Annotated in this window: 111 protein-coding genes, 3 tRNA genes and 1 pseudogene; 80 read left to right on the forward strand and 35 right to left on the reverse strand. The window is 62.4% G+C overall.

What is annotated here, in order from left to right; genetic code table 11:
* The first annotated feature begins 115 nt into the window (after window positions 1–115).
* The 9 genes from B0G57_RS31170 (at window position 116) to B0G57_RS23870 (ending at window position 6,538) form a co-directional block, all read left to right on the forward strand.
* Window positions 116–286, forward strand: a complete 171-nt coding sequence (locus B0G57_RS31170; protein ID WP_018440749.1) for a hypothetical protein — start codon at window positions 116–118, stop codon at window positions 284–286.
* Window positions 279–776, forward strand: a complete 498-nt coding sequence (locus B0G57_RS23835) for a hypothetical protein (RefSeq protein WP_018440748.1) — start codon at window positions 279–281, stop codon at window positions 774–776. Before B0G57_RS31170 ends, B0G57_RS23835 begins: the two co-directional genes overlap by 8 nt.
* Before the next feature lie 92 nt (window positions 777–868).
* Entirely contained in the window at window positions 869–2,911 is a 2,043-nt protein-coding gene (locus tag B0G57_RS23840) for a hypothetical protein (RefSeq protein WP_146013391.1), read from the forward strand.
* Between the two features lie 2 nt (window positions 2,912–2,913).
* Complete coding sequence (locus B0G57_RS23845; RefSeq protein WP_018440746.1) at window positions 2,914–3,819, forward strand: baseplate hub protein; 906 nt, start codon at window positions 2,914–2,916, stop codon at window positions 3,817–3,819.
* A 122-nt stretch (window positions 3,820–3,941) separates the two neighbouring features.
* Window positions 3,942–4,196 (forward strand): hypothetical protein, encoded by a 255-nt coding sequence (locus tag B0G57_RS23850; protein WP_020566186.1) that lies wholly within the window; start codon window positions 3,942–3,944, stop codon window positions 4,194–4,196.
* Between the two features lie 26 nt (window positions 4,197–4,222).
* The gene (locus tag B0G57_RS23855) at window positions 4,223–5,047 is read left to right on the forward strand and encodes a hypothetical protein (RefSeq protein WP_020566185.1); all 825 of its coding nucleotides are present in this window, start codon (window positions 4,223–4,225) and stop codon (window positions 5,045–5,047) included.
* A 56-nt stretch (window positions 5,048–5,103) separates the two neighbouring features.
* Window positions 5,104–5,622 (forward strand): hypothetical protein, encoded by a 519-nt coding sequence (locus tag B0G57_RS23860; RefSeq protein ID WP_018440743.1) that lies wholly within the window; start codon window positions 5,104–5,106, stop codon window positions 5,620–5,622.
* 92 nt (window positions 5,623–5,714) lie between these two features.
* Window positions 5,715–6,044 carry a hypothetical protein gene (locus B0G57_RS23865; protein WP_018440742.1) on the forward strand — a complete coding sequence of 110 codons (330 nt, stop codon included), beginning with the start codon at window positions 5,715–5,717 and terminating at the stop codon, window positions 6,042–6,044.
* Between the two features lie 5 nt (window positions 6,045–6,049).
* Entirely contained in the window at window positions 6,050–6,538 is a 489-nt protein-coding gene (locus tag B0G57_RS23870; RefSeq protein WP_018440741.1) for a DUF2213 domain-containing protein, read from the forward strand.
* A 219-nt stretch (window positions 6,539–6,757) separates the two neighbouring features.
* Here the strand turns inward: B0G57_RS23870 and B0G57_RS23875 are convergent, their stop codons facing one another.
* From B0G57_RS23875 to B0G57_RS23890, 4 genes are all read right to left on the reverse strand, one after another.
* Window positions 6,758–7,732, reverse strand: coding sequence for a hypothetical protein (locus tag B0G57_RS23875; protein ID WP_018440740.1), 975 nt, complete (start codon window positions 7,730–7,732; stop codon window positions 6,758–6,760).
* A gap of 304 nt (window positions 7,733–8,036) precedes the next feature.
* Window positions 8,037–8,804 carry a DNA polymerase III subunit epsilon gene (dnaQ, locus tag B0G57_RS23880; RefSeq protein WP_018440739.1) on the reverse strand — a complete coding sequence of 256 codons (768 nt, stop codon included), beginning with the start codon at window positions 8,802–8,804 and terminating at the stop codon, window positions 8,037–8,039.
* A gap of 66 nt (window positions 8,805–8,870) precedes the next feature.
* Entirely contained in the window at window positions 8,871–9,320 is a 450-nt protein-coding gene (rnhA, locus tag B0G57_RS23885; protein ID WP_018440738.1) for a ribonuclease HI, read from the reverse strand.
* Window position 9,321: 1 nt separating this feature from the next.
* Window positions 9,322–10,200 (reverse strand): class I SAM-dependent methyltransferase, encoded by an 879-nt coding sequence (locus tag B0G57_RS23890; protein WP_018440737.1) that lies wholly within the window; start codon window positions 10,198–10,200, stop codon window positions 9,322–9,324.
* An 18-nt stretch (window positions 10,201–10,218) separates the two neighbouring features.
* On the opposite strand from B0G57_RS23890, the gene gloB reads away from it, so the two are divergent.
* The 6 genes from gloB to B0G57_RS23920 all read left to right on the forward strand — a co-directional run bounded on the left by gloB (window position 10,219) and on the right by B0G57_RS23920 (window position 19,006).
* Window positions 10,219–11,019 (forward strand): hydroxyacylglutathione hydrolase, encoded by an 801-nt coding sequence (gene gloB / locus B0G57_RS23895; RefSeq protein ID WP_018440736.1) that lies wholly within the window; start codon window positions 10,219–10,221, stop codon window positions 11,017–11,019.
* Between the two features lie 196 nt (window positions 11,020–11,215).
* Complete coding sequence (locus tag B0G57_RS23900; protein ID WP_035468631.1) at window positions 11,216–12,958, forward strand: transglycosylase SLT domain-containing protein; 1,743 nt, start codon at window positions 11,216–11,218, stop codon at window positions 12,956–12,958.
* Between the two features lie 438 nt (window positions 12,959–13,396).
* Complete coding sequence (carA, locus tag B0G57_RS23905; RefSeq protein WP_020566184.1) at window positions 13,397–14,545, forward strand: glutamine-hydrolyzing carbamoyl-phosphate synthase small subunit; 1,149 nt, start codon at window positions 13,397–13,399, stop codon at window positions 14,543–14,545.
* An 81-nt stretch (window positions 14,546–14,626) separates the two neighbouring features.
* A complete protein-coding gene (gene carB / locus B0G57_RS23910; RefSeq protein WP_018440733.1) occupies window positions 14,627–17,881 on the forward strand; it encodes a carbamoyl-phosphate synthase large subunit in 3,255 nt (1,084 codons plus the stop codon).
* Window positions 17,882–18,028: 147 nt separating this feature from the next.
* Entirely contained in the window at window positions 18,029–18,505 is a 477-nt protein-coding gene (greA, locus tag B0G57_RS23915) for a transcription elongation factor GreA (protein WP_018440732.1), read from the forward strand.
* Between the two features lie 12 nt (window positions 18,506–18,517).
* Window positions 18,518–19,006 carry a DUF4149 domain-containing protein gene (locus tag B0G57_RS23920; RefSeq protein WP_035468623.1) on the forward strand — a complete coding sequence of 163 codons (489 nt, stop codon included), beginning with the start codon at window positions 18,518–18,520 and terminating at the stop codon, window positions 19,004–19,006.
* Here the strand turns inward: B0G57_RS23920 and B0G57_RS23925 are convergent.
* A complete protein-coding gene (locus tag B0G57_RS23925) occupies window positions 18,999–19,577 on the reverse strand; it encodes a YhbY family RNA-binding protein (RefSeq protein WP_018440730.1) in 579 nt (192 codons plus the stop codon). The genes B0G57_RS23920 and B0G57_RS23925 overlap by 8 nt on opposite strands.
* A gap of 147 nt (window positions 19,578–19,724) precedes the next feature.
* Here B0G57_RS23925 and B0G57_RS23930 point away from each other — a divergent pair, with 147 nt between their 5' ends.
* The 11 genes from B0G57_RS23930 (at window position 19,725) to phoR (ending at window position 31,908) form a co-directional block, all read left to right on the forward strand.
* Window positions 19,725–20,387 carry an RlmE family RNA methyltransferase gene (locus B0G57_RS23930; RefSeq protein ID WP_018440729.1) on the forward strand — a complete coding sequence of 221 codons (663 nt, stop codon included), beginning with the start codon at window positions 19,725–19,727 and terminating at the stop codon, window positions 20,385–20,387.
* A 274-nt stretch (window positions 20,388–20,661) separates the two neighbouring features.
* Window positions 20,662–22,551, forward strand: coding sequence for an ATP-dependent zinc metalloprotease FtsH (gene ftsH, locus B0G57_RS23935; protein ID WP_026229675.1), 1,890 nt, complete (start codon window positions 20,662–20,664; stop codon window positions 22,549–22,551).
* A gap of 116 nt (window positions 22,552–22,667) precedes the next feature.
* Window positions 22,668–23,558 (forward strand): dihydropteroate synthase, encoded by an 891-nt coding sequence (gene folP, locus B0G57_RS23940; protein ID WP_085952718.1) that lies wholly within the window; start codon window positions 22,668–22,670, stop codon window positions 23,556–23,558.
* Between the two features lie 77 nt (window positions 23,559–23,635).
* Window positions 23,636–24,994 (forward strand): phosphoglucosamine mutase, encoded by a 1,359-nt coding sequence (gene glmM / locus B0G57_RS23945; RefSeq protein WP_018440726.1) that lies wholly within the window; start codon window positions 23,636–23,638, stop codon window positions 24,992–24,994.
* Between the two features lie 222 nt (window positions 24,995–25,216).
* Window positions 25,217–26,248: a phosphate ABC transporter substrate-binding protein PstS gene (gene pstS / locus B0G57_RS23950; RefSeq protein ID WP_018440725.1), complete on the forward strand. Its 1,032-nt coding sequence runs from the start codon at window positions 25,217–25,219 to the stop codon at window positions 26,246–26,248.
* A gap of 97 nt (window positions 26,249–26,345) precedes the next feature.
* The gene (gene pstC / locus B0G57_RS23955) at window positions 26,346–27,335 is read left to right on the forward strand and encodes a phosphate ABC transporter permease PstC (RefSeq protein WP_018440724.1); all 990 of its coding nucleotides are present in this window, start codon (window positions 26,346–26,348) and stop codon (window positions 27,333–27,335) included.
* Window positions 27,332–28,228 (forward strand): phosphate ABC transporter permease PstA, encoded by an 897-nt coding sequence (gene pstA / locus B0G57_RS23960; protein WP_020566183.1) that lies wholly within the window; start codon window positions 27,332–27,334, stop codon window positions 28,226–28,228. The genes pstC and pstA overlap by 4 nt, the downstream gene beginning before the upstream one ends.
* 15 nt (window positions 28,229–28,243) lie before the next feature.
* Complete coding sequence (pstB, locus tag B0G57_RS23965; RefSeq protein WP_026229674.1) at window positions 28,244–29,095, forward strand: phosphate ABC transporter ATP-binding protein PstB; 852 nt, start codon at window positions 28,244–28,246, stop codon at window positions 29,093–29,095.
* A 21-nt stretch (window positions 29,096–29,116) separates the two neighbouring features.
* On the forward strand, window positions 29,117–29,821 hold the full coding sequence (gene phoU, locus B0G57_RS23970; RefSeq protein WP_018440721.1) for a phosphate signaling complex protein PhoU: 705 nt from the start codon (window positions 29,117–29,119) through the stop codon (window positions 29,819–29,821).
* Between the two features lie 17 nt (window positions 29,822–29,838).
* The gene (phoB, locus tag B0G57_RS23975) at window positions 29,839–30,540 is read left to right on the forward strand and encodes a phosphate regulon transcriptional regulator PhoB (protein WP_026229673.1); all 702 of its coding nucleotides are present in this window, start codon (window positions 29,839–29,841) and stop codon (window positions 30,538–30,540) included.
* Window positions 30,541–30,594: 54 nt separating this feature from the next.
* Window positions 30,595–31,908 (forward strand): phosphate regulon sensor histidine kinase PhoR, encoded by a 1,314-nt coding sequence (phoR, locus tag B0G57_RS23980; protein WP_026229672.1) that lies wholly within the window; start codon window positions 30,595–30,597, stop codon window positions 31,906–31,908.
* Between the two features lie 6 nt (window positions 31,909–31,914).
* On the opposite strand, the gene ppk1 is transcribed toward phoR, so the two are convergent.
* Window positions 31,915–33,978 (reverse strand): polyphosphate kinase 1, encoded by a 2,064-nt coding sequence (ppk1, locus tag B0G57_RS23985; RefSeq protein WP_018440718.1) that lies wholly within the window; start codon window positions 33,976–33,978, stop codon window positions 31,915–31,917.
* Between the two features lie 298 nt (window positions 33,979–34,276).
* Between ppk1 and ppx the strand changes: the two genes are divergently transcribed.
* Window positions 34,277–35,794, forward strand: coding sequence for an exopolyphosphatase (ppx, locus tag B0G57_RS23990; protein WP_223258720.1), 1,518 nt, complete (start codon window positions 34,277–34,279; stop codon window positions 35,792–35,794).
* A 78-nt stretch (window positions 35,795–35,872) separates the two neighbouring features.
* Here ppx and B0G57_RS23995 read toward each other — a convergent pair whose 3' ends face one another.
* Together B0G57_RS23995 and B0G57_RS24000 are read right to left on the reverse strand one after the other, a co-directional pair.
* On the reverse strand, window positions 35,873–36,691 hold the full coding sequence (locus B0G57_RS23995) for a GNAT family N-acetyltransferase (protein ID WP_018440716.1): 819 nt from the start codon (window positions 36,689–36,691) through the stop codon (window positions 35,873–35,875).
* A gap of 156 nt (window positions 36,692–36,847) precedes the next feature.
* Complete coding sequence (locus B0G57_RS24000) at window positions 36,848–37,306, reverse strand: SixA phosphatase family protein (protein ID WP_018440715.1); 459 nt, start codon at window positions 37,304–37,306, stop codon at window positions 36,848–36,850.
* Window positions 37,307–37,545: 239 nt separating this feature from the next.
* On the opposite strand from B0G57_RS24000, the gene B0G57_RS24005 reads away from it, so the two are divergent.
* Window positions 37,546–37,622: transfer RNA gene (locus tag B0G57_RS24005), tRNA-Pro, on the forward strand.
* A 240-nt stretch (window positions 37,623–37,862) separates the two neighbouring features.
* Window positions 37,863–38,168 (forward strand): hypothetical protein, encoded by a 306-nt coding sequence (locus B0G57_RS24010; protein WP_018440714.1) that lies wholly within the window; start codon window positions 37,863–37,865, stop codon window positions 38,166–38,168.
* Window positions 38,169–38,239: 71 nt separating this feature from the next.
* Here B0G57_RS24010 and B0G57_RS24015 read toward each other — a convergent pair whose 3' ends face one another.
* From B0G57_RS24015 to wrbA, 8 genes and pseudogenes are all read right to left on the reverse strand, one after another.
* Window positions 38,240–38,620: a DUF1493 family protein gene (locus tag B0G57_RS24015; protein ID WP_018440713.1), complete on the reverse strand. Its 381-nt coding sequence runs from the start codon at window positions 38,618–38,620 to the stop codon at window positions 38,240–38,242.
* Between the two features lie 49 nt (window positions 38,621–38,669).
* Window positions 38,670–38,909 (reverse strand): hypothetical protein, encoded by a 240-nt coding sequence (locus tag B0G57_RS24020; protein WP_018440712.1) that lies wholly within the window; start codon window positions 38,907–38,909, stop codon window positions 38,670–38,672.
* A gap of 91 nt (window positions 38,910–39,000) precedes the next feature.
* Window positions 39,001–39,429, reverse strand: a pseudogene (locus B0G57_RS31905) (tlde1 domain-containing protein); the annotation flags it as partial.
* 150 nt (window positions 39,430–39,579) lie between these two features.
* Complete coding sequence (locus B0G57_RS24030) at window positions 39,580–40,527, reverse strand: oxidoreductase (RefSeq protein ID WP_018440711.1); 948 nt, start codon at window positions 40,525–40,527, stop codon at window positions 39,580–39,582.
* 19 nt (window positions 40,528–40,546) lie between these two features.
* On the reverse strand, window positions 40,547–41,365 hold the full coding sequence (locus tag B0G57_RS24035; protein ID WP_018440710.1) for a metallophosphoesterase: 819 nt from the start codon (window positions 41,363–41,365) through the stop codon (window positions 40,547–40,549).
* 34 nt (window positions 41,366–41,399) lie between these two features.
* Entirely contained in the window at window positions 41,400–42,812 is a 1,413-nt protein-coding gene (locus B0G57_RS24040; RefSeq protein ID WP_026229671.1) for an FAD-binding oxidoreductase, read from the reverse strand.
* Between the two features lie 140 nt (window positions 42,813–42,952).
* Window positions 42,953–43,423, reverse strand: a complete 471-nt coding sequence (locus B0G57_RS24045; protein ID WP_018440708.1) for a DUF2069 domain-containing protein — start codon at window positions 43,421–43,423, stop codon at window positions 42,953–42,955.
* Window positions 43,420–44,022, reverse strand: coding sequence for an NAD(P)H:quinone oxidoreductase (gene wrbA, locus B0G57_RS24050; protein ID WP_018440707.1), 603 nt, complete (start codon window positions 44,020–44,022; stop codon window positions 43,420–43,422). The genes B0G57_RS24045 and wrbA overlap by 4 nt, the downstream gene beginning before the upstream one ends.
* 136 nt (window positions 44,023–44,158) lie before the next feature.
* Here wrbA and B0G57_RS24055 point away from each other — a divergent pair, with 136 nt between their 5' ends.
* The gene (locus B0G57_RS24055) at window positions 44,159–45,463 is read left to right on the forward strand and encodes a YihY family inner membrane protein (protein ID WP_018440706.1); all 1,305 of its coding nucleotides are present in this window, start codon (window positions 44,159–44,161) and stop codon (window positions 45,461–45,463) included.
* Window positions 45,464–45,509: 46 nt separating this feature from the next.
* On the opposite strand, the gene B0G57_RS24060 is transcribed toward B0G57_RS24055, so the two are convergent.
* The 3 genes from B0G57_RS24060 to B0G57_RS24070 all read right to left on the reverse strand — a co-directional run bounded on the left by B0G57_RS24060 (window position 45,510) and on the right by B0G57_RS24070 (window position 48,142).
* Entirely contained in the window at window positions 45,510–45,830 is a 321-nt protein-coding gene (locus B0G57_RS24060; RefSeq protein WP_026229669.1) for an Mpo1-like protein, read from the reverse strand.
* Between the two features lie 141 nt (window positions 45,831–45,971).
* Window positions 45,972–46,811: an alpha/beta fold hydrolase gene (locus B0G57_RS24065; protein WP_018440704.1), complete on the reverse strand. Its 840-nt coding sequence runs from the start codon at window positions 46,809–46,811 to the stop codon at window positions 45,972–45,974.
* Window positions 46,808–48,142 carry an O-acetylhomoserine aminocarboxypropyltransferase gene (locus tag B0G57_RS24070; RefSeq protein WP_018440703.1) on the reverse strand — a complete coding sequence of 445 codons (1,335 nt, stop codon included), beginning with the start codon at window positions 48,140–48,142 and terminating at the stop codon, window positions 46,808–46,810. Before B0G57_RS24070 ends, B0G57_RS24065 begins: the two co-directional genes overlap by 4 nt.
* Before the next feature lie 222 nt (window positions 48,143–48,364).
* Between B0G57_RS24070 and B0G57_RS24075 the strand changes: the two genes are divergently transcribed.
* The 3 genes from B0G57_RS24075 to aroC all read left to right on the forward strand — a co-directional run bounded on the left by B0G57_RS24075 (window position 48,365) and on the right by aroC (window position 52,108).
* Entirely contained in the window at window positions 48,365–48,823 is a 459-nt protein-coding gene (locus tag B0G57_RS24075; protein WP_018440702.1) for a CBS domain-containing protein, read from the forward strand.
* 167 nt (window positions 48,824–48,990) lie between these two features.
* Window positions 48,991–50,928, forward strand: coding sequence for an MFS transporter (locus B0G57_RS24080; protein ID WP_018440701.1), 1,938 nt, complete (start codon window positions 48,991–48,993; stop codon window positions 50,926–50,928).
* Window positions 50,929–51,001: 73 nt separating this feature from the next.
* Window positions 51,002–52,108, forward strand: a complete 1,107-nt coding sequence (gene aroC / locus B0G57_RS24085) for a chorismate synthase (protein WP_018440700.1) — start codon at window positions 51,002–51,004, stop codon at window positions 52,106–52,108.
* Window positions 52,109–52,207: 99 nt separating this feature from the next.
* On the opposite strand, the gene B0G57_RS24090 is transcribed toward aroC, so the two are convergent.
* Entirely contained in the window at window positions 52,208–53,881 is a 1,674-nt protein-coding gene (locus tag B0G57_RS24090) for an electron transfer flavoprotein-ubiquinone oxidoreductase (RefSeq protein ID WP_026229668.1), read from the reverse strand.
* 127 nt (window positions 53,882–54,008) lie between these two features.
* Between B0G57_RS24090 and B0G57_RS24095 the strand changes: the two genes are divergently transcribed.
* Both B0G57_RS24095 and B0G57_RS24100 read left to right on the forward strand, forming a co-directional pair.
* Entirely contained in the window at window positions 54,009–54,788 is a 780-nt protein-coding gene (locus tag B0G57_RS24095) for an SDR family oxidoreductase (RefSeq protein ID WP_018440698.1), read from the forward strand.
* A gap of 112 nt (window positions 54,789–54,900) precedes the next feature.
* Window positions 54,901–55,305 carry an acyl-CoA thioesterase gene (locus tag B0G57_RS24100; protein WP_020566181.1) on the forward strand — a complete coding sequence of 135 codons (405 nt, stop codon included), beginning with the start codon at window positions 54,901–54,903 and terminating at the stop codon, window positions 55,303–55,305.
* 76 nt (window positions 55,306–55,381) lie between these two features.
* On the opposite strand, the gene B0G57_RS24105 is transcribed toward B0G57_RS24100, so the two are convergent.
* Window positions 55,382–55,927, reverse strand: a complete 546-nt coding sequence (locus B0G57_RS24105) for a PAS and helix-turn-helix domain-containing protein (RefSeq protein WP_018440696.1) — start codon at window positions 55,925–55,927, stop codon at window positions 55,382–55,384.
* Between the two features lie 269 nt (window positions 55,928–56,196).
* Here B0G57_RS24105 and B0G57_RS24110 point away from each other — a divergent pair, with 269 nt between their 5' ends.
* From B0G57_RS24110 to B0G57_RS24185, 15 genes are all read left to right on the forward strand, one after another.
* Window positions 56,197–56,901 (forward strand): CoA transferase subunit A, encoded by a 705-nt coding sequence (locus B0G57_RS24110; protein WP_018440695.1) that lies wholly within the window; start codon window positions 56,197–56,199, stop codon window positions 56,899–56,901.
* Between the two features lies 1 nt (window position 56,902).
* On the forward strand, window positions 56,903–57,544 hold the full coding sequence (locus B0G57_RS24115; RefSeq protein ID WP_018440694.1) for a CoA transferase subunit B: 642 nt from the start codon (window positions 56,903–56,905) through the stop codon (window positions 57,542–57,544).
* Window positions 57,545–57,631: 87 nt separating this feature from the next.
* The gene (locus tag B0G57_RS24120) at window positions 57,632–58,579 is read left to right on the forward strand and encodes an alpha/beta fold hydrolase (protein ID WP_018440693.1); all 948 of its coding nucleotides are present in this window, start codon (window positions 57,632–57,634) and stop codon (window positions 58,577–58,579) included.
* Window positions 58,580–58,691: 112 nt separating this feature from the next.
* Entirely contained in the window at window positions 58,692–59,045 is a 354-nt protein-coding gene (locus tag B0G57_RS24125; RefSeq protein ID WP_018440692.1) for a RidA family protein, read from the forward strand.
* Between the two features lie 78 nt (window positions 59,046–59,123).
* Entirely contained in the window at window positions 59,124–61,355 is a 2,232-nt protein-coding gene (locus tag B0G57_RS24130) for a RelA/SpoT family protein (protein WP_020566180.1), read from the forward strand.
* A 76-nt stretch (window positions 61,356–61,431) separates the two neighbouring features.
* Window positions 61,432–61,508 (forward strand) — tRNA-Val (locus tag B0G57_RS24135).
* A 315-nt stretch (window positions 61,509–61,823) separates the two neighbouring features.
* Window positions 61,824–63,731, forward strand: a complete 1,908-nt coding sequence (gene thrS, locus B0G57_RS24145) for a threonine--tRNA ligase (RefSeq protein WP_026229667.1) — start codon at window positions 61,824–61,826, stop codon at window positions 63,729–63,731.
* Window positions 63,732–63,782: 51 nt separating this feature from the next.
* Window positions 63,783–64,304 (forward strand): translation initiation factor IF-3, encoded by a 522-nt coding sequence (gene infC / locus B0G57_RS24150; protein ID WP_083925609.1) that lies wholly within the window; start codon window positions 63,783–63,785, stop codon window positions 64,302–64,304.
* Between the two features lie 238 nt (window positions 64,305–64,542).
* Window positions 64,543–64,740 carry a 50S ribosomal protein L35 gene (gene rpmI, locus B0G57_RS24155; RefSeq protein ID WP_026229666.1) on the forward strand — a complete coding sequence of 66 codons (198 nt, stop codon included), beginning with the start codon at window positions 64,543–64,545 and terminating at the stop codon, window positions 64,738–64,740.
* Window positions 64,741–64,768: 28 nt separating this feature from the next.
* On the forward strand, window positions 64,769–65,128 hold the full coding sequence (rplT, locus tag B0G57_RS24160) for a 50S ribosomal protein L20 (RefSeq protein ID WP_018440686.1): 360 nt from the start codon (window positions 64,769–64,771) through the stop codon (window positions 65,126–65,128).
* Between the two features lie 145 nt (window positions 65,129–65,273).
* Window positions 65,274–66,287, forward strand: coding sequence for a phenylalanine--tRNA ligase subunit alpha (gene pheS / locus B0G57_RS24165; RefSeq protein ID WP_018440685.1), 1,014 nt, complete (start codon window positions 65,274–65,276; stop codon window positions 66,285–66,287).
* A gap of 32 nt (window positions 66,288–66,319) precedes the next feature.
* Entirely contained in the window at window positions 66,320–68,752 is a 2,433-nt protein-coding gene (gene pheT / locus B0G57_RS24170) for a phenylalanine--tRNA ligase subunit beta (RefSeq protein ID WP_018440684.1), read from the forward strand.
* Window positions 68,753–68,818: 66 nt separating this feature from the next.
* Window positions 68,819–69,229, forward strand: a complete 411-nt coding sequence (locus B0G57_RS24175) for an integration host factor subunit alpha (protein ID WP_020566179.1) — start codon at window positions 68,819–68,821, stop codon at window positions 69,227–69,229.
* Between the two features lie 55 nt (window positions 69,230–69,284).
* Window positions 69,285–69,695: a MerR family transcriptional regulator gene (locus B0G57_RS24180; protein ID WP_018440682.1), complete on the forward strand. Its 411-nt coding sequence runs from the start codon at window positions 69,285–69,287 to the stop codon at window positions 69,693–69,695.
* A 60-nt stretch (window positions 69,696–69,755) separates the two neighbouring features.
* A tRNA-Pro gene (locus B0G57_RS24185) sits at window positions 69,756–69,832 on the forward strand.
* A gap of 352 nt (window positions 69,833–70,184) precedes the next feature.
* Here B0G57_RS24185 and B0G57_RS24195 read toward each other — a convergent pair.
* Complete coding sequence (locus tag B0G57_RS24195) at window positions 70,185–70,421, reverse strand: hypothetical protein (RefSeq protein WP_018440680.1); 237 nt, start codon at window positions 70,419–70,421, stop codon at window positions 70,185–70,187.
* Between the two features lie 271 nt (window positions 70,422–70,692).
* Between B0G57_RS24195 and B0G57_RS32405 the strand changes: the two genes are divergently transcribed.
* Together B0G57_RS32405 and B0G57_RS24205 are read left to right on the forward strand one after the other, a co-directional pair.
* Window positions 70,693–70,911, forward strand: coding sequence for a helix-turn-helix domain-containing protein (locus B0G57_RS32405; RefSeq protein WP_018440679.1), 219 nt, complete (start codon window positions 70,693–70,695; stop codon window positions 70,909–70,911).
* Window positions 70,912–71,063: 152 nt separating this feature from the next.
* A complete protein-coding gene (locus tag B0G57_RS24205) occupies window positions 71,064–71,732 on the forward strand; it encodes an RraA family protein (RefSeq protein ID WP_018440678.1) in 669 nt (222 codons plus the stop codon).
* A gap of 94 nt (window positions 71,733–71,826) precedes the next feature.
* On the opposite strand, the gene B0G57_RS24210 is transcribed toward B0G57_RS24205, so the two are convergent.
* The 6 genes from B0G57_RS24210 to B0G57_RS24235 form a co-directional block, all read right to left on the reverse strand.
* Window positions 71,827–72,861, reverse strand: coding sequence for an L-idonate 5-dehydrogenase (locus tag B0G57_RS24210; protein WP_018440677.1), 1,035 nt, complete (start codon window positions 72,859–72,861; stop codon window positions 71,827–71,829).
* Between the two features lie 111 nt (window positions 72,862–72,972).
* Window positions 72,973–74,412 (reverse strand): NAD(P)(+) transhydrogenase (Re/Si-specific) subunit beta, encoded by a 1,440-nt coding sequence (locus tag B0G57_RS24215; RefSeq protein ID WP_018440676.1) that lies wholly within the window; start codon window positions 74,410–74,412, stop codon window positions 72,973–72,975.
* Window positions 74,409–74,750 (reverse strand): NAD(P) transhydrogenase subunit alpha, encoded by a 342-nt coding sequence (locus B0G57_RS24220; RefSeq protein ID WP_018440675.1) that lies wholly within the window; start codon window positions 74,748–74,750, stop codon window positions 74,409–74,411. Before B0G57_RS24220 ends, B0G57_RS24215 begins: the two co-directional genes overlap by 4 nt.
* Before the next feature lie 10 nt (window positions 74,751–74,760).
* Window positions 74,761–75,903, reverse strand: coding sequence for a Re/Si-specific NAD(P)(+) transhydrogenase subunit alpha (locus B0G57_RS24225; protein ID WP_018440674.1), 1,143 nt, complete (start codon window positions 75,901–75,903; stop codon window positions 74,761–74,763).
* Window positions 75,904–76,074: 171 nt separating this feature from the next.
* The gene (locus B0G57_RS24230) at window positions 76,075–77,145 is read right to left on the reverse strand and encodes a porin (protein WP_018440673.1); all 1,071 of its coding nucleotides are present in this window, start codon (window positions 77,143–77,145) and stop codon (window positions 76,075–76,077) included.
* A gap of 160 nt (window positions 77,146–77,305) precedes the next feature.
* A complete protein-coding gene (locus tag B0G57_RS24235) occupies window positions 77,306–78,514 on the reverse strand; it encodes an aspartate transaminase (protein ID WP_020566178.1) in 1,209 nt (402 codons plus the stop codon).
* A 281-nt stretch (window positions 78,515–78,795) separates the two neighbouring features.
* Here B0G57_RS24235 and nac point away from each other — a divergent pair, with 281 nt between their 5' ends.
* From nac to B0G57_RS24315, 16 genes are all read left to right on the forward strand, one after another.
* Window positions 78,796–79,722 carry a nitrogen assimilation transcriptional regulator NAC gene (nac, locus tag B0G57_RS24240; protein ID WP_018440671.1) on the forward strand — a complete coding sequence of 309 codons (927 nt, stop codon included), beginning with the start codon at window positions 78,796–78,798 and terminating at the stop codon, window positions 79,720–79,722.
* 219 nt (window positions 79,723–79,941) lie between these two features.
* Complete coding sequence (locus tag B0G57_RS24245) at window positions 79,942–80,460, forward strand: acetyl-CoA carboxylase biotin carboxyl carrier protein (RefSeq protein WP_018440670.1); 519 nt, start codon at window positions 79,942–79,944, stop codon at window positions 80,458–80,460.
* A gap of 6 nt (window positions 80,461–80,466) precedes the next feature.
* The gene (accC, locus tag B0G57_RS24250; RefSeq protein WP_018440669.1) at window positions 80,467–81,819 is read left to right on the forward strand and encodes an acetyl-CoA carboxylase biotin carboxylase subunit; all 1,353 of its coding nucleotides are present in this window, start codon (window positions 80,467–80,469) and stop codon (window positions 81,817–81,819) included.
* Window positions 81,820–81,902: 83 nt separating this feature from the next.
* On the forward strand, window positions 81,903–82,574 hold the full coding sequence (pxpB, locus tag B0G57_RS24255) for a 5-oxoprolinase subunit PxpB (RefSeq protein ID WP_026229664.1): 672 nt from the start codon (window positions 81,903–81,905) through the stop codon (window positions 82,572–82,574).
* Window positions 82,571–83,578: a 5-oxoprolinase subunit C family protein gene (locus B0G57_RS24260; RefSeq protein WP_018440667.1), complete on the forward strand. Its 1,008-nt coding sequence runs from the start codon at window positions 82,571–82,573 to the stop codon at window positions 83,576–83,578. The genes pxpB and B0G57_RS24260 overlap by 4 nt, the downstream gene beginning before the upstream one ends.
* Window positions 83,579–83,581: 3 nt before the next feature.
* Window positions 83,582–84,043: a biotin/lipoyl-containing protein gene (locus tag B0G57_RS24265; RefSeq protein ID WP_018440666.1), complete on the forward strand. Its 462-nt coding sequence runs from the start codon at window positions 83,582–83,584 to the stop codon at window positions 84,041–84,043.
* A gap of 46 nt (window positions 84,044–84,089) precedes the next feature.
* Window positions 84,090–84,857 (forward strand): LamB/YcsF family protein, encoded by a 768-nt coding sequence (locus tag B0G57_RS24270; RefSeq protein WP_018440665.1) that lies wholly within the window; start codon window positions 84,090–84,092, stop codon window positions 84,855–84,857.
* A 158-nt stretch (window positions 84,858–85,015) separates the two neighbouring features.
* On the forward strand, window positions 85,016–85,765 hold the full coding sequence (locus B0G57_RS24275) for an SDR family oxidoreductase (protein WP_018440664.1): 750 nt from the start codon (window positions 85,016–85,018) through the stop codon (window positions 85,763–85,765).
* 73 nt (window positions 85,766–85,838) lie between these two features.
* A complete protein-coding gene (locus tag B0G57_RS24280) occupies window positions 85,839–86,849 on the forward strand; it encodes a 2-hydroxyacid dehydrogenase (RefSeq protein WP_018440663.1) in 1,011 nt (336 codons plus the stop codon).
* Window positions 86,850–87,178: 329 nt separating this feature from the next.
* A complete protein-coding gene (locus tag B0G57_RS24285) occupies window positions 87,179–87,880 on the forward strand; it encodes an amino acid ABC transporter permease (RefSeq protein WP_018440662.1) in 702 nt (233 codons plus the stop codon).
* Window positions 87,881–87,882: 2 nt separating this feature from the next.
* Window positions 87,883–88,632 (forward strand): amino acid ABC transporter permease, encoded by a 750-nt coding sequence (locus B0G57_RS24290; RefSeq protein WP_018440661.1) that lies wholly within the window; start codon window positions 87,883–87,885, stop codon window positions 88,630–88,632.
* Window positions 88,633–88,657: 25 nt separating this feature from the next.
* Window positions 88,658–89,386, forward strand: a complete 729-nt coding sequence (locus B0G57_RS24295; RefSeq protein ID WP_018440660.1) for an amino acid ABC transporter ATP-binding protein — start codon at window positions 88,658–88,660, stop codon at window positions 89,384–89,386.
* An 83-nt stretch (window positions 89,387–89,469) separates the two neighbouring features.
* Window positions 89,470–90,318, forward strand: coding sequence for a transporter substrate-binding domain-containing protein (locus B0G57_RS24300; protein WP_018440659.1), 849 nt, complete (start codon window positions 89,470–89,472; stop codon window positions 90,316–90,318).
* A gap of 22 nt (window positions 90,319–90,340) precedes the next feature.
* Window positions 90,341–90,838 carry a gluconokinase gene (locus B0G57_RS24305; RefSeq protein WP_051090030.1) on the forward strand — a complete coding sequence of 166 codons (498 nt, stop codon included), beginning with the start codon at window positions 90,341–90,343 and terminating at the stop codon, window positions 90,836–90,838.
* Between the two features lie 31 nt (window positions 90,839–90,869).
* Window positions 90,870–91,625: a glucose 1-dehydrogenase gene (locus tag B0G57_RS24310; protein WP_020566176.1), complete on the forward strand. Its 756-nt coding sequence runs from the start codon at window positions 90,870–90,872 to the stop codon at window positions 91,623–91,625.
* A 97-nt stretch (window positions 91,626–91,722) separates the two neighbouring features.
* Window positions 91,723–92,583 (forward strand): class I SAM-dependent methyltransferase, encoded by an 861-nt coding sequence (locus B0G57_RS24315; protein ID WP_018440656.1) that lies wholly within the window; start codon window positions 91,723–91,725, stop codon window positions 92,581–92,583.
* 1 nt (window position 92,584) lies between these two features.
* Here the strand turns inward: B0G57_RS24315 and B0G57_RS24320 are convergent, their stop codons facing one another.
* Window positions 92,585–93,121 (reverse strand): chromate transporter, encoded by a 537-nt coding sequence (locus B0G57_RS24320; protein WP_018440655.1) that lies wholly within the window; start codon window positions 93,119–93,121, stop codon window positions 92,585–92,587.
* The gene (locus tag B0G57_RS24325) at window positions 93,121–93,729 is read right to left on the reverse strand and encodes a chromate transporter (protein ID WP_018440654.1); all 609 of its coding nucleotides are present in this window, start codon (window positions 93,727–93,729) and stop codon (window positions 93,121–93,123) included. Before B0G57_RS24325 ends, B0G57_RS24320 begins: the two co-directional genes overlap by 1 nt.
* Before the next feature lie 559 nt (window positions 93,730–94,288).
* Here B0G57_RS24325 and B0G57_RS24330 point away from each other — a divergent pair.
* From B0G57_RS24330 to B0G57_RS24355, 6 genes are all read left to right on the forward strand, one after another.
* The gene (locus B0G57_RS24330; RefSeq protein WP_018440653.1) at window positions 94,289–95,776 is read left to right on the forward strand and encodes an MFS transporter; all 1,488 of its coding nucleotides are present in this window, start codon (window positions 94,289–94,291) and stop codon (window positions 95,774–95,776) included.
* A gap of 114 nt (window positions 95,777–95,890) precedes the next feature.
* Window positions 95,891–96,676, forward strand: coding sequence for a 5'/3'-nucleotidase SurE (gene surE, locus B0G57_RS24335; RefSeq protein WP_018440652.1), 786 nt, complete (start codon window positions 95,891–95,893; stop codon window positions 96,674–96,676).
* Window positions 96,677–96,873: 197 nt separating this feature from the next.
* Window positions 96,874–97,068 (forward strand): hypothetical protein, encoded by a 195-nt coding sequence (locus B0G57_RS24340; RefSeq protein ID WP_018440651.1) that lies wholly within the window; start codon window positions 96,874–96,876, stop codon window positions 97,066–97,068.
* Between the two features lie 478 nt (window positions 97,069–97,546).
* Complete coding sequence (locus tag B0G57_RS24345) at window positions 97,547–98,815, forward strand: MFS transporter (RefSeq protein WP_018440650.1); 1,269 nt, start codon at window positions 97,547–97,549, stop codon at window positions 98,813–98,815.
* 118 nt (window positions 98,816–98,933) lie between these two features.
* Window positions 98,934–99,866, forward strand: a complete 933-nt coding sequence (locus tag B0G57_RS24350; protein ID WP_018440649.1) for a LysR family transcriptional regulator — start codon at window positions 98,934–98,936, stop codon at window positions 99,864–99,866.
* Between the two features lie 88 nt (window positions 99,867–99,954).
* Window positions 99,955–101,487 carry an amidase gene (locus B0G57_RS24355; protein WP_018440648.1) on the forward strand — a complete coding sequence of 511 codons (1,533 nt, stop codon included), beginning with the start codon at window positions 99,955–99,957 and terminating at the stop codon, window positions 101,485–101,487.
* Between the two features lie 58 nt (window positions 101,488–101,545).
* On the opposite strand, the gene B0G57_RS24360 is transcribed toward B0G57_RS24355, so the two are convergent.
* Entirely contained in the window at window positions 101,546–102,595 is a 1,050-nt protein-coding gene (locus B0G57_RS24360) for a LacI family DNA-binding transcriptional regulator (RefSeq protein WP_018440647.1), read from the reverse strand.
* Window positions 102,596–102,907: 312 nt separating this feature from the next.
* Between B0G57_RS24360 and B0G57_RS24365 the strand changes: the two genes are divergently transcribed.
* The 5 genes from B0G57_RS24365 (at window position 102,908) to B0G57_RS24385 (ending at window position 109,408) form a co-directional block, all read left to right on the forward strand.
* Complete coding sequence (locus B0G57_RS24365; RefSeq protein ID WP_018440646.1) at window positions 102,908–104,107, forward strand: ABC transporter ATP-binding protein; 1,200 nt, start codon at window positions 102,908–102,910, stop codon at window positions 104,105–104,107.
* Window positions 104,108–104,115: 8 nt separating this feature from the next.
* Entirely contained in the window at window positions 104,116–106,098 is a 1,983-nt protein-coding gene (locus B0G57_RS24370) for a beta-galactosidase (protein ID WP_018440645.1), read from the forward strand.
* Between the two features lie 109 nt (window positions 106,099–106,207).
* On the forward strand, window positions 106,208–107,479 hold the full coding sequence (locus B0G57_RS24375) for an ABC transporter substrate-binding protein (RefSeq protein WP_026229663.1): 1,272 nt from the start codon (window positions 106,208–106,210) through the stop codon (window positions 107,477–107,479).
* A 125-nt stretch (window positions 107,480–107,604) separates the two neighbouring features.
* Window positions 107,605–108,507 (forward strand): carbohydrate ABC transporter permease, encoded by a 903-nt coding sequence (locus B0G57_RS24380; RefSeq protein ID WP_051090028.1) that lies wholly within the window; start codon window positions 107,605–107,607, stop codon window positions 108,505–108,507.
* A 49-nt stretch (window positions 108,508–108,556) separates the two neighbouring features.
* On the forward strand, window positions 108,557–109,408 hold the full coding sequence (locus B0G57_RS24385; protein WP_018440642.1) for a carbohydrate ABC transporter permease: 852 nt from the start codon (window positions 108,557–108,559) through the stop codon (window positions 109,406–109,408).
* Window positions 109,409–109,475: 67 nt separating this feature from the next.
* On the opposite strand, the gene B0G57_RS24390 is transcribed toward B0G57_RS24385, so the two are convergent.
* The 4 genes from B0G57_RS24390 to B0G57_RS24405 all read right to left on the reverse strand — a co-directional run bounded on the left by B0G57_RS24390 (window position 109,476) and on the right by B0G57_RS24405 (window position 113,393).
* Window positions 109,476–111,398, reverse strand: a complete 1,923-nt coding sequence (locus B0G57_RS24390) for a putative bifunctional diguanylate cyclase/phosphodiesterase (protein ID WP_018440641.1) — start codon at window positions 111,396–111,398, stop codon at window positions 109,476–109,478.
* A complete protein-coding gene (locus B0G57_RS24395) occupies window positions 111,395–111,916 on the reverse strand; it encodes a YfiR family protein (protein WP_018440640.1) in 522 nt (173 codons plus the stop codon). Before B0G57_RS24395 ends, B0G57_RS24390 begins: the two co-directional genes overlap by 4 nt.
* Window positions 111,917–112,251: 335 nt before the next feature.
* Window positions 112,252–113,172: a dTDP-4-dehydrorhamnose reductase family protein gene (locus B0G57_RS24400; protein WP_018440639.1), complete on the reverse strand. Its 921-nt coding sequence runs from the start codon at window positions 113,170–113,172 to the stop codon at window positions 112,252–112,254.
* Window positions 113,172–113,393, reverse strand: a complete 222-nt coding sequence (locus tag B0G57_RS24405; protein WP_018440638.1) for a heavy-metal-associated domain-containing protein — start codon at window positions 113,391–113,393, stop codon at window positions 113,172–113,174. The genes B0G57_RS24400 and B0G57_RS24405 overlap by 1 nt, the downstream gene beginning before the upstream one ends.
* Window positions 113,394–113,563: 170 nt before the next feature.
* Between B0G57_RS24405 and cueR the strand changes: the two genes are divergently transcribed.
* On the forward strand, window positions 113,564–114,004 hold the full coding sequence (cueR, locus tag B0G57_RS24410; RefSeq protein WP_018440637.1) for a Cu(I)-responsive transcriptional regulator: 441 nt from the start codon (window positions 113,564–113,566) through the stop codon (window positions 114,002–114,004).
* The last annotated feature ends 77 nt before the right edge of the window (window positions 114,005–114,081 follow it).

The following is a 114,081-nucleotide window of genomic DNA, read 5'->3' on the forward strand; positions in this document are numbered from 1 at the left end:
TCTCAGTCATAGGTTGCGTCCGCAAGTTGTAGTTGCGGACGCAAGCCTGCGCTCGTTCAGCTTCCGATTCTAGGTGCGCTTAAATTCGCGCTTACGCTCAACGTATGACGCCGCGTTGCAACTCCGTGTCGAGTTGCACGACTTCAAGCCTGCGCCAGACGAGCATCGCGCGGCGGAACACTTCGAGAGCACGCAATGGTTCAAGGGCACGCAATGGTTCAAGCGCGAGTTCCTCGGTGTTGACCAGCCGATCCAGTACGACTACTTGGAGCGCACCTATGGCTAAGGCCGCCAGCGCGCAAACGAGCGCGGCACTCAACCCTCACGTGCATTTCGTTGAAGGAGTTACGTGGGCACGGGTGATCGCCAGCAAGACCTTCCCGCAAGGCTTCGAGTTCAGCGGCTGGGATTTCGTGGGTGGCATCGATGATGAGGACGGTGACGGCAAACCGTACAACGCCGCACGCATCCCGGCGATTAAGTGCCTTGTGCATGATAGCGACGGCTGGCGGGAGTCGGAGGGTGCCCTAATCGCCCTGAACCTGCGGCCGGACAGTGAAGCCGCGCGCAACCTCGCAATGATTGTCCACGCCGAACATATCGTTACACCCGAATCGGGCATCACGCGTATTCCGGCAAGCGACCGTGTGTCCATGAATTTTGTGTTCGGGTTCGATCCCATCGAGGCGGACTTGTCGGGCGGCTCGCTCATCGCGCGGTACACGGATGAACGCGTGGACCAGTTCACGTTCCTCTTCTCGGACATGTGGAGATAAGCAAAATGGCTGACGAGCTTGATCGCTTCGTTTTGCAGTACAGCGTGGACCTGCGTGACAGTATCGGCCGTCTCGAAAAGCTGCACGAGAAGATGGAGGATGTCGGCAAGAAGAGCGGCAAGGCCGCAATGGACCTGAAGAAGTTTGCCGCAGAGGCATCGGGCGAACTTGGCAAGCTAGTCCCAGGCATGAACGCGGTAGGCGCGGCAGTCCGGGCGATGGGCGCGGAATTCGCGGTGGCCGGTGCGGCCGTTGCTGCGCTCACAATCGGCGTGAAGTCCGTGATGGCCCTTCGCGATCAGTACAACGTGCAACGCGGCGAAGGTATGCTGCTCGGCATATCTGGTGCGCGTGTGGAGGAGATTCAGCGCAAGTTTGTTCGTTCCTCGAATGGCTATGTTAGCCGCGATGCGGCCATCGAAGGACTGCGGCAATTTAACGACCTCACGACCGGCGCTTACAAAGACCCGACTCGCCTTGGCACGGAAGCGCGCAAGGCCATGATGATGGGCGTGAACGTTGGGGCGCTCGGCAACCCCACGAGCACGATGGATCGGCTCGCGGAATTTCAGCAGCGTCTGAAGGCGATGAGCGATGCCGAGGCGCAGGGCCTCGCACAAACGCTAGGTCTAAGTCAAGACTGGGTGCTTGCGCTCAAGCATCAGGCCGCATCGATCCGTGACGTGACCGAACTGACTGCGGCCGAAATCGCCAAGCGCAAAGAGGCGGAGGCGGCAGTTCAAAACCTCAACCAGCAGATGAGCAAGTTGAAGGAGGACTTCAACGAGTTGGAAATCGGCCTCGGCCAGCAAGTCATTCCTGCCATGGACAAGTTCGTCCAATGGCTGACGAAGCTCGTGGACATCTTCAATAAGGCCACGAAGCCCAGCGAGAACACGCGGCCATACAAGATCGTCAACGGCCATCGCGTGAACATCGGCCCCGATCCCGACGCGCAGCACGAAGTCACCTACAAGCAAGGCCGCTACAAGATCGAGAACGGGCACCGCGTGAACCTTCCGGACATCGTGCCTGAGCAGCCGCACGCGGCGGCCAAAGCAGCTGAGGATGAGCGCAAGAAGACGATGGAAGCACTCGACCAGCGGAATGAAGCTGGGAAGAAGGTTGCCGATCAGATGAGTCTCGCCATCAATCAATTTGCCGCGTCTGTTGGAACCTTCGCAGGCGCAATCACCGAGCAACAGGCGTGGGCCGCGTGGGCGGGTGAGATAGGCAAAAGGAACGGTTTGGGCGGCTCGTCCAACGCCGCGCTTCCAGGCACAAAAGCGGCTTCAGGCGGCGCTCGCGGCCTGCGCAACAACAACCCCGGCAACCTCGAATATGGCGACTTCGCCAAGGCTCACGGCGCAACTGGCAGCGATGGGCGTTTCGCCGTCTTCCCAGATATGGCAACGGGTGCGGCTGCACAGCGAGCGCTCCTCGATCAGAACTACTTCGGCAGGGGTCTGAATACGCCGCGTGCAATTGTCGGGAAGTATGCGCCCGCGAGCGAGAACAACCAGGGCGCTTATCTCGCCTTCCTCAAGTCGCGCGGCTTCGATCCGGACAAGGCGGTCACGGACAAGGCTGGATTCTCAGCCGCAATGATGGCTTACGAGTCGGGATATGGCAGCGGCAAAGGCATAGGGATCGGTCGCAGCAACTTGCAGGCGAACAGCGTGGCGCAGGCCATCGCGGACAATCTCCATGTCCCCCTTCTGCAGATTAAGCAAGGCGGCGTGAATCGCGGTGACGTCTCGTTTGCGATCACCCAGTTAAGCCACAGCTTGACCAACGAGTTGATTGGCAAGAGCAACACGCTACAAGCGCAACAGGCAGCGGTGCGGCAGGGATTGTTGAACCCGCAAGTCCCCAACGCAACGATGCGCGAGCTAGCCCAAGCGGCGATGAACTTCCAGTACCTCAAACAGTACAGCGCGGCAATCGAAGCGAATGCACGTGAAGGTGATAGGTCCGTGCTCACGCAAAACGTCCGTCCGGTGGTCAGCCCGAACATCACTATCAACGTGAATGGAGCCGCCAGCCCGCAGGATGTTGCGGCTGAGGTTCAACGGCAACTCACGAAGGCAGGGAACGATTTGCTGGAGCACTATATGACCAGCGAGAAGGGCTAATCATGGCACTCACAAAACGAATCTTGAACGTCGTGATGACGCTTGATAGTGGCGATGTGACGTTGGATGCATCGCTAGACATGCACGTGAATGTCTCGAAGATGGCGTTGGGCCTACAGCACACCTGCACCATCGATGTCTTCGGGTTATCGCAGGCATTGCGGCAGACGCTTTTGTCGCAGTTCACCGCCTGGAACAAACGGCAAATCGAGCAACCGGTTGGCGCTGTCGCCCCTCGCAACAACTTTGTGCCCGTCAAGGTCTACGCCGGATACCACAGCGGATCGGTTGGCCCTGCTGCACCCGGACAGAACACCACGACACTCATCTTCGACGGTTGGGTGGTGTTGTGCGATCCGATCAGCGGACCACCGAATATCGGGGTGCGGCTGACGTGCTATCAACTCGCGCAGCAAAAGACGCAGTTCATTTCGGATGTCGCACCTGCATCGGCTACCGTGGAGCAGTACGCGAATTGGATAGCGAAGCAGATGGGCCTTGCTCGCGTTCTGTGCGTCACCAGCCTGAAGGACAAGGTCATATCGAACCTTTCCGGCACTACTGAGATTGTCGCCGCGCTACTGGTCGACATCCAAGAGGCCTTTCGCCCAAACGTCGCGGCGTTCATCGATAACAATACGCTGATTGTGAAGGATGTGAACCAGGTCATCGACAACTTCAACACGGTGGCCGTGGATGAGTTCATCGGCACTCCGATGTGGACGGAGTGGGGCGTCGAGTTCACTTGTTTGTACGATCCGAAAATCCAACTTGCGGGGGCGGCAACGTTGAAGTCGCTGATGAATCCCGGCTTGAACAAGTCGTGGGTTATTACCGCGCTGAGGTACAACCTGAGCAGCCGCGCTGAACCGTTCTATGTAACGGTGGATGGCTGCCCGCCTGCGTGATGTCTGTTGCAGGAGAACGATGCTGGTGTCGCGTACACCTGCCACGGAGATAATTCTTACACCGGACTTATCGATAGCAGCCTTGTTCGGTACGCCAACTCAACCAGTTAGGAATACTAAACATGAGTATCACCATCAACCACCCCACCATCGTCAACATGGGCGATCTCAACGAAGTCCTTGCGGACGATCACGCGAAGGCGATTTTGATGAAGGGCGTTGAAGAGACGCCTGCCGAACGTGTCACACGCGCGGCTGATTTGGATCGGTTTGCTGTCGCAGAAGGCAACCCTCTGTTGCAGAAAATCGCCAACGTGCTTCGCAACGTATCCGTAATGGATGTGGCCGCGATCAAGGCGCAGGTCGGCGTGCAGTAATCATCAACCTTCAATTGGAGTAGATCATGGTAACCACTATTCGAAACATCAAAATCCCGAAGAACATCATGCACGACCGCACGCCTTACCCGGTGAAGAAGGCCAACGCGGCCAAGCAGCGTGCGCGCGAGGCAGCAGATGCAGCCGCAAGGAACGTTGATCCGGTGTACGCCTCGGTTCTGAGCGCAGGCCGCAAAGGAACAGCAACAGATCAAGTCATCCCTTCCTCGGCGAAGATCAAGCCGTCTGTGAAGGGCATTGCGTACAAGAACAAATTTGAGCGCATCGGCAAGTCCGCACTAGCGCTCGCCAACGGGCTGGATGCAATCGTGAAGATCCAGGCAATGGGTGACGCAGCGCCCAGAAATCTTCGCGACATTGCCGATGCGACGCTGCAAAGGATCGCTTGCACTATCCCGAAGATCAACGCCGCGCTCGACTCCTTGCTGTCCGAGCAAGCAACCACGGGCGGCCAATACGGCTCGCGCGGCGCAACGGCCAATTCGAACATCGAGGAACAGGCCCGCGCAATCGCGAAGATACGTTGCGCTGAGATGGGCAGCGTGTCGGAAGAGGACGAGGAAGCCCACTACCAAGCCGCGCTGAAAGAGTTGCAGCGAAACGCCATGGACAGCCGCAGCGGCCAATATGTCGCGATGGATCACGAGACGCGCCTCCAAATGGAAGTCGCGGCAGGAAAGGTCGCGCGGTTGAAGGTGGCACAAGCCGTCGGTGATGCAGGCGACATTGTTCGCGCCAAGCACGGCATGGAGCCGCGCACGCTCGTTGGCGATGAAGTGTATGCGCTGTTCAAAGGTCTGCGCGTGACCACGGAAGCTCGCCGCAAGTAACACGATGCAAGGCGGCTGGGAAGCTGGCCGCCCAATTGAATCAGGAGTTCTAAGCAATGAACAAGCGTCAAGCAGAGCAGGTTCTTTATGCGTGCCTGTGTGAGGCAATGAATGTCCGCCGCACAATCAACGGCTTTCAGCCGAACTTCCACGACTTCAAGCTCATCTCGAACATCAACAGGGATGAGAATGGTTTCATCAGGCTGTTCTCCGGCGCCTTTCAGACAGGCTCAATCACCGTTATCCCGTTTGCGCTGTCGTTTGAGGGCGGACGCGCCAGGTCCGGACTCGGGCAGATTGCCGCGAATCTATCCCTCAATTCCATTAACGAGCAGGTGTGCATCTTTATCTCGATCATCAACTACCTGCGCGCAATCGGAGAAATCAATACGCCGATTGTTGCGTACAAAGAGATGGTTACACGTGGAGGCCGGTTCGCTGGGCGGCTTGCTGCGTGGGAGGCCTTCGACAAGTTCCGCGAGCGGGTGTTGAAGACGACCGTTCCGTATGATCTGTCCATCGAATTGTTCGAGGCGTTGTACTGCGAGGAAGCGAAAGAGGCAGCCGCTGCATGATCGAGTGGCTATCGTTGTTCGCTTTCGATCAAAACTTTGGTCGAAGCAGGATGCGCCCTCTATAAGCGATTCAAGCGCGAAAGGAAACGGAAATGAAAGACATACTTAAGGACATCGAAAGTGGCGCCGCTCAAGCGCGTGTAAAGCGTCGGCTCGGCCTCGTCAACTGGACGAAGGAGAACGCTATTGCCGGGTGCGTTGAAGTCAGTCGCGATCCATCGGCCACGGCAGCAGAGCGGAAGGATGCGCGCAACACGATTCTTTTGTTGGTAGGCGCAATCGATGGGTTCACAGATCGTGATGGCGAAGACAATATGCGGCCGGAATCGTTCGTTCAACTCTATCCCAACTCGCCGGATACGCCGCGCCTGCAAGCGCAGATCGATGCTAGTCGGACAATCGAGAAGTCTTCGCGGCGTTAACGGTCATGGCGATCAGGCTGAACGAAGACTGGTCCGTGACGTTCACGGACTCCCGGATATTTCGAGCAGGCGTAATGCCTCTGTTCGACTGCGAAGTGGAGCGACCGTTCCGCCGCATGCGTGGGCGCGGCAATACCTTCTATCCAGCCGACGAGTTGGCGCGCGCCGAATTCCTTGAAACGCTCGAAGGCTTGCCGCTGCTCGTCACGCACGAAGGGATGAGCAAACAAGGATTCACAAGCAATGGCGCGTTCGATGGCGAGTGGGTGCGCGCTGATGTGACGGTATCCGGGATTGAAGCATTGGCTAAGGTTTTCGCGGAGGGGATGGTCCAGGTATCGCTCGCGACCAAAGGGAAGTTTGTGCGAAAGCAACTCTGGGCAATAGATCGCGGCTACCAGGAAATTTGCGATGGTCATAGCTTTGACCTTCGCGCAGTGCACCTTGCCATCGTGCCTCTCGGAAGAGTGCAAGGGGCGCGGCTGGACTTTTGATGGCGGCAGGACCAACCAGGAAGTGACCTTTTCGCGTCGTGAAAGCCCGTTGATGGATGGACTAGGCCGCAGCGGCTGGAAGGATTCTGCGGCCTCATTTTGGTCGCGCGTTCCCCGTTCGTACACTTCATAGCCAACGGATGGTCCTCAGCGCGTCCCGTAGGCCATCCGATTCAGCGCGGGAATGTTCGCGCTTGCCGAGCTAGGGCAGGGGCAGTCCTATTTGCTTGGCGCGGCAGACGTTGCTTTCTTTAGGGCGTCCAGCCCAGCCGCTTCGGTACTCGGATATTTCTCATCGAGTTTTAACCAGACGTTGACCCGCATCACCATCTGAGCGGAAAGCTTTCCGTCCTTCTCCATTTGCTTAAGTGTATCGATAGACGAGTCGGGATCGCCCGCGCTCTGGTCGAAGTCCTTCATGCTCGTGTCATAGATCAAGTCTGACGCCTCAACCATCGTTTTGATTTGCTCGATCTGCTGAGCGTGCGCGGCGTCTCGTTGCATCCGCACGAGGGTCGTTTGTGCTTGGTCGAAAATACGCTGATCGTCTGGCGACAGCGCATTGCGGTCGACATGCGCAACGTGATATTTCTGCTGCAGTTGCTTCGCTGCGGCCGCTGCGGCGTCCAATTCGGGTGCGTTCAACGCGGCGAGAGACGGCTGCTCCTGCAAGTAAAGCGCCCAAACTAAGGTGCAGTGGTCTTCCTTGGGCGGGTTGAATGTGTTGACCGGACTGATGTCCTGCAGAATTGCTGGCGTCACGTCCGCCATATAGTCGGAACTCTTTTCGTCCGGGTCGCGGCCCCAGCGGTATTTTGCATCCACTGACTCCGTCATCTCTTCGATTAGCTGCAAGTGCTTGGAGTATCGACTCTCGATGAGCCTGTGCCACTGAAGCGCCATTAAGCGGCTCCGAATCTCGCCCAACTGCTCGTTGTCTTTGCCGGATAGTTGTTCGCCCACTGGCCGCTTCGGATCGTGCGCTTTGTCGGCCAGCGCCTTCATCTTGTCGAGCAGCGGCATCGTGGTTGGGGACAGTTCAGCGACGCGGCGATCAGACTCGTACATCCGGACGCCGATCACGTCTGGAACGGTGCAATCGGCCATCTTTCGGGAGGTGACGCTGGCTGGTTCCTCTGCGCGGCAAATCGATGCGGCCACTAACAGCGCGAACAGCGGCAAGGTGGTCTTCACGGTTGGTCCCCTCGTTTTTCGAGCATCATACTTCAGGGGAAAGCCGCAACGTGACCCGCGCAACTGCCTTTCTGCGTCCGTCGGGTAAAATAAAGTGCCTGAGCAATCCCGCTCGGCATACGGCCGAAGGACTCTGGTAGGACTTGAGTGTGGAAATCGGTGGACGGGCTGCTCGCCTAAGTGCTTGATTTCTAAGGGCATCAACCTTAGACGAGTGCCGTGTGAAGGCAGTGCTCTACCGCTGAGCTAACCACCCGAAGAGCCACGGATTATGACAGACCTGTCGTGGCCCGGCAAGTGCTTTTTAAGCGGCTTGCGCAACCGCGGAATCCCCGCCGGCTTCGGAAGAAGCAGGGGCAGGGGGCTCGTGCCGCCAGACGCTCGTGCCCTTGATGGCCTTGTCGATATCGTCGAGCACAGCCTGGTGCGCACTAAGCTCATCGGCATCGGCAGCGACCACCGGCAACGACATCGATTCAAACGACACCATCGGCCGCGCCGAAACCACATCGCTCTTACTCGATGGCTCCCCGAGCATATCGATGACGAGGCTTTCCTGCCCACGCGTCATCGCAAGGTAGACCTCGGCCAACAATTCCGCGTCGAGCAACGCACCATGCAGCGTGCGATGCGCGTTGCTCACGCCGAACCGGTCGCAAAGCGCATCGAGCGAGTTCCGCTTACCGGGGAACATCGTCTTCGCTTGCACGAGCGTGTCGACGCAGCTTGCATAGTGCTCCCGGAACGACGGCAGCCCCAGCAGCGAAAACTCGACCTCGAGAAACCCGAGGTCGAACGGCGCGTTGTGAATGATGAGCTCCGCGCCTTGCAGATAGTCGCGCAGTTCGTCGACGATCTCCGCGAACTTGGGCTTGTCGCGCAGGAACTCGGTCGTGAGCCCGTGAACCGCAAGCGCGCCCGGATCGCTGTCGCGCTCGGGGTTGATATAGAAGTGCAGATTGTTGCCAGTGAGGCGCCGATTCACGATTTCGACGCCGCCAATTTCGATGATGCGGTCGCCGGTGCGGGCATTGAGGCCTGTTGTTTCAGTGTCCAGGACAATCTGGCGCATATTCTTGTTACTCGCTTGAAGACGATGTCGAATGTCGAAGAAAGCGTAAAACGGAAAACGCAGCGCTCAGCCTTGTTCCGCCAGTGCGTTGACGCCACGGTTGGCGAGCGCGTCGGCGCGCTCGTTCTCGGGATGTCCCGCATGCCCCTTGACCCAGCGCCATTCAATCTGATGAATCGACGCGAGATCGTCGAGCCGCCGCCAGAGATCGGCATTTTTCACGGGCGTGCGCGCCGCCGTCATCCAGTTCTTCTTCTTCCAGCCGTGAATCCACTCGCTGATGCCTTTCTGCACATACTGCGAATCGGTATGGACCACGACATTGCAGGGTCGCTTCAGCGCCTCGAGCGCGGCAATCACGGCCATGAGCTCCATTCGATTGTTGGTCGTGGACGGCTCGCCGCCAAAAAGCTCTTTTTCCTGCGTGCCATAGCGCAACAGCGCGCCCCATCCGCCGGGGCCCGGGTTGCCTTTGCACGCGCCGTCCGTAAAGATTTCGATGAACTCGGTCGTCACTTCAAATACTCGGGTTGTGTGTCTTGTGGGTGGCGGCGGGCGTAAGTCCTGTGGCGAGCACCGGCTTTTTGACCTTGACTGGGCCAATTAGCCGCATGCCGCGCACGCGCTTGACGGCCGTGACCATGTAGACCGCGCCGAAGATCGGCCACCACCGATCGCCGGCCTGCTCCATGAACGCAAAACGCGAAAGCCATGTTTCGCCGTCGAGGGGCGGACGATAGCAGCCGAAGCGTCCGCGTTCAAGCTCGAAACCGAGCAGCTTGATCCAGTCCTTGATTCGCGTGAAGGCGATGAGATCGTGCGCGGCCGGCACGAATGGGCGTCCCGTCATCTTGCCGACCGATTGGCGCGCGCCCCAAAGGCTCAACGAATTGAACCCGAGGATGATGAGCTGCCCCTCCGGCATCAGCACGCGCTCGGCTTCGCGCAGCAGCCGGTGCGGATCGCGCGTGAATTCGAGCGTGTGCGGCATGACGATCAGATCGACGCTTTGCGCCTCGAACGGCAGATCGAGCAGATCGCACCAGACCGTCGTCCTGCCGTCGGGCGCATGGCGATCGCTTGGTACGGGCGACGAGTTCGGCGCGCCGGGCAAGGGCGCGGAGCCCGGCAACTCGGGGCCGGCGACATGCGGCGAGCGCGCAGGCGGATAAGTGTAGGGCGCACTCGCCCCGCTCGCCGAATCGAGCACGAGGCCGCGACATGGCATGCGGTTCTCGCGCAGCGCATCGAGTCGCGGCAGCCCGAGCTGGAGCGCGTGATACCCGAACACGTTGAAGACGACGCGGTCGAGTTGCGCCTGCTCCCACTCGAGTACATAGCGCCCGGGCGGAGAATCGGTCCAGGCGGGCCAGTCTATAATCGGTCGATCAGACATCGGTTGACAAAGTCGCCTATGAAAACGCTCGAATACGTGCCGGTGCCGGCGTTTGCGGACAACTACATCTGGCTCGTGTCCGACGGCCGTGATGCGGTCGCGGTCGACCCGGGCGAAGCCGCCCCCGTTCGCGCCTATCTGGCAAAACGAGGCTGGCGACTGAGCGCTATTCTACTCACGCACCACCATGCCGACCACGTCGGCGGAGTGGCCGACTTGTGCCGCGATGCGTCAATTGCTCCCATCCCCGTTTACGGGCCTGCCGCCGAAGCGATCGCCGAAGTGACGCATTCGGTCTCGGGCGGCGATCACGTGAGGATCGAGGCACCCGCGCTCGAACTGACGGTGCTCGACGTACCGGGCCACACGCGCGGACACATCGCTTACTTTCAAGCCGGCCGCGGCGAACATGCCCCTCATGTCTTTTGCGGGGACACGCTTTTTGCTTGCGGATGCGGTCGTCTCTTCGAGGGCACCCCCTCGCAAATGCTCGCATCGTTGGATGCGCTCGCCGCGCTGCCCGGCGAGACGCAGGTCCATTGCGCGCACGAGTACACGTTGTCGAACATCCGCTTTGCGCTCGCCTGCGAACCGGGCAATGCCGAGCTCGCCGCCTGGCGTGACGAAGCCGCCGCCCGGCGTGCTCGCAACGAGCCGACGCTCCCGACGACTATCGCTCACGAGCGCGCCGTCAATCCGTTCCTGCGCGCGGACAGCCCCGAGATCCGCCGCACGCTCGCGGACGAACTGCATGAGGAGGTCGCGGATCGCCTCGCCTCGTTCACGCTGATGCGGGAGTGGAAGAACCGCTTTCGCTAAGGGCGCAGGGCATCTATTCTTTTCTTGCACGCTTTGCCAAGCTGGCCGCCGGACTGTGCGCCATCCCTCGCGCCGGGCCGCGAAAATGTGTGCCAAGCCCCGGATTTGACAAGCTTTTTTACGATTTTTGGTTGACGTCTGCGGCGGGCTTTCGTACTATCGCTCGCAATTTGCAGCTTTGGAAGCCGAGACGTTCATGCGATTGATCCTAAGTGCGCTATTGGTCTTGATGCTCGCCGCCTGTGCGAGTCAAGGCCCTGCGACGAACCCCTCCACCGACGCTTCCAACTCGCAAACCCCCACCGATACGCTGCGCACTGCCACCGCCAAACAAACGATCGACGTAGACAACAGCTCGGTCGAGCAACTTACCACGCAGGACACCGATCTTTGGGCGCGCATTCGGCGCGGCTTTCAGATTCCTGATTTGCAGGGCGACCTCGTCGATGCGCAGGTCAGCTGGTACGCGCAGCGTCCCGATTACGTCCAGCGCATGACGGACCGCTCGCAGAAGTATCTCTATTACATCGTCGAGGAACTCGAGTCGCGCAATATGCCGACGGAGCTTGCCCTCCTGCCTTTCATCGAGTCGGCGTACAACCCGCAGGCGCTATCGGTCGCGAAGGCGGCCGGCATGTGGCAGTTCGTGCCCGATACGGGCCGCACGTTCAATTTGAAGCAGAACATGTGGCAGGACGAGCGGCGCGACGTGCTCGCCTCGACGGAGGCGGCGCTCGACTATCTGTCGCGCCTGCATGACATGTTCGGCGACTGGTACTTGGCGCTCGCGGCTTACAACTGGGGTGAAGGAAACGTTCAGCGCGCCATCGCGCGTAACCAGGCGGCCGGCTTGCCGACGGACTACGCGAGCCTGCGCATGCCGAACGAGACGCGTAACTACGTGCCGAAGCTGCAAGCCGTGAAGAACATCGTGATGAATCCCCAGGTATATGGGCTTTCGTTGCCGTCGATTCCGAACCATCCCTATTTCGTGTCCGTGACGACGTCGCGTGATATCGACGTCGAGGTGGCGGCCAAGCTCGCCAACCTGTCGCTCGACGAATTCCGCGCGCTCAACCCATCGTTCAAGAAGCCCGTCATTCTCGGCGCGACGCAGCCGCAGATCCTGCTTCCGTTCGACAATGCGAGCGCCTTCGAGCGCAATCTGAAGTCGTACGACGGACAACTGTCGTCGTGGACCACCTATACGGTGACGGAGCGCACGCGTCCGGCCGCGCTCGCCGAAAAGCTCGGTGTCGATCCGGACATGCTCGTGTCCGTCAACAAGATTCCGGCGCACATGCGCCTGAAGCCGGGCTCGACGCTGCTCGTGCCGCGCGGCGATGACGACGACGAGGACATCAGCGCGGATATCGCGGAAAGCGCCGTGCTCGCGATGGAGCCCGACGTTCCCGACACGCGCAAGATGCTGATCCGCATTCGCCGCAAGCAGTCGTTCGCCGCCGTCGCTGACCGGTATCACGTTTCGATCGCGCAGTTGAAGGCGTGGAACAAGACGCGGCGCGACACGGCATTGCCGGGGCAACTCATCGTGCTGCACGTGCCGGTCGGCAAGCCCGTGCCGGCCGAGCCGGGCCCGCAGAGAATCGCGACGACGATTCCGGCGGACGCCCACGTCGAAAAGGTCGAGGCTCGCCCGGCGACCACCAAGGCGTCCGCCAAGACGCCCGCGAAATCCGTGGCGAAGGCGGGTTCGCGCCACGAGAAAGCGGTGGCGAGCAAAAGCCGCGGCGGGGCCGCCAAGGCAAAAGTCGCGGCTGCGGCTGCGGCTCCGGCGGCCGGCAAGAGCGCTTCCGTGAAGAAAACCGCAGCGCCGCAAAAGGCGGCGGACTCGTCCAAGCCGGCTCGCAAGACGGCCAAAGCCGCGCAAGGCGGCGAAAAGGTCGCGGCCGAGTCTTCGAGGAGCAAGCAACAGTAAGCGGCAGGAGTTCGGCTTTGCTTCGTTGCTTCGCTTCGTGCTTTGCTTAGTTTTAGGCAGCGCTTCGGCTTCGTTTTATACTGGCTGCTGGCACGCTGCTCGGCGCGCAGGGCCGGACTCACCGGCAAGCCGGCAACGAGCGAGCTGCCGCACTCCGCATGCCGATTGTAGGGAAGGGGCTTTCAGGCTATAATTCGAAAGTTTTGCATATTCAACCCGCACCCTAGCGCCTACCTCTCCCATCCCGTTCATCCGCCGCTCGATGCGCCGTTTGGTGTTGCCAGTGCCGGCATCGCGACCACCGCGACCGTGCCCGTGGACCGTAAGTCCCGCAAACCGAACGATGCGAAGCGGAACGTCGAGCGCCGCTTCGGTCGAGCGCGACAGCCACGTGGCGGATGACAGGTCGGCAACAGGGTGTTCCCCAAGGAGCTTCCCGTGTTGCCGTCTTTTCCTCCCGCTCTGCTAGCACTTGCCGACGGCACGGTCTTTCGCGGCTACTCGATCGGCGCCGCCGGCCATACGATCGGCGAGGTCGTGTTCAACACAGCGATCACAGGCTATCAGGAAATCCTGACCGACCCGAGCTACGCGCGTCAGATCGTGACGCTCACCTATCCGCACATCGGCAACGTCGGCGCCAACGGCGAGGATGTCGAGTCGACGAAGGTCCATGCGGCCGGCCTCGTCATCCGCGATCTGCCCGTGCGCGCCTCGAACTTCCGCAGCGAGCGCACGCTCGTCGAATATCTGCGTGACGAGGGTGTCGTCGCCATCGCCGGCATCGACACGCGGCATCTCACGCGCATTTTGCGAGACAAGGGCGCGCAAAACGGCTGCGTGCTGGCGGGCAGCGACGACGAGGCGCGCGCCATCGAGCTCGCGCGCTCGTTCCCCGGCCTGGCCGGGATGGATCTCGCGAAGGTCGTCTCGACGACGAAGCCCTACGAATGGACGCAGACGGAATGGCGACTCGGCAGCGGCTTCGGCGCGCAGCGCGCGCCGCGCTATCGCGTCGTCGCGTTCGACTACGGCGTCAAGCACAACATCTTGCGCATGCTCGCCGAGCGCGGCTGCCACGTGACCGTACTCCCCGCTCAGGCGAGCGCGGCCGAGGCGCTGGCACTCAATCCTGACGGGATTTTCCTCTCGAACGGTCCCGGCGATCCGGAGCCGTGCGACTACGCAATCGCCGCGACGAAAGAGTTCATCGAGCGCGGCGTTCCGACTTTCGGCATCTGCCTCGGCCACCAGATTATGGGGCTCGCGATCGGCGCGAAGACGATGAAGATGAAGACGGGCCATCACGGCGCGAACCATCCCGTGAAGGACTTGGCCGACGGGCGCGTCGTGATCACGTCGCAAAACCATGGCTTCGCCGTCGATACCGAAACACTGCCGGCCAATGCGCGCGTGACCCACGTGTCGCTCTTCGACGGCACGCTGCAGGGTTTCGAATTGACCGACAAGCCCGCGTTCTGCTTCCAAGGTCATCCGGAAGCATCGCCGGGCCCGCATGACATCGGGTATCTGTTCGACCGCTTTACCGCGCTGATGGACGCGAAGCGGAACAGCGCGGCCGCGTGAGCGCGATGCGTGAGGCGACGTGCGTGGCCGGGCCACCCGTCGCGAGAGCAGAGAACCCAGGAATCCAATAGCGAGAGCGTTATGCCCAAGCGGACAGACATCAAAAGCATTCTCATCATCGGCGCGGGGCCGATCATCATCGGACAGGCGTGCGAATTCGACTACTCGGGCGCACAGGCATGCAAGGCGTTGCGCGAGGAAGGCTACAAAGTCATCCTCGTCAACAGCAATCCGGCCACGATCATGACCGACCCGAACACGGCGGACGTGACCTATATCGAGCCGATCACCTGGGGGGTGGTCGAGCGCATCATCGAAAAGGAGCGCCCCGACGCAATCCTGCCGACGATGGGCGGGCAGACGGCGCTCAACTGCGCGCTCGATCTGCATCATCACGGCGTCCTGGCCGAGTATGGCGTTGAACTCATCGGCGCGTCACCCGAAGCGATCGACAAGGCGGAAGACCGCCAGAAGTTCAAGGATGCGATGACGAAGATCGGGCTTGGCTCGGCGAAATCGGGCGTCGCGCATTCGATGGACGAGGCGCTGAAGGTGCAGGCCGACATCGCGGCGCAAACGGGCGGCCTCGGCTATCCCGTCGTCATTCGGCCTTCGTTCACGCTCGGCGGCTCCGGCGGTGGCATTGCATACAACCGTCAGGAGTTCGAGGAAATCTGCCGGCGCGGGCTCGACCTGTCGCCGACGCACGAGCTTCTGATCGAAGAGTCGCTGCTCGGCTGGAAAGAGTACGAAATGGAGGTCGTGCGCGATCGCCAAGACAACTGCATCATCGTCTGCTCGATCGAGAACCTCGACCCGATGGGCATCCACACGGGCGATTCGATCACCATCGCGCCCGCGCAGACGCTCACCGACAAGGAATATCAGCTGCTGCGCAATGCGTCGCTCGCGGTGCTGCGCGAAATCGGCGTCGATACGGGTGGCTCGAACGTTCAGTTCGCCATCAACCCGCAAGACGGGCGCGTCATCGTGATCGAGATGAATCCGCGCGTCTCGCGCTCGTCTGCGCTCGCATCGAAAGCGACGGGCTTTCCGATCGCGAAGGTGGCGGCGAAGCTCGCCGTCGGCTACACGCTCGACGAGCTCAAGAACGAGATCACGGGCGGTCAGACGCCAGCTTCGTTCGAGCCGACGATCGACTATGTCGTGACCAAAGTGCCGCGCTTCGCGTTCGAAAAATTCCGCGAGGCGGATTCCCATCTGACGACGCAGATGAAATCGGTCGGCGAGGTGATGGCGATCGGCCGCACGTTCCAGGAGTCGTTCCAGAAGGCACTGCGCGGCCTCGAAGTCGGCGTCGACGGCCTCGACGAAAAGACGACGAACCACGACGAGATCGTGCGCGAGATCGGCGAGCCGGGACCCGACCGCATCTGGTATGTCGGCGACGCGTTCCGCATCGGCATGACGGTCGACGAGGTGTTTGAAGAGACCGCGATCGACCCTTGGTTCCTGGCGCAGATCGAGGAAATCGTACGCAAGGAGAAAGCGCTCGCGGGCCGCTCGCTCGCAAGCCTGACGAAAGACGAGCTGCGCTTCTTGAAGCAAAGCGGCTTTTCGGATCGCCGTCTTGCGAAACTGCTCGGCGCGGCGCCGGCCGACGTGCGGCGCCGCCGCATCGAGCTCGACGTGCGTCCCGTGTACAAGCGGGTCGATACCTGCGCAGCCGAATTCGCGACGAAAACGGCCTACATGTACTCGACCTATGAGGAGGAGTGCGAAGCACAACCCACCTCGAACAAGAAGATCATGGTGCTCGGCGGCGGGCCGAACCGGATCGGGCAGGGCATCGAGTTCGACTACTGCTGTGTCCATGCCGCGCTCGCGATGCGCGAAGATGGCTACGAGACCATCATGGTCAATTGCAACCCCGAGACGGTGTCGACGGACTACGACACGTCCGATCGCCTTTACTTCGAGCCGCTGACGCTCGAAGACGTGCTCGAAATCGTCGACAAGGAAAAACCGCTCGGCGTGATCGTCCAGTATGGCGGTCAGACGCCGCTCAAGCTCGCGCTCGACCTGGAGGCGAACGGCGTGCCGATCATCGGCACGTCGCCCGACATGATCGACGCGGCCGAGGATCGCGAACGCTTCCAGAAGCTCTTGAAGGAGCTGCAACTGCGCCAGCCGCCCAACCGGACCGCGCGCACCGAGGACGAAGCGCTCGCGCTCGCCGACGAGATCGGCTATCCGCTCGTCGTGCGGCCGTCCTACGTGCTCGGTGGACGCGCAATGGAGATCGTGCACGAGCCGCGCGATCTCGAGCGTTACATGCGCGAGGCCGTGAAGGTTTCGAACCATTCCCCTGTGCTGCTGGACCGCTTCCTCAATGATGCGATCGAATGCGACGTCGACTGCATTTCCGACGGCAAGGCGGTTTTCATCGGCGGGGTGATGGAGCACATCGAGCAGGCCGGCGTTCACTCGGGCGATTCGGCGTGCTCGCTGCCGCCTTACTCGCTCTCCCGGGAGACCGTAGCCGAGTTGAAGCGTCAGACGGCCGCGATGGCGCGCGCCCTGAGCGTCGTCGGCCTCATGAACGTGCAGTTTGCGATCCAGCAGGCGAGAGCGGCCGACGGGTCGATCGAGGACATCATCTACGTGCTCGAGGTGAATCCGCGCGCCTCGCGCACGGTGCCGTACGTGTCGAAGGCAACGGGCCTTGCGCTGGCGAAGATCGCTGCCCGGACGATGGCCGGGCAGACGCTCGAGCAGCAGGGCGTGACGAAGGAAGTCGAGCCGCCGTACTTCAGCGTGAAGGAAGCCGTGTTCCCGTTCGTCAAATTCCCGGCGGTGGACCCGGTGCTCGGCCCCGAGATGCGCTCGACGGGCGAAGTGATGGGCGTCGGCAAGACGTTCGGCGAGGCGCTCTTCAAGTCGCAGCTCGCCGCCGGCTCGCGCCTGCCTGAATCGGGCACGGTATTGCTCACGGTCATGGATGCGGACAAGACGAAGGCGGTCGAAGTCGCGCGCATGCTGCACGAGCTGGGCTACCCGCTCGTGGCGACGAAGGGGACGGCTGCGGCGATCGCGGCGGCGGGCGTGCCGGTGAAGGTCGTCAACAAGGTCAAGGATGGCCGGCCGCATATCGTCGACATGATCAAGAACGGCGATATCGCGCTCGTCTTCACGACCGTCGACGAAACGCGCGCGGCCATCGCCGATTCGCGGTCCATCCGCATGAGCGCGCAGGCGAACAAGGTCACTTACTACACGACGATGTCGGGCGCGCGCGCGGCCGTCGAAGGTCTGCGCTATCTGAAAAACCTCGAGGTCTACGATTTACAAGGGCTACACGCTCGCCTAAACTAGTCCTTCGATTACTCATATGAGCGGGGTCGAATCATGGCCCCCGATGCCGCGGTTAAGCGGCGTCCCCTCCGGTGGCGATTGGCGCCTGACGGGATGCACTTAACCGCGGTGCTTTTTTATTGCCGTTTTTTGCTTACTGATCTGTCTATGAGCACCATTCCACTGACGAAGCGGGGCGCCGATCAATTGCGCGACGAATTGCAGCGGCTGAAGTCGGTCGAGCGTCCGTCGGTCATCCATTCGATCGCCGAGGCGCGCGCGCAAGGAGACCTGTCCGAAAACGCCGAATACGATGCGGCCAAGGAAAAACAGGGATTCATCGAAGGACGAATCGCCGAAATCGAGTCGAAGCTCGCCGCTGCGCAGGTGATCGACCCGGCGTTGCTCGATGCCGATGGCCGAGTCGTTTTCGGCTCCACCGTGCAGCTCGAAGACCTCGATTCGGGCGATATCGTGACGTACCAGATCGTCGGCGACGACGAGGCCGACATCGACCATGGGCTGATTTCGATCAGCTCGCCGATCGCGCGCGCGCTGATCGGCAAGTCCGACGGCGACGTCGCTCAAGTGCAGGCGCCCGGCGGCGTCCGCGAGTACGAAATCATTTCGGTCCGTTACGTCTGACGAGCGCTCGAGGTGTCTGTCGCTCCGTACCGCATATTCAGGCTCCTCATTGTGATTTGGGTCGGCAGCCTGCTCACGATCGGCTATGCCGCCGCGCCGACGCTGTTTGCGACGCTCGATCGTATCGCCGCCGGCACGGTCGCGGCCAAGCTGTTCCGGATCGAGGCGTTCGTCGGCGTGTTCTGCGGCGTATTGTCGCTGGCGCTCGGCAATCTGCTCGTGCGCCGCGGCGCAACGGGCTACCGCCCACTGCGCTGGCTGTTGGCGGCGATGCTCGCCTGTGTACTCATCGGCTACTTCTCGCTGCAGCCGTTCATGGAAGCCATGAGGCACGCGGCGCTCGGTGCCGGCGTCGACGTGGGACATTCGGCCTATGCGGCGCGTTTTGGGCTGCTGCACGGCGTTTCGACCGTCATTTACCTCATCGAAAGCCTGTTGGGCCTCGTGCTCGTCTGGAAGCTGCCGGCCGGCGAACCGCCGGCCATGACGAGCGTTACTTGACCGACTGGTGCTGACGCTTCGCGCTGGTTTGGCGTTTTTTGGCTCGCTTGATCGTTCCGCCCGCGGTGACACGCTCGTTGCCCCGCACGAGAACTGTCTGCGGCTTCGGGCGCCGTGTCGGGTTGTCGGTTTGCTTGACCACTTTGACGAGGCGCGGCGCCGCGCCGCGCGTGGTTTTCGGGGCGCCTTGGGCCTCTTTGGCTGCGGCCGCCTCGCCGGCGCTCGGCATGGCCGTCGGGCGCTTCGCGCGGCTCGTGCCGGCTGGTTGCGCTTTTTGTGCGCTGCGTTCGGGCACGGCGGCCGGTTTCCAGACGACGAGCAGCTTGCCGATATGCTGAATCGGCGCGGCGCCGAGCTCGTCGCAGATGCGCTCATAGATGGCAGTCCGTGCTTCGCGTTCGTCGCTGAACACGCGGATCTTGATGAGCTGATGGGCGGCGAGGTGGACCTTGATTTCGGCCAGCACAGCCTCGGTCAGCCCCTCGGCCCCGATCAATACGACCGGCTTGAGAGCGTGCGCCTGAGCGCGCAGTTCAGCGCGTTGCGCGGGAGAAACTTTGAGGGCTGGCATAGGGAAAATTGGGAGATCGGCAAGTCGACTAAAATGTGGGCGGCGGCACACGCTCTGCGAAGAGCGTTCATGCCGAGCCGGCAAAACGCGTATTATCCGCCAAAAGCCCCCCGCCGCGACGCCGTACGCAGTCACTGTTTCTTTTAGATGGCAAAAAACCGCTTCAACCAGTCGTGGCTGCACGACCATATCAACGATCCTTACGTCAAGCTTGCGCAGCGCGAGGGCTATCGCGCCCGCGCAGCCTACAAACTCAAGGAAATCGACGAGCAGGACAAGCTGATTCGACCGGGCCAGATCATCGTCGATCTCGGCGCCGCCCCCGGCAGCTGGAGTCAGTACGTGCGCAACAAGCTGGCCCAGGGCGGGCGTCGCGATGTAGTGCGCGAGGGCGGGATCGACGGCACGATCATCGCGCTCGACATGTTGCCGATGGAGCCGATCGCCGATGTCCACTTCATCCAGGGCGATTTTCGCGAGGACAGCGTCCTTGCGGAGCTGGAAGAGGTGGTGGCGGGGCGTCGCGTGGACCTTGTAATTTCGGACATGGCGCCCAATCTCTCGGGTGTGGCCGTGGCTGACGCTGCCCGGATCGAGCATGTTTGCGACCTCGCGCTCGAATTCGCGCAGCGTCATCTCAAGCCCGAAGGGGCGTTGCTCGTCAAATGCTTTCACGGCAGCGGGTATAGTCAGATCGTCGAGAAATTCAAGCGTCAGTTCAAAACGGTCGCCGCGCGCAAGCCCAAGGCCTCGCGCGACAAATCGTCGGAGACTTTCATCCTGGGCAAGATTTTGAAACATACGGACTGAACCAAGCGGCCCCATGTCGCCGCCCCGCGGGGGATTCCCAGGGGGAATTGCCCGGGACAGGGCGACGGACTCGGCCTGCCGACGAAGAGGGCCCCGCCCGTTCTTTTCTCGCGAAATGTGTAACAAGCGCGCAAAAATTGCCTTGACGCGCACAAAAACGGCTATTTTCGCGGTAGAGAAACGTTATGGCAGGGGTCTACGGACTGGATTAGAATGCATTGGTGGCGCCGCAAGGCAAATGTAGGCGCGCCCGTCATAGTGAAGGAGTGGTGCTTTGAACAACAATATGTTTTCGAAGGCAGCAGTGTGGCTCGTGATCGCACTGGTGCTGTTCACGGTGTTCAAGCAGTTCGACAAGCCCCGTGTGCAGGAAGGCGTCTCGTATTCGCAGTTCATGACGGACGCGAAGGACGGCAAGATCAAGAGTGTCGTCGTTCAGGGGCGGAACCTCACGGTCACTCCCGCAGACGGTCAGAAATATCAGATCGTGTCGCCGGGTGACATCTGGATGGTCGGCGATCTGATGAAGTACGGCGTCCAGGTGAGCGGCAAGGCCGATGAAGAACCGAGCCCGATCGTCTCCGCGCTCTATTACCTGGGGCCGACGATACTGATCATCGGCTTCTGGTTCTACATGATGAGGCAGATGCAGGGGGGCGGTAAAGGCGGCGCGTTCTCGTTCGGGAAATCGCGTGCGCGTCTCATCGACGAGAACAACAACGCAATCAATTTCACCGATGTAGCCGGCTGTGACGAAGCGAAGGAGGAGGTCTCCGAGCTCGTCGACTTCCTGCGCGATCCGCAAAAATTCCAGAAGCTCGGCGGCCGCATTCCGCGCGGCGTGCTGCTCGTCGGCCCGCCGGGTACCGGTAAGACGTTGCTCGCCCGCGCCATTGCCGGCGAGGCGAAAGTGCCGTTCTTCAGCATTTCGGGCTCCGACTTCGTCGAGATGTTCGTCGGCGTCGGTGCCGCGCGCGTGCGCGACATGTTCGAGCAGGCGAAAAAACATGCGCCTTGCATCGTATTCATCGACGAAATCGACGCGGTCGGCCGCCATCGCGGCGCCGGCATGGGCGGCGGCAACGACGAGCGCGAGCAGACGCTGAACCAGATGCTCGTCGAGATGGACGGCTTCGAAGCGAATTCAGGCGTCATCGTGATCGCGGCGACGAACCGCTCGGACGTGCTCGACAAGGCGCTGCTGCGCCCGGGCCGTTTCGACCGTCAGGTCTACGTCGGTCTGCCCGATATTCGCGGTCGCGAGCAGATCATGAAGGTCCACCTGCGCAAGGTGCCGATCGCCAACGACGTCGACGCGGCTGTCATCGCGCGCGGCACGCCGGGCTTTTCGGGTGCCGATCTCGCGAACCTCGTCAACGAGGCGGCGCTGTTCGCGGCGCGGCGCGGCAAGCGCATCGTGGAGATGCAGGACTTCGAAGACGCGAAGGACAAGATCTTCATGGGGCCGGAGCGCAAGTCGGCGGTCATCCGTGAAGAAGCGAAACGCGCGACCGCCTATCACGAAGCGGGTCACGCGGTGGTGGCGAAGCTGCTGCCGAAGTCGGACCCCGTGCACAAGGTTACGATCATTCCGCGCGGTCGCGCACTGGGCGTCACCTGGCAGCTGCCCGAGCATGACAACGAGACTTACTCGAAGGATTACCTGCTCGACCGTCTGGCGATCCTGTTCGGCGGACGCGTTGCCGAGGAGCTGTTCCTGAACCTCATCAGCACCGGTGCGTCGGACGACTTCAACAAGGCGACTCAGACGGCGCGCGCGATGGTCACGCGATTCGGCATGACGGACGCGCTCGGGCCGATGGTCTACGCCGACGACGACAACGACGCGTCTCCGTTCGGCCGGGGCTTCACGCGCGCGATCTCCGAGGCGACGCAGCAGAAGGTGGACTCCGAGATTCGCCGGGTGCTCGACGAGCAGTACAAGCTCGCTCGGCGCCTGCTCGAGGAGAACCGCGACAAGGTCGAAGCGATGACGGCGGCGCTGATGGAGTGGGAGACGATCGATGCCGATCAGATCAACGACATCATGGCCGGGCGGGCGCCTCGCTCGCCGAAAAGCGTAGCGCCGGACGCATCGTCGTCGGGCGGCAGCGGCAGTCCCGGCCCCGAGGTGAAGCCGGGCAGCGCGACCGCACCGGCGTAAGGTCGGCGGCGACAAGATGACGGGCCGGTGCGACGCTTCGCACCGGCCCGTTTTTGTTGATGATGCGTTGCTGGCGTGTAGGCCGCTTCGCGTGTCTCTTTCTTTCCCCGATGTTCGTGTCCAGTTCCGATCTTTCCCCACGCACCATCCCTGAGCCGTTGCAGTGCGGGCGTCACACGCTGACGTTCGAACGCCCGTTGGTGATGGGCATTCTGAATGTCACGCCCGACTCGTTTTCCGACGGCGGCCGATATGCGGCGCGCGACGATGCGCTGCGCCAGGCCGAGACCATGGTGCGTGAAGGCGCCGACATGCTCGACATCGGTGGCGAATCGACGCGCCCCGGCGCTCCCCCCGTTTCGCTCGAGGAGGAACTCGCGCGCGTCATCCCCATCGTCGAGGCGCTCCGTGACGCGGGCGTGCCGCTCTCCGTCGATACCTACAAGCCCGAGGTGATGCGTGCCGCGCTCGCGGCAGGCGCGGACCTCATCAACGACGTCTGGGGTTTCCGTCGGCCCGGTGCGATCGACGCCGTGCGCGACAGTCAGTGCGGACTTTGCGTCATGCATATGCTCGGCGAGCCGCAGACGATGCAGCGCGGTAAGCCGGAATATGACGACGTCGTCGCCGATGTCCGGGCGTTTCTGACCGAGCGCGTCGAAACGCTGGCGCGTGAAGGGGTGGCGCGCAACCGGATCAGCGTCGATCCCGGCTTCGGCTTCGGCAAATCGACGATCGAGCACAACTATGCGCTGCTTGCGCATCTCGCGGAGACGGCGCCGCGCGTGCCTGCCGGCGTCGCGCCCTATCCGATCCTCGCGGGGATGTCGCGCAAATCGATGTTCGGCAAGGTGACGGGGCGTGCTACGCCGCGAGAAAACGTCGCCGCGAGCGTCGCGGGTGCCGTTTTAGCGGCCGAGCGGGGCGCCGCGATCATTCGCGTACACGACGTGGCAGAGACCGTCGATGCGCTGAAGGTCTGGAAAGCGGTCCGCGACGCGATCTGAGACGCGTCGCGGACGGAAGGGAAGCCTCTTCCGAGCGGAAGAGCGTGAGATCAAAGAACGAACGAGGAAAAAAGACAATGGCACGACGTTATTTCGGTACCGATGGGGTTCGCGGCAAAGTCGGCGAGGCGCCTATCACGCCGGAGTTCGTGTTGCGGCTGGGTTATGCGGCAGGCAAGGTGCTGGCCGGCGCGGATCGCTGGGCGAAGGCCGGCTCGCGCCCGACAGTGCTGATCGGCAAAGACACGCGCGTCTCGGGCTATATGCTAGAAGCGGCGCTCGAAGCCGGTTTCTCGGCGGCCGGCGTGGACGTGATGCTGGCCGGACCGATGCCGACGCCCGGCGTCGCCTATCTGACGCGCGCGCTGCGGCTCGCGGCGGGCGTCGTCATCAGCGCTTCACACAATCCGTACTACGACAACGGCATCAAGTTTTTCAGCGCCGACGGCAATAAATTGCCCGACGACGTCGAGCTGCTGATCGAACAGCAGCTTGAGACGCCGCTCGAATGCGCGCCGTCCGAGCGACTCGGCAAGGCTCGGCGGCTCGACGATGCAGCAGGGCGTTACATCGAGTTCTGCAAAAGCACGTTTCCCGCGGCGTTCGATCTGCATGGGCTCAAGCTCGTCGTCGATTGCGCTCACGGGGCGGCTTACCATATCGCTCCGCACGTCTTTCACGAGCTCGGCGCCGATGTCATCTCGATCGGTGTCGCGCCGAACGGATTCAACATCAACGACGGCGTTGGCGCGACGGCGCCGGAGGCGCTCGAGCGGGCGGTGCAGGCGAACCACGCCGATCTCGGTATCGCGCTCGACGGGGATGCCGACCGGCTCCAGATCGTCGATGCCTCCGGGCGCCTCTACAACGGCGACGAGTTGTTGTACGTGCTCGTCAAGGACCGCATCGCGACTGACGGGAAGGTGCCGGGGGCCGTCGGCACGCTGATGACCAACATGGCCGTCGAGGTTGCGCTCGAGGGGGAAGGCGTCGAATTCGTGCGCGCGCCGGTCGGCGACCGTTACGTCCTCGAACATTTGCGCGAGCGCGGCTGGCAGCTCGGGGCGGAAGGCTCGGGCCACATTCTGTCGCTCGACCGTCACTCGACGGGCGACGGGATCGTCTCGGGATTGCTCGTGCTCGCCGCGATCAAGCGCAGCGGATCGACGCTCGCCGAACTGCTCAAGGATGTGACACTGTTTCCGCAGCAGCTCATCAACGTGCGGATGCGCCCCGGCGCGGACTGGAAGCACAGTGAAGCGATTGCACAGGCCGTGGCCGAGGCAGAGCGGACCCTCGACGGCAACGGGAGGGTGCTGATCCGCGCGTCGGGTACTGAGCCGGTGTTGCGCGTGATGGTCGAGGCGCGGCACAGCGAGCACGCCGTTCGCTGCGCGCGGGAAATTGCGCGCGTCGTCGAGGAGGAAACCGCTTGACGATTGGCCGTCGCGCTCCGACCCTTTGTCATATTCCAATCTGTTTGTTTGCGCCGCAATTGCGCGTAAAGTCGTCTTACTTATCGGCAAGTTGTACGAATTTCTCCTAAAATCAATTGCTTGCGCGCTTGCGCGGTCAACTTTCTGTCATATGACTGTCACAATAACGCCCTAATCTTCGCGGTGTCGAAACCACTCGACCACACCACTGGGGGTTATTCCATGAAATTGATGCAGACCGCGTTCGCCGGCGTTACCGCGGCGCTTCTCGCGATCTCCGCGCAAGCCGCTGACATCACTGGCGCGGGCAGCACGTTCGCCGCACCGCTTTACACGAAGTGGGCTGATGCCTACGCAAAGTCGGGCGGCGGCAAGATCAACTATCAAGGTATCGGTTCGTCTGGCGGCATCAAGCAGATCGAAGCGAAGACGGTCGATTTCGCAGGCTCGGACATGCCGCTCAAGGATGACGAGCTCGCCAAGCAGGGCCTCTTTCAGTTTCCGACGGTCGTCGGCGGCGTCGTGCCGGCGATCAACTTGCCGGGCATCAAGGCGGGCGAGCTCACGCTGTCGGGCCCGGTCCTTGCCGACATCTATCTGAACAAAATCACCAAGTGGAATGACCCCCAGATCGCCGCGCTGAATCCGGGCGTCAAGCTGCCCGACACGGCGATCGCCGTGGTGCGCCGCGCGGACGGCTCGGGTACGTCGTTCATCTGGACGAACTACCTCTCGAAGGTCAGCGACGAGTGGAAGACGAAGGTCGGCGAAGGCACGACGGTCAACTGGCCGACGGGTACCGGCGGCAAGGGTAACGACGGCGTCGCGGCCTTCGTGCAGCGTTTGCCGGGTGCAATTGGCTATGTCGAGTGGGCCTACGTGAAGCAAAATCACATGGTCTACACGAAGATGAAGAACGAGGCGGGCACGGTCGTCACGCCGGATACGGACACGTTCAAGGCGGCTGCGGCAAGCGCCGACTGGAAGAAGTCGTTCTACCAGATCCTGACGAACGAGCCGGGCAAGAATGCGTGGCCGATCGTCGGCGCGACGTTCGTCCTGCTGCACAAGACGCAGGACAAGCCCGCGCAAGGCGCGGAGACGCTCAAGTTCTTCGGCTGGAGCTTCAAGAACGGCGGCGACGCGGTGACGAGCCTCGATTACATCCCGTTGCCGGAATCGGTGACGTCGGAAATCGAGACGCAGTGGAAGTCGAACGTGAAGGACGCCTCGGGCAAGTCGGTGGCTGAGTAAGCCAACGGGTAGTGGATCGACCCGGCAAGGCGCTGTCGCCTTGCCGGGTATCGTCATCGGATGCGCGACTCGAGCGCATCAACAGGAAACGGGATACATGTCCGACATCCAACTCAATTCGATGACGCCCCCGGGTGGCGAACGCGCGCAGCGTGCGCCGAGCCGCGTCGGCGACTTCATCTTCGAAAACATTGCCTGGTTATCGGCGATCGTTACATTGCTGCTGCTCGGCGGCATCATCGTTTCGCTGATCGTCGCTTCGCTGCCGACGATCCACAAGTTCGGACTTGCTTTTCTCTGGACCTCGGACTGGGATCCGCCCAGCGACGTCTACGGCGCGCTCGTTCCCGTCTACGGGACGCTCGCGACCTCGATCATTGCACTCATCATCGCGGTGCCCGTCAGCTTCGGCATCGCGCTCTTCCTGACGGAACTTTCGCCGGCCTGGCTGCGCCGTCCGCTCGGCATCGCCATCGAGCTTCTTGCCGCGATCCCTTCGATCGTCTACGGCATGTGGGGCCTGCTCGTCTTTTCGCCGATCTTCGCGCAGTTCATCGAAGCGCCCCTCGGCAAAGTGCTCGGCCCCATCCCGGTGCTCGGCGCGCTGTTCCAGGGGCCGCCGATCGGTATCGGCATTCTCTGCGCCGGTGTCATCCTGGCCATCATGATTATTCCGTACATCGCATCGGTGATGCGTGACGTTTTCGAGGTCACGCCCGTGCTGCTCAAGGAGTCGGCCTACGGGATCGGCTGCACGACCTGGGAAGTCATGTGGAAGATCGTGCTGCCGTTCACGAAGACCGGCGTCATCGGCGGGATCATGCTCGGCCTCGGGCGTGCGCTCGGCGAGACGATGGCCGTCACATTCGTGATCGGCAATACGAACCTGCTCAACAACGTGTCGCTGTTTTCGCCCGGCAATAGCATCACGTCCGCGCTTGCGAACGAATTCGCCGAGGCCGGGCCGGGTCTGCATACGTCCGCGCTGATGGAGCTCGGTCTGATCCTCTTCGTCATCACGTTCATCGTGCTGGCGATTTCGAAACTGATGTTGCAGCGCCTCGAGAAAAACGAGGGGGCCAAATGAACCAACCCGCTCGTCAGATGCCGGGCACGGCAAGCCCCGAAGTTCTGCAGGCGACGCGCGACCGGCTGCAGCGTCGCCGTCGCCGCGTCAACGCGTTTGCCCTGACGCTTTCCCTCGCCGCGATGGCGTTCGGGCTGCTTTGGCTCGTCTGGATCCTCTATACGACATTGACGCTCGGCGTCGGCGGCTTGTCGGTCCAGCTCTTCACGCAATCGACGCCGCCGCCCAACACCGACGGTGGCGGTCTCGCCAACGCGATCGTCGGCAGCCTGATGCTTGTCGGCGTGGCGACGCTCGTGGGCACGCCGATCGGTGTGCTGGCCGGCGTCTATCTGGCCGAGTACGGTCAGAAGGGATGGCTGGCACGCGTGACGCGCTTCATTAACGACATCCTGTTGTCGGCGCCGTCGATCGTCGTGGGCCTGTTCGTCTATGCGCTCGTCGTCGCTCAGATGGGGCACTTTTCGGGCTGGGCCGGTGCGATCTCGCTTGCGCTGCTCGAGATTCCGATCGTGATTCGCACGACCGAGAATATGCTGCGGCTCGTGCCCAATGCGCTGCGCGAAGCAGCGTTCGCGCTCGGTGTGCCGAAGTGGCGAATGATCTCCTCGGTCACGCTGAAGGCGTCGATGGCCGGCGTCGTGACGGGTGTGCTGCTCGCGGTCGCGCGGATCGCCGGTGAGACGGCTCCGCTGCTTTTCACCGCGCTGTCGAATCAGTTCTTTTCGCTCGACATGGGGCAGCCGGTTGCGAACCTGCCCGTCACGATCTTCAAGTTCGCAATGAGTCCGTTCGCGCAGTGGCAATCGCTCGCGTGGGCGGGCGTCTTCATCATTACGCTCGGCGTGCTCGGATTGAATATCCTGGCGCGCGCGATGTTCGGCAAGAAGTAACCGCGGAGCGACACTATGAATATGGCTGAGAGTCACCTCAAGCATTCGATCGAACGTCCGGCAGTCCCGGCCGGTTTCGATCCCGCACAAGACGGATCGGCGCTCGCTCCCGTCAGGCCCAAGATCGAAATTCGCAACTTGAATTTCTATTACGGCAAGTACCACGCCCTCAAGAATATCAATATGCAGATTCCGGAGGGGAAGGTGACGGCGTTCATCGGCCCGTCGGGCTGCGGCAAGTCGACGCTCCTGCGCACGTTCAACAAGATGTTCGCGCTCTACCCCGAGCAACGCGCCGTGGGCGAGATCATGATGGACGGCGAGAACCTTCTCACCTCGAAGCGCGACATCTCGCTGTTGCGGGCGCGCGTTGGGATGGTGTTCCAGAAGCCGACGCCGTTTCCCATGTCGATCTACGACAACATCGCGTTCGGCGTGAAAATGTTCGAATCGCTCTCACGCTCGGAGATGGACGACCGTGTGGAATGGGCGCTGACGAAGGCCGCGCTCTGGACCGAAGTGAAGGACAAGCTCGGCCAAAGCGGCTACGGCCTCTCGGGCGGTCAGCAGCAGCGTCTTTGCATTGCGCGCGGGATTGCGATCCGTCCTGAAGTGCTGTTGCTCGACGAGCCGTGCTCGGCGCTCGATCCGATCTCGACGGGGCGCGTCGAAGAGCTGATTGCCGAGCTCAAGAACGAGTATACCGTCGTCATCGTTACTCACAACATGCAGCAGGCCGCGCGCTGTTCCGATTACACCGGATACATGTACCTCGGCGAACTGATCGAGTTCGGCGATACGGAAAAAATCTTCATCAAGCCGGTCCGCAAGGAAACCGAGGATTACATCACCGGCCGCTTCGGCTGATGAACAGAGTAGGAGGCAAACATGTCCGATAAGCACCTCTCCAGTCAGTTCGATGCCGATCTGAATCTGATCTCGTCGAAAGTGCTCGAAATGGGTGGCCTCGTCGAGGCGCAGATCACGCGCGCCATGGAGGCGCTCAACACGTTGGACGCGGCGATCGCCGATCAGGTCATCTCGGAGGAAGACACGGTCAACCAGATGGAAGTGGCGATCGACGAGGAGTGCAGCAACATCATCGCGCGCCGCCAGCCGGCCGCTCGCGATCTGCGCCTTCTGCTCGCGATCTCGAAGACGATCACGAACCTCGAGCGCGCGGGCGACGAGGCCGAGAAGATCGCCAAGCGCGTGAAGCGCGTCATGGAAGACGGCGCCGCGCGCACGTTGAACATCGCCGAGATCAAGATTTCGGGCGACATGGCCGTGTCGATCCTGCGCCGCGCGCTCGATGCGTTCGCACGCCTCGATACGGCTGCCGCCGCTCAGATCGTGCGCGACGACAAGGCCATCGACGAGGAGTTTCGCGCATTCGTCCGCAAACTCGTGACGTACATGATGGAAGATCCGCGCACGATCTCCGCCGGGCTCGAGTTTCTCACCATCGCCAAGGCAATCGAGCGAATCGGCGACCACGCGAAGAACATCGCCGAGTTCATTATCTACATCGTGAAGGGCACGGACGTGCGCCACAAATCGCGCGACGCGCTCGAGCGCGAAGCGCTTAGTTAACGTGTCAAGAGGTGACGATGCCGAGCAGCATTCTGATCATCGAAGATGAGCCCGCTATCTCCGAACTGATCTCGATCAACTTGCAGCACGCAGGCCATTGCCCGATTCGCGCTTACAACGCGGAGCAGGCGCAGTCGCTGATCAGCGACGTGCTACCCGATCTCATCCTGCTCGACTGGATGCTGCCCGGCAAGTCTGGTATCGCGTTCGCGCGAGATTTGCGCAACAACGAACGCACGAAGCATATTCCGATCATCATGCTCACGGCGCGGGGTGACGAGCAGGACAAGGTGCTCGGCCTCGAAATCGGCGCCGACGACTATGTCACGAAGCCCTTCTCGCCGAAGGAGCTGATGGCGCGCATCAAGGCCGTGCTGCGCCGCCGGGCGCCTCAGCTCACGGAGGACGTCGTCGCCATCAACGGCCTCAAGCTCGATCCGGCGACGCATCGTGTCGCGGCTCATGCGGACGGCAACGAGATCAAGCTCGATCTCGGACCGACCGAGTTCCGGCTGCTGCATTTCTTCATGACGCACCCGGAGCGCGTGCACAGTCGCACGCAATTGCTCGATCAGGTTTGGGGCGATCACGTCTTTGTCGAGGAGCGCACGGTCGATGTCCATATCAAGCGCCTGCGTGCCGCGCTGAAGCCGGCCGGGTGCGATGCTATGATCGAGACGGTGCGCGGCAGCGGATATCGGCTGGCCAAGACCGCCTGATCTCCAGGCCCGCAAGTTCCCTACCTTGTCTTCGCCGTGGAAAAACGTGGTGGCATAAACATCATCTGGGCGCGCTCGATCGTCTCGCTCGTGCTGCTGGCGCTCGTTTGTGCCGCCATCGCAGCATTCGCGGGCGTCAAGGCCGCGCTCGTCTTCGGCGCCATCGCGCTTGTCGCGCAGAGCCTTTTCTCGACCTATCACACCGAACGCCTCTGGCAGCTGCTCGATGCGCCCGTGTACGGGCAGGTTCCCAGCGCGCCGGGTGTGTGGGGCGAGATCTACTATCGGCTGCACAAGCTCGCCAAGCGCTGGCACGCGCAGGTGCGACAGGTCGAGCAGCAACACTCGCGGTTCATTCAGGCGATTCAGGCTTCGCCTAACGGCGTTGTCATGCTCGACGATCACGATCAGATCGAGTGGTGCAACGCGATCGCCGAGCAGCATTTCGGCCTCGACGCGAAACGCGATTTGCGGCAGCACGTCACGCACATCGTCCGCCATCCCGACTTCGTCCGTTACGTGAATTCACATCGGTACGACGAGACGCTCGTCATGCGCGGCATGGGCGAGAAACGTCAGAACACGCTTTCGGTCCAAGTGTTTCCGTATGGAGAAAATCGCAAGCTCGTGCTGTCGGACGACATCACCGAGCTCGAACGAACTGATTCGATGAGGCGCGACTTCGTCGCGAATGTCTCGCACGAGTTGAAGACACCACTGACCGTGCTCTCGGGCTTTCTGGAAACGCTACGTGAGATCCCGCTCGAGGAAGACGATCGCGCTCGCTATCTGGAGCTGATGGAGCAGCAGGCGGCGCGGATGCGGCATATCGTCGACGATCTGCTCGTGCTCGCGAAGCTCGAAGGCGACATCAAATCGCCCGGCGAACAGGCCATCGATATGGGCGCGGTGCTGCGGCATCTGCAAGACGACGCGATGACCCTTTCGGCCGGCCGCCACAAGCTCGCATTCGACGTCGAAGAAACGCTGACCGTGACCGGCGTGGAAACGGAGATATTGAGCGCGCTCGGCAATCTCGTCACGAACGCCGTGCGCTATACGCCAGACGGCGGATCGATCAAAGTCGAATGGCGGCTTTTCGGCGATCGTGCGGCGTTTTCCGTGAGCGATACCGGTTTCGGCATTCCGGCGGCCGACATCCCGCGGCTCACGGAGCGCTTCTACCGAGTCGATCGAAGCCGCTCGCGCGATACGGGCGGCACCGGGCTCGGCCTCGCGATCGTCAAACATGTGCTGCAACGGCACGATGCCCTCCTCGACGTGAAAAGCGAGGAGGGCCGCGGCAGCACATTCACCGTCCGCTTTCCGCCGCAGCGTAGCGTGCGGCGACAGACCATTCACGCGTAGCGAGCGCTAGCAACCGAACTTAGTGAGCAGGCTCGCCTGTGCGTTGCGCGAAGTCTTGCCCGGGCGCGAGCGCCGATAGTGACCGTCGCTTTGCATGATCCACGCCGCTTGATTGTCCCCGAGGAACGCTGACAACCCTTCCGCGATCACGCGGCGCTTGAGACGCCGATCTTTGATCGGGAATGCGACTTCCACCCGCCGGAAGAAATTGCGGTCCATCCAGTCGGCGCTCGAGAGATAGACCTTTTCGTCGCCGTTCGCGAAGAAGTAGAAGATGCGGTGATGCTCGAGGAAGCGCCCGACGATCGAACGCACGGTGATGTTGTCCGACAGTCCCGCAACGCCCGGCTGCAACGAGCAGACGCCGCGCACGATCAGATCGATCTTGACGCCTGCCTGCGAGGCTTCGTAGAGCTCGGCGATGACAGTCGGCTCGAGTAGCGCGTTCATCTTCGCGACGATGCGTGCCTTCTTGCCCGCGCGCGCATTTTGGCTTTCGGCGCGAATCGCATCGATTAGCTTCGGATGCAGCGTGAACGGCGATTGCCACAGCTCGTGCAGCTTGAGCTCGCCGCCGATGCCCGTCAGCTGCTGAAAGACGTGGTGCACGTCTTCGCAGATCATTTGATCGGACGTCATGAGGCCGAAGTCCGAATAGAGCCGCGCCGTGCGCGGGTGATAGTTGCCCGTGCCCAGATGCGCGTAGCGCTTGAGCACCGATTTACCGTTCTCGGTGACGCGGCGCACGATCAGCATCATCTTCGCGTGGCACTTATGGCCGACCACCCCGTACACCACATGGGCGCCAACGGCTTCGAGTTGCGAGGCCCAGTTGATGTTGGTCTCTTCGTCGAACCGCGCGAGCAGCTCGACGACGACAGTCACTTCCTTGCCGTTGCGCGCCGCCTGCATCAGCGCGTTCATGAGCGGAGAATCCGTGCCCGTGCGATAGATCGTCTGCTTGATCGCGACGACGCTCGGATCCTGAGCGGCCTGCAGCAGCAGCTCGAGCACGGGCTGAAAACTTTCGTACGGATGATGCAGCAGGACATCGCCCTGATCGATCGCATCGAAAAGATTCGCCGTCTTCACGAGCCGGTCGGGCGTGGCGGGCACGTGGGGGACGAACTTGAGGTCGGGACGGTCCACCATCTCCGGCAACGGCATGAGCCGCACGAGATTGACTGGCCCGTCGACGTGATAGCAATCCTTCTCCGAGAGGCCGCTCTCGTCGAGCAGACGCCGCACGATATGAACCGGCGTCTCTGCCGAGACCTCGAGGCGCACCGCGTTGCCGAGGTGGCGGGCCGGCAGCTCGCCTTGCAATGCGACGCGCAGGTTCGTGATCTCGTCCTCGTCGACGAAGAGCTCGCTGTTGCGCGTGATGCGAAACTGATTGCAGCTGCGCACGATGAGATTCGGGAACAGCTCGTTCACGAAGCGCTGCAAGAGCGAGCTCAGCAGCACGAAGCCATAGGCGAAGCCCGAAAGTTCTTGCGGCATCTGCACGAGCCGCGGCAGTGCGCGCGGCGCCTGGACGATGCCCATGACGGCCTGGCGGCCGAAGGCGTCTTTACCTTCCAGTTCCACGACGAAATTGAGGCTCTTGTTGAGCACGCGCGGGAATGGATGCGCGGGATCGAGGCCGATCGGCGTGAGCACCGGCAAAAGCTCGTTGGCGAAATACCGGCGCGCCCACTGCGTCTGCTCGTCGGTCCAACTATCGGTACCGTGGAAATAAATGCCTTCTTCCTCGAGGGCGGGCAGCACGGTTTCGTGCAGGAGCCGGTATTGCCGGTGCACGAGCTTTTGCGCACGCTCGACGACGAGATCGTAGCAATGCTGGAGCGACATGCCGTCGGGTGAGAGCGAGCCGGGATTGTCCTGCATCTGCTCCTGCAGCCCCGCCATCCGGATTTCGAAGAACTCGTCGAGATTGCTGCTGGTGATGCAAATAAAGCGAAGGCGTTCGAGCAGCGGCACGGACGGATCCGCCGCCTGCGCGAGCACGCGCTCATTGAAACCTAGGATGCCCAACTCGCGGTTGAGCAGGGGATAACGCAACGACATCGGCAAGGAGGAATGCGAAGGGTCGGAGGGCGATATGAACGGACGCTCGGAAATTCTCACAGTTTGGTGTCGCTTCGATGAATGGTTATTGTCACGAATTTTACGGGTAACTGATCTAATTTTGAGATAGCTGGACGAAGAAGTTCATGCGCTTGACAGAAACGCGACGGCTTTCCTGCGCGCGCTTATCGGAGGTCCCCGCTCTATGCGTAAAATGGCGACTTTGAACCGCGTCGTGGAATCGCCGGCCCGAGCTCGGGAAGCAGCGGCGTACTCGCGCACGAAATCGTTTTCATCCATGCCCAATACCCCGCATCTGCTTGCATCCGTCGACCTCGGCTCGAACAGTTTCAGGCTCATTGTCGGGCGCATCGAGGAGACGCCGGCCGGCAGCCAGATCTACCAAGTCGATGCGTTGAGGGAGCCCGTGCGGCTCGCGGCGGGCCTTTCGCCTGACAAGATGCTCGATCGCGCATCGCAGGAACGGGCGTGGGCGGCGCTCAAACGGTTCGGCGAGCGGCTGCGCGACTTTCATCCCGATCACGTGCGCGCGGTGGCGACGAACACGGTGCGCGTTGCGAAGAACGCGGGCGAGTTCCTGGCCGAAGCGGAGCGGGCGCTGGGCTTCCCGATCGAAGTGATCGCCGGCCGTGAAGAGGCGCGCCTCATTTACGCCGGGGCCGCCCATTCGGTGCCCGCCATCTCCGGTAAGCGCCTCGTCGTCGACATCGGCGGGGGATCGACGGAGTTCATCATCGGCTCGCATTACACGCCGCTGATCATGGAGAGCCTTTACATCGGCTGCGTGAGCCACAGCCGCGCGTTCTTTCCGGCCGGCAACGTCGACGAGTACACGATGCGCCAGGCCGAGCTCGCCGCCAAGCGCGAAATCCAGATCATCTCGCGAGAGTACAAGCAGGCCGGATGGGATCAGGCGATCGGCTCATCGGGCACGGCGCGCGCGCTGGCCGAGCTTGTCGAGGCCAACGGCTTCAACGATCCAAGCGTGACGCATGGCATTTCGCGCGTCGGGCTCGAGCGGCTCAAGCGTGCGCTCATCAAGGCCGAGAACGTCAACCGGCTCAAGCTCGTGGCGCTCAAGCCCGATCGCGTGCCGGTCCTGGCGGGAGGGCTCTCGATCATGCTTGCCGTATTCGAAGAGCTTGGGATCGACTACGTCGATACGACCGACGGCGCGTTGCGTCTCGGCGTGCTCTACGACCTGTTGGGCCGTACGCAACACGAAGATATGCGGGCCGTGACGGTCGAGGGATTCATGCGCCGCTACGGCGTCGATCGGCCGCAGGCCGAGCGCATCCGCGATCTTGCCATCGACTTTTTCAACCAACTCGGGGACGAGCCCGACGCCGAGCGCGCGGAAGAAGCGCGGATTTTTCTGCGCTGGGCGGCATCGCTGCATGAAATCGGACTGTCGATTTCGCATAGCGCCTATCACAAGCACTCGGCTTATATCGCGAGCAACGCCGATATGCCGGGCTTCTCGCGCACCGATCAGGCGCGCCTTGCGGCGCTCGTGCTCGGCCATGCCGGCAAGCTCGGCAAGCTCTCACAGGCGCGCGACGTGGAGTGGCCGCTGCTTTTCTGCCTGCGGCTCGCCGCGTTGCTGTGCCGGCGCCGCGCCGATATCGGGCTGCCCGGCATCCGCGTCGCGCACACGAACAGCGGCGGGTATGAAGTGCATCTGCCGAACGAGTGGGTGGCCAACAACCCGCTCACCGACTACAGCCTGATTCAGGAAGCGGCCGAATGGGAGAAAGTCGGCATTCGGTATCGCGTCGTCTATACCGACGACTGAGCGTGGGCTCGTAGTGGCTTGCGCCGCGCGGCGCGCGGCGCGGCCAGGTCGATATTCGCCTTGGCCTTAGCCTTCGTCTCAGCGCGACGTCGGTTCGCCGAGGAAGTGACGGGCGTAGCGAACGTTGATGTCGGAGAGGCGGAACAGCGTCAGGAAGTCCGCGCAATTGAAATCGGGATCCCAGGCCGGCGCGCCGCAGATCTTGGCGCCGAGACGCAGGTAACCCTTCACGAGCGGCGGCGGGGCGACGCGGGCGCCCGTGCGTAGCTCCTCGACAGGCAGGGGTGTATGCGGGAACGCCCGATACTCCGGATCCGTCAGCGCGCTTTCGCGCAGCGATTCATAGAGGTTCGCCGCAAAGTGGCCGCCGTCGGCCATCGGCACGCTCGCGCAACCGAGCATTGTCTCGTAGCCGTTTTGCATCATGTAGGTACCGAGGCCGCCCCAGAGCGACATGATGACCGAGCCGCTCCGGTAATCGGCATGCACACACGAGCGGCCGACTTCGACGAGCTTCGAGCGCAGGTGCGCGAGGCGCGAGAGGTCGAACTCGCCTTCGGCATAGAGCTGGCCGATGCGAGCCGCTTGATGCGGAGGCAGCACACGATAGGTGCCGACGACCGTCAATGTTTCGAGATCGCGAACGAGCAGATGGTCGCAGTAAGCGTCGAAGCGGTCGACGTCGAGGCCAGCGGGGCCGGTGACGGTTGCGCCCATTTCCTCAGCGAAGACGCGATAGCGCAGCCGCTGCGCTTCGCGAAGCTCCTCTTCCGTCCGGGCCCAGGCCACTTGCAAGCGGTGCTGAGCGGTGATCGTTTCTTCCGTGCGGGGGAGGCGGCGGCGCGAATCGAGGGGAATGGAAGCGAGGGGCAGGGTGGGCGTCGGCAGGTCTCGCATAGAATTTCCTGGTGAAATGTACGAATTGCTGCGTTTTCGCCAATTTAGTAATCGGCCGTGACGGTTGCATGGCAAAGCCGTGTAAATCCGATGACATGTCGCATTTGGGACACGTCGATTTCACATGACATGTCACAAAGTCGACAAGTGGTGATTTTAGGCGAGATCTGGAGAAATGACTGCACGAATCACGACCTGGCCCGCGCCGTTGCGCTCGCGGCCCTCGAGCCACCAGATGCCGCCTTTTTTGATGGACCATTCGGTCTGCTCGCCAGCGACGAGTCGAGCGGCGACGAGGCCGAGCGTCGGTTGGTGACCGACGACGACGACCGTGTCGGCGATGCCCTTTGGCCAGCCCGCGGCGGCGAGGACGTCCTCGGCCGCCGCTCCAGGCGCGAGTTCTTTCACGATGCGGTATTGATCCGTCAGAGCCTCGACGGTCTGCACCGTGCGCGCGGCGGGGCTGGCGAGAATCAGCGCGTCGGACGGCAGGCGGTTGCGCAGCCATTTCGCGGCGCTTTGCGCCTGCTTGCGGCCGCGCGTGGTGAGCTGTCGCGCGAGGTCTGTCGATGCGGTGTCTTCGGCTTCCGCATGGCGCCAGAGGATGAGGTTCATAGGGCAGTCCTTTCGGTGAGGTGTCGGATTCGCAAGCCTGATGCCTGTAGCGGTGGGACCGGGTCAGGTAGCAGTTGCGTTTCGTCTGCTTCAATGTGGTTGGCCAATGTGACTAGCCGGTGTTGCTCGCGACTGCGATGCGCTAAGCTGATGCAATCGCGCAAACCCGTCGATCCGGTGATCAAGGGTGCTGCGCCGATTGACCGCGTGGGCCGACACGGCTACAATCTCGCACTTTTCGGAGCGTAGCGCAGCCTGGTAGCGCATCTGATTTGGGATCAGAGGGTCGAAGGTTCGAATCCTTTCGCTCCGACCAAGGAAATCAAGGACTTACGGTGTGAGCCGTAAGTCCTTTTTCTTGTGTCACTCGAGCATCGCCTCGGGCCTGGCTAACCGGTGCCGGCTGCCCGGCGTAACATCACTGGTTTCCGGTCCTCGGCGCCAATTGCGCCATTTCGCACCAATATTGGAAGTGTGGCCGAGCCCACTAAAGCGACGCTGCAGATCTCCTATGCTCGAAAGGTTTCGTTCAGTGCCTAAGGCAAGGAGAACGACCATGCGCATGCTTCTCAACGTACGAATTCCCCACGAGCCATTCAACGCCTTCGTTCGCGACGGCACGATCGGGGAAGTGATGGCGAAGATACTCGAAGAAACGAAGCCGGAAGCCGCCTATTTCACCGAGCAAAGCGGAGGACGCGGAGCCGTTCTGGTCATCAACCTCGACGAGCCGTCGCAGATTCCCGCATTTGCTGAGCCGTGGTTCCTCAAGTTCAACGCTGACTGCGAGTTTCGCGTCGTGATGGTACCGGAAGACTTGCAGAAAGCCGGGCTTGAGACGCTCGGTTCGAAGTGGAAATAGTCATCGTCGATAAACTCGACGCGCCCCATGAGGCGCGTGGCGCGAGGCTGTAGCAGCGATAGACGAGTTGATCATTTGTCCGCCTTAGTGATCGCCTCGATCTCCGTCGTGTTCCAACGCCCGCGCCGCATTGCTTCAGCCAGCATGCCGAGGGTCAGCGAGACAAGTGGCGGGTCGCGGAATCTCTTTGAGAACAAGCCGAGAACCGACTTGATGACATCGAGACTGTCAGGGCCGAAGTACCGGTTATACGGAAAGCCCTGAGCCTCGATCCCAAATGTCTCTGCCCACTTGTCGATAAACTCCACGGCATCGACGCCGGTCAGGCGCAGGTCTTCCTCGAGCCTGCTGTCCGGCGTCAATTTCAGCTGACCATCAAACAACGGCCGACCGAGCTCCTTACGGGCGAACGCTTCGAGTTGAAGCCAAGTCGCAAGAGATTGGCCGTTCATCGGCGAGCAGGCCGGACGGTGAGCTGGTGCCGCTGCAGTGCAATGGTCGTCATCGGTTCCGTCTCATGAAATAGATGCATGCGGCGATGACGAGCAGACCAAGGGAATCCACCGCCGCGAGCACTGGTAACGAGTTGAACCATTTGTCCATGTTGGTCGTGCGGCCGTAATATGGCGGGCCGTCCCCGAACGCTTCGTTGATATTGATGACGTTGAAGGCAATGATCGGTCCTGCAAGAGCGACTAAGGCTACGCCAAGGAGGAGTTGCGCCGGTCGATTCTTCGCCATGGTAGTACGCGACAGTTAAAGGGATATAGCAATCGGGCGACCCCGCGATTGCGGCTTGCAGGTCACGAACAAAACTGTCCATTCGGCTGCGGAGGTTAATGCATCCTGCGCTTCCCGGATGTGTACCGCCATGGATGACAAATCCACCGCGCCCATACGTCTGCGTGCCCGGAAACACGTGAATTGTAAGTCGATGGTTGCCCCATGACGAACGTGGCGCGAGGCTGTACCAGCGGTTCGCCCACATCTGCGATGGCTGTACCCAATACCGCCCCGAGGGAATCGGACCTAAGTTGCTCTCGCGCTGGCGGGCCACAGAGTAGTCAAAGCCGCCAGCGTCAGTTGGCTGGCCTGAAACGGCAGCATAAGAGCGCGTCTGCGCGCCGGTCATGGATACGAAGCGTCCATTAAAATGAAGCGAAACGCTCGACCTTCCGCACGTGGGAGTCATCGGGATACCGAGTTCTGCGGCGTACCTATTTGGCATATGAGCCCTCTCTCCTGTATGAAGTGAGGGCATCGTAGATAGTGGCGAGACTGCGCAGTGGCCTTGCGCACTATTATCAGACGCGCTTACCCCGCGTCGACAAAGAACGGTCCTTTAATGCTCGAAGTGTTCTATCTGGCCTGCGGCGATGGTTAGGGTGGCTCGGTTCCTAGTCATGCGGTCTCAACGCGCGCCCGTCAGCGTTTCACAGACTTCCCAAAGGCGCCGGCCCGCTTCTACATCCCGCGCGTGCGTTGCGACGTCCGCCTCGCCCACACGGCTCCCCCGTGCTTCGAATAGTCCTTGAGGCCCGTAATACCCGCCTTCTCGGACATCCGGCGAAGTCGCCGCATACAAGGTCGGCAGAGCTCCTGCATACCCGCTATTCAATGCCGCGGCGATGACCTTGCCGACAAGCACTCTCAGCGCACGCTCAACCGCGTTGTAGTCCCCATTGCGGAAGAGATTCGTCTCGGCGACGCCCGGGTGCGCGGCTACGGACATCACGCGCGAGCCTTTAGCTCGCAAACGCCTGTCGAGCTCGAACGCCAACATCAGGTCAGCCAGCTTCGACTGCTGATACGCCCGCATCGGCGAATAGGAACGCGTCGACTGCAAGTCGTCGAAATCGAGCCTCCCGCGCTTATGCGCAATCGAAGCGATGGTCAGGATGCGAGGCCGCTCGGCCGAATCACCTGCAGCCTGCTCGAGCGCCGGCATCAGCAACTCCGTCAGCAGAAAATGCCCGAGCACGTTCGTCCCGAATTGCAGTTCGAAACCATCGACGGTCTCGCGGCGACGAGGCGGCGCCATTACGCCGGCATTGTTGATGAGTATGTGGATGGGGCGTTGCCGCGCCAACTGCGTCCGCGTGAATTCGCGCACGGAGGCAAGCGAAGCAAGATCGACGATCGCGACTTCGGACCGAGTCCCGGGCGCTTGCTTCGCTATGGCGGCGAGAGCGGTTTCGCCACGCGTTGTATCGCGGCAGGCCAGGATGACCTCCGCCCCCTTGCGCGCTAATTCGAGCGCCGCGTAAAAGCCGATGCCGCTATTCGCTCCAGTAATGAGTACGCGCTTGCCCGTTTGATCGGCGATATCGGCAACGGTCCACCGTGAAGCGATGTACATAGGCTGGAATCCCGAGAGATCAAATTTCCACGACCCTATCCCACGCGAACGCGGGATTCTCGATGCGCATCCGGCGCCGATCGATATATCCGCGAGGATTGCAGACGACGCGCGTACCCTCGGCGAAGTAGTCGAACGGCGTATGCGTATGGCCATGAATCCAGAGCGCGACAGGCGTGTGAACGAGCGTCGGCAAATGGCTGATGAAGCCTGCCGACACGAGATCGTTTGCAAAGCGTGGCGCCAGGCTGTCGCGATGCGGAGCATGATGAGTGACGACGATCGTCTTGCCGCCGAACGGCTTGGCGATTTCAGCCGCGAGCCAAGCGCGTGCTTGTCTATGCAGCGCGAGTGTGTCGCTCGGCATGAACTTGCGCGAGGGCGTACCCGAGGTTTCGGCGCGATCGGCGCTCCATGCAAGCTGAATCGGTCCGCGGAAATCGACCATCACTTTTTCGGCCGCTGCCATCGCAGCTTCGCGCGCTTCGTCGTCCGCACCGAAGAGCTCGAAGTCGGTCCACAGCGTCGTTCCAAGCACGCGCCACCGGCCTTCTGGGTCAACGAGCGACGCGCTGTTCAGATAATGCACGTTGTCAGTGGCCGCCGCCGCGTCGCGCATGGCGACTTCGAGTGCGCCGAACTCACCGTCGTAGTACTCATGGTTGCCGGGCACATAGACGACCGGCGTGCGCGGGTCGAACATCTCCGCCGCCCAGCGTATGCCCTCGGCGTGATTGTGGATGTCCCCGGCCAGCACGACGAGGTTGGCTTCGGCATGCGCGATCGCTTCGGGCTCGTCGCATTCGAGGTGGAGGTCCGACAGTACGCGGATTTTCATCTTGCACTTTTCCTTCGATCGTCGAGCATGTCATTCATCCCAATACCTTGCCGGGATTCATGAGGCCGAGCGGATCGAGCGCCGATTTGACTGCGCGCATCAGCGCGAGTTCGACGGGCGATTTGTAGTGGGCCGCAGCGCCGACCTTCAGCTGTCCAAGCCCATGCTCGGCACTGAGGCTGCCGTGATGCTTGTGCACGCTGTCATAGACGATGCGGTTCAGCGTCTCTTGGTACTGCGAAAGAAACGCCTTCGGATCGCCGCCCTCCGGCGCTTGAACGTTATAGTGCAGATTGCCGTCGCCGAGATGACCGAAGGTCACCATCCGCGCACCGGGCACCGACGCGGCGATCGCGGCGTCCGTTTCCTCGATGAACGTGGCGATACGCGAAATCGGCACCGCGATGTCGTGCTTGATATTGAGTCCTTCTTCGGCCTGCGCGAGCGGAATATGCTCGCGCAGATCCCAGAACGCACGCGATTGCGCGAGGTTCTCCGCGACGACGGCATCTTCGACGAGCCCCGACTCGAGTGCCTCTTCCGTCATGCGCTCGAAGAGTCCGCGCGCGTGCTCTTCGCTTTCGCTGTCCGAAAGCTCGAGCAGCACAATCTGCGCGTGCGATGCATCGAACGGATAGCGCAATTGCGGGAAACGCTTGCCGACGAGGCGCAAGCAGAAATCCGACATCAACTCGAAGCCCGTCAGCAATGGGCCCGCATAGCGCCCCGCCAGCGCGAAGAAGTCGAGCGCGGCATGCGGGGAGGCGAGCCCGGCAAGGGCCGTCACGCGCGCCGCCGGCAGCGGATGCAGTTTCATGACGGCCGCGGTGATGATGCCCAGCGTGCCTTCCGCTCCGACATAAAGATCGCGCAAATCGTAGCCAGTGTTGTCTTTGCGCAGGCCGCGCAGCCCATCCCATATCTCTCCCTGGGGCGTCACCACTTCGAGGCCGAGGCAGAGTTCGCGCGCGTTGCCGTAGCGCAGAACAGCCGTGCCACCGGCGTTCGTCGCGAGATTGCCGCCGATCGTGCAACTGCCTTCGGCGGCGAGGCTCAACGGGAAGAGCCGCCCCGCATCGCGGGCGCGGGTCTGCACTTCGGCCAGCACGACGCCGGCCTCGACCGTGATCGTGTTGTTGTGGGTATCGATCTCACGAACGCGATTGAGCCGGCCCAGGCTGACGACGGCCTGCTTGCCGCTCGCGTCGGGCGTCGCTCCGCCAGCAAGGCCGGTATTGCCGCCCTGCGGCACCAGCGGGACGCGGTGAGCGACGGCCAGGCGCACGAGCGCGGCCACTTCGTGAGAGGTGCCCGGCCGCAGCACGGCACAGGCGGCGCCCGTGTAGCGGCCGCGCCAGTCCGTCAGATAGGCAGCGGTATCGTTGGCATCGGTGAGCACATGCGCGGCGCCAATGGCATCGCGGCAGGCAGCGACAAAATCGGTCATCGTGGGAAAAGCGGCGGACGCGCTCGTCGGAGTGGACATGTCTTATTGTGAACTGATCGACGCCCGCCGTGCGCGCGGTGCCGAAAGCGGGGCGCGAGCGAGTATCTGATGCTCCGGGTTTCGGTACTAATCGGCGTACGTCAGGGTGACGGCAGATCGGGCGACCGTTGTGCCTCGGCGGTTTCCGCCTGTCGCCGCGCCGCCTTCGCGGCCCGCTTGAATGGCGCCACATAGGCGAGCGCGCAAGCGAGGAAAGCGGCGGCAAGCGCCGTTTCGGCCCAGCCGAGCGCTGCCGACAGTCCCGCATCGCTCATGCCGCGCACGATGCCTTCGGCGAAGTAGAGCAGGATCAGCATCGACGCCCACTGAAGCGTATAGAGCCGCCGGCGCAATACACCGGGAAGGGCGAACGCGAGCGGCAGTGCCTTCAGCACGAGCGCCGAGCCGCCGGGCCTGAGCGGCGCGAGCCACCTTTCCCAGGCAATGGAGAGGACGATCAGTGCAACGAGCGCCGCGGCGGCACCGATGGCGGCTGCGGCGCATGCGCGCGGCCCGCCGGCGTCGTCCGAAATCGCGGACACCGATTCGGCCGTTTTCGCCGCCTGCTTCATGGGCGCCCGGCTAGCCGCGCCGCTGTGCGGGCGAGCCGAGTGCCTAGCGCGACGGCGAGCGCTTTCTCGTCATGCGAAAGCGCCGACTCGCGGGCCCCCGCGCCCGAGACATGCGAAGCACCGTAGGGCGTACCGCCGCTTTGGGTGGCGGACAACGCGCTCTCGGTGTACGGGATGCCGACGAGCAGCATGCCGTGGTGCAAAAGCGGCAACATCATCGAAAGCAGCGTCGTTTCCTGGCCGCCGTGGAGACTGCCTGTCGACGTGAAGACGCACGCGGGCTTGCCGGCGAGCGCGCCGCTCAGCCACTGTGGAGTCGTGCCGTCGAGAAAATGCTTGAGCGACGCGGCCATGTTGCCGAACCTCGTCGGCGAGCCGAGCGCGAGCCCGGCGCACTCCTCGAGATCGCGCAGTTCCGCATAGGGCGGGCCGTCGGCGGGAATGTCGGGCTCGGTGGCTTCCGTGACGGGGGACACGCTCGGCACGGTGCGAATCCGGGACTGCATGCCCGGCACGCTATCGACCCCTTGCGCAATGGCGAGCGCCAATTCGCGCGTCGCTCCGTGACGGCTGTAATAGAGTACGAGAATATCCTTCATCAAGCCTCACTCATGAGCGGCCTATTATAGGGGCATTAGCCCGGCGCGACGGCGCGCCAGCCGCGCAGAGGCTGGAGTTCGGTTGTCGCCGCCGGCATGCGGCTTTGCCCGGTATTCCCATGACGCGGAGAATTTCTTGCCCAAGCTGAGTTTCGATGTCGTCGCGCTCAAACGCCTGGCGCGCTTCGCCGCCAAGCGCAGCGGGGAAGACCGTATCGCCCAGGTGGCGGGGAGCCTGACGTTCACCACGATGCTGGCGATCGTCCCGCTCGCCACCGTCGCGTTCGCGCTTTTCACGGCGTTTCCGCTTTTCGCGACGTTCCAGGCATCGCTGCAGACTTTCCTCGCGCAGCATCTGATGCCGGACCAGATCAACAACCAGATTTTCCGCTATCTGAATCAGTTCGCCTCGAAGGCGAAAGGGCTCACGACGGCAGGCATGATCGTGCTCTTCGTCACGTCCGTCATGACGATGATGACCGTGGAGTCGGCGTTCAACCTCATCTGGCGCGTGCCCAAGCCGCGGCCGTTCGCGCAGCGCGTCCTCGTCTACTGGGCGATCATCACTCTCGGGCCGCTCCTCATCGGCGTCAGTCTTTCGATCACCTCGCACCTCTTTACACGCTCGACCGGACTCGCGAGCGAGCTCTCGCCGTTGATCGAATGGGCGCTTTCGGGTGCCGCGCTGCCGTTTACGGCGTTCGTGTTCACGATGCTCTACGTCTATTTGCCGAATTGCGCCGTTCAGTGGCGCGACGCGCTGGTGGGCGGACTCTTGGCTTCGGTGGCGTTCGAAATCGCCAAGCGCGGCTTCGGCTATTACGTGCGCCACATCCCGACGTACACGGCCGTCTATGGGGCATTCGCCACGGTGCCGATGTTTCTGCTCTGGGTCTACCTGAGCTGGTTCATCACGCTGGCTGGGGCGACGATCGTATCGGCGTTGCCCGCGATCCGCGCCGGCGAGTTTCACAGGCACGCCTATCCGGGCGGCGATCTCGTCGACGCGCTCGAGCTTCTGGCGCGGCTCGACGACGCGCGAGAGGCGGGCCGGGCCGGATGCACCGTCGCCGAGCTTGCGCGCGCCGCTCGCTGCGATCTGGATACGGCGACGCGACTCGTCGAACAGTTATGCCGGCGCGAATGGATCATGCGTCTGCAGGACCGCGGCGATGGGGTCGCGCGCTACGCTTTGGTCCGCAATCCCGCTCAGATCACGGTTTCACGCGTTTTCGACGTGTTCGTCATCGACCGCACCGAACTCGAATACCAGCTCAAGCTCAGTTCGACACGTGTGGACGCCGACGCCTTGCTCAGCGCGCTCAACAACGACAAGCTCGATATTTCGCTCGCGACGCTGCTCGCCGTCCGGGAAGCGCGCGCCGCGCATGCCGGCGACGACATGAGGTCATCGGCCACGAGGCCCCGTCATGCGGTGTGACGGCGGCACTCAGGTCGCCGTTGCACCGGCCTTGCCGCGCTAGTGGCTAAAGCGAAATCTTCCCGACACAAATGTCCTTGAACATCACCCAATCGCCCATCAGGCTATAGACCGGGTGACGGAACGTGGCGGGCCGGTTCTTCTCGAAGAAGAAATGGCCGATCCAGGCGAAACCGTATCCGCACACGATCGCAGCCGGCAGCCAGAGCCAGTCGCCTGTCGCGACGGCCATCGCGATGCAGCCGATCACGCCTAGCGAGCCGATGAAATGGAGCCGCCGGCAGACGGTATTGCGGTGCTCGCCGAGATAGAAAGGATAGAACTCGGCAAAGCTCGCGAACTGAGCAGGATGAGCGCCGTGATCCATGACAACCTCCGTTTGCGCCGAAGTCAGCCGATTCGCGCAGCTTCGATCGACGCGAAAGCCGGGGCGGCGGTTCGTTGGTCGGTCCATTGTGCGGCGAAAGCCCGGTTTGCCGCAACTCGGCCAGTGGCGGTGCGGGCGTCCTCACACTTGCGGCTTTCCCTCCAGCAGCGGCCGCGTAAACTCGATGAGCGCATCGAGCGTCCCGTCGGGCTGCTCGGTCATCAAAGCGTGTCCCGAGTCGAGCACGACGGTGTCGACTTCGACGCCGGCCGCCGCCAGCGCGTCAGCCAGGGCGCGCGCGGCGCGAGGCGGCGTCATCATGTCTTTCGCCCCCACGATGAGACGTACCGGGCAACGCACCTGCCCGGCGCGCACGAGGCCGTCCGCATAGGCGTGGCAGGCCGCGAAATCGGTATGGAAGAGCTGCGCTTCGCCCCGCGCCGCGACGTGTTCCATCAAGCGTTGGTTCATGCCGTGCAGCCAGAACCCGGGGCCGGGGCACGAAGGCTTGGCGGCGATCGTCGAGTGCGACCACCGATTGACGAGATCGATGGCTTCCGATTCGCGATTCAGTGCGGCGTCGAGCAGCGCATCCGAGACCGTCATCGGCACGGCCGTGGCAAGCAGCGCGAGCCGTGCCACCCGATCAGGATAGCGTCCGGCGAAATCGAGCGCGACGAGCGAGCCCATGCTGTGGCCGGCAACGAACGCCGAAGCGACCCCGACGGCCTCGCAAAGCGCGGCGACCCAATCCGCCAGTTCGCCGACGCTCGTGGCCGCCGGGCCGGCGCTGCGTCCGTGGCCGGGCAGATCGACGGCGAGCAGATTGAAGCCGTGGTAGGCGAAATAGCGGCTTTGCAAGGCCCATACGCTGTGATCATGCTCGGCGCCGTGCAGAAAAACGGCGGTCGGACGCGCGGGATCGAAGCGCTTGCCGGCCGTGTAGGCGTAGACGGCCTTGCCGTTGAGGTCGACGATCATGACCGCTCCTTTTTTGCGGCCGCAGAGGAGGCGGCGCCAGCCGGCGCAGCCTTTGCCGCCGCCTTCAGCGCGCGTTTGAGATCGTCGATGAGATCGTCCGGATCTTCCAGCCCGATCGAAAGGCGAATGGTCCCTTCGCTGATTCCTGCCGCGGCGAGCGCGGCCGCGTCCATGCGGAAATGCGTAGTCGACGCGGGATGGATCACGAGCGAGCGCACGTCGCCGACGTTCGCGAGATGCGAGAACAGCGTGAGCGCCTCGATGAAGCGCCGCCCCGCCGCGCGATCGCCGCGCAGATCGAAGCTGACGACGGCCCCGGCGCCACGCGGCAGCAGCCTTTGCGCCAGCGCATGATCGGGATGCGAATCGAGCTCGGGATAAGCGACGGATGCGATGGCCGGATGCGCCGCGAGAAACTCGACGATTCGGCGCGTATTGGCGACATGCCTTTCCATCCGCAGCGGCAGCGTCTCGATGCCCTGCAGCAATTGCCACGCGGCCTGCGGATGCAGGCAGGCGCCGAAATCGCGCAATCCTTCGCGCCGCGCGCGTAGCAGGAACGGCGCGATAGTGCTCTCCTCGGCGAACACCATGCCGTGAAAGCCGTCGTAGGGCTCGGTAAGCTCCGGAAAGCGGCCCGAGGCAGTGAAGTCGAACTTGCCGCCGTCGACGAGCACGCCGCCGACGGTCGTGCCGTGGCCGCCGAGGAATTTCGTCGCCGAGTGGTAGACGAAATCCGCGCCGTGCTCGAACGGCTTCAGCAGATAGGGCGTCGTGAACGTCGAGTCGACGAGGAGTGGCACACGATGCTCGTGAGCGATTTGCGCCACGGCGGCGATGTCGAGCACGTCGAGCCCCGGATTGCCGAGCGTCTCTCCGAACAATAGCCGCGTGTCGGGCCGCACGGCGGCGCGCCACGCGTCGAGATCGCGCGGCTCGACGAACGTCGTCTCGATGCCGAAGCGGCGCAGCGTGTAGTGCAGCAGATTGTGAGAGCCGCCGTAGAGCGCATTCGAGGCAACGATATGCGAGCCGGCACCCATCAGTGTGACGATCGCGAGATGCAGGGCGGCCTGTCCGCTCGCGGTGCCGATCGCGCCGGCGCCGTTTTCCAGCGCCGCGACGCGTTCCTCGAAGACGGCAACGGTGGGGTTGGAGATCCGCGAATAGACGTGCCCCGCGCGCTCCATGTTGAACAGCGCCGCGGCGTGATCGCTGTCGCGGAAAACGAAAGCGGTGCTCTGATGGATCGGCGTGGCGCGCGCGCCTGTCGCGGGATCGGGTGTCGCGCCGGCGTGCACGGCGAGCGTGTCGAAGCGGTTGGCTGACATCGGAGGGCGGCCGGTCGCGTCCGGCGTGGGTTGGCCTGTCGGCCATCGTATCATCGCGCGCGCCGGCTCGAGCGGATCCGCTAAATGTCGGCTCCCGGTCTGTCGGCCCTCGGTCTTCGGCCCGGGTCGGAATCGTCCGAAAATCGGCGCTCGGCTTTCCTTTTAGGGGCCTTTCCGCTAGGATCGGTTGATCCATTGAAGTTTTAGAAGGAGGGGGAGGCCATGAAAGTCAGCGATATCCTGAAGGTGAAGGGCAACACGCTCTTTACCGTCACACCCGATACACCGCTCAGTGATGCGGTGTTGACGATGGCCGAGCACGATATCGGCTCGCTCGTGGTCATGGAGTATGGCGACCTCGTCGGGATGCTGACGTTTCGCGAAATCATTCTGACGCTGCGCGAAAACAATGGATCGGTCGGCGAGCGGATCATCCGCAACGTCATGGACCAGCATCCGCTCACCTGCACGCCCGAGACCGATGTCAACGAAGTGCGCCGCATGATGCTCGAGCACCATGTCCGCTACCTGCCTGTGCTCGATAGCAAGACGCTGATGGGGGTCATCTCGTTCTACGACGTCGCGAAGGCCGTCGTCGAAGAACAGAGTTTCGAGAACCGCATGCTGAAGGCGTACATTCGCGATTGGCCCGAGGAGGGCGAGCCGCAGCAGCTGAGCTGAAACTCGATTTCTTGGGGTATTCCCGCCCTCGAAGGCACCCCCTCGGCCCTCGAGGCGTGCGGGCGCGGCGCTGAGTGCCGGCTGAATACCGCTTCGCGCCGCGATTGTCGATTCACCGGGGCATCGGCCGTTCCGTGGTCATCGCCTCGATTTGACGCCTCCTCACCATGAGTGACCGCCCGTTGTCGATTACGCCGCAGGCCCGGCGCGCGCAGCGCGAACCGCATTCGCAATACGCTCTGCTCAAAGCACGCCGCTTCGCTCCTTTTTTCTGGACGCAATTCCTCGGTGCCCTGAACGACAACGTTTTCAAGGTTGGCTTTACTTCGCTCGTCACCTATGAGACGGCGCGTTTTTCGGGCGTGGACGCAAAGACGGCTGCATTCCTGATTTCGGCGATTTTCATCGCGCCGTTCGTCCTCTTCTCGGCGACGTCCGGCCAAATCGCCGATAAATACGATAAAGCGACGCTGACGCGTTTCGTGAAGACGTTCGAGATCGGCATCATGCTCGTCGGCGCCGCTGGTTTTCTGACTCATCACGCGGTGCTCCTGTACGCCTGCACATTCATGATGGGCGTGCACTCGACGATATTCGGGCCGGTGAAGTACGCCTATCTTCCGCAACATCTCGACGAGCAGGAACTCGTCGGCGGCAACGGGCTCGTCGAGATGGGCACGTTCGTGGCGATTCTGATCGGCACGATCATCGGCGGGGCGGCCGCTGCTTTTCCGGGAGCCGGGGCGGTCATTCTCGCTTGCACGTGCGTGACCGTCGCGCTCGGCGGCCGCGCCGTCTCGGGCTTTGTTCCGGTCTCGCCGGCGTCGCAGCCCGACTTGCGGATCAACTGGAATCCCTTGAGCGAAACGTGGCGCAACCTCGCGCTCGCGCGCGGCAACCGCACGGTGTTCCTGAGCTTGCTCGGCATTTCCTGGCTCTGGTTCGTCGGCGCCACGTTTCTCACGTCGTTTTTCAGCTTCGCGAAGGATGTCCTTTCGGCCAACCCGGACGTCGTGACCGTGCTGCTGGCCACGTTTTCGATCGGCATCGGCTCGGGCTCGCTGCTCTGCGAACGGCTTTCGAAGCGGCGCGTCGAAGTCGGGCTCGTGCCGCTCGGCTCGATCGGCATGAGTGTTTTCGCGATCGATCTCTACTTCGCAAGCCATGCGTTGCCTCCGGCGCAGAATCTGCTCGGCGTGGGCGCGTTTCTCGGCGAGCTCGCGCATTGGCGCATCCTCGCGGATCTGTTCCTGCTCGCGATGTTCGGCGGTTTCTACAGCGTGCCGCTCTACGCCCTGATTCAAAGCCGCAGCCAGCCCACGCATCGCGCGCGGATCATCGCCGCGAACAACATTCTCAATGCGTTCTTCATGATCGTCTCATCGCTCATGGCGATCGCGCTCACGTCGGCGGGCGTCAGCATTCCTGGCATTTTTCTGACGACCGCGCTGCTGAATGTCGTGGTCGCGGCCTACATCTATTCGCTCGTACCGGAGTTCCTGCTCCGGTTCGTGGCATGGATGCTCGTCCATACGTTTTACCGGATCCGGCTCGTGCATCCGGAGCGTATACCGGAGCGCGGCGCCGCCGTTCTCGTCTGCAATCACGTCAGTTATGTCGATGCGCTCGTCATCATGGCCGAGAGCCCGCGCCCGATACGTTTCGTGATGGACCATCGCATCTTTCGCACGCCGTTCGCCGGCTGGCTGTTCCGCCATGCGAAAGCGATTCCGATCGCGCCCGCGCATGAAGCGCCGGCACTGCTCGAGCGCGCTTACGAGGCCTGCGCGATCGCGCTCGAGGAGGGCGAACTCGTCTGCATTTTCCCCGAGGGCAAGCTGACGAAAGATGGTGAGATCAACACGTTTCGCCATGGCGTGACGCGGATCGTCGAACGAACGCCCGTCCCCGTCGTGCCGATGGCATTGCGCGGGCTCTGGGGCAGCGTGTTTTCCCGGGCGGCGCAGGCGCAATGGCCGCGCCCGGTGAAAAAGGGCGTCATGAGCCGTTTGACGCTCGCCGTGGCCGAGCCGCTCGAGCCGGATTCGGCGACGCCCGAGACGTTGCAGCGCATCGTCACCGAACTGCGCGGGCCGCGCAAATAGGGCCAGCCTCGGCCGGAAGCGCGTGGTGCTGCATAATATCGGTCTTTCCGCATCGATTTCGTAGGCCACGTCCATGTCCGGCAATACTCTCGGCAAGCTCTTTACCGTCACGACGTTCGGCGAATCGCACGGGCCGGCCATCGGCTGCGTCATCGACGGCTGCCCCCCCGGCATGACCCTCGCCGAAGCCGACGTTCAGATCGAACTGGATCGCCGCAAGCCCGGCACGTCGCGCCATGTGACGCAGCGTCGTGAGGACGACAAAGTCGAGATTCTCTCCGGCGTGTTCGAAGGCGTGACGACGGGTACGCCGATCGCGCTCTTGATTCGCAATACCGACCAGCGCAGCAAGGACTACGGCAACATAGCCGAGACCTTCCGTCCCGGCCACGCCGATTACACCTATTGGCAAAAGTATGGCGTGCGCGATTACCGTGGCGGCGGGCGTTCGTCGGCACGATTGACGGCAGCCACCGTGGCGGCCGGTGCCGTCGCGAAGAAATGGCTGCGCGAGCACTTCGGCATGGAAGTGCGCGGTTACATGAGCGCGCTAGGTGCGATCGAGGTGCCATTCGTCGACTGGTCGCACGTGAGCGAGAACCCGTTTTTCGTACCGAACGCCGAGATCGTCCCCCAGCTCGAGGCCTATATGGACGAGTTGCGCAAGGAGGGGGATTCGATCGGCGCACGGATCAACGTCGTGGCGAGCGGTGTTCCCGTGGGCCTAGGCGAACCGCTGTTCGATCGTCTCGATGCCGACATTGCGCATGCAATGATGGGCATCAATGCTGTCAAGGGCGTCGAGATCGGTGCCGGATTCGCGAGCGTCGCGCAGCGCGGCTCCGAGCATGGCGACGAGCTGACGCCCGAGGGCTTCGTCGGCAACAACGCGGGCGGCATACTCGGCGGGATCTCGACGGGGCAGGACATTACGGTCTCGATCGCGATCAAGCCGACATCGAGCATTCGTACGCCACGTCGCTCGATCGATAAGGCGGGGCAGCCCGCTGTCGTCGAGACGTTCGGCCGTCACGACCCGTGCGTCGGCATTCGTGCGACACCGATCGCGGAAGCGACGCTCGCGCTCGTTCTGATCGACCACGTGTTGCGCCATCGCGCGCAATGCGGCGATGTGCAGGTGGCGACGCCCAAGATTCCTGCAAGCGCGCCCTCAAAATAAGGCAAGGCGCTTGCCGGAGACGCAGACGATATCGGGCCGCCGCGGCAACGCTGGGCGCGGCCCTCGATGCGGTGCCGGCGAGCGCGTCGGCGCCGGACGTCACATGCTCCCGTAGTTTGGCCCGCCGCCGCCCTCCGGGGTGACCCAGACGATGTTCTGCGTCGGATCCTTGATGTCACAGGTCTTGCAATGCACGCAGTTCTGCGCATTGATGACGAGCCGCTCGCTGCCGTCCTCGTTTTTGACGAATTCATAAACCGCGGCTGGGCAATACCGGCCTTCCGGCCCAGCATAGGTGCGCAGATTGATGTCGACGGGCACCGCCGGATCCTTCAGCGTCAGGTGCGCCGGCTGGTTTTCCTCGTGGTTCGTATTCGATAAGAAGACCGATGAAAGCCGATCGAACGTCAGCTTGCCGTCGGGCTTCGGATAGACGATCGGCGTGCACTGCGAGGCGGTCTTCAGCGTCTCGTTGTCGCGATGTTGGTGATGCAGGGTCCACGGCACGTTTCCCCCGAGAAGCTTTTGCTCGATGCCCACCATCAGCGTGCCGAGATAGAGCCCTTTGCTCATCCACTGCTTGAAGTTGCGTGCGCGGTTCAGTTCTTCGTGCAGCCATGAGGCTTTGAACGCATCGGGATATGCGGCCAGCTCATCGCCTTGCCGTCCGGCCTGCACGGCGTCGAATGCTGCTTCGGCTGCGAGCATGCCGCTCTTGATGGCCGCATGCGAACCCTTGATCCGCGAAGCATTGAGGAAACCGGCATCGTCGCCGACGAGCGCGCCACCCGGAAACACGAGCTTCGGCAGCGACGTGAGTCCGCCCGCGGTAATTGCACGCGCCCCATACGAAATGCGCTTGCCGCCTTCGAGCACCTTGCGGATCTCCGGATGCGTCTTATAGCGCTGGAACTCCTCGAACGGTGAGAGGTAGGGGTTCGAATAACCGAGACCAACGACGAAGCCCACGACCACCTGATTGTTGTCCGCGTGATAGAGGAACGAGCCGCCGTACGTCTGTGTATCGAGCGGCCAGCCTGCCGTGTGGATCACGAGCCCGGGCTGGTGCTTCGCCGGATCGATCTCCCACAGTTCCTTGATGCCGATGCCGTAGACCTGCGGATCGGCATCGCGGTCGAGCTTGAATTTGTCGTTCAGTTGCCGGCCGAGGTGTCCGCGCGCGCCTTCGCAAAAGAGCGTGTACTTCGCGTGCAGCTCCATGCCGAGCTGGAAGTTCTCGGTCGGCTCGCCGTCTTTGCCGATGCCCATATTGCCGGTCGCGACGCCTTTGACCGAGCCATCTTCGTTGTAGAGCACCTCGGCGGCCGCAAAGCCCGGGAAGATCTCCACGCCGAGCGCCTCGGCCTGCTGCCCCAGCCAGCGCGTCACGTTGCCGAGGCTGATCACGTAGTTGCCGTGGTTCTTGAAGTTGTCGGGCAGCGCCCAGTTGGGCGTCTTGAAGGCGCCTTTCTCGGACAGGAAGAGGAAACGGTCTTCGGTGACGGGCACGGTCAGCGGCGCGCCTTTGTCCTTCCAGTCGGGAATGAGCTCGGTAATGGCGCGCGGGTCCATGACCGCGCCCGACAAAATATGCGCACCGATCTCGGACCCCTTTTCGAGCACGCATACGCCGAACTCGACGCCTTTTTCCTGCGCGAGCTGCTTGAGCCGGATGGCGGCCGAGAGGCCCGCGGGCCCGCCGCCGACGATCACGACGTCATATTCCATCGACTCGCGCGGACCGTATTGCTCGATGAGGCTTTGTGGGGTCATTGAGGCTCCTCTGCCGTTAGAATGCTTTTTTCGGGTTCGTATTGTCAGCGAACGTCGAAGGGGCTGCAACCGACGAGAGCGAGATTAGCACGATCGTTCTATTATTGAGGCAGACGAAGGAACCACAATGGGCCGTTCGATTAATCTGGAAGGGAAGGTCGCGCTGATCACGGGCGCATCGAGCGGGCTCGGCAAGCGCTTTGCGCAGGTGCTGTCGCAGGCCGGCGCGAAGGTGGTGCTGGCGAGCCGTCGAGTCGAATTACTGAAGGAGTTGCGCGCCGAAATCGAGGCATCGGGCGGTGCTGCGCACGTCGTTTCGCTCGATGTGACCGACTATCAGAGCATCAAGTCGGCCGTTGCCCACGCCGAAACGGAGGCGGGCACGATCGACATACTCGTCAACAACTCGGGCGTGTCCACAACGCAGAAGCTGACCGAGGTCACGCCGGCCGATTTCGAGTATGTATTCGATACGAACACGCGCGGCGCATTCTTCGTGGCTCAGGAAGTGGCGAAGCGGATGATCATGCGTTCGGGGGGCGGCAATCAGAAGCCCGTGTACCGGATCATCAACATTGCGTCGGTGGCGGGCCTGCGCGTGTTGCCGCAGATTGGCCTTTACTCGATGAGCAAGGCCGCCGTCGTCCACATGACCAAGGCGATGGCGCTCGAATGGGGACGGCACGGTATCAATGTCAACGCCATCTGCCCCGGCTATATCGACACCGAGATCAACCACCACCATTGGTCGACGGAGCAGGGGCAGAAATTGCTGTCGATGTTGCCGCGCAAGCGGGTGGGGCAGCCGGAGGATCTTGAAGGCTTGCTGCTCTTGCTCGCGGCCGACGAGTCGCAATTCATCAACGGTGCCGTCATCGCGGCGGACGATGGGTTCGCGTTGGCGTAACCATGATGGCCAAGAGCGAGCTCGAAGCGCTGTGCGTGATGCGCCGGAACGGCTTTGGCTTTTTTTGGGAATGATTTGAGTGACAAAGAACGACTACCACCCCGTGTTCGAGATGTCGATGCCGATCCGGTGGGGCGATATGGACGCTTTCGGCCACGTGAACAACACCGTGTACTTCCGGTACATGGAGCAGGTGCGCATCAGCTGGTTCGAGCGGCTCGGCTTGGTCGGCGCGGTGGAAGAAGGGCAGGGGCCCGTCATCGTGAACGCGTCGATGGAATTTCTGCGCCAGCTTCACTATCCGGGCGACATTATCGGCCGCATGTCGGTCGGTAAGCCAGGGCGCAGCAGTTTCGATACGGGCTTCGAGCTCGTGCGCGCTGACGATCCAGGCACGCTTTACGCGCGCGGCGCCGCGCGTTGCGTATGGGTCGACTACGCGGCCGGCAAGTCGTTGCCGATGCCCGAGCGGTTGCGCAAGCTGCTCGAGAATGCGGAGTTGGAACGAGCGACCTGAGCCCTGAACGCGAGTGCAAGCGCGGCGCCTGCTGCTCGCCCGCCCCCGTTTCGCCGGCTCGCGCTGCTTCGTTGGCCTAATGGCCAAGCAGCCGCTGCAGCAACTCCGTCGCGTTCCCCGTACCGAACTTGCGCATGAGTCGCGCGCGATAGATATCGACCGTGCGCGAGCTGATATCGAGTGCGCGGCCGATCTGCTTGCTCGTCTTGCCCGTCGCCAGTTGCGCGGCGACTTCGCGCTCGCGCGGCGTCAGCTCGACGGCGACTCGGCGCGTCGCGCTCAAATCCTCGAACGTCCAGACTCCGGCCGCGAGCGGCGCGTGCCGCTCGAGCGCGCGCCCCGTGACGTGACACCAGAACAGCTCGCCGTCGGCGCGTTTCATGATGCGGTCGTCGGCATAGCTGCCGTGGGCCGTCATGATCGGCGCGATGCGCTCGCCGATCCGCTCGAACTCATCAGGGGACGGATAGAGCACGCGAAACGATTGTCCAATCAGCGATGCACGATCGCAGCGGAAGATTCGCGCCACCGCGTCGTTGCAATCTTCGATGACGCGGTCGCGCGAAAGCACGAGCCCGATGGGGGCGAGATGGAAAGCGGTCTGATAGTCGAGTTGCGCCATGGTTTGCGGTGCGGTGGCCAACGCCCGGGTCGTTCAGTCGAGGCGGCAGGGCGGGCCTTTCACTTATGTAGTTTTGCGTATTGTGCCGCAAGCGCGGGCCGTCTTACCCTGACGCCGAACATTAAAAGGGCGCGACAGACGCCCGCAACGGACTATTGCGAACCTGTTATTCGACATCGCAGGCCCTAGAATAGGGGAGCGCCGACTTTCGCTCGAGCCGAGCCGGCCGTTCCGGATTCAGGAATCCAAATCGTGGAAGGGACAATCACATGAACAAGGTCTATCCCAGCGCGTCTGCCGCCCTCGCGGACATCGTGAAGGACGGGCAGACGTTCGCCGTGGGCGGCTTCGGCCTCTGCGGCATTCCCGAAGCGCTGATCGCGGCGTTGCGCGACTCGGGCGTGAAGGGCATCACCTGCATCAGCAACAATGCGGGCGTCGACGGCTTCGGCCTCGGCCTTCTGCTCCAGACGCGGCAAGTCAAGAAGATGATTTCGTCGTATGTCGGGGAGAACAAGGAGTTCGAGCGCCAGTATCTCGCCGGCGAGCTCGAGCTCGAGTTCACGCCGCAGGGCACGCTCGCGGAGAAGCTGCGCGCGGGCGGCGCCGGCATTCCCGCGTTCTATACGAACACGGGCTTCGGCACGATGATCGCCGAAGGGAAGGAAACGCGCCAGTTCGGCGAAAACCACTACGTGCTCGAGCATTCGCTGACGGCCGATATCGGCCTCGTCAAGGCATGGAAGGCGGACAAGTCCGGCAATCTCATCTACCGCCGCACGGCACGCAACTTCAACCCGATGTGCGCGATGGCGGGACGCATCACCGTCGCCGAGGTGGAGGAGATCGTCGAACTTGGCGAGCTCGATCCCGATGCGATCCATACGCCGGGCATTTTCGTGCAGCGGATCGTGCTCAATGCGCACCCGGAAAAACGCATCGAACAACGCGTCGTGCGCGCGAAGGGAGACTGACATGGCTTGGACCCGTGAACAAATGGCCGCGCGCGCGGCTCGCGAACTGCAGGACGGCTTCTACGTGAACCTCGGCATCGGGTTGCCGACGCTCGTCGCCAACTACGTTCCCGCGGGCATCGAGGTCTGGCTCCAATCCGAGAACGGACTGCTCGGCATCGGACCGTCGCCGACGGAAGACGAAATCGATCCGGACCTCATCAACGCCGGCAAGCAGACGATCACGACGCTGCCAGGCTCGTCGATTTTTTCCTCGGCCGATTCGTTTGCGATGATCCGCGGCGGCCATATCAATCTCGCGATACTCGGCGCGATGCAGGTCAGCAAGACGGGCGACCTCGCCAACTGGATGATCCCGGGGAAGATGATCAAGGGCATGGGCGGCGCGATGGATCTCGTGGCGGGCGTGAAGCGCGTCGTCGTGCTGATGGAGCACGTGGCGAAGGGCGATCAGCACAAGATTCTCGACAGCTGCTCGCTGCCGCTGACTGGCGTCGGGGTGGTGGACCGGATCATCACGGACCTCGGCGTCATCGATGTGACCGACGCGGGACTGAAACTGGTCGAACTCGCGCCCGACGTAACGGTCGATGAAATTCAGGCGAAGACGGGTGCGCCACTAGACGTCAGCGCCGTGCATTGACCGATCGGCCGGCGGATTCCACGCCGACTGCAAGACGGGCGAGGCAGGCGCTTCGCCCGTTTTTCGTTTTTGCTACGAGGGTCGCTCATGAGCCAGTTGTCCAGCACCGAGTCCAAGGCATCTTTCCCCGCGTCTTCCGGGGTTTCCAACCGCGCCGCCCCGCGCCAACGGTACGTCCAGTGCGCCAACCCGACGGGCTTGCACCGGATCGCCTATACGGAATGGGGCGATGCGGAAAACCCGCGCGTGCTCGTCTGCGTGCATGGCTTGACCCGCTCGAGCCGCGATTTCGACCGCGTGGCGGCTTCGCTGTCAGACGTATACCGAGTCGTCTGTCCCGATGTCGCGGGACGCGGGTTGTCCGACTGGCTGCCCGAGCCGATGCGCTACGGGATTCCGCAGTATGTGGCCGACATGGTCACGCTGATCGCCCGGCTCGACGTGGAAACCGTCGACTGGTTCGGCACGTCGATGGGCGGCCTCATTGGGATGTCGCTGGCTGGCCTGTCGGGCACGCCCGTGCGCAAACTGCTGCTCAACGATATCGGACCCCACATCGAGCCGGCGGCGCTCGAGCGCATCGGATCCTACGTCGGGCAACGCGTGCGCTTCGCGACGCGCGAAGAAGGCATCGGCCATGCGGCGTTGCTTGCGGCCTCGTTCGGTGCGCTGACGAGCGACGAATGGCGCGAAATCAATACGCCGCTGCTGCGCGAGCGCGAGGATGGCGCTTGGGAGTTTCGCTACGATCCCGCGATCTCCGTGCCGTTCAACGCGACGACACCCGAAGCCGGCGCGGCAGGCGAAGCGATGCTCTGGCGGCTTTTCGAGAGCATCGCGTGCCCGGTGCTCGTCGTGCGCGGGGCGACGTCGGACCTGCTTTCGCGCGAGACCGTCGCACAGATGGTCGAGCGCGGGCAGTCCGTCTCGAGCGTCGAGATGGAAGGCGCCGGCCATGCGCCCGCCTTTCTCGACCTTGGCCAAATAGCCATCGCGCGGCGGTTCTTCCTCGGTGAAGACGAGGCGGCGTCATAATATAGGTTCGGCCGCGGCGGGCGAGGGCCTAAAGCGCGAATGAGCAAAGAGGCGCTTTGTCGGACCTGAAGCGCGGCCGGTAACCTTTCACCTCGAACCAGGACCTCATCAAATGGCAGTCATTCGTCATCACGTCGGCAAGCGCCTCTCCGAAATCGCGATCCACAACGGCACCGTTTATCTCGCCGGGCAGATCGCCGAGGATACGACGCAGGACATCACCGGTCAGACGCGCGAAGTGCTGGGCCATATCGATCGCCTGCTAGGCGAGGCGAATAGCGACAAATCGCTGCTGTTGTCGGTGCAGATCTACCTGTCCGACATGGAAAACTTCGGCGGCATGAACGCGGTGTGGGATGAATGGGTCGCGCCGGGCGCGACGCCGCCGCGCGCTACCGTCGAAGCGAAACTCGCCAATCCGGAATGCCTCGTCGAAGTCGTCGTCGTTGCGGCTCAGAAGAGCTGATTGGGACGTTTGCGATCGATCGATCTCGCTGGGCCGACATTGCCTGACAGATAGCGCAAGGTAGCTCGCGCAGTGGCCATGATTACCGAAAACGACGCCGCCACCTTACCTTCGTTCGAGGATGCCATCGCCTTCGTGCGCGAGCACGCGGGCGACGCGCGGCTGCCCTCGGGAGAATCGCTCGCCGCTCATGCCGAGGGCACGGCCTCGATCGTGCGCAAGCTCAACGTCGATCCGCCGGCGGTGCTGGCGGCGGCGCTGTTCACGCTGACGCCGTGCCTCGACGATCCCGAGCACCTGCTGGCCGAACGCTTCGGCGAGGAAGTCGCGCAACTCGTCGCCAACGTGCGCAAGCTGCTTCGCCTCGGCACGTTGAGCCTGCACGCGGCCGCCCAAAACGTTCAGTCCGAGAGCGGGAGCCGGGACGCCGAAGCCGAGCGCCGCGCCCAGATCGAAGCGCTGCGCAAGATGCTGCTCGCGTTCGCGCAGGACATTCGCGTCGTGCTGATCCGCCTTGCTTCGCGGCTGCAGTCGCTGCGCTACTACGCGGCGACGAAAACGTCACCGGGCATTGAAGTAGCGCGCGAAACGCTCGAGATCTACGCGCCGCTCGCGAACCGGCTCGGCATCTGGCAGCTCAAGTGGGAGCTCGAGGATCTCGCGTTTCGCTTCGAAGACCCGGAAACCTACAAGCGGATCGCGAAGCTGCTCGACGAGAAGCGCGTCGAGCGGGAGACCTATGTCGCGCGAGCGATCGAGCAGCTCGAAGAAGAGCTTGCCTCGGCGCACATCAAGGCCGAAGTCAGCGGCCGGCCCAAGCATATCTACAGCATCTGGCGCAAGATGCGCGGCAAGGCGCTCGATTTCGCCGATGTCTACGACGTGCGCGCGTTTCGCGTGATCGTTCCCGACATCAAGGATTGCTACACGGTGCTCGGCATCGTGCACAACCTCTGGCAGCCGGTGCCGAAGGAGTTCGACGACTACATCTCGCGGCCGAAGCCGAACGGCTACAAGTCGCTGCATACGGTCGTGATCGGCGACGACGGCCGCGCGTTCGAAGTGCAGATTCGCACGCAGGAAATGCACCGGTTCGCCGAGTACGGCGTCGCGGCTCACTGGCGCTACAAGGAGGCGGGCACCCGCGGCTATGGCGGCCAGTTCAGCGCAAGCGAGAAGTACGACGAGAAGATCGCCTGGCTGCGGCAACTGCTCGCGTGGAAGGACGACGTTGCCGAGGGCGGGGAAGACGCGAGCAAGCCTTGGGAGCAACTGCGCCAGGCAACGCTCGACGACGATCACATTTACGTGCTCACGCCGCAAGCACGCGTGATCGCGCTGCCGCAGGGGGCGACGCCTGTTGATTTCGCCTATCACTTGCATAGCGAGCTCGGGCACCGCTGCCGCGGGGCACGCGTGGACGGCGCGATGGTGCCGCTCAACACGCCTCTTGCGAATGGCCAGACGGTCGAGATCGTCGCGGTGAAGGAGGGAGGCCCGTCGCGAGACTGGCTCAATCCGCAACTCGGCTACCTGCAAAGCTCACGTGCACGGCAGAAGGTGCGCGCGTGGTTCAACGCCATCGATCTGCAGGAGAACATCGCGAACGGCCGGGCGATGGTCGAAAAGACGTTGCAGCGCGAGGGCAAGACGTCGGTCAGCCTCGATCAGCTCGCGACCAAGCTCGGGTTCAAGTCGCCCGAGGACCTCTTCAACGTCGTCGGCAAAGAGGAATACAGCCTGCGCAACATCGAGCAGGCGCTTTCGGAAGCGCCGCCGCCCGAGCCGCAGCCTGAAGCGCCCGCGCAGTTCGAAAAGCGCGGCAGCGGCGCCAGCGTCGCGCACGGGGCTTCGGCGGGCGTGCTCGTCGTCGGCGTCGATGCGCTGCTTACGCAGCTCGCGCGCTGCTGTCGCCCGGCGCCGCCCGACGACATCAGCGGCTTCGTCACGCGCGGCAAGGGCGTCTCGATCCATCGCAACGACTGTCCGATGTTCCAGCGCATGGCGGCACGCGCGCCTGAGCGCGTGCTGCAGACCGCCTGGTCCGCGGAAGTGCTCGGCGGGCGCGGCGCATCGGTTTATCCGGTCGACATCGCGATCGAGGCGCAAGACAGGCAAGGGTTGTTGCGTGACATCTCGGAGGTGTTCGCCCGTGAAAAGGTAAACGTCGTCGGCGTGAAAAGCCAGAGCCGCCGCGATACCGCGTTTATGCAATTCACCGTCGAGGTATCGAATTCCACGCAGGTTCAGCGCGCCTGCGCGTTGCTCGGTGAGGTCCCCGGCGTCGTGCGCGCCGCGCGCAAAAGTTGAGTCGTCCCAGCTTTTCGCGAATTGCAGAAAAGGGCTTGCCAAGCTTTGATAGGCTCCCTATAATCTCGCTTCTCTCAGGCTCGTAGCTCAGCTGGTTAGAGCACCACCTTGACATGGTGGGGGTCGTTGGTTCGAGTCCAATCGAGCCTACCAACGAAATCACGAAGGCCCGGTTCGCTGGGTTTTCACGGAAGCAAAACACGCTACTCGTAGCGTACAAGGCGAATACGGTTATGACACCGCGAACGTTGACCGGAACTACTTCGGAGCGACGCTAGTCGAGGACCTCTTTCGCCCTTCCAAGTCTTGCTGTTTCAAAGTGAATGCGGCCCCTCGAAAGCGGGGCCGCATTTTTTTTCCCGCTTTCCCGCTTTCGCGCTGGTCGGTTGTTGGGTTTCGAGAATCTGCTGGTAGTCATCAACCGCTTGTTTTATCGCCGCGCGCGCCGCGGCAACCGGAGAGAACGCAATGGTTTCGATACGCCTGCCTGATGGTTCGGTGCGACAGTACGATCATCCGGTGACGGTCGCGGAAGTGGCGGCCTCCATCGGCCCCGGCCTGGCGAAGGCTGCGCTCGGCGGGAAGGTCGACGGCGAGCTCGTCGATACGTCCGCGTTGATCGATCGTGATGCCTCGCTTGCGATCGTCACCGAGAAGGACGCTGAAGGCCTCGACATCATCCGGCATTCGGCGGCGCACCTGCTCGCGTACGCGGTGAAGGATCTGTACCCCGAGGCCCAGGTCACGATCGGTCCGGTGATCGACAACGGCTTCTACTACGACTTCGCCTATCAGCGGCCGTTTACGCCCGAAGACCTCGAGCGGATCGAAAAGCGCATGCAGGAGCTCGCGAAGAAAGACGAGCCCGTTTCGCGCCGCGTCGTCTCGCGTGACGAAGCCGTGGCGTATTTCAAGAGCATCGGCGAGAAATACAAGGCCGAGATCATCGAGTCGATTCCCGCGAGCGACGAAATCAAGCTCTACTCGCACGGCGGCTTCACGGATCTGTGCCGCGGGCCGCACGTGCCGTCCACGGGCAAGCTCAAGGTGTTCAAGCTGATGAAGGTCGCGGGCGCGTACTGGCGCGGCGACTCGAAAAACGAGCAGCTGCAGCGGATCTACGGCACGGCCTGGGCGAAGAAGGAAGATCAGGACGCCTATCTGCACATGCTCGAGGAAGCCGAGAAGCGCGATCACCGCAAGCTCGGCCGTCAGCTCGATCTCTTTCACCTGCAAGACGAATCGCCCGGCATGGTGTTCTGGCATCCGAAGGGCTGGACGCTCTGGCAGCAAGTCGAGCAGTACATGCGCCGACGCGTGAACGCGGACGGCTATCTCGAGATCAAGACGCCGATGATCATGGACCGTTCGCTCTGGGAGGCGTCGGGCCATTGGCAGAACTATCGCGAGAACATGTTCACGACCGAGTCGGAGAAGCGCGACTACGCGATCAAGCCGATGAACTGCCCGGGCCACGTGCAGGTGTTCAAGCACGGCCTGCGCTCCTATCGCGATCTGCCGTTGCGCTACGCCGAGTTCGGCTCGTGCCACCGGAACGAGGCGTCGGGCGCGCTGCATGGCCTCATGCGCGTGCGCGGCTTCGTGCAGGACGATGCGCACATCTTCTGCACCGAGGATCAGTTCATCGCCGAGTCGATCAAGTTCAACACGCTCGCGATGAGCGTCTACCGCGATTTCGGGTTCGAGCACATTGACATCAAGCTCTCGCTGCGGCCCGAGCAGCGCGCCGGCACGGACGAGATCTGGGACCAGGCGGAAGACGGGCTGCGTCATGCACTGACGGCCTGCGGTCTGCAATGGGAGGAGCTCGATGGCGAGGGCGCGTTCTATGGCCCGAAGATCGAGTACCACATCAAGGATGCGCTCGGCCGCTCATGGCAGTGCGGCACGCTGCAGCTCGACATGGTGCTGCCCGAGCGGCTCGGCGCGGAGTATGTCGCCGAAGACAACAGCCGCCGCCGCCCGGTGATGCTGCATCGGGCGATCGTCGGATCGATGGAGCGCTTTCTCGGTATCCTGATCGAGCATCATGCCGGCGCGATGCCGGCGTGGCTCGCGCCGACGCAGGCTGTCGTGATGAATATCGCCGAAAGTCAGGCTGAATACGCCAGCGGGATCGCTCAATCGTTGCAAAAACAAGGAGTTAGAATCGAGGCCGATTTGCGCAACGAGAAAATTAGCTATAAAATACGCGAGCATACGCTCGAAAAGGTCCCGTATCTGCTTGTGGTCGGCGACAAAGAGCGTGAAGCACAAACGGTAGCCGTGCGTGCCCGTGGCGGTGTGGATCTGGGCGTCATGCCGATCGACACCTTCGTTGAGCGCCTGCGTCAGGACATCCAGGCCTTCAAGTGAAGCCACTGCGGCAGCGCGGCTCGTTTTTTTAATCTTTAGAGGAAACGAAACATCGCTACTGAAAAGTCGCATCGCATCAACGGTGAGATCACGGCACCCGAGGTGCGTCTGGTCGGAGTCGACAACGAACCGCTCGGCATCGTAAAACTGGCAGAGGCTTTCCGGCTGTCGGAGCAGCAGGACGTGGATCTGGTGGAAATCGCTCCCCAGGCTTCCCCGCCTGTCTGCCGCCTGATGGATTACGGCAAGTTCAAATACCAGGAAGCGAAGAAGCAACACGAGGCCAAGCTCAAGCAGAAGGTCATCCAGGTCAAGGAAGTGAAGTTCCGCCCGGGGACCGATGACGGCGATTACAACGTCAAGCTGCGCAACCTCGTGCGCTTCCTCGAGGACGGCGACAAGACGAAGATCACGTTGCGTTTTCGTGGGCGTGAGATGGCGCACCAGGAAATCGGCATGCGGATGCTCGAGCGCTTGCGCACGGACCTCGACGAGGTCGGTCAGGTCGAGCAGATGCCGAAGATGGAAGGGCGCCAGATGATTATGGTGCTCGCGCCGAAAAAGAAGAAGTGAGAAGACGTGCGGCGTGCCGGGCGGCTCTTTCGAGAGCCGCCGGTGCGAAGCGTGTCGTCGATTTATGTAGGGTAGGAAAAGCTGGTTTCGGAAACACACCGGGCTTCGAGGTGTTTCCTGAAAACGCGGCGGCCCTTAACGGCGCGCTGCAAACAAGTGGACTGGGTTTCGAAGGGCGGTTGAGGGGCTTTTTGCCGGCCGCACACCCATCGCCATCTAATAAATGGAGTTGTTCGTCATGCCTAAGATGAAAACCAAGAAGAGCGCTGCAAAGCGCTTCGTGGTGCGTCCGGGCGGTACCGTCAAGCGCGGTCAAGCCTTCAAGCGCCACATCCTCACGAAGAAGACCACGAAGAACAAGCGTCACCTGCGCGGTTCGACCGCCGTCCATGATACGAATCTGGACGCCGTTCGCGCGATGCTGCCGTTCGCTTAACCTCAACCGACACTCATAGGAGAGAAACATGCCTCGAGTCAAACGTGGGGTTACAGCACGTGCCCGCCACAAGAAGATCATCAATCTCGCGAAAGGCTACCGCGGCCGCCGCAATAATGTGTTCCGCATTGCCAAGCAAGCGGTCATGCGCGCGGGCCAATATGCCTATCGCGATCGTCGCAACAAGAAGCGCGTCTTCCGTGCGCTGTGGATCACGCGTATCAACGCGGCCGTGCGTCAGCACGACATGACGTACAGCGTCTTCATCAACGGCTTGAAGAAGGCCTCGATCGACCTCGACCGCAAGGTTCTGGCCGACATGGCTGTCTTCGACAAGGCTGCTTTTGCCGCGATCGTGAAGCAGGTGAAAGCCGCCGTTGCAGCCTGATTGATAGACTGCGTGGTTCGTGGCGGCGATATCGGCGGCAAGCCGATATCGCCGCAACAAAAACGGGGGCTCCTCACCGAGCCCCCGTTTTTGTTGGCGGGCAAAACATCGTTAAACACTTCTCGACGTCGAAATGAAGGGATCAATGGATCTGGACCAGATAGTTGCCGACGCGCACAAAGCCTTCGGCGAAGCGGCCGATAGTGTCACGCTCGAAAACGAGAAGGCGCGCTTCCTTGGCAAGTCGGGTGTGCTGACCGAGCTTCTGAAAGGGCTGGGCAAGCTCGATCCCGAGGAGCGCAAGGCGGAAGGCGCGCGCATCAACGTCGCCAAGCAGCAGGTCGAGGCGGCGCTCAGCGCGCGCCGCGAGGCGCTGGCCGAATTGCTGCTGAACCAGCGTCTCGCCGCGGAAGCCGTCGATGTCACGTTGCCGGGCCGCGGCCCCGGCGTGGGGAGCTTGCATCCGGTGATGCGGACGTGGGAGCGTGTCGAGCGGATCTTCGGCTCCATCGGCTTCGATGTCGCCGACGGCCCCGAAATCGAGACCGACTGGTACAACTTCACCGCGCTGAATAGCCCCGAGAACCATCCGGCGCGCTCGATGCAGGATACGTTCTATATCGACGGCAACGACGAGGGCGGCCGGCCGCTGCTGTTGCGCACGCATACGAGCCCGATGCAGGTCCGCTATGCGCGCAACAACAAGCCGCCGATCAAGGTCATCGTGCCGGGCCGGACCTATCGCGTCGACAGCGATGCGACGCACTCGCCGATGTTCAACCAGCTCGAGGGACTTTGGATCGACGAGAACATCAGCTTCGCCGACCTGAAGGGCGTCTATACCGACTTCCTCAAGAAGTTCTTCGAGCGCGACGATATTCTCGTGCGCTTCAGGCCGTCGTATTTCCCGTTCACGGAGCCGTCGGCCGAAATCGACATGAAATTCGAGGAAGGCAAGAACGCCGGCAGGTGGCTCGAGATTTCGGGCTCGGGCCAGGTGCATCCGAACGTGATCCGCAACATGGGCCTGGACCCGGAGCGTTACATCGGCTTCGCATTCGGCAGCGGTCTCGAGCGACTGACGATGCTGCGCTACGGCGTACAAGACTTGCGGCTCTTCTTCGAGGGCGACTTGCGTTTCCTTCAGCAGTTCGCCTGAGCAGACCCAACCACATTCGAACGTAGACACTCATGCAATTCCCAGAATCCTGGCTTCGAACGTTCGTCGATCCGAAGCTCACGACGGATGAACTGTCGCATGCGCTGACGATGGCCGGACTCGAAGTCGAATCGCTGCGGCCGGCCGCGCCGCCGACTTCGAAGATCGTGGTCGGCCGCGTGCAGGAAGTCGTCAAGCATCCCGATGCCGACAAGCTCAACGTCTGCCAGGTCGATGCGGGCACGGGCGCGACGTTGAACATCGTCTGCGGCGCGCCGAACGTCGCCCCCGGCATCAAGGTGCCCGTCGCGCTGGTCGGCGCCGAGTTGCCGCCCGTCGAAGAGGGCGGGGCGCCGTTCCTCATCAAGCTGTCGAAGCTTCGTGGCGTGGAAAGTCAGGGGATGCTCTGCTCGGCGCGCGAGCTGAAGCTTTCGGAGGATCACAGCGGTCTGCTGATCCTGCCTGAAGACGCCGAGATCGGACAGGACATCCGCCAGACGCTGAATCTCGACGACGCCATCTTCGAAATCAAGCTCACGCCGAACAAGGCGGACTGCCTTTCCGTCTTCGGCATCGCGCGCGAGACGGCCGCGATCACGGGCGCGCCGCTCCATCCGCTCGCGATCGAGCCGGTGCCGGTCTCGCTCGACGAGACGCTGCCCGTCAAGATTGCGGCGCCGGAGCTCTGCGGGCGTTTTTCCGGGCGTGTCATTCGCGGCGTCAATGCACGCGCGAATACGCCGCAATGGATGGTCGAGCGGCTCGAGCGTTCAGGACAACGAAGCATTTCGGCGCTCGTCGATATCTCGAACTACGTGATGCTCGAGCTCGGGCGTCCATCGCATGTCTTCGATCTCGACAAGATTCACGGCGGCATCGAAGTGCGTTGGGGGCGTCGAGGCGAGACGCTGAAGCTGCTCAACGGGAATACGGTCGAGCTCGATGAGACCGTTGGCGTGATTGCCGACGATCGCCATATCGAAAGCCTCGCCGGCATCATGGGCGGCGACAGCACGGCCGTGTCGCTCGATACGACGAACGTCTACCTCGAAGCCGCATTCTGGTGGCCGGACAGCATTCGCGGCCGTGCGCGCAAGTACAACTTCTCGACCGATGCGGCGCATCGTTTCGAGCGCGGCGTCGATTACGCGACGACGGTCGAGCACATCGAGCGCATCACGCGTCTCATCATCGACATTTGCGGCGGCAAGGCCGGCCCCGTCGACGATCAAGCCGTCAATCTACCGAAGCGCGAACCGGTGACGATGCGCGTTGCGCGCGCGCAGCGGATCATCGGCGTGCCGGTCGCGGCCGACGAGATCGCGCAGATTTTTGCGCGGCTCGGTCTCGCATTCGATTTCGACGGTGATGTATTCGCCGTTACGCCGCCGCCTTATCGCTTCGATCTCGAGATCGAAGAGGATCTGATCGAGGAAGTCGCGCGCATTCACGGCTTCGAGAAGATTCCGGCGCGTCCGCCCGTGGCCGCGAACGAGATGCGTGCGACGAACGAGACGCACCGGTCGATTCACGCGATTCGCCATGCGCTCGCGGCGCGCGATTACGCGGAGACCGTCAACTTCAGCTTTGTCGACGAGGCGTGGGAAAGGGACTTCGCCGGCAACGACAACCCCGTGCGGCTGCTCAATCCGATTGCGAGCCAGATGTCCGTGATGCGTACGACGCTGATCGGCAGCCTCGTGAACGTCCTGCGGCATAACCTCAATCGGCGGGCGGATCGTGTTCGCGTGTTCGAAGCGGGGCGCGTCTTCCTGCGCGCCCCGACGTCGCCCGCGGGCGAGCTCAGCGTCGAAGGCTACGAACAACCGAAGCGCATCGGCGCGCTTGCGTATGGCCCCGTCGCGGAAGAGCAATGGGGGCTGCCGACGCGGCACGTCGATTTCTTCGATCTGAAGGGGGACGTCGAGGCGCTTTTCGCGCCGCGCGTCGCGCGCTTCGTGAAGGCAGAGCATCCCGCGCTGCATCCGGGCCGCAGTGCTCGAATCGAGATCGACGGTCGCGCAGTGGGCTGGATCGGGGAACTGCATCCTCGCTGGATGCAGCAATACGATTTGCCGCATGCGCCCATCGTATTCGAGATCGATGCCGAAGCGTTGATGCAACGCGCGCTGCCGACGACGACCGAAGTCTCGAAGTTTCCGCCCGTGCGGCGCGACATCGCCGTCGTCGTCGACCAGCAAGTCGAGGTGCAGGCGCTCATCGACGAGATGCAAAGGGCGCTCGAGGAAAGCGGATCGAAGCTCGTACAAAGGGTTGCGCTCTTCGATGAATTTCGTGCAAAATCAAGTACTTCCGGTGGCCTGGCGCCCCACGAGAAAAGCCTTGCCTTCCGCGTGACCCTGCAAGATACTGGCGGCACGCTGCAGGACGAGACGGTCGATGCGGTTGTCAAGACTCTCGTGGATCGTTTGGCTCGAGTCCACGGTGCGCGATTGCGGGGATGAAGCGCGTACCGCGACGGATCGGTGCTGGCGGATGGTGTCGGCACCGAATGGCCGCCGCTCTTAGACATGAAAGAAATGAATTCGAGTGATTTCGAAGCCCTTCTTGCGGCGCAGCGTGGCGCCATGATTCGCGAGATTCCGACACCGCCCGCGAGCGTTTCTCCGGAAACGCCCACCTTGACGAAGGCCGAACTGGCCGAATTGCTCTTCGATAACGTCGGGCTGAACAAGCGCGAGGCGAAGGACATGGTCGAGGCGTTTTTCGACGTGATTCGCGATGCCCTCGAAGGCGGGGATAGCGTGAAGTTGTCGGGGTTCGGTAATTTTCAACTGCGCGACAAGCCTCAGCGGCCGGGTCGCAACCCGAAGACGGGCGAGGCGATTCCGATTGCCGCTCGCCGCGTCGTGACGTTCCATGCGAGCCAGAAGCTGAAGGCGCTTGTCGAAAACGGCGTCGAAGCGAGTTTCTCGCGCTAAAAAAGAAGAACGAGGGGCCGCGCTCGGGCGTTCTTCACCACGCAGGTAGCTGACGATGACATCGACTGTCGAGAAGGTCGAGTTGCCTCCGATTCCGGCGAAGCGTTACTTCACGATAGGTGAGGTGAGCGAGCTATGCGGCGTCAAGCCGCATGTGCTGCGTTACTGGGAGCAGGAGTTCACGCAGTTGCGTCCGGTCAAGCGCCGTGGCAATCGCCGCTATTATCAGCACCATGAGGTGTTGTTGATACGCCGGATTCGCGAGCTGCTTTATGAGCAGGGGTTCACGATTAACGGCGCGCGCAACAGGCTTGATGCGCGTGGCGGGGCGGTCGATGAGGCGGAAGAGCGGCAGGAGAATGCGCAGGCGCCCGCCACGAGTTCGGCGGCGGCGAATGCAGCGAACGTCGATGTCGAGCAGTTGCGCAAGGAGCTACGTGCGGTGATCGAAATGCTGCGCGGGTGAGCGTGCCGAACGAAAGATCGGTTCTAATCGATTGAAGTCTCTGTTATACTTTTGTGCTTTCGGGGCGTAGCGCAGCCTGGTAGCGTACCTGCATGGGGTGCAGGTGGTCGGAGGTTCAAATCCTCTCGCCCCGACCAATACTGATAAGGGTTAGCGGTGTAGTGGCCGCTAACCCTTATGCTTTTGGTGGTCTAGATGATCGGCTCCGAGCTCAAACGCCTGCCGCTACGACCTTCAACGAGTCGAGCTCGACAGCGAGTTCTGCTCCCAAACTCGAATACATGTAGGCAACCGTTGCCCCCCGGCGATCTGAAAGGCGTTCGCCCTTGCTCAACTGGGCCATCACTCTGGAATAGTCTTTATCGGATGGTTCCGTCAGCCGGAGGCTGTAGACGATGTTCAGGAGACCGAACCCGTCAAGATGGAAACAGGTCACTCCCTCCAACACATCGGCGAAGTCATTCTCGCATATGACGTCTCGATCATCAGCTATCGCAGTAGCCGCCTTACGCTGCCGAGCGTAAGCGTCGGCAAAATGTCCTTCTCGATCTTATAGTCGAGGTGCTTCCGGGCAACCCGCGACGCGATCGAGATGCCGATCGTCGCGCCCTTCGGTTCGCGCCTCGTGGGTAGGAAAGGCCAGCCGATGATCAGCAGGGCCAGTCCGGTCAACTCGTCCACGCCGAAGTGCTTTGCTGCCTCGTCGAGCATGACGAGGAAAAACAATTGCGGCGGCGTTAGGGTCGTGTGTATGCCGTATGTGTAGGTATTGTTCGACAGGTTTTAGTCCTCGGAGTCGATCAGGGCGAGAACGTATCAGAACTCGATTCGTCTGGGAATAGACAGATTGGGCTTCCCTTCTGAAGGCTCCTTCAGGCCGCAATGCGGCGTGGCTCATGCCGCCGATTCCTCGGCTGGGATGCCGGAAGTCCAACGCTTGACCAGGAGCGAGACAACAGCGATCCCGCCGTGCGAGCCGTCGACAGACTTGCGAGTGATGAACGGAGTGCGGACGTTCGACTTCAATGAAGCCGCCGCTTTCCTGAAGGTCGACCGAACAACTGCACTCTCGTTGGCTGGCCCAGGCCAACTACCGGGCGCAAAAATCGGGCGAGCGTGGTTGTTCTTGAAGAGCGATGTCGTCGCCTATCTAGAACGAGAGATTGCGGCGGCCGCGGTGACGCCGTCGCTTGATACACGGTCATCGTTTTCATAAGACTTTCGTATCGCACCAGAGCAAGACAGTCTTGGCGTCAAACGGGAGCGCCACATACTGTTATTGCTGCAACGACCTGCGAAGTAGCCCTGTCGAGGGAAGCGTCCGTGCGTTGTCTGCCTGCCTGTTCCATTGCGAGACGAAACCTGACCATGTACAAAGCCATCAGAAAGAATCCTTCTTCGCCTCAAGCCGCCGAAAAGCTTCTGGAGGCGCTGCGCAATATTCCCGTATCTGCGCTGAGCGACAACATGCATCGCAACATTGGCAGCGTCGGACTTCAACCCTATCAACGGCCGGGCAAGATGACGATGGCAGGCACGGCAGTCACGATGCGCTCGCGCGGCGGCGACAATCTGACGTATCTGCGCGCACTGGACTTTTGCCGTCCCGGCGACGTGCTGGTGATCGATGCAGGCGGGGATGTCAACAACGCGGTGGTCGGTGGCATCCTGACGTTTTACGCGGCGCGAGTGGGCGTGGCGGGTCTGGTGGTCGATGGTGCGATTCGCGACGTGGCTGAAATCCGCGATCGCGATTTCCCCGTCTATGCGCGAGGCGTCACGCATCGTGGACCCTACAAGGATGGCCCGGGCGAAATCAACGTGGCTGTCTCGGTGGGCGGTATGGTGGTCAATCCGGGGGATATCGTCGTCGGCGATCAGGACGGCTTGCTCGCGATTCCGCAGGTCGACGCCGGGCACGTTATCGAGAAGGCACTGGCCGTGCTCGAGAGAGAAGCCGAGACCATGCGTGCGATGAAGGAAGGGCGCTGGAGCCGCGCGTTCGTCGATGAACTCGAAGCGCGGTGTAACAACTGAGCCTTGATGTGGCTTTGCTCTTGTTGTCCGCGACGGCATTTTGCTTCGGTGTTAATCAGCGCCGAAAGCCGTCGCAGACAAAAAACCTTCAACTTCAATCGAACGTCATCAACACTTTCATCGATTTCGATCGGTCGCCTGCCGTCTGGAAAGCCTTCACGGATTCCTGATACGGAAAGACGCCTGAGATCAGCGGCTTGACGTCGATCAAGCCTTTGTTCAGCAACTCGACGGCCACCGCGAATTCCTCGTGAAATCGGAACGCGCCGCGCAGATCGAATTCCTTCGCCACGACCGCGTTCATCGGCAAGGTCATTTCGCCGCCGAGCCCGACCTGAACGATGATGCCGCGCGGCTTGAGCACATCGAACGCGCCGCGCAGCGCCGCAGCGTTGCCGCTTGCCTCGAACAGCACGTCGAAGCTGCCTTTATCGGCGGCAAACGGTTGCAGCGCGTCCGGCGCTTCGGCGACATTGAGCGCGATATCGGCGCCGACTTTCAAGGCGCTCTCCAAAGGCAACGTATTCACGTCTGTCACGACGATCGTGGCCGCGCCCGCCCGCCGTGCAGCCGCGACGATCAGCGCGCCGATTGGGCCGCAGCCGGTCACGAGCACGCGCTTGCCGAGCATCGGACCCGCACGCCGTACAGCATGGAGCGCGACGGAGAGCGGCTCGGCCATGGCCGCTTCAGCATCGCTCAACGAGTCCGCCACGAAATGGGCCTGCGACCGGTCGATCACGATCTCCTGACGAAACGCGCCTTGCACGTGCGGCGTGCGCATTGCGCTGCCGTAGTAGCGCATGTCGAGGCAGTGATTGTGAAGACCTTGCTGACAGTATTGACACAGCCCGCATGGACGGCTCGGGCTGATGGCGATGCGCGTGCCGGCAGGCACGTCGATGACGCCCGAGCCGGCGCGCGACACGACGCCCGATACTTCATGGCCGAGCACCATCGGTTCGCGGATGCGGACGGTGCCGAATCCGCCATGATTGAAGTAGTGAAGATCGGAGCCGCAGATGCCCCCCGCCCGAACCCGAACCAGCAACTGATTGGCTTCGGGCTCCGGCGTGGGAACGTCCTCGATGCGCAGATCCAACGGCGCGTGAATAACAAGTGCGTGCATGCTGTTTGCCTGTAATGGTGGAGGCTCGAACGTTCTGCAAACGATAGCGGCGAATCGGCCCGCTGACAAAGAGCGAAGTCGTATGGGCCGATAGTCGCCGCTTATGTGTGGTTAGTCGAGTGCCTTGCTCATGTTTTCGATGACCTTTTTCGCGTCCGAAAAAACCATCATCGTCTTATCCATGTAGAACAGGTCGTTGTCGAGGCCTGCATAGCCCGATGCCATCGACCGCTTGTTGACGATCACGGTACGCGCCTTGTACGCCTCGAGAATTGGCATGCCCGCGATAGGCGACGATGGGTCCGTCTTTGCCGCTGGATTGACTACGTCGTTTGCACCGAGAACGAGGACGACGTCGGTCTGGCCAAACTCGGCGTTGATGTCTTCCATTTCGTAAACCTGTTCGTACGGCACTTCCGCCTCCGCAAGCAGCACGTTCATGTGGCCGGGCATGCGTCCCGCCACGGGGTGAATCGCATAGCGAACGTCGATGCCTTTGCCGGTGAGCTTGTCGGTCAGTTCCTTCAGCGCGTGCTGGGCGCGCGCAACGGCTAGCCCATAGCCCGGCACGATCACGACGGATTCCGCATTGCCGAGCAGGAAGGCTGCGTCGTCGGCTGAACCCGATTTGACGGGGCGTTGTTCGCGCTTCGTCGCACCGTCCGCCGCGGCTTCCGCACCGAAGCCGCCTAGCAGCACGCTAAGGAACGAGCGATTCATCGCGCGGCACATGATGTACGAAAGAATCGCACCCGACGAACCTACTAGCGATCCGGCAATGATCAGCATCGAGTTGTTGAGGGAAAAGCCGATGCCTGCCGCGGCCCAGCCGGAGTACGAGTTGAGCATCGAGACGACGACGGGCATGTCGGCGCCGCCAATCGGAATGATGATCAGCACGCCGAGCATGAAGGCGATGGCCGTCACGACGATAAACGGCAACCATGACTGAGTGACGACGAACGCCAGGCCACAGGCGATCGCCGCCATCGCAAGGGCAAGATTGAGCAGGTGCTGGCCCCCGTACACGACGGGCGTGCCCTGGAAGAGCCGGAAGCGGTATTTGCCGGACAGCTTGCCGAATGCGATGACCGATCCCGAGAATGTCACTGCGCCGATGAACGTACCGATGAACAGTTCGACCCGATTGCCATAAGGCAGCACGCTGTCCGCCGTGGCAAGACCGAATGCGGACGGCTCGATCACCACTGCGCAGGCAATGCATACAGCCGCGAGGCCGATCAACGAATGCATCGCTGCAATCAGTTCGGGCATCTTCGTCATTTCGACGCGAGCGGCGATGACGGCACCAATCGATCCGCCGACAATCAACGCAATGACGAGCAGCGACAGGCCGACTGTCAGGTCGGAGCCCAGCGCCGCGGCCTGTTTTCCGATGAGCGCGATGGTCGTCAGGATGGCGAGCGCCATACCGGCCATCCCGAAGGTATTGCCAAGCCGCGCGCTCTTCGGATGCGACAGCCCCTTGAGCGCCTGAATGAAACAGACCGAGGCGACGAGATACAGCAACGTGACGACATTCATGCTCATCGCTTGGCTCCCGTGGTTCCATTGGCACCATTCACGGCAGAGCTGCCGCTGTCCTTTTTCCTGAACATCTCGAGCATGCGGCGCGTGACCAGAAAGCCGCCGAATACATTGACAGCCGCGAGCGCGACGGCGATTGCGCCGAACGCCTTGCCGGCCATGCCGACCGTCAACCCTGCCGCGAGCATCGCGCCGACGATGACAATGGCGGATATCGCGTTGGTGACGGCCATGAGCGGCGTATGAAGTGCAGGCGTCACATTCCACACGACGTGGTAGCCCACATAGATGGCGAGAACGAAAGTGATCAGATTGGTCGTGGTGTGAGCGATGAGTTCCATCCTGTTCTCCTTATGCGATCTTCAGCGTCGACGCGTCGTGGCCGAGCAACGTGGCCGCGACGATGTCGTCGCCCGTGTCTATCTTCGGCTGGCCATCGGCATCGATGATCAGCTTCAGAAAGTCGAGCACGTTGCGGGCATAGAGCGAGGACGCTTCCGTCGCGACCATAGCGGGCAAATTGGTATAGCCGGCGATATGAACGCCGTGCCTGACGACGACTTCGTCTGTCCCGGTCAGCGTGCAGTTGCCGCCGCAGCGGTCGTTGGCGACCGCGCCGTGACCTGCGGCGAGATCGACGATCACGGAACCGCGTTTCATCGCGCGGACGGTGTCTTCGTCGAGCAGAGTCGGCGCCGTGCGTCCTTGAATCAGCGCTGTCGTGATGACGATGTCGGCCTGCCGGGCCCGCTCGTGCACCAATGCGCTCTGACGCGCGAGCCACGATGCCGGCATCGGGCGGGCATAGCCGCCCACGCCGTGGGCGGCTTCGCGCTCCTCATCGGTTTCATACGGGACGTCGAGAAATTTCGCGCCGAGCGATTCGATCTGTTCCTTGACGGTAGGGCGCACATCCGATGCTTCGATTACCGCACCGAGGCGCCTGGCCGTCGCAATCGCCTGCAGACCCGCGACACCCGCGCCGAGCACGAGTACGCGCGCTGCCTTGATGGTGCCCGCTGCCGTCATCAGCATCGGAAAGAACCGCTGATACAGCGTGGCCGCCAGCAGTACGGCCTTGTAGCCGGCGATGTTCGCTTGCGACGACAGCACGTCCATGCTTTGCGCCCGCGTGGTCCGGGGAATCGATTCGAGTGCGAATGCACGGACGCCTGTCGCGCCGATGCGGGCGGCCTGGTCTGCGTCGAAAGGGTTGAGCATGCCGACGAGCAAGCGGCCGCGCTTGAGATGCGCGAATTCGCCATCGGTCGGTGATTGCACCTTCAGAACGAGGTCGGCATCCCATGCTTCTGTAGTGCCGACGAGCGTCGCGCCCGCCTCAGCATACGCGGTGTCGGAAAAATGGGCGCGCTCGCCAGCGCTTCTTTCGATCAACACGGTATGGCCTTGCGCGGCGAGCCTTTTGACGGTCTCTGGCGTACCGGCGACACGCGTTTCGCCGGGGCGAATTTCGGCTGGAATGCCGATTTTCATCTGGGTTTCCTCCTGAAATAGCTGGGCCTGATTTGACGGATCGGAATCCGCTTCTTGTCGGGAGAGGGGGCGAGCGTTATTGGGAAGCGAGGCGCGCCCCAACGCGATCTGACGGGTGAGGAAACCGGCGGGCGTCGCAAGAGGCCAAGTTCCCTCTGGACGCCGCCGGTACTAGAACCTGTGACGCAGCCCGATTGCGGCTTCGAACAGCGAGTTGAAGCCAAAGAAAGGCTGATTCGATCCGGATGCCGCCGCGAGTGTCGTCCACGCACCCGTCAGGTGGTTGTAGTCCACGCCGACATAGACATCGGTGCGCTTGCTCAGCAGATAGTCGAATGTCGGGCCACTCGTAATGCGAGTGCCGCTTTGACCAGCGTGATGGACGAAATCGACATAGACAGGAAGATCGAGCACGAACGTAGGCGTGATGTAGTACTGGACGGCAGCCGAGAAAGAGTCGTTGCGGTAGTCAGCGGGATAGACATGGCTGTAGATGTACGAGCCGAACAACTTCGCCGCGCCGAACTTGTACGTTGCGCCCGCTGTGAAAATCTTCTGTGAGCTATCGGGGATCGTCACTCCGAAGTACGTGCTGCCATAGGCCGTGGTGGCAGGATTCAGGCCGCCGATGTTGTTGACGATCTGGTAGGCCGCACCGACGTTCAAGGGGCCGTTGTCATACGAAATGCTCACGGCAGGCGACGAGTTCTGGTGGAAATTGCCTGCTGTCTGGCCGAATGTATAGGCCCCCTTGAGCGTGAAGCCGGCAAGCGTAGGCGAGGTGTAACGGACCGTATTGTCGAGGCGCCCGCCGCCCGTCAAGCCCGCGCCCTGAAAGCCGACCGTGCCCGTGTAATTGGCGAACGCATAGATATCGTGCGTCCAGCCCGTTTCGTGCACTAGCGTGTACTGGCGTCCCAACGTCACCGTGCCGTACGGGCTGCTCAAGCCGACCAGCGCGGTGCGGCCGAACAGGCGCGCCGCGCCGGATGGCGTCGACTGCTGCGTCACGCCCGTATTCGGCGTGAAGCCGCCTTCCAGCTGGAAAATGGCTGCCAGACCGGCGCCCAGATCTTCGGTGCCTTGCAGGCCCCACCGGCTGCCCTGAATTTCTCCGCCGCTACCCATCGTGAAGAGTTTGCCGCCGGACTTGTTCTGATGCGTATCGAAGCGAACTGCTTCATCGATAATGCCGTAGAGTGTGACGCTCGATTGCGCGCATACTGCCCCAGAGGCAGCCAAAGCCGGTAAACTTAGTAGTCCTAATAGTAATTTTTTCAAGAATAGATCCCCTTGCCTGTTAACGAAAAAAGAAATCGCTAATCCGACTGCCGCGTCCTGTCGGCGCAGCATGCCTTTCTCATCATGCGACGGGCTCGCGAGAGGCGCCGTCGCATCACTCTCAGTCGAGCGCGGCGACGGCGTCTGCGATCTTCCGGCAACCTTCGTCGATGACGTCGATGCTCGTCGCGATCGACATGCGGAAGAAGGGCGATACGCCATAAGCGGATCCGGCGACGAGTGCGACGCCGGCCTGTTCGAGCAGATACAGGACGACATCCGTATCGCCTTCGAGGCGCTCACCTTGCGGCGTCGTGCGTCCGATCAGACCGCTGCAGTTGACGTAGAGATAAAACGCGCCGCCCGGTGTCTTGCAACTGATGCCGGGAATGGCGTTGAGCGATTCGAGCGCGCGATCGCGGCGCGCCCTATACGTCTGCACGGATTCCTGCACGAAGGTCTGATCGCCCGTCAGTGCGGCGAGCGCCGCGGCCTGACTGATCGTGCAGGCATTGCTGGTCGATTGCGATTGCAGCGTGTCGAGTGCAGCGATCAGGTCGGCGGGACCGGCCACGTAGCCGATACGCCAGCCCGTCATCGCGTACGTCTTAGACACGCCGTTGACCACTAGCGTGCGCGATGCGAGCGCCGGTTCGATGGCCAGCAGGTGTGGCGTGGCGTCGCTGTCGAAGCGGATGTGCTCGTAGATGTCGTCCATCATCACCAGCACGTTCGGATGACGCAGCAGGACGTCGGCGAGTGCGCGCAGTTCCCGGCCCGTATAAGTCGCGCCCGTCGGATTGGTCGGAGAATTGATGATCAGCCAGCGCGTGCGCGATGTGATTGCGGCTTCGAGCAGAGCAGGAGTGAGCTTGAAGCCGTCCTCTTCGGTGCAAGGGACGACGACGGGCACGCCGTCGCATGCGAGTGCCATGTCCGGATAGGAGACCCAGTACGGCGCGGGAATCAGCACCTCATCACCGGCTTCGACCGTGATGGCGAGCGCATTGAAGATCGCATGCTTGGCGCCGCACGTCACGATGATGTCTTTGGGGTCGTACGGGAGGCCGTTCTCGCGTTGCAGCTTCGCCGCGATCGCGGCCCGCAGCGCGGGCGTGCCGGCCGTCGCCGTGTAGCGCGTTTCGCCGCGTTCCATCGCGTCGAAGGCAGCCTTGCGGATATGCGCGGGCGTGTCAAAATCGGGCTCGCCGACCACCAGATTGACGATGTGTTTTCCCTGCCGCCTCAGTTCCGCAGCCCTATCGGCCGCCGCGCTGCTTGGTGATGGTTTGATCCGCTGGACGCGGGCCGCGATGCGCGATGCACTCACACTTGACTCCTCGACGGCATTTGATGAGGCTTCACATTAAGCGCGCGAAAAAGTTCAAGCCAAGATGACTTTCCGCTGGCGCAATAACATCCACTTATGACGCGGCGCGATGCACGCGCCCCGATGAACGTATGACGGACGGCTGCAGAAGGCCGTCTGCAGCCGCAGCATGCGCGGTGAGCGACGATGCTGCACGAGGCGAGGGTAAGGATTTCGACGACTGTCCGTAGGCCGGAGCTTGCCCTATCATGGTTGCAATTCGTCAACCTTGAGATGCCACCGTGAATCTGCGGCGTTTGAAGTATTTCGTGAAGATCGTCGATATCGGCAGCTTGACTCAGGCCGCCGAAGTGCTTCATATCGCGCAGCCGGCATTGAGCCAGCAGCTGATCACGCTCGAAGACGAGTTCCAGCAGCAGTTGCTCGTGCGCACAAAGCGCGGTGTCACGACCACGGAGGCCGGCGCGACCCTTTACCGCCACGCACAACTGATTCTTCGTCAGTACGAACAGGCTCAGGCCGACGTGAAAAGCGCCGGCCAGACCTTGTCCGGGCAGGTATCCGTCGGGCTTGCGCCGGGTACGGGCGCGTCGGCGCTGTCGCTGCCGCTGCTGCGCACCGTGCGTGCGCGGCATCCGAGCATCCTGCTCTATATTAACGAGAACTTCGGCACGACGCTCAGCGAGCTCATCATGAATGGGCGCATGGACATGGCCGTGCTGTACGGCGACAAGCCGGTTCACGGCCTGTCGTTCCAGCTGCTGATGAACGAGGAGATGTTTCTCGTCGCGCCGCGCAGCATGGGGATCGTGCAGGAGAAGATCGCTGTCACGGACTTGCGCGACGTGCCGCTTCTGTTGCCTCGCCCGTATAACTATCTGCGCAAATACGTCGACGAAGGGTTTGCGAGCGTGCAGATGATGCCGAACGTGGTTGCCGAAATCGAATCCGCATCGACCTTGTCGGCTGCTGTCGGCGCGGGGATCGGCGCGACCATTCTGCCTGAATCCACCGCGCGGGTGGTGGCGGCGGCGGGCGACATCGTGCAGTCGCGCATCGTGTCGCCCGTCATCAAGATTCCGCTATCGGTCTGCCTGTCCGACCACTTGCCGCTCTCCGAGCCTGCCGCCGCCGTCAAGGATATCCTGCTCGAACTGGCCGGCGACCTCGCGCTCGGCGTGCGCGTCGTGCCTGGCGCCGATACATAAGCGCGCCTTATCGCGACAAAGCCAAACCGTCTTGGCGCAAATTTTCTGCGCCGGATACATTGAGTCCATCGCCAGTCGCCCGGCGTGCAGTGAGCCGGCGCGATAAGGCTTGCCGTCGAGCTGGCGACACAACGGCCCTAAGTCAGCCCCGTCGCGCAGCCGCGGTGTTTCGCGCACGCCGCTCTTGCCGCGTGCGCCTAACCGGCTACGGGCTCAAGGATGGATCTTCAGAAGATAAAAGCACTGATCGACCTGCTGGCGGAATCGCCGCTCGACAGGCTCGAGGTGATCGAAGGCGAGGAACGGGTCAAGCTTGTCAAGGCAAAACGTCGTGGCGGCCGCGGCGCTGTGCAACGGGGCGAAGACCGCTCCGCTGCGCCGCTCCTGGGCGAGCGGCAAGAGAGGGGCGAGCCGTTCGATGAGACGACGAATGCCGTCGACACCACCCGCGCAGCAACCAGTGCGCGCAGCGCGACGGCTGCGACGGCTGCGACGGCCGACACACCGCAGATCGTTCGCGCACCGATGTTCGGCATCGTTCACCTCACGCCGTCGCCGGGTGAAGCGCCGTTCGTGCAGGTGGGCGACTCCGTCGTAGAAGGGCAGGTGCTGTGCACGATTGAAGCGATGAAGATGTTCAACGCGATCGAGTGCGATTGCCGCGGCACGCTATACGAGGTGCTCGTCGCGCCTGGTAGCGAAGTCGAATCGGGTCAACCGCTCTTTCGCATCGGCTGATCGACCATGTTCAACAAGGTACTGATTGCCAATCGCGGCGAAATTGCGCTTCGCATCCAGCGTGCGTGTCACGAACTGGGGCTCAAGACGGTCGCCGTCTATTCCGAGCCGGACGTCGATGCGCGCTACGTTCGGTTGGCCGATGAGGCGCTATGCATCGGCCCTGCATCGCCGGGCCAGAGCTATCTGAGCCATGCCGCGATTCTGTTTGCGGCCCACGTGAGCGGAGCAGAAGCGATTCATCCCGGTTACGGGTTCCTCTCCGAGAACGCGGACTTTGCCGCTGAAATCGAAGCGGCGGGGCTCACCTTTATCGGCCCGGCGCCGCATTCGATCCGCACGATGGGCGACAAGGTCGCCGCCAAGCGCGCGATGCGCGCAGCGGGCGTGCCTTGCGTGCCGGGGCCGGACGGCAGCCTGCCGGACGATCCCGACCTCATCATGCGGATCGCGGAAGAGATCGGCTTTCCCGTGATCGTGAAGGCAGCAGGGGGCGGCGGCGGGCGTGGCATGCGGGTCGTGCGCGAGCCCGATCAACTGCTGGAGGCGGTTACCGTGACACGTGAGGAAGCTCGCCGCGCGTTTGGCAAGTCCGAGCTTTACGTCGAGAAATTCCTCCAGTATCCGCGCCATGTCGAAATCCAGGTCCTGTGCGATACGCACGGTAACGCTTTGTGGCTTGGCTCACGCGACTGCTCGCTGCAACGCCGGCATCAGAAAGTGCTGGAGGAGGCGCCCGCGCCGGGCATTGATCCGCAGCTGATTCGCCATGTAGGCGAACGCTGCGCGCAAGCGTGCCGGCAGATCGGCTATCGCGGAGCGGGCACCTTCGAATTTCTGTTCGAAGATGACTGCTTCTACTTCATCGAAATGAATACACGGCTGCAGGTCGAGCACCCCGTGACCGAAATGACCTCGGGCATTGACATCGTGCGAGAGCAGATTCGCATCGCACAAGGTCACGCACTGAGTGTGAGTCAGCGCGATATCCGCACGCAAGGGCACGCTTTTGAATGCCGGATCAACGCGGAAGATCCGTTTTCGTTCGTGCCTTGCCCGGGCAAGATCGAGGTGTGGGAATTGCCCGGCGGCAACGGCGTCCGCGTGGATTCGCACATTAGCAGCGGTTCCGTCGTCCCGCCCTATTACGACTCGCTGATCGCCAAGGTCATCACGCACGGCGACACGCGCGACGAGGCGTTGACACGCATGCGTGCCGCGCTGTCGGAACTGCGCATCGAAGGCATACGCACCAACGTGCCGCTGCATCGCGCCATGCTCGGCGACGAGGGGTTCCAGGCAGGCGGGGTCGATATACATCATCTCGAGCGCTGGCTCGCAGAAAGGAAGCAGGTATGACGCTGACCATTGAGCATGCGTCGATGGGTGACTCGGCCACATCCCGTGGGCGTCAGCGGAACGCCACGAGGGCGGCACCCGCGATGAACCGCGACGAATCGGAGCAGCAGTTGACCATCAGCATGTTGGGGACAACGGCCATGCTGTTCGAGGCGCCGGGCGCACTAGATCTGCCGGCGCAACGGCGCATCTGGTCGCTCGCCCGCGAAGTCGAATCATGGCCGGGCGTGCGCGAAGCGGTGCCGGGCGTCACCAATCTGATGCTGACGTTTGTCACGCCGCCTGCTGACCCCGACTCGCTCGCCGACGCGTTACGCGACGCATGGACGGCAGCAGGCGAGTTGCAGATCGAAGGCAAGATCGTCGAGTTACCCGTCGTGTACGGCGGCGAATTCGGGCCACATCTGCAGGATGTCGTCGACCACACGGGACTGTCCGTCGACGAGGTCGTGCGCTTGCACTGCGCGCCGCTTTATACCGTCTATGCGCTGGGCAGCCATCCGGGGTACTGCTATCTCGGAGGGATGGACCCGCGCATCGCCACGCCGCGCCGCAAGGTGCCCGTGCTGCGCCTGCCCGGCGGCGCGGTGTCGATTGGCGGCGTGCAAACGGGCGTGTCGGCGTCGACGGGGCCAAGCGGCTGGAACACCATCGGCCATACGTCGATGGTGTTCTTCGATCCATCGAGAGACAACCCGGCAACGCTCGCACCCGGCGACATGATCCGTTTTCGCGTCGAGAGGATTATCCGATGATCGAGGTACTGTCTTCATCCGCGCTCGCCACGGTGCAGGACCATGGCCGCGAGGGCTATCTGCGCTACGGTGTCGGTACGGCGGGCGCGATGGACCGGCTGGCGCTCGCGGTCGGCAATCTGCTGCTCGGCAATCCCGACGACGCAGCCGGCATCGAAATTCCGATGTTCCCCTTTCGCATCCGCTTTCTCGATGCCCTCGACTTCGCCATTACGGGCGCCGATTGCGCTGCGCGGCTGGGTGATAAACCCGTGCTGCCCTGGTGGACGACGCATGCAAGAAAGGGCGATGTCTTGACCGTCGGCGTGCCGAATAACGGCATGCGGTGCTATCTGTCGCTCGCGGGCGGCGTGGACGTCCCTGTCGTGCTCGGTTCGCGCAGCACGCAGTTGCGCGGCCAGTTCGGCGGCTACGAAGGCCGTCAGTTGCACAAGGGCGATGTGCTCAAGGCAATCGGCTGCATTCACCGCGCCGAACCCGATCAAGCGGTGCACAGCGCGGGCTTCGGCATGGTACCGCCCGAACATGCGTTGCCCGCGCCCGTGTCCACGCCATGCGCTGAAGTGGGCGACACGGTAGTGCGCGTGCTGCCCGCGGCCGAATACGACGGCTATCAGCCGCAATCGATCGAAGCGTTTTGGCGCGAAGGATGGAAAGTCACGACGCAGAGCGACCGGTACGGCTATCGGCTAGCGGGTCCAACGCTGGAGCCGGTGCGCCACATCGAAAAGCGATCGCACGGCATCGTGCCTGGCGTGATCCAGGTGCCGCACAGCGGCCAGCCGATCATTCAGTTGCGCGACGCGCAGCCATCGGGTGGTTATCCGAAGATCGGCACGGTGATTGAGGCGGACCTGTGGCGGCTCGCTCAGGCGCGTATCGGGACGAAGATCCGTTTTGCCCAGGCGACGTACCAGGAAGCCGTCGCCGCACTGGACGAACTCGAGCATTACCTCACGCGGGTCCGCCATCTCATAGGACTCTTTCGTTCCTCCAGACACTGAAACATGACACAGAAAATCGAAGTCGATCTCGGGGAGATTCGGCAGATCACAGCGTGGCTGGCCGCGAGCGATATCGGGTTCATCGAGGTCAGCAAGTCTGGCGCAACCGTGCGTCTGAAGGTCGACGACGGGCATCGTAGTGGCAAGGGCACTCTGGCCGAGCCATCGGCGGCATCGGCATCTGCGACGCGCACAGGCAGCACGCAGTACGCCCGCACACAGGCCGTCAGCGTGATGGCCAAAACAGTGGCCGTCTTTCTCGCGGCGCATCCGGCGCATTCGACGCCGCTCGTCGAAGCCGGCGCTCGTGTCGGGCAGGGCGATGTGATCGGGCTGCTGCAAATCGCGCATCTTTGTGTGCCCGTGGTTGCACCTGTTGCGGGCGTGGTGACGCAACCGCTCGTCGCGCATGGTGTGACAGTGGGCTACGGCACGCCGTTGTTCGAGATTGTGCCGATAGCCTAGACGCATCTCGATCGACGGCATCGGATGAGAAAACGGAGAATGGATTGTGGAAATAGATCTCAACGCCGATCTCGGCGAAGGCTTCGGACCGTACCGGATGGGCGAGGACGAAGCGATGCTCGATGTCGTGTCGTCCGCGAACGTGGCATGTGGGTTTCACGCGGGCGATCCCGTCATCATGGATAGAACGGTGCGTCTCGCGCTCGCGCGCCGGATCGAAGTGGGCGCGCATGTCGGCTTTCCCGATCTGCTCGGTTTCGGCCGTCGGCAGATTCAGGCCGATCCGCTGGAACTGGCGAACTATGTCGTCTATCAGATGGGCGCGCTTGCCGGCATCGCGAAGCGGGCGGGGTATCGAGTCACGCATATGAGCTTTCATGGGGCGCTCGGCAATATGGCTGCGGCGTCGTACGAACTGGCCGAGCCGCTGGTGCGAGCCGTGTCTGAATTCGACCGCGACCTCATCATCAGCGTATCCACGAACACCGAGATCGAGCGCGCAGCGGATCGCATCGGCATTCGCACGGCGAACACGTTTCTCGCCGACCGGGCCTACGACGATCAGGGTGTGCTCGTGTCGCGCAAGCTCGAAGGCGCCGTCATCAAGGACCGTGCGGCCGTGATGGCGCGTGTCCAGACGCTGCTCGAAGACGGCACGATCACGACCATCACCGGCAACAAGCTCAGGATGAAAGTGCAGTCGATCCTGTTGCACGGCGACACGCCCGGCGCCGTCGAACTCGCGCGCGCGGTGCGCGGCTCGATCGAAGCGGCGGGCGGCCGCGTGGTGCCCGTATCGAAGGTGGTTCGATAGCCGCGCATCGTGGCAAACCGGGTAGAGGCGATCCATAAGCGAGCCTTATTGCTACAAATCCAATCCGTCTTTGTCCCGTGTTTTCACGACGTATAGATTCCAAACAGACGTATCGCCCATCTTGCAAAGCGATACTAGACTTGAGACAGAGGTCATTCATGCCGTTTTCAGACTATAAGACCGCGCTCGTGACGGGCGCTTCCACGGGTATGGGCGCGGCGATCGTCGAGCGATTCTGTCGCGAAGGACTCGAAGTGCACGCGCTGGCACGTAGTGCCGATCGCCTGAATGAACTGGCGGCGCGCACCGGCTGCATTCCGCATGCGATCGACGTCAGCGATCTGCCGGCCGTGACGAAGCTGACGCAGGAGGTGCCGTTCGACATCGTCGTCAACAATGCGGGCGTGTCCCGCAAGGGCTCGATTCTGGACGCAGGCGTCGAGGATATCGACGTTCAGGTTGAAGTGAACCTGCAAGCCGTGCTGCATATCGTTCGGCTCACGATGCCGGGCATGGTCGCGCGCGACTGCGGCCATATCGTCAATATCAGCTCGATTGCGGCTATCTACAACTTCAACGGCAATTCGATCTATCACGCGACCAAGGCAGCGATCCATGCATTGTCGCGTCAGTTGCGCGTCGATGCGACGGGCAAGCGCGTGCGCGTGACGGAGATTTGTCCAGGCCGCGTCGCCACCGATATTTTCGGTCACGTCCACGGCAATATCGAAGAGGCGCGCAAGCAGTTCATCGAAGGCTTCGAACTGCCGACACCGGCCGACATCGCCGACGCCATTGCGTTCGCCATTGCCGCACCGCTCGCGGTGAATATCAGCAACATGGAAATTTTGCCCACGCTGCAGGTGCCAGGCGGGCTTACGACGATCAAGCGGGGGCCCGCTGGGTAGGCCGGGTAGGCGCACAAGGTCGGCGCCTCTGGGCAGCCGCTTTCAATCATCACAGACTTAAAGGAGATCTTTCATGCGTGTACCGGTACTCGTGACCCGAGCGTCGTTTCCCGACATCGTCGATCGCCTGCGCACGAACTTCGATGTCACCGACAATCCGGACGACACGATCTGGACGCAGCCGGAACTGATCGCACGTCTGCAAGGGAAAGTCGGCGCGATGACGGCAGGCAGCGACCGTATCGATGCGACGCTGCTCGATGCCTGTCCCCAACTCAGAGCTGTGTGCAACATCGGCGTCGGCTACAACAACATCGACGTGGACGCATGCACCGCGCGCGGCGTGATTGTGACGAACACGCCGGACGTTCTCACCGATACGACGGCTGATTTTGGCTTTGCGCTGATGATGGCCACCGCGCGGCGCATCGCCGAGTCGGAGCACTATCTGCGCGGCGGCCTCTGGACGAAAACGGGACGCTACGACATGTTCGTCGGCGGTGACGTGCATGGCTCTACACTCGGCATTCTCGGCATGGGTCGCATCGGGCAGGCGATTGCGCGTCGCGGCGCATTCGGATTCAACATGCGCGTGATCTATCACAACCGCTCGCAATTGCCGGCACATGTGGAGGAAAGCTGCGGTGCGCACTACGTCGACAAGGCAACGCTGTTGCGCGAGTCCGATCATCTGATCGTAGTGGTGCCGTATTCCGCGAGTTCTCATCATACGATCGGCGCGGCCGAACTGAAGCAGATGAAGTCGTCGGCGACGCTGACCAACATCGCGCGCGGCGGCGTTGTGGACGATGCCGCGCTGGCCGAGGCGCTCAAGGAGGGCAGCATCGCGGCAGCGGGGCTGGACGTGTTCGAAGGCGAGCCCGTTGTGCATCGCGCCCTGCTCGCGCAGAAAAACGTCGTGCTGACGCCGCATATCGGCAGCGCATCGGTTTCCACTCGGCGCGCGATGGCCTCGCTTTGCGCGGACAACCTCATTGCGGCGCTGGGCTGTGGTCCGACGGCGGGCAAGCCGCCGACGCCTGTGAATCCGCAGGTATTGTCGGGCGCGCTGGAAGAGCGCTAAGAGCCCCATGCGTATGACGTGATGCAAGTCCATGTGCGCTCGCATTACGAGCGCACATGCAAAACGACAAACGAGGCGCCCGTAGAGGCGCCCACATTGGAGACATATCCCATGCCCGACTTCGCTCGAGCCACGGCTGTAAGCCGGTTCAGCCCATCATTCCCGAAACTTATCGCACCAGAGGAAAGGCCTCTGCAAGGGCCTTTTTTTGCGAGCTAGTATCAATTCAAGCTTGCAGTCATTGACCGCTCTTGGTGGCGACGCGCGGCCTTGCCATGCGTTCAACCGGACCGGGTAAGGCCTGGATCTGAATCATAGGGACGTGCAACATGAAACTTCATTTTGACCTCGCAACCGTGTTGCAAGGGGATTATGGGGCGTTGTTTCTCCATGGCATGGAGCTCACGCTTGCGATGGCGGCGTTGGCGTGGATGTTTTCGATGATCGTCGGCATTCTTCTGACGGTGATCCGGATGACAAACTTCCGTCCTGCAACGGCCTTCGTCGCGAGTTTCGTTGCCTATCACCGTAACGTTCCGATGCTTGTTCAAATCCTGTTCTGGTATTTCGGTATCTCGAACATCCTGCCAGAGCACGTGCAGGCGCTGCTCAACAACTATAACGGCCAGTTCATCTTCGCCGTGATCGCGATCGGACTTTGCAGCGCAGCTTATCTGTCGGAGGACATTCGCAGCGGCCTGCGCGCCATTCCTTATGGCCAGTTCGAAGCGTCGCGCGCGCTGGGGCTGAATTTTTTTAGTGCGATGCGTTACGTCGTGCTGCCGCAAGCGCTGCGCAAGGCGATTCCGCCGATGATCAATCACACGGTGCTGCTCTTCAAGAACACGAGTCTCGCGATGGCGATAGGCGCAGCCGAACTCACTTACGTGACGCGTCAGATCGAAAACGAGACGTTCCTCTCTTTTGAATCGTACTTCGTCGCCACGGTGGTTTACCTCGGCATCTCGCTTGTCATCATGCTCTGCGGAGCACGGATCGCGGCGCACTACCGTATTCCAGGAGTCAGGTGACCATGTTCGAAATCCTGCGTGACAACTGGACGCTTCTGCTCATCGGGCAGTATCCGCACGGCCCACTAGGCGGCATCGTGTTGACTATCCTGCTTTCGCTGTCGGCACTCGTTATCGCCTTTCCGCTCGGCATTCTGGTTGCGCTGGCACGCATCAGCCCGTTCGCCGTACTGCGCGCGCCCGCCACGGGTCTTGTCTATATGGTGCGTGGCGTACCGCTCCTCATGGTGATCTTCTGGGTGTATTTCCTGGTGCCCGTCCTTACCGGTTATCCCGTCACCGGCTTCGTCACGATGTTGTGCGCACTGGTGGTCTATGACTCAGCGTATCTCGGCGAAATTATCCGCGCGGGCATTGAAGGGCTGCCGCGCGGGCAAATGGAAGCGTCACGTGCGCTCGGCTTGAGCTACTTAAAGACGATGCGCGCCGTGATCCTGCCGCAGGCGCTGTACAACGTCGTGCCAAGCATGGTCACGCAGTTCGTATCGACGATCAAGGAGACATCGCTCGGCTACATTATCAACGTCCAGGAAATTTCGTTCGCAGCCGACCAGATCAACAACCGGCTGCTGACCAAGCCGTTTCCTGTCTACCTGATTCTTGCGCTGAGCTATTTCGCGCTGTGCTATGCGTTGACGCAGCTCGCCCATTTCCTGGAACGACGCGTGACCCGCAAGCGGGCAGGTGCTCGCGTCACCAAGGCGAAGGCGAGTGCAGTCGCGCTGGCCGATCCGTTGCCTGGCAAGAACTAGGCGTTCACTCAATTCAAGGTGTCGCATGATCAAGTTTTCTGGCGTCAACAAATGGTACGGCGAGTATCACGCGCTCGTGGATGTGAATGCCGAAGTGCGTAAAGGCGAAGTGGTCGTCGTGTGCGGACCTTCGGGGTCGGGAAAGTCGACGCTGATTCGCACCGTCAACTGTCTCGAGGAAATCAACCGAGGGCAGATCTTTTTCGACGGACAGAACATTCACGACAGGAAGATCGGGCTGAATGCCTATCGCAGCCGTATTGGTTTCGTGTTCCAGCAGTTCAACCTGTTTCCGCATCTGTCCGTGCTCGACAACATCACGCTTTCGCCGATGCGAGTGAACGGACTCAAGCGCGCGGAGGCGGAGCGCAAAGCGTCGGAACTGCTGTCGCGCGTCGGTCTGTCGAGCAAGGCGAATGCATATCCTGCGCAGTTGTCCGGCGGTCAGCAGCAGCGCGTCGCGATTGCACGGGCACTGGCGATGGACCCGCCCGCCATGCTGTTTGACGAGCCCACCAGCGCGCTCGACCCGGAAATGGTGGGGGAAGTACTGAACGTGATGAAAAGTCTCGCCCAGGAGGGAATGACGATGATGTGCGTCACGCACGAGATGGGCTTTGCACGTGAGGTCGCGGACCGCGTGTGGTTCATGGATGCCGGGCGGATGCTCGAAACGGCGACGCCTGAGGAGTTCTTCTCGCGTCCAAAGCACGCGCGGGCACAACGATTCCTGTCGGATCTACGCATGCATTAGACGAGGCCGCAGGCCTTGATGAGCGAGATCGATACAGCTCGATCGGCCGTTGATTGCTCTACATAAACTTCAGGAGTTTGGAAATGCAGGTAAAGAAGATTTGCGCCGGGATGTTAATCGCGTGGGGTGCGCTGGCGTGGATTGCGCCGGCTTGCGCCGATCAGTTGGCTGATATCAAGAGCCGTGGGGAACTTACCTGCGGCGTCTACTCGAATGTCGAGCCGTTCTCTTATCCGAATGCGCAGACGAGGCAGCTGGAAGGCATGGATGTGGACTTGTGCAATGCCGTCGCAAAACAGATTGGTGTCAAGGCGAAGCTCGAACCGCTGGCCGTCGAAGCGCGCATTCCGCAATTGAAACTGGGGCGCGTCGATATTGTCGTCGCGAATCTGGCTTATACCAAAACGCGTGCGACGCAGATCGAGTTCAGCGATTCGTACTATTCGACCAAAGAAGTGCTAGTGGTGAAGAAAGCCGACGCGAATAAAAAACTCGCTGATTTTGCGGGACAAAAGATCAGTGCCGCCGACGGTTCGACCTCCGCGCTGTCGATTCCGATCTCAATCAAGGGCGGGCAGGCCGTCACGTTCCATGATACGAGTTCGGCCTTCCTTGCACTGGAACAGAACAAGGTGAAGGGCTTTGTCACGAATCAGATGACGGCTACGAAGATCGCGAAGCAAGTGGAAGGCACGGACGGCGCCGTCGCGATCGCGTCCGAGCCGATGCTGATCGAGCCAATCGCGGTTGGTTTGCGGCAGAACGAACCGGCCTTGCTGGGCGCGGTCAACGAAGCGCTTGCAGCGATGGAGCAAAGCGGCGAAATGAGCAGTATCTTCGACAAATGGCTCGGGCCGAAGACGCCTTACGGACTCACGCGAACCGAGAAGGTGACGCCGATCAATCAGCTCAAGTTCACGCCGGTGTCCTGACGTGGCATATAAGGTCGTCGTGATGGGGGTGTCGGGATCTGGCAAATCAACACTCGCGCGCCGTCTCGCTCAGGCGCTCAACGGTAGCTTCATCGAAGGGGACGACCATCACGCGGAGGACAGCCGCGATAAGATGCGTCGAGGCATTGCGTTGTGCGACAGTGATCGGGAACCCTGGTTGGATCGGTTATCGGCATGTATGCGCGCGAACGCCGACACGACCGTCCTCTCGTGCTCCGCGTTGAAGCGAAGCTACCGTGCGCGCTTGCGCGCCGGCGTGGACGAACTGAAGTTCGTGTTCCTCGACATCTCGTTGTCTGAAGCCATCGAACGAGTCTCGCAACGACGTGGCCATGAGTTTCCGACCTCTCTGGTTGCCGATCAGTTTGCGGCGCTGGAGTCGCCGGCCGGTGAAGGACGCGTGCTGTGCCTGTCTGCGGGGCAGGCGGTCGGACGCAATGTCGCCGCGGCCGCGCGATGGATCCGCTCGGAGATGGAGCATAGTGTAAGCATTGAGTGAACGAGGAGTAGAGTTGAAAGACAACCTGGAAATGTTCGATCTTTCAGGCCGCCGTGCGCTGGTCACAGGATCGAGTACGGGAATCGGCTTCGCACTCGCCAAAGGACTGGCGGGCGCGGGCGCGGAAGTCGTGCTGAATGCGCGCAACGAGGCGCGGCTGGCGGAAGCCGTCGGGCGTTTGCGCAAAGAAGGCGCAACAGTCCATGCAGCACGCTTCGACGTGACGTCGCCGGACGAAGTCCAAGCGGCCATCGCGGGTATCGAGCAGGATGTCGGCGCAATCGACATCCTTATCAACAATGCCGGGATGCAGCGCCGCGCGCCGCTCGAGCAGTTCTCGCACGAACAGTGGGAAGAACTGATGAAGACCAACGTCGAGAGCGTGTTTCTGGTGGGCCAGGCGGTCGCGCGGTACATGATCGAGCGCAAGCGCGGCAAGATCATCAACATCTGTTCAGTACAGAGCGAGCTGGGTCGTCCGAGCATTGCCGCTTATACCGCGAGCAAAGGCGCCGTGAAGATGCTGACCAAGGGCATGGCAATCGACTGGGGCCAGCACGGCATTCAGGTGAACGGCTTGGGGCCCGGATACTTCAAGACTGAGTTGACGGAAGCGCTCGTGAAAGACGAGAAATTCAGCAGCTGGTTGATTGGCCGCACGCCTTCGCGTCGCTGGGGCGATGTGGAGGATCTCGTCGGCGCGGCAGTGTTTCTGGCGAGCAGTGCGTCGAACTTCGTCAACGGTCATATCCTGTATGTGGATGGGGGCGTGACGGCGACGCTCTAGGTTCGTGTCGCTACGTGATTTAATTAACCTGCGCGATCCGGATGGACGTGTGTGGCGACATCAGGCGCCGGCCAAGGCTGATCGATAAGGAGGGACCATGAGCGAAGCACAGGACGACGGCCCGGATAGCACAGCCGCACGGGTTGCATTGTGGCGTGCCCTGCATGTTCAGATCGATGCGCCGCCGCACGTGCTCGATGACGAGATAGGTCTTCGGCTGCTTGCACCGGATGCCGGCTGGCGGCAGCGCGGCGACATGAATCCTGAGTTCACTCGCCCATTTCGCGCATCGATCGTCGCGCGCGCTCGCTTCATCGAGGATCTTGTCGTCGAGCAAGCAGCGCACGGACTAACGCAGTACGTAATCGTCGGTGCTGGTCTCGACAGCTTTGCGCAGCGACGGCCGGACATTGCCGCTGGCTTGACGGTCTTCGAAGTCGATCGACCCGGCCCGCAGAGGTGGAAGCGTCGGCGCTTGGCTGAACTCGGTTTCGGCGTGCCGGATTGGTTGCGCTTCGTGCCCGTCGACTTCGAGGCGGGCGGATCGTGGCGAGAGGGGCTGACAGCAGCCGGCTTCGATGCAGGCAAGCCGGCCGTCGTAGTGTCGACGGGCGTCAGCATGTATCTGACGAAGGAGGCAAACGCGGCGGCGCTGCGTGAAGTCGCGGCGCTCGCACCCGGGTCCACGCTTGCAATGACATTCCTGCTGCCGCTGGAATTGGCGGACGCGGACGTGCGGCCGGGGCTCGAGATAGCCGCCAAGGGTGCGCAAGCGAGCGGCACGCCGTTCATCAGCTTCTTCACGCCGGCACAGATGTTGGAATTGGCCAAGGAGAGTGGCTTCACGGCCGCACTGCACGTGTCGGCAGATGACCTGACGCAGCGCTACTTCGCCGGCCGATCGGACGGCCTTCGTCCACCGAGCAACGCCGAAGAACTGCTAATCGCGACGACGTAGCTCAAAAGACCACACGAACTGCGACGAATATCGCCGCTCCCGCGGCGATCAGCAATAGCGCATTGATTCGCGTGCGCATCACGCAGACGGTCGAAATGGCTGCAAGCACGCGCGCCAACCATCCGCCGTCGAGTCCCTGCAGCAGCACATAGACTGAAGCGAGCAGCATGCCGGCCGCCACCGGCCGCAGTCCCGTTTCGAGCGCGATCTGCCAGCGCGCGCCTTGATGACGTCGCCACATGTGTGCGACATCGTAGATGAGGAAGGCGGTGGGGCCGAATAGCGCGAGCGTCGCAATGACGGCACCCCAAAGTCCCGCGACCTGCCAGCCGATCAGCGTCGCTAGCAGCGAGCCCGGGCCCGGCGCCATTCGCGCAATGGCGAAGTCGTTCATGAATTGGTCGGTCGTCATCCAATGATGGACATCGACCACCTGTCGCTGAATGTCGGCGATGATGGTTTGCCCGCCGCCGATCGTGGCGATCGAAAGCGGTGCGAATAGGGCGGCCAGTGCCGCGTAACGGCTTGTGCTCGACATCAGCGTTCGGCTGCCGACGATGCGGCGCCTGCACGCCGGTACTCGAGCGCAACGCTCACGCTTCCCGCGGCCAATACGGTCCAGACAAGTGGCCAATGCAGGAAGCCCACGGCGACGAACGTCAGGGCCGCCACCAAGAACGGAAATATGCGGTGCGGCAGACGGCGCACGGCGGTTAGTGCCATCGATATCGATAGCCCGATCGCGGCAGCGGCTGCGCCTGCCAGCGCGACATGAGTCAACGAGAAGCGCGCGAGCGTCGAGAACAATACGCCGAGCACGATGATGAGAAAGGCCGGGGGGATGATGATGCCGGCAAAGCCTGCGACCGCGCCGCGCCAACCGCACAAGCGATAGCCGATCCAGATCGCGAGGTTTTTGACGTTGACGCCTGGGAGCGCTTGAGAGAGCGCCAGGCCGTTGAGAAACTCGTCTTCGTCGATCCAATGCCGTTCGTCGACGAACTCGCGCATCATTCGCCCGCTCAGTCCGCCGCCAAAGCTCGTCAACCCGATCTGAGAAAAAACCAGAAACAGCTTCGACACACCGGGGCGAGGCGCGCCGCTCGTGAGCGGCTCAGACGGATCGGCGGGTTTCGGGTCGAGCATTGATTTCGCTGGCTGAGATGAAACGACTGCGATGGTACCGCCGATGCCTGACGATTTGCTTCCGGCTCGTTTGCGGGCCATCACCGACGGTCGAAGCGGCGTGCCGGCAGTGCGTTACTGCGCGGCGAGTTTATGCAGATAGTTGATGATGACATTTGACGTGGGAAGCCTACGGCGCGCACGGCCCGACATCGCGAGCGCAATGGTGACGGTATTCGTTGGGGTCGCAAGGCATAATACGGCGGCCTTTGGCTGAATGATTACAAAATCTTGCCCATTCTCGAATAGGTCCTGAGACCGCAGCCCCTAAAGACGGCGCCAGCCTGAGCCGCTCAGGCTGGGCTCCTGGATGCACGAAAAGTGACGATCTGGGATAATAAAGTGCTGTCTATCGACAGCGATCGTTTCTTCAGGACAAGTTAAACGCTCATGGCTGCAATGCCGGCTGCACCCCACCTTTCATTTCTCAATCCACAGATCAAACACGCATTGAACGAGCGAGGCAGCCGCGGAACTCGCGCCTACGCTCCCGCGATCGCAGCGACGCGCGGAGGCAGCAATGGAGGGCACTGAAGGGCTCTCCGCGCCGGCTCGCGCCGCTTCCCCCGTCCGCTCGTTTCGCGAATTGCTGCTGGCGATGCTCGGCATCGGGCTCGTCAATATGCTCGTGGCGCTCGATCAGACGGTCGTCAGCACGGCATTGCCCTCGATCGTCGCCGACCTGAAGGGCGCGGAATACTACGCATGGATCGCGAGCGTCTATTTGCTCGCATCGGTCGTCTCAGTGCCGATCTTCGGCCGGCTCGGCGACTACTTCGGTCGCAAGGGTTTCGTCATCGCGTCGATCACGACGTTTACGCTCGCATCCGCGTTATGCGGACTCGCTCCGAACGTCGAGACACTCGTGTTCGCGAGAGCGCTGCAGGGCGTCGGCGGCGGAATGATGGTCGGCACCGCCTTCGCCTCGATCCCCGATCTCTTTCCCGATCCGCACGCTCGTGTGCGCTGGCAGGTCGTCATGGCGGGCTCCTATGGGATCGCCACGGCAGCCGGACCGTTTCTCGGCGGATTCCTTAGTTCTACTTATGGTTGGCGCTCGACGTTTCTCGTCAACCTGCCGGTCGGTCTCGCCGGCCTTTACATCGTGATTCGCTATTTGCCGCGTATCGCACACGGCGGCAAGGCGCGCGCAAAGATCGATTGGCTCGGCGCGGCCTTTTTGTCGGTGCTGCTTGCGTCGCTGCAGATGGGCATCGAGCGGTTGCCGACGAACGGATTTGGCGTATCGACTCTGAGGTTTTGCGCGATAGCGATCGGTTCATGCATCGCGCTATACGCGTGGGAAAAGCGGCACGCCCAACCGATTTTGCCGATCGACTTGTTTGCGGATCGCAATCTCGTGCTGCTGTTTCTGCTTTCGTTCGCCGCCGGTTTCGCGATGTTTTCGATGTTGTTCTTCATGCCGCTGTTGCTGCAGACGGGTTTCGGCATGACGCCTCAGGCGGCGGGGCTCGCGGTGACGCCGCTCCCGGTTTGTCTCGCGCTCGGCAGCATGGTGAACACGCGGATCGTCACGCGTCTGCGCGTACCGATGTCGATCGTCACGCTCGGCTATGCGTTGATCGGCGCGGGCTGCTTCGGGGCGACGCTGCTCGGCGGGACGAGCCCACACCTGTTGGGCGCGGTCTCGATGGCCGCGGCAGGCGTCGGGCTCGGCTTCATTCTCAACAACCTGAATGTCTTCTCGCAGGAACTGAGCGGGCGCACGCGCTTTGGCATCATCACGGGCCTCATTCAGTCCACCCGAATGGTCGGCGGCATGCTCGGGACCGCCACGATCGGCACGCTGGTCGCGCGCAGTCTCGCGCGCGTCGTGGCGGACCCCAATCATGCCGCGCTCGAGCAAGGGCAAAGCGCCGTCGTACATGCGATCCATATGGGTTTTTCGATCGACGTGGTCGTCATGTGCGGTGCGGTCTATTGCACGCGGCGTCTCGTCGGTGTGCGGCTGCGTCGATCCTCCGTGCAGAGTCCATTGGCGGAATGACGGTGCGCCGCGCCGCGGCGGCCACGCCTGGCTGAGCGCGGGACGAGCCGCTTGCGTGGCTCGGCCGATGCGACAATTCGATTTTGCACTCCCTCATCGCCAAGGAATTCTTCGATGTCGTCCACCTCTTCGAAACTGCCCCGCGTACTGCTCACGAACGACGATGGAATCGATGCCCCCGGTCTTGCCGCACTTGAGGCGGTCGCGGCCGAGCTCGCGGACGAGGTCTGGGTCGTGGCGCCCGAGCACGATCAGAGCGGCACATCGCATTCGATCAGCCTGCATTCGCCGTTGCGCGTCAGTCGGCAAGGCGACCGCCGGTTCGGCGTTGCGGGCACGCCCGGCGATTGTGTCGTGATGGCCGTGCGTCATCTGATGGTGGACTCTCCGCCGACGCTCGTGCTTTCCGGCATCAACCGCGGCGGCAATCTCGGTGTCGAGACGATGTTTTCCGGGACGGTCGGCGCCGCGATGACGGGTCTTTTGCTCGGACTTCCTTCGATCGCGTTGAGCCAGACTTTTACCGATAGCAAGACGGTACGGTGGGATACGGCACGCGCGCTTGCGCCCGGCGTCATTCGTCGGTTGCTCGATGTCTCCCACGCGGAGCCCGTTTGCCTCAATGTGAACTTCCCCGATGTCGATGCGGCCGCGGCGGGGCCGTTGTCGGTCACGCGTCAAGGCCCCGGGCTCGTGCAAGGTATCAATGTGCTGCCGAACGTCGATCCTCGCGGCATCGACTATTTCTGGATGCGATTTCAGCGTGGCCCCCGTGAGAACGGACCGGATACGGAGACGGCGGTCGTGGCCGCGGGCGGTATCTCCGTCACGCCGCTCGCATTCGAGCGTACGGACGAGCGCGCGTTCACGGTGCTTGCCGACGCGTTGCGGACTGACTGATTGAACGGCGAGCGGCGCGGGCGCCTCGCGGTAACCCGGCGCGTACCGGCTTGGCGCCGCACCGCCGGAAGCGGTTCTCAACAAAGCGGCGAGGCGGCAGCTCGCCTAGGGATTTGTCTAAGGGTAAACAACTAGGTATAAACCCTAGATCGTGCTATGATTGGCGCTCGTATAGGTAAGCCAGTCGTCACGTCCCGATGAAAACCTTCGAAAAAATTGCCTTCTCGCTCGTCACGATGTTCGGTCTGATGTGCTTTGCTGTCGTCGTCTACGGCAGCAGCCCCGATGCGCGCGATGCGGTTCATGAAGTAATCCACGCCAGCGAGAATTGGCCAGCTTCCTCTTGCTCGATGAGCCCCACCGACCCGTGCACGATGTATTGGCTCAACTGAGTCGGCTTGTCGCTTCTCCGCCATTGCTGTTGGCTACTGCTTCGGGCGCGAATCGCCCGGGGTTCGCCCGCTCGCCTCGTCTGTCCCGTCGTGCGACAACCATAGGGTGCGGCGCCCAATGAGGCGCCGCGCGCTTTTACACGCGCCTGCGGTAATCGCCTAGGTCTTCTCTTCGAGATTCGCGCCGAATCGCGGCCACGGTTTTGAAGGCCAGCGACTCCTCCGTACTTTCCCGCCTTCTGTCAAGAAGTGAACGGCCCGCGTAGCGGCGCCGTCGTCAACGCCGTCACCATGTCCCGCGATCGGTGCCGACTTCTGCTTCGCCCATGAGTTTCCGAGAACGAAGCATTCGGAAATTGTCACTTGTTCGCGCCTTTATGGCTTCTTAGGATCGGTTGGACCAGTCGCGATGTAGCGCGCCGCCGATCACAGAGCTCGCTTGCATCGATTTCCCTCGGACTTTTCGGGTCTCTTCGACATGATCGATGCAAACACGGGTCGTCGCGCGCGTCTTTGGGTATTCGTGCTGCTCTATGCGGGGTTCTGCATCTCGTATATCGACCGGGCGGCCATTTCGATTTCGCTCGTTCATATCGGAAGGGACTTTCATCTGAGTCCCGCGGCGCTCGGTGTCGTGTTGAGCGCGTTCTACCTGAGCTATGCCGCGATGCAGATTCCCGGGGGATGGATCGCCGATCGCTGGGGCAGCAAAAGCGTTATCGTCGCCTCGATCGCATTCTGGTCGCTCTTTACGCTATTGACGGGGTTCGCCTGGTCCCTCGTCTCGCTGATCGTCATTCGCTTCGTTTTCGGACTGGGCGAGGGCGGATATCCGTCCGCATCCGTCAAAGGCATCGCCGAGATTTATCCGCGCGCGGACCGACCCAAATTGGCGGCGCTGCTGGTCTCGTCCAATTACGTCGGCAGCTTCATCGCGCCGCTCGTCGTGGCGCCGCTCGTTCTCGCATTGGGGTGGCGGCATGCGTTCGCGGCGATTGGCATCGCGGGCATCGTATTCGCGCTTGTCTATCTGATTTTCGTGAAGGGGACGGGGCGGACGCGCGCAAGCGCGAGTGCGGGCGATTTGGCCGCCTCGATGGCGGCTACCGGCACCGCACGGCGAGAAGCGGCGACGACCCGCGCGTTGCTGAAGATGCCGCTGATGTGGAAGATCCTGACGGTCTGGTTCGGAATGGGAATCGTCAACAAGGGCCTCGACGCATGGATGCCTGCGTATCTGCTGACCGTGCGTCATCTCGACTTGAAGGCCGTCGGAATGCTGACGCCGTTGCCGTTCGTCGCCGCGAGCATTTCGACGGCGCTCGGAGGATGGGTGATGACCCGTTTCTTCGACGGCAAGGAAAAGCTTTTGGCGATGGGCTGCTGTGCGGTGACAGGCTTCTTTCTCTACAAGATGTATACGGCTCAGTCGGTCGCGGGAGTCATTGCGTTCCAGTCGATCGTCTATTTCTTCAAGTCGGTCGTGCTGGCTATCGTGATGGCGCTGCCGACGAAGATCCTGCCGCAGCGGCTCGTCGGAACAGGAATAGGGATGGTCAACTTCGGCGGGCAGCTGGCCGGATTCGTCGCGCCGCTCGTGATGGGGTTGCTCGTTTCGCTCTACCACAGCTTCGATGCGGCATTCGCATTCCTGATAGCCGCGACTGTCGTCGCTACGTTGGTCAGCCTCTCCATCCAGACCAGCAAGATACGCGACGTGCACGCAGCAACTGCGCAGGAGGCCTGACGCTCCACTCGCGCTCCGCGCGCGCTACGCTCCCTTGCATGCGCGAATCGCCGGCGTTTCTTTGGCCGCGTACGATGAGGCTATGATGTGTGCATTCTCATCGACGCGATGATTGCCTATGAGCGCCCGAATCCTGCAGGAGGCCGCGGTTCGCTATTTCCTCGAAGTCGTCAACACGGGGTCGATCAGCGATGCGGCGAATCGCCTGCACGTCGTGCCTTCGGCCGTCAGCCGTCAGATCAGCCGGCTCGAAAGCGAGCTGAACGTGACGCTCTTCGAGCGGCAATCGCGCGGCATGGTACCGAGCAAGGCGGGCGAACTGCTGGCTGCCTACGCGCGCCGTTCGCTGCTCGACGCGGAGCAAGTGACGATCGAGATCGAAGCGCTGCGCGACGACGCTGAGCATGCGATTCGGGTCGCCTGCACCGAGGGATTCGTGGGAGGCTTTCTGCCGCGAGCGATGAGCGATTTTCGGCGCGCCGAGCCGGCTGCCCGCTTCGAGCTCGTCGTCGATTCGGCGAGCGGTGTCACGCGGCGAGTGCGCGAGGCCGATGTCGACGTCGGTCTCACGTTCAGCTTCGGCCCGGCCGCCGACATTCACGTCGCTCATGCACTGCCGTCCCCGATCCTCGCGGTCGTCGCCGCCGGGCATCCGCTCGCAGCGGCGCAATCGGTGTCGTTTCGCGAACTGCTCACCTATCCGCTCGCGATTCCGGGACCGAACTCGACGTTGCGCAAGCTGATCGACATCTACTGCAGCCGGGAAGGGACCACCTATAAGAGCGTGCTCAGCAGCGAGACGCTCGAGGCGCTGCTTCGCTTCACGCTGGCCAGCAATGCGATCACGTTCTGCGGCGAGCTCGTCATTCGCGACCGGCTGGCGTCCGGGCAGCTGATCGCCGTGCGCGTCCCCGAGCTCGCTGTCAGCGATAGGACGGTCGAGGTGCAGACGCTGGCGCGGCGGCAAATACCTCCGTTGTTGCAAGCGTTCATCGATTTGCTCGGCCGTGAGCTGATTGGCGATCGGGCCGGCGCGGTTGTCCAAAAGTAACGGCTCCCTTCGCGAATCGTCACTGGTTCATCCGTGGCGGTTCCGATACATTCGGAGAGATCTTTCTGTCGCGAGGAATACGTAGAAGATGTCCGATACGAACGAATTGCTCGGTGCGAGCGCGGTCGCGCTCAGCTCGATGCTCGATACGCGCCGCATTTCGGCTGTCGAACTGCTCGAGGCCTGCATCGAGCGTATCGAGGCGCTGAACCCCAAGATCAACGCGTTTACGGCGACCTGCTATGCGCGCGCACGCCGCGAGGCCGCCGCCGCGGATGCCGCTTTCGGCAGAGGCGAGCGCAAGGGTCTGTTGCAGGGGTTGCCGATCGGCATCAAGGATCTCGAAGAAACCGAAGGACTCCTCACGACCTACGGATCGCCGCTATTTCGCGATAACGTACCTTCGATGGACAACGTTTTCGTCAGGCGGCTGCGCGAAGCCGGGGCAATCGTGGTCGGCAAGACCAACGTGCCGGAAATGGGCGCTGGAGCGAACACGTTCAATCCCGTGTGGGGCGCGACGGGCAATCCGTTCGACCCGCGCCTCAATGCCGGCGGCTCGTCGGGCGGCTCGGCGGCCGCATTGGCTGTCGATATGGTGCCGATCGCGAGCGGATCCGATACGGGCGGCTCGCTGCGCATCCCGGCGGCCAAGTGCGGCGTGGTCGGCTTGAGGACATCGCCGGGGTTGGTGCCGAGCGAACGAAAGCCGCTCGGGTGGACGCCGCTCGCGGTGGTGGGGCCGATGGCGCGCAATGTCGAGGACGCGTGGCTGCAATTGGCCGCCACCGCCGGCATGTCGGGCACGGATCCATTGAGCTATCCGCTTCCGATCCCGCAAGCTGGGCGAGAGGGCGCATTGCCGTGCGCGGATCTCTCGCGGTTGCGCGTCGGCTATACGGAAGACTTCGGTGTTTGCGAAGTCGACGATGCCATTCGAGAAGTATTCCGCGCGAAGGTGCGTGCGCTCAGCACTCACTTCGCGCTGTGCGAGCCCGTCGATTTCGATCTGGCGGATGCCCACCGCACGTTCGATGTGCTGCGCGCGGAGGCATTCGTCGCGGGCCTGCGGGAAGCCTACGAGCGCGATCCGGATTCTCTCGGCCCTAATCCGCGCGCGAACTACGAGATGGGCGCGAGCCTGTCGTTAGGCGATTGCGTCTGGGCTCATGCGGCGCAGACACGCTTGTTCCGGCAATTCCAGCGGCTTTTCGACCGCTACGATCTGATCTTGTCGCCGACGACGCCCGTCTCACCGTTTCCTTGGGCGCAGCCTCATGCGAAGGCGATCAATGGCGTCACGCTCGACAACTATTACCGGTGGCTCGCCCTGACGTATGTCGTGACGCTCGTCACGAACCCCGCGTTGTCGCTGCCGTGCGGCCCTGATCATGCGGGCATGCCGTTCGGCTTGCAGGTCGTCGGGCGTTTTCGCGGCGATTTCGAGCTGTTGAGCGCCGCGCGCGCATTGGAGGCGGTCTGCGATGCATCGCCTGTCACGCGCCGCCCCAAACCCGATATCGCCCGGCTCCTGCGCTCGGATGTCGATTTGCGGACGCTCGTCACGCATCCGCCGGGGCAGGGTGGTGCTGCCGGCACGAAGGCTGCCGCCGCCGTTTGATCGGACGGAGTTGATCGAGACGACCGGCCGTTCTCCGCTCCGGTCGTGGGCGGCTCCATCACCTGCTGCGTGAAGGGCGCCTCGCGCTTCGCGGCGGCGCCGTCGAGGCGCGCACGACGAGCCGCGGCGGCGAGGTTTCGTAGAGGACCGGCGCCATGTCGGATGGCCGTGTGCCGGTCGCGATCAGTTCCCGCAGCAGCGTGACGGCGAGCTTGGCCGCCTCGGCTGTCGGTACTGCGACCGTCGTCAACGCGGGACGCGACTCGCGGGCGAGCTGAATGTCGGTGATGCCGGTGACCGACAGATCGCCGGGTACCGCGAGCCCGAGATCGGCGGCGGCGTGAATGGCCCCGAGCGCGGGCAGATCGTTCGTCGCGAAGAGCGCCGTGATCTCGGGGTTGGCGCTCAGAAGTTCATGCGCGGCCGCATAGCCGCCCTGGACGGTGTCGGGCGCATGCCGGACATGCTCCGCGTGGACCGTCAGGTGAGCCGCCTTCATCGCCGCGACGAACCCTTCATAGCGCGGCGTGTGAATTCCCGAGACCTTGCTGCCGACGATCGCGCCGATCCGGCGATGGCCGAGCTCGATCAGGTGCGAGGCGGCCAGCCGGCCCGCCAGCGCAAAATCGACCGCGACGCTCGGCAGCCCCGGCGGGTCGTTCGGCTTCTCCCACATGCAGAGCACGACGGGGGCGCCGCGCGCCTCGGTCAGATGCAAATCGGCGAAGTCGAGGTTCGCGTTCATCACGAGCACGCCTTCCGAGAGCGTGCCCGCGATCTGATCGAGATAGGCGCGGCCCATCAGCGGATCTTCGTTCGTATTGCAGATGATGACGAAGTGACCGCTCGCGCGTGCGGCGCGCTCGACGGCAAGCGCGAACTCCGGGTAAAACGGATTGGCGATGCTCGAAACCATCAAGGCGAGCGTCGGTGCGCGCCCTTCGGCCAGCGCGCGCGCCGCCAGGTGCGGGCGGTAGCCGAGCGCGTCGATGGCATCGAGCACGCGCTGGCGAGTCTCGGCGCCGACGCGTCCGCGACTGCGCAGGACGTTCGATACGGTGGCGGGCGTCACGCCGGCGTGACGAGCGACTTCGTTGATGGTGGTCATTTCAGTGCGAGGGTGCCGAGGGCGACGGCAGCGAATGACGGGTGCGTGGGGATTGTTTCATTATTTGGGACGCCTAACCAAAATTTGCAGATTGCCCGAACTATCGGCACCATGCGGACACAGACGAACGAACGATATCGGAGACAGCTTTGCAGGGCAGGGGCTTGGGCAGGCGCGAACGGCGCACGGTCCGCTCAGCGGCTTGCAGAGCACACCACAGGCACGATCTCTCGCCCAGAGATCGATTTTAAGCACCTGTTGGTTAAGCGCTTAATCTCCGACTTCGACCGATTAAATCACGGAGTCGATGCAATGGCGAGCATTTCGTTGAAGGGCGTGAGCAAAGCGTACGGCGAGGCCGCTCCGGTCGTGCGGAACGTCGACCTGGAGATTGGCGCCAACGAGTTCTGCGTGTTTCTCGGCCCATCCGGTTGCGGCAAATCCACACTGCTGCGAATGATTGCCGGCTTGGAGGACCTGACGGAAGGGGAGGTGGCGATCGGCTCGCGCGTGGTCAACGACGTGCCGGCCGCCGAGCGTGGCGTCGCGATGGTGTTTCAAAGCTACGCGCTCTTTCCGCATATGACGGTCTTCGAGAACATGGCGTTCGGGCTCAAGCTCGCGAAGACACCGAAGGCCGAAATCGACCGGCGCGTGCGCGAAGCCGCGCGCGTCCTCCAGCTCGAAACCCTGCTCGACAGGCGGCCGAAGGCGCTCTCGGGTGGGCAGCGCCAGCGCGTCGCGATCGGGCGGGCGATCGTGCGCGAGCCCGGCGTGTTTCTTTTCGACGAGCCGCTCTCGAATCTCGATGCGACGTTGCGTGGGCAGACGCGCGTCGAAATCGCACGGCTTCACCGGCAGTTCGCGAAGGCGAGCGTCGTCTATGTGACGCACGACCAGATCGAGGCGATGACGCTCGCCGACAAAATCGTTCTTCTCCATACGGGCAACGATACCCAACGATACGGCAGCATCGCGCAGATCGGCGCGCCGCTCGAGCTCTATCATCGGCCCGCGAGCCGGTTCGTTGCCGGTTTCATCGGCTCGCCCAGAATGAACTTCCTGCCGGCGACGATCGAGTCGGCCGATTCGACGGGCGTCACAGTCACGCTCGTGCGCACGAGCGAGCGTGTGCGCCTCCCGCTCGATGGCAGCGCGTTGGAGAGCGGTCAGCCAGTGACACTCGGCGTGCGGCCCGAACACCTACGGCTCGGCGATGCTATCGACGATAAGGAGTCCTTATCATCGACGACCGGGCAAGCAGCGGGTAGCCGCGATTCGCTGCGCCTGACTCGGCCGATCGCGCTCGTCGAACGGCTTGGCGAGCAGAGCTACGTGCATCTCGATCAGCCCGACGGCGCGGTCCTGATCGCGAAGGTCGCCGGCAACGCGCTCGTTGCGCGTGGCGAGCGCGCGTCGTTCACGGCCGATGCGTCGGCTTGCCATCTTTTCACCGAGGACGGCTTTGCGGTCAGGCCGCTTCATCCCCAACGATCCGAACACTACGCTTGAGGACAACGATGCATCTCGGAGTCTGTTACTACCCGGAACATTGGCCGCAGTCGATGTGGGAAGACGACGCCCGGCGCATGAAGGCGCTCGGCATCGCGCGCGTGCGCATCGCGGAGTTTGCCTGGAGCAGGATCGAGCCGTCGCCGGGTGAATTCGATTGGGCCTGGCTCGATCGCGCCGTCGATACGCTCGGTCGCGCCGGCCTCGAGATCGTCATGTGCACGCCGACGGCGACGCCGCCGAAATGGCTCATCGACAAGCATCCCGACATCCTGCCCGTCGGCGCCGATGGGCGTCCGCGCGTCTTCGGCTCGCGCCGCCATTACGATTTCTCGTCGCCGTCCTACTTCGAAGCCGCGCGTCGCATCTGCACGGCTGTCGCCGCGCGCTACGGACGGCATCCGGCCGTGGCCTTCTGGCAGACGGATAACGAATACGGCTGCCATCAAACCGTCGTCAGTTACTCCTCCGCGGCCGTCGCTCGGTTTCGCGATTGGCTGCGCGCGCGGTATGGTTCGATCGACGCGCTCAATCGTGCCTGGGGAACCGTGTTCTGGAGCATGGAGTATCGCGACTTCGACGAAATCGACGCGCCGGTTGCGACCGTCACCGAAGCGCATCCGTCGCATCGGCTCGACTACCGTCGTTTCGCTTCGGACGAGCTCGCGCGTTTCAACCGCATGCAGGTCGAGATCATCCGCGAGCATTCGCCGGGCCGGCCCGTCGCGCACAACTTCATGCAGCTTTTCACCGAGTTCGACCATTACAAGGTGGCGGCCGATCTCGACATCGCGGCGTGGGACAGCTATCCGCTCGGCGCGCTCGAGGAGCTCTGGTTCGATCCGGCCGTGAAGTCGCGCTGGTTGCGCACGGGGCATCCCGATTTCGCTTCGTTCAATCACGATGTCTATCGCGGCATGTCGAAGCTGCCGTTCTGGGTCATGGAGCAGCAGCCAGGCCCCGTCAACTGGGCGCATTGGAATCCGTCGCCGCTGCCGGGCATGGTGCGGCTATGGAGCTGGGAGGCATTCGCGCATGGCGCCGGTTGCGTGTCGTATTTCCGTTGGCGTCAGGCGCCGTTTGCGCAAGAGCAGATGCATGCGGGGCTCAATACACCCGACAACCGGCTCGATATCGGCGGCACGGAGGCGAGCCGCGTCGCTGACGAGGTCAAGGCGTTGCTCGAGGCACAGAAAGGTGCGACGGCCGACGTGCGCGGCCAAGCCGCGCTCGTCTATGACTACACGGCCAAGTGGCTCTTCGAAGTCCATCCGCAAGGCGCCGATTTCCACTACCCGCGCTTCGCGTTCGAGTACTACTCGGCCCTGCGATCGCTCGGCCTCGATGTCGATATCGTATCGGCGGACGCGCCGCTCGACGGCTATCGGATGATCGTCGTGCCGCCGTTGCCGATCGTCCCGCCTGACTTCGCCGCGCGGCTCGCGCGCTCCGGCGCGCAGATCGTCATCGGGCCGCGAACCGGCTCGAAGACCGTCGATCTGCAGATTCCGCCGAATCTGCCGCCCGGTGTGCTCGCGGACGCTTTGTCGTTGCGCGTATGGCGCGTCGAATCATTGCGGCCGAACGTGACGCCGGCCGTTCGCGAGAAGGATGCGGGTGAGGACTCGCGCATCGGTCAGAGTCGGCATTGGCGCGATCTCGTCGAGCTTGCCGACGGTGCACGGCACGACGTGCGCGCCGTCTTCGAGGATGATCACCCGGCCTACGTTCGGTGCGGCGCGTTTCATTACTTCGCGAGCGTTTTCGACGAGGCATTGACGACGCGCTGGTTCTCGGAGATCGCGGCCGCGGCGGGACTGTCAGTCACGCCGCTCGCGGATGGCGTACGCGTGAGCCGCCGTGGCGGACTCACCTACGTTTTCAATTATGGCGACCGTCCTCATTCGATCGAAGGCGTCGATGCGTCGGCGTTCGTACTGGGCACGGGCGAGGTCGAGCCGCGCGGTGTGTCGATCTACCGAACTGCATGAGGTTGACGGACGTCGGACGCGCCGACGTCCGAAATCGAGGAAGTCGTAAAAGGTCGCGAGAGACCGCATGTGGCCGCAAAGCGAGGCCAACAACATCAAAGGAGACAGCATGAAGCATTCTTCAAACCGCTCGCGTTTGGGCCGCACCGCCATTGCGGCCGCCCTGGTCGCGGCCGCGACCGCCGGGTCCTGGTACGCGAACGATGCGCACGCCGGCGAGCTCGATATCAACATTGCCTACAAGGGGGCGAGCCAGCGCGCGGTCTGGCAGAAGGTGCTCGACGAGTTCAAGGCGGCGCATCCCGATATCGACGTGAAAGTCGCGTTCGTCGAGGAAGAGGCCTACAAGGTGCAGCTCCCGTCGTGGCTCACGACTGTATCGCCCGATATCGTCAACTGGCATGACGGCGAGCGGATGGCCTATTACGCGAAGCGCGGCCTCTTCGACGACCTGAGCGGCCAGTGGAACAAGGACGGCTGGGACGGCATGTATGCGTCGACGAAGGAAGCGTCCTCGTATAAGGGCAAGCAGTACGCGGCGCCCACCTTCTACTATTCGTGGGGCCTCTTCTATCGAAAGGACTTGTTCCAGAAGGCCGGCATTGCTTCGGAGCCCAAAACGTGGCCCGAGTTTCTCGACGCTTGCAAGAAGCTGAAAGCGGCGGGCATTACGCCGATCGCAGTGGCGGGGCGCGATGCATGGACGCTCGCCGGCTGGTTCGACTATCTCGACTTGCGGCTGAACGGCAACGCGTTTCACCAAAAGCTGATGGCGGGCGAAGTGCCCTACACCGACCCGCGCGTGAAGAAGGTCTATACGACGTGGAAGCAGCTGCTCGACGATCACGACTTCATCGACAATTCGCTCTCGTACGATCTCGATTCCGCACAGCCGTTCCTGTTCCAGGGCAAGGCGGCGATGATGCTGATGGGCACGTTCATCAGCGCGGGGTTCCCGGCCGACGTGAAGCCGAAAATGGGCTACTTCCAGTTCCCGATCATCGATCCCAACGTGCCGACGGCTGAAGACGGTCCGGTCGAATCGCTGCACATCCCGGCGCATGCGAAGCACAAGGCCGAGGCGCAGGCGTTCCTCGCCTTTACGGAGACGCCGAAGATCAGTGCGGAGCTGGCTTACGGGATGGGCTCGCTTCCGGCGAACAGCCAGTCCACCGAGCCTGAAGACCCGATTTCGAAGGTCGGCTTCCAGATCCTCTCGAACACGAAGGGCGGGATCGCGCAGTTCTATGATCGCGATATGACGAAGGAGATGGCGGACGAGGGCATGAAGGGCATGCAGCAGTTCGTCGCCGATCCGACGAAGCTCGATGACGTCCTGGCGCAACTCGAGCAGGCACGCAAGCGGATCTACAAGAAGTAGGCTTATGCATCGCGGCGGCCTTGCGCCGCCGCCGTCAGCAGGAGAAGGTCGTGTCGCACTCGGTTACTCGTCGAAGCATCCCTGCCGCACCCGACGGCGCGGACTATTCCGCGCCGGCTGAACGCATGCCTGTGCGATCTCGCGCGGTGCGCCTGCACGGAAAGCCCGGCTTGTCGCCGACTGCCCGACGGCAGCGGCGCGCGGCCTGGCTGTTTCTCGCGCCGGCCTGCCTGATGTTCGGCGTCTATGTCATCTGGCCCATCGTCTCGACGCTGTCGCTGAGCTTTTTCAACTGGGACGGCATGACCGACAAGACCTTCGTCGGTCTCGCGAACTATATCGAACTCTTTCAGGCGCCGACGTTCTACACGGCGCTCAAGAACAATCTGATCTGGCTCGCGCTGTTTCTGCTCGCTCCGCCCGCGGGGCTTGCCGTCGCCCTCTATCTCAACCAGAGCGTCGCGGGCATTCGCCTCGTGAAGTCGCTCTTCTTTGCGCCGTTCGTGCTCTCAGGTGTCGTCGTCGGGCTGGTCTTTTCGTGGTTTTACGATCCGACTTTCGGCCTGCTCGCGCTGTTGCTCCGTCACGGCATACCGGTGCTCGGCGACGCGCGGTACGCGACGTTTGGCATCATCGCGGCCGCGCTTTGGGCGCAGACGGCCTATTGCATGATTCTTTACCTGACCGGCTTGACCGGGCTCAACAGCGAACAGCTCGAAGCGGCGCGAATGGAAGGTGCGCGCGGATGGGCGATGCTCTGGCAAGTCGTATTGCCGCAGTTGAGGCCGGCGACGTTCATGGCGATCGTCGTGACGGTCATCGGCGCGCTGCGCAGTTTCGATCTGATCTCCGTGATGACGGGCGGCGGGCCGTTCGAAAGCTCCACGGTGCTCGCTTATTACATGTACGACCAGGCGATCAAATACTACCGGCTTGGCTATTCGGCCGCGATTGCCGTTGTCCTCTTTGCGATTACGTTGCTCTACATCGTCTATCACCTGCGGCGCATGCTGCGGGACGAACAGTGAGACAACGGGAACGCCGTCGTAAGAACCGCCGCAACAAGTAGGAGCATTCATGTATCCGCTGCCCATCGACAAGTGGCGCCCGGTATCGCGCCGGTTCTATAAGTTTTCTTTGCCCGTCGCGCTCGGCATCTGGCTGCTGCCGATGATCGCCGTGCTCGTTACGTCGATTCGATCGACAGAGGAACTGACCGAGGGCAATTACTGGGGATGGCCAAAGCACTTCGCGCTCTTGGCGAACTATCGCGAAGCGCTGACGGCTTCGCCGATGCTCCACTATTTCTGGAACAGTGTATTGATCACCGTGCCATCCGTCATCGGGGCAATTGCGCTTGCCGCCATGGCCGGCTTCGCGCTCGCGACTTATAAGTTTCGCGGCAACGCGCTCTTGTTTGGAATCTTCGTCGCAGGCAACTTCGTACCGGTGCAGGTGCTCATGATTCCGGTGCGTCAGCTCACGCTCGGCCTCGGGCTCTACAACACCGTGGAGGCACTGATTCTGTTTCATATCGCGTTTCAGACTGGGTTTTGCACGCTGTTTCTACGCAACTTCATCAAGCAATTGCCGTTCGAGCTCGTCGAGGCCGCGCGGATCGAAGGCGCCGGCGAATGGACGGTCTTTTTCAGGATCGTATTGCCGCTCGTGAGGCCCGCGCTCGCGGCGCTCGGCATCCTCGTGTTCACGTTCGTCTGGAACGACTATTTTTGGGCGTTGTGCCTGACGCAGGGCGACGATGCCGCGCCGATCACGGTCGGCGTTGCCGCGTTGAGAGGGCAATGGACGACCGCGTGGAATCTCGTATCCGCGGGATCGCTACTCGCCGCGCTGCCGTCAGTCGCGATGTTCTTCGCCATGCAAAAGCACTTCATCGCGGGGCTGACGTTCGGCGCGACGAAGGGTTAGGCGGGAAGCGTCGATGCGCCGCTGAATGCTGGAGCGCCCGGCACCGAGCGCTAAGTGCTAGCTCAAGTCATTGCTCGACGATGTCGAAGGAGGTCCGCGCGTTGCGCTCGACAAGGGGCTCCTTGCAAACGAGGTCCGCGAACTGCTCGAACGGCATGGGCCGCCCGGTCAGGAAGCCCTGCACGACGTCGCAGCCCGCCTCGATGAGCCATTCGAGCTGCTCGGGCATCTCAACACCCTCGGCGACGACCGCGATGTCAAAGCTATGCGCCATCGAGATGATCGCCGTGGCGATCGGCTGCCCCGAATCGGGCAGCGTGCGAACGAACCGACGGTCGATTTTTAAACTGTTGACCGGGAACGACTGCAGATAGGAAAGCGAGGAGTAGCCGGTTCCAAAATCGTCCAAGGCAAGGCGTACGCCTGCCGCTCGCAGTCGACGCATGGCTTCGACGCCCGCCTCGATATTGGCCATGAGCTGACTCTCGGTCAGCTCGATCTCAAGCAAGCCGGCGGCCAGGCCGCTTTGCTCGAGCACGTTCCTTACGTCGTCGGTGAACCGCGGGTGCCGCAACTGATGCGCGGACACATTGACGGCGACGGGAATCGAGGCTGACGAATGCGCATTCCAGCGAGCCGCATCCTGGCATGCTCGCCGCAGCACCCATTGTCCGAGTGTGACGATGAGGCCGCTGTCCTCTGCGATCGGAATGAAATCGACAGGCGATATCGGGCCGTCGGTCGGATGGACCCAGCGAAGCAGCGCCTCGGCGCCGACGAGCGTTCCTCCCCGGCAGTCGAACTGCGGCTGATACGCGAGCTCGAACGCATTCGTCTCGATCGCTTTGCGCAACTCCATTTCGAGCCGCACACGTTTGCGCGTCTCGACTGTCATAGCGGGGTGAAATTCGACCGCGGAGTTTTTCCCTTTGCTCTTGGCCGCATGCAAGGCGATGTCGGCACTGCTGACGAGCGAGGCCACGTCCGAAGCGTCGTCGGGAAACACGCTCATGCCCACGCTCGCCGTTGCGGCGACGCTCGTGCGAGACAGCGCGAACGGACGCGCGAGCGCTTGAGCGATCCGCTCGGCCGTTGCATGCGCTTCAAGCTTGCTGGCGGCAATATCGACGACGACGGCAAATTCGTCGCCGCCTATCCGGCAGACGATGTCGGTCGCCCGGACGATGCGCCGCAGCGCCGCCGCGACGTGCTTGAGCAGTTCATCGCCGGCGCCATGCCCGAGCGTGTCGTTCACTGACTCGAAGTCGTCGAGATCGACGAGAACGAGCGCGATGCGCAGGGGGCCACCGATCGACCGGCGCAGCCGGCGATCGAGCTCTTCGTAAAACGCGCGCCGGTTCGGCAACCCGGTGAGCGGGTCGGTCGATGCCAGATATTCGAGTTCTTTCTCCGCGGCGGCGACGCGGGCGTCCAAGCGTGCGGTCAGTGCGAACGCGATCCAGATTGCGCCCAGCGATGCAGCCGCGAGGAAACCGGCGTAACGGATAAGCTGAACGAGCATCGCGTCGGTTCTCGCGACGAGGACGACGCTGCCGAGCCAAGTCCCCGCCTGGCTGATCGGCCGCGCAACGAATACGTCGCGCAGCGAAAGGCGGCTCGCCGCCGCGCTCGCGTTGGCGAGCGTCCCTTCCTCGAGTTCCCGTTCTTTCAGTCCCGGCTTCGCACAACTCGCGAACCGTCTTCCCGTGCTCGTATAGACGTCCGCGCTCTCGATGTAAGGCACTTTACAGAGCGTGCGCAAGATCTCGCTTGCGGTGTGCTCGTCGTCGAACATCATCGACGCCGAGACGTTGTCGGCCACCATTTCGGCTTGCATGTCGACGTCTTCCGTCAGCGTCGCGCGCAGCGTGATGGCTTGATAAGCCAGGAGCACGACGCTCGCGGCGACGAGCGCGATGCTCGCCGGCAGCAGCTTGATCCGCGGCAAAGGAAGCACCGCGCTCGGCGTGACCTCCGTCGTACGCTTCACGAGACTTTCCTGGCCAGTCGTAGCAGCTTCGAACTGAGGCGAAGGTGACGCCGCAATGCTTCACCATTGTCGATGTCGAACCGGAGTCGCCCGTCTTCGCGGAAGAGTCGAATCACATAGGGGCCTTCGGGGGCATCGGTTGTCCTAATGATCAGGAGAGGCTGGTCCCGCCCCGTTGCGGGGCTCTCCCGAAGCGCGAAGGTACCGTTTCCATCGACGACCAGCACATCGCATCCCACGATATCGTCGCTGCGACCGGCGACGTAGCGCAGATGACAAACGCGCATGGCGATGAAGCGCCCCTCGAGTTTCTCCAGCGCCGGGGCAACGTTGCTTTGCGGACGTACGCAAATCAGCAGGTGGCGTGCATTCGCGCGAGCGGGCGGCCAATCGGTAAAGGCGGCGAAGTCGGCAACGTACTCGGCCTCGATCGACGATAGGTCCGGCTCTGCGAGCGCGCGTTCCTGCGCGGCTATGGCAGCGAGCAGCAGCGCGAAGGTGACTAGTGTCCGTCTCATTCGAGTCTCGCCGCATCGAGCGTCGCCGCGAGCAAGGGGGAATCGACGGACCTCGACGAATCGGATGGGACGGTCTCACGGGCCTCTTCATCCGAAGCGACCGCAATCGGCGAGAAAACCGCTATCGAAAAACGTGCAGGCGGGGCCCGCCGGGTCGAGGGTTGTTCCGAGATCATGGAGCCAATTTGGAAAAGCCAGACTTGCGGCCCGGCATGGATCTGCTTTTCTTTATCGGCTGATTCGTCCGATTCTTGAGAATCGTTAGGAGGCGGGGCAAGCTCCGCCCCGGTACGGCCTTCGATTATTCCATTCTCTGAAAAGGGTTTTTTCGTCGCTCAGCGCTGATCGAGTGGAAACGCGTCGAGCACACTTCGCAGTGCCTCGTCGAACGGAGTGCGCCGACCGATCTCGAGCGCCTCGAGCCGGCTCGCGTCGAGCTGACAATCACGCGGCCTTGGCGTGGCTTCGGCGCTCGCCGGCTGCGGCTCTATGCGCGCCGCGATGCCGAGCGCACGCGCGATCCGCTTGGCGATTTCGAATTTGGTCATCGGTTCGGCCCCCGACCAATGCGCAATGCCGCAAATCGGCTCCCCGTGCTCATATCGCTCGAGCATTTGCCGGATGACGTACGCAACGTCGTCCGTGAACGTCGGGTAGCGCGTCGCCCAGTCATCCATCACGGCCGCCGGCGCGTCGGGGGCGGCCGATGCGACGAGTGCCGGCGCCAGGCTCGTCACGGCGGATTCCTGCCATTCGACGATGTGCCCGAACAGGAGCGGCAATCGCAGCACGCAGCCGAGGTCCGTCGCCTGCCGCAGCGCTCGCTCGCCATCGAGCTTGCTTCGGCCGTACGCATTGATGGGGCAGGGAGGGTCGTCCGTACGATAGGGCGGCTTCGTTCCGTCGAAGACGTAATCCGTGGAAAGGGACAAGACCCAGGCGCCGTGCCGTTTCGCGGCTGTGGCGATGGTCCGGACGGCCTCCACGTTCAACGCACGCGCGAGTTCCGGGTCGCGCTCGCAAACGTCGGGGCGCCGCTCGGCCGCTGCAATGACGATCGCATCGGGAGTGTGCTGCGCGACGAATGCCTCGATCGCGGCCGCCTCACGGATGTCGAGCGCCACGGTACGATGATCGGCGCGGCGGTGCGCCGTGCCGATCACCTTCCAGTCGGCACGCGTGCCCAATTCACGGACGACGGCTCGACCGACGAGGCCGGACGCGCCGATGACGGCAATGCGGACGAGCCGCTTCATCAAGCGCCGCCGGGCGCGCGGGGCGCCGCGCCCTTGACCGTGTAGCCGGCCTCGCCGATCGCGGCGCCGAGGCGGTCCGCGGCCTCTTTCGATTCGATGCGGACGAGCCCGTTTTCGAGCTCGATCTGCACGCGCGCGTTAGCGTCGAGCGCGCGCACGGCTTTGGTGACGGCCGCGACGCAGTGCTGGCAACTCATACCTTCGACTTGGAATTCGATCATTTGAGGTATCCCTTTCGAGTGAGCAGTTCTATCTAGCAAGTGGCGCGAAGGCCAGAGTCCGTCTTTCCGCGCATTGGCATCGACACCGGCCCCTACACCGACGGCTCGCATGGTATACCTTCCCATGGTAGGAAGGTCTACGATGTTTCGTGTTATTGGGAGCACTCGCGATGAACATTGGTGAAGCGGCCCGCGCGTCGGGCGTGACGGCGAAAATGATCCGCTATTACGAAAGCGTCGGCTTGCTTGCGCCGAAGGCACGCACGGAAGCAGGCTACCGCCTCTATGGTCCTACCGAAGTGCACACGCTGCGCTTCATTCGGCAGGCGCGCCGACTTGGCTTTCTCGTGGACGATATCCGCAAGCTGCTCGCGCTTTGGCAGGATCGCTCGCGCGCCAGTGCCGAAGTGAAAGCGATCGCCCTCGAGCACATCGCGGAATTGGAACTGCGCATCACCGAGCTCACGGAAATGCGCGACGTACTCGCGCAGCTTGCCAATCACTGCCACGGAGACGAGCGACCAGACTGTCCCATTCTCGACGAATTGTCGACGTCGCGTCTCGATCATGAAAGTCATCCTTCGCTTCCGCTGGCGAAGGTAGCGCGTTAAGTGCACATTCATGGTGCATTCATTGCGTTTTAGGCAACGCGGCGCACCATTCCGAATCGGAATGCTCAGTATTCGAT

Origin of the sequence: Trinickia symbiotica, from assembly GCF_002934455.1 — a bacterium.
GTDB classification, from domain to species: domain Bacteria; phylum Pseudomonadota; class Gammaproteobacteria; order Burkholderiales; family Burkholderiaceae; genus Trinickia; species Trinickia symbiotica.

Coding starts and splice junctions, on each gene's coding strand:
- B0G57_RS23835 (WP_018440748.1), top strand. CDS start 279: ATGGCTAAGGCCGCCAGCGCGCAAACGAGCGCGGCACTCAACCCTCAC.
- B0G57_RS23840 (WP_146013391.1), top strand. CDS start 869: ATGGAGGATGTCGGCAAGAAGAGCGGCAAGGCCGCAATGGACCTGAAG.
- B0G57_RS23845 (WP_018440746.1), top strand. CDS start 2,914: ATGGCACTCACAAAACGAATCTTGAACGTCGTGATGACGCTTGATAGT.
- B0G57_RS23850 (WP_020566186.1), top strand. CDS start 3,942: ATGAGTATCACCATCAACCACCCCACCATCGTCAACATGGGCGATCTC.
- B0G57_RS23855 (WP_020566185.1), top strand. CDS start 4,223: ATGGTAACCACTATTCGAAACATCAAAATCCCGAAGAACATCATGCAC.
- B0G57_RS23860 (WP_018440743.1), top strand. CDS start 5,104: ATGAACAAGCGTCAAGCAGAGCAGGTTCTTTATGCGTGCCTGTGTGAG.
- B0G57_RS23865 (WP_018440742.1), top strand. CDS start 5,715: ATGAAAGACATACTTAAGGACATCGAAAGTGGCGCCGCTCAAGCGCGT.
- B0G57_RS23870 (WP_018440741.1), top strand. CDS start 6,050: ATGGCGATCAGGCTGAACGAAGACTGGTCCGTGACGTTCACGGACTCC.
- dnaQ (WP_018440739.1), bottom strand. CDS start 8,804: ATGCGCCAGATTGTCCTGGACACTGAAACAACAGGCCTCAATGCCCGC.
- B0G57_RS23890 (WP_018440737.1), bottom strand. CDS start 10,200: ATGTCTGATCGACCGATTATAGACTGGCCCGCCTGGACCGATTCTCCG.
- gloB (WP_018440736.1), top strand. CDS start 10,219: ATGAAAACGCTCGAATACGTGCCGGTGCCGGCGTTTGCGGACAACTAC.
- B0G57_RS23900 (WP_035468631.1), top strand. CDS start 11,216: ATGCGATTGATCCTAAGTGCGCTATTGGTCTTGATGCTCGCCGCCTGT.
- carB (WP_018440733.1), top strand. CDS start 14,627: ATGCCCAAGCGGACAGACATCAAAAGCATTCTCATCATCGGCGCGGGG.
- greA (WP_018440732.1), top strand. CDS start 18,029: ATGAGCACCATTCCACTGACGAAGCGGGGCGCCGATCAATTGCGCGAC.
- B0G57_RS23925 (WP_018440730.1), bottom strand. CDS start 19,577: ATGCCAGCCCTCAAAGTTTCTCCCGCGCAACGCGCTGAACTGCGCGCT.
- B0G57_RS23930 (WP_018440729.1), top strand. CDS start 19,725: ATGGCAAAAAACCGCTTCAACCAGTCGTGGCTGCACGACCATATCAAC.
- glmM (WP_018440726.1), top strand. CDS start 23,636: ATGGCACGACGTTATTTCGGTACCGATGGGGTTCGCGGCAAAGTCGGC.
- pstS (WP_018440725.1), top strand. CDS start 25,217: ATGAAATTGATGCAGACCGCGTTCGCCGGCGTTACCGCGGCGCTTCTC.
- pstC (WP_018440724.1), top strand. CDS start 26,346: ATGTCCGACATCCAACTCAATTCGATGACGCCCCCGGGTGGCGAACGC.
- pstA (WP_020566183.1), top strand. CDS start 27,332: ATGAACCAACCCGCTCGTCAGATGCCGGGCACGGCAAGCCCCGAAGTT.
- pstB (WP_026229674.1), top strand. CDS start 28,244: ATGAATATGGCTGAGAGTCACCTCAAGCATTCGATCGAACGTCCGGCA.
- phoU (WP_018440721.1), top strand. CDS start 29,117: ATGTCCGATAAGCACCTCTCCAGTCAGTTCGATGCCGATCTGAATCTG.
- phoB (WP_026229673.1), top strand. CDS start 29,839: ATGCCGAGCAGCATTCTGATCATCGAAGATGAGCCCGCTATCTCCGAA.
- ppk1 (WP_018440718.1), bottom strand. CDS start 33,978: ATGTCGTTGCGTTATCCCCTGCTCAACCGCGAGTTGGGCATCCTAGGT.
- ppx (WP_223258720.1), top strand. CDS start 34,277: ATGCCCAATACCCCGCATCTGCTTGCATCCGTCGACCTCGGCTCGAAC.
- B0G57_RS23995 (WP_018440716.1), bottom strand. CDS start 36,691: ATGCGAGACCTGCCGACGCCCACCCTGCCCCTCGCTTCCATTCCCCTC.
- B0G57_RS24000 (WP_018440715.1), bottom strand. CDS start 37,306: ATGAACCTCATCCTCTGGCGCCATGCGGAAGCCGAAGACACCGCATCG.
- B0G57_RS24010 (WP_018440714.1), top strand. CDS start 37,863: ATGCGCATGCTTCTCAACGTACGAATTCCCCACGAGCCATTCAACGCC.
- B0G57_RS24015 (WP_018440713.1), bottom strand. CDS start 38,620: ATGAACGGCCAATCTCTTGCGACTTGGCTTCAACTCGAAGCGTTCGCC.
- B0G57_RS24020 (WP_018440712.1), bottom strand. CDS start 38,909: ATGGCGAAGAATCGACCGGCGCAACTCCTCCTTGGCGTAGCCTTAGTC.
- B0G57_RS24030 (WP_018440711.1), bottom strand. CDS start 40,527: ATGTACATCGCTTCACGGTGGACCGTTGCCGATATCGCCGATCAAACG.
- B0G57_RS24035 (WP_018440710.1), bottom strand. CDS start 41,365: ATGAAAATCCGCGTACTGTCGGACCTCCACCTCGAATGCGACGAGCCC.
- B0G57_RS24040 (WP_026229671.1), bottom strand. CDS start 42,812: ATGACCGATTTTGTCGCTGCCTGCCGCGATGCCATTGGCGCCGCGCAT.
- B0G57_RS24045 (WP_018440708.1), bottom strand. CDS start 43,423: ATGAAGCAGGCGGCGAAAACGGCCGAATCGGTGTCCGCGATTTCGGAC.
- wrbA (WP_018440707.1), bottom strand. CDS start 44,022: ATGAAGGATATTCTCGTACTCTATTACAGCCGTCACGGAGCGACGCGC.
- B0G57_RS24060 (WP_026229669.1), bottom strand. CDS start 45,830: ATGGATCACGGCGCTCATCCTGCTCAGTTCGCGAGCTTTGCCGAGTTC.
- B0G57_RS24065 (WP_018440704.1), bottom strand. CDS start 46,811: ATGATCGTCGACCTCAACGGCAAGGCCGTCTACGCCTACACGGCCGGC.
- B0G57_RS24070 (WP_018440703.1), bottom strand. CDS start 48,142: ATGTCAGCCAACCGCTTCGACACGCTCGCCGTGCACGCCGGCGCGACA.
- B0G57_RS24075 (WP_018440702.1), top strand. CDS start 48,365: ATGAAAGTCAGCGATATCCTGAAGGTGAAGGGCAACACGCTCTTTACC.
- B0G57_RS24080 (WP_018440701.1), top strand. CDS start 48,991: ATGAGTGACCGCCCGTTGTCGATTACGCCGCAGGCCCGGCGCGCGCAG.
- aroC (WP_018440700.1), top strand. CDS start 51,002: ATGTCCGGCAATACTCTCGGCAAGCTCTTTACCGTCACGACGTTCGGC.
- B0G57_RS24090 (WP_026229668.1), bottom strand. CDS start 53,881: ATGACCCCACAAAGCCTCATCGAGCAATACGGTCCGCGCGAGTCGATG.
- B0G57_RS24095 (WP_018440698.1), top strand. CDS start 54,009: ATGGGCCGTTCGATTAATCTGGAAGGGAAGGTCGCGCTGATCACGGGC.
- B0G57_RS24100 (WP_020566181.1), top strand. CDS start 54,901: ATGTCGATGCCGATCCGGTGGGGCGATATGGACGCTTTCGGCCACGTG.
- B0G57_RS24105 (WP_018440696.1), bottom strand. CDS start 55,927: ATGGCGCAACTCGACTATCAGACCGCTTTCCATCTCGCCCCCATCGGG.
- B0G57_RS24110 (WP_018440695.1), top strand. CDS start 56,197: ATGAACAAGGTCTATCCCAGCGCGTCTGCCGCCCTCGCGGACATCGTG.
- B0G57_RS24115 (WP_018440694.1), top strand. CDS start 56,903: ATGGCTTGGACCCGTGAACAAATGGCCGCGCGCGCGGCTCGCGAACTG.
- B0G57_RS24120 (WP_018440693.1), top strand. CDS start 57,632: ATGAGCCAGTTGTCCAGCACCGAGTCCAAGGCATCTTTCCCCGCGTCT.
- B0G57_RS24125 (WP_018440692.1), top strand. CDS start 58,692: ATGGCAGTCATTCGTCATCACGTCGGCAAGCGCCTCTCCGAAATCGCG.
- B0G57_RS24130 (WP_020566180.1), top strand. CDS start 59,124: ATGATTACCGAAAACGACGCCGCCACCTTACCTTCGTTCGAGGATGCC.
- thrS (WP_026229667.1), top strand. CDS start 61,824: ATGGTTTCGATACGCCTGCCTGATGGTTCGGTGCGACAGTACGATCAT.
- rpmI (WP_026229666.1), top strand. CDS start 64,543: ATGCCTAAGATGAAAACCAAGAAGAGCGCTGCAAAGCGCTTCGTGGTG.
- rplT (WP_018440686.1), top strand. CDS start 64,769: ATGCCTCGAGTCAAACGTGGGGTTACAGCACGTGCCCGCCACAAGAAG.
- pheS (WP_018440685.1), top strand. CDS start 65,274: ATGGATCTGGACCAGATAGTTGCCGACGCGCACAAAGCCTTCGGCGAA.
- pheT (WP_018440684.1), top strand. CDS start 66,320: ATGCAATTCCCAGAATCCTGGCTTCGAACGTTCGTCGATCCGAAGCTC.
- B0G57_RS24175 (WP_020566179.1), top strand. CDS start 68,819: ATGAAAGAAATGAATTCGAGTGATTTCGAAGCCCTTCTTGCGGCGCAG.
- B0G57_RS24180 (WP_018440682.1), top strand. CDS start 69,285: ATGACATCGACTGTCGAGAAGGTCGAGTTGCCTCCGATTCCGGCGAAG.
- B0G57_RS32405 (WP_018440679.1), top strand. CDS start 70,693: ATGAACGGAGTGCGGACGTTCGACTTCAATGAAGCCGCCGCTTTCCTG.
- B0G57_RS24205 (WP_018440678.1), top strand. CDS start 71,064: ATGTACAAAGCCATCAGAAAGAATCCTTCTTCGCCTCAAGCCGCCGAA.
- B0G57_RS24210 (WP_018440677.1), bottom strand. CDS start 72,861: ATGCACGCACTTGTTATTCACGCGCCGTTGGATCTGCGCATCGAGGAC.
- B0G57_RS24215 (WP_018440676.1), bottom strand. CDS start 74,412: ATGAGCATGAATGTCGTCACGTTGCTGTATCTCGTCGCCTCGGTCTGT.
- B0G57_RS24220 (WP_018440675.1), bottom strand. CDS start 74,750: ATGGAACTCATCGCTCACACCACGACCAATCTGATCACTTTCGTTCTC.
- B0G57_RS24225 (WP_018440674.1), bottom strand. CDS start 75,903: ATGAAAATCGGCATTCCAGCCGAAATTCGCCCCGGCGAAACGCGTGTC.
- B0G57_RS24245 (WP_018440670.1), top strand. CDS start 79,942: ATGGATCTTCAGAAGATAAAAGCACTGATCGACCTGCTGGCGGAATCG.
- accC (WP_018440669.1), top strand. CDS start 80,467: ATGTTCAACAAGGTACTGATTGCCAATCGCGGCGAAATTGCGCTTCGC.
- pxpB (WP_026229664.1), top strand. CDS start 81,903: ATGAACCGCGACGAATCGGAGCAGCAGTTGACCATCAGCATGTTGGGG.
- B0G57_RS24260 (WP_018440667.1), top strand. CDS start 82,571: ATGATCGAGGTACTGTCTTCATCCGCGCTCGCCACGGTGCAGGACCAT.
- B0G57_RS24265 (WP_018440666.1), top strand. CDS start 83,582: ATGACACAGAAAATCGAAGTCGATCTCGGGGAGATTCGGCAGATCACA.
- B0G57_RS24275 (WP_018440664.1), top strand. CDS start 85,016: ATGCCGTTTTCAGACTATAAGACCGCGCTCGTGACGGGCGCTTCCACG.
- B0G57_RS24280 (WP_018440663.1), top strand. CDS start 85,839: ATGCGTGTACCGGTACTCGTGACCCGAGCGTCGTTTCCCGACATCGTC.
- B0G57_RS24285 (WP_018440662.1), top strand. CDS start 87,179: ATGAAACTTCATTTTGACCTCGCAACCGTGTTGCAAGGGGATTATGGG.
- B0G57_RS24290 (WP_018440661.1), top strand. CDS start 87,883: ATGTTCGAAATCCTGCGTGACAACTGGACGCTTCTGCTCATCGGGCAG.
- B0G57_RS24295 (WP_018440660.1), top strand. CDS start 88,658: ATGATCAAGTTTTCTGGCGTCAACAAATGGTACGGCGAGTATCACGCG.
- B0G57_RS24300 (WP_018440659.1), top strand. CDS start 89,470: ATGCAGGTAAAGAAGATTTGCGCCGGGATGTTAATCGCGTGGGGTGCG.
- B0G57_RS24305 (WP_051090030.1), top strand. CDS start 90,341: ATGGGGGTGTCGGGATCTGGCAAATCAACACTCGCGCGCCGTCTCGCT.
- B0G57_RS24310 (WP_020566176.1), top strand. CDS start 90,870: ATGTTCGATCTTTCAGGCCGCCGTGCGCTGGTCACAGGATCGAGTACG.
- B0G57_RS24315 (WP_018440656.1), top strand. CDS start 91,723: ATGAGCGAAGCACAGGACGACGGCCCGGATAGCACAGCCGCACGGGTT.
- B0G57_RS24320 (WP_018440655.1), bottom strand. CDS start 93,121: ATGTCGAGCACAAGCCGTTACGCGGCACTGGCCGCCCTATTCGCACCG.
- B0G57_RS24325 (WP_018440654.1), bottom strand. CDS start 93,729: ATGCTCGACCCGAAACCCGCCGATCCGTCTGAGCCGCTCACGAGCGGC.
- B0G57_RS24330 (WP_018440653.1), top strand. CDS start 94,289: ATGGAGGGCACTGAAGGGCTCTCCGCGCCGGCTCGCGCCGCTTCCCCC.
- surE (WP_018440652.1), top strand. CDS start 95,891: ATGTCGTCCACCTCTTCGAAACTGCCCCGCGTACTGCTCACGAACGAC.
- B0G57_RS24340 (WP_018440651.1), top strand. CDS start 96,874: ATGAAAACCTTCGAAAAAATTGCCTTCTCGCTCGTCACGATGTTCGGT.
- B0G57_RS24345 (WP_018440650.1), top strand. CDS start 97,547: ATGATCGATGCAAACACGGGTCGTCGCGCGCGTCTTTGGGTATTCGTG.
- B0G57_RS24350 (WP_018440649.1), top strand. CDS start 98,934: ATGAGCGCCCGAATCCTGCAGGAGGCCGCGGTTCGCTATTTCCTCGAA.
- B0G57_RS24355 (WP_018440648.1), top strand. CDS start 99,955: ATGTCCGATACGAACGAATTGCTCGGTGCGAGCGCGGTCGCGCTCAGC.
- B0G57_RS24360 (WP_018440647.1), bottom strand. CDS start 102,595: ATGACCACCATCAACGAAGTCGCTCGTCACGCCGGCGTGACGCCCGCC.
- B0G57_RS24365 (WP_018440646.1), top strand. CDS start 102,908: ATGGCGAGCATTTCGTTGAAGGGCGTGAGCAAAGCGTACGGCGAGGCC.
- B0G57_RS24370 (WP_018440645.1), top strand. CDS start 104,116: ATGCATCTCGGAGTCTGTTACTACCCGGAACATTGGCCGCAGTCGATG.
- B0G57_RS24375 (WP_026229663.1), top strand. CDS start 106,208: ATGAAGCATTCTTCAAACCGCTCGCGTTTGGGCCGCACCGCCATTGCG.
- B0G57_RS24380 (WP_051090028.1), top strand. CDS start 107,605: ATGCCTGTGCGATCTCGCGCGGTGCGCCTGCACGGAAAGCCCGGCTTG.
- B0G57_RS24385 (WP_018440642.1), top strand. CDS start 108,557: ATGTATCCGCTGCCCATCGACAAGTGGCGCCCGGTATCGCGCCGGTTC.
- B0G57_RS24395 (WP_018440640.1), bottom strand. CDS start 111,916: ATGAGACGGACACTAGTCACCTTCGCGCTGCTGCTCGCTGCCATAGCC.
- B0G57_RS24400 (WP_018440639.1), bottom strand. CDS start 113,172: ATGAAGCGGCTCGTCCGCATTGCCGTCATCGGCGCGTCCGGCCTCGTC.
- B0G57_RS24405 (WP_018440638.1), bottom strand. CDS start 113,393: ATGATCGAATTCCAAGTCGAAGGTATGAGTTGCCAGCACTGCGTCGCG.
- cueR (WP_018440637.1), top strand. CDS start 113,564: ATGAACATTGGTGAAGCGGCCCGCGCGTCGGGCGTGACGGCGAAAATG.